Source organism: uncultured Mailhella sp. (assembly GCF_963931295.1).
GTDB lineage: Bacteria > Desulfobacterota > Desulfovibrionia > Desulfovibrionales > Desulfovibrionaceae > Mailhella.
The window spans coordinates 1,953,270-2,067,955 of record NZ_OZ007001.1; the positions used below are offsets into that span (position 1 = coordinate 1,953,270).

Consider the following 114,686-nt stretch of genomic DNA (forward strand, 5'->3'; position numbering starts at 1 on the left):
GCGAATTCCAGAATGTACAGGGGCAGCAGAGCAAGCAGGGTGCGCATCCAGGAAAGGTTCAGGGCGAACTTGCAGCCGATGAAGGCCGCGGCCACGAACCAGATGGACGCAATGAGGCTGCCCACCATGGGCACGATGCACAGCACGAGCGGTGCGGCGCTGTAGCACACCACGCGCAGGGTGGTGGAAAAGTCCGCCTTGTCCGGCTGCACCATGCGTATCATCAGATGATAGAGACCGGCCAGAATCACCGCCTGAAAAATGGAGAAGAACGGCGTCACGAGCAGCATGAGCGGCAGGTTCATGCTTTTCATGAGCGTTTCGGCCATGGCCAGGGTCTGCGGATCGGTGGCCGTGGCGGTGAGTTCCCGCAGGGCCTTCATGGACCACAGGCGCGACGCGAGCATCTGGAAGAGGCTCAGCAGCACGTAGAAGAGGATGGGCCGGATGACCGAAAAGTTGCAGCGCACATGCCGGAAGAAGTCCGGCGCGTGAAAGAGAACGCCGAGCAGCGTGCGGGAAAAGCTGCCCCAGAAGCCGTAGTATTCGGGGCTTTCCCAGGGTGCGCCGTCGGGGCGGCCGTCGTTGCGGGAGGCGGATTCCTCCTGCCCTTCGTCGTACTGGCGCACGTGTTCGCGCATGTTCTGCCAGCGTTCCCAGAGTCCGGCGCTCTTGTGCGGCTCGGGAGTCTTTTCCTCGGGCTTTTCCTCTTCCTTCTTTTCAGGCGCGGGCTCCTCGCGGTTGAACTGCGGAATCTGCGCTCCGGGAGGAAGCGGATCGTCGCCTTCCTGCTCCGTGGAAAGATGGGGCACCGCGGGTTTCTGTTCGGCGGCGGGGGCTTCGGAAGGCTGCGGAGCGGCGGCGTTTTGCGGCTCGGTCTGCGCGGGCGTTTCCTCTTCCGGCAGAGAGAAATGGAACACGGCGGAGCAGCGCGGACAGGTCACCTTGTATTTCTTTCCGGGCCGGATGGAGGCCGTGGGCACGTCGCGCCTGAAGCGGCAGGAAGGACATTCGATAATCATGACAACCTCACAACAGATTTGCTGGCGTCAGTATAGCCCGTCGGGCTTCCGCGGACAAGACGCGAAGCCGGTATTTATCCTTTCAGCATCATCTCCTCGTCCGTCATGCCGAGCGAGCGCAGATGCAGATAGATGTTGGCCGCGGCCATGGCGTCGGAAGCCGCGTTGTGATGATCCAGCTCCAGGCCGAGATAGGCGCACACGTCGTTCAGGCGATGATGCGGAAGACGCAGACCCCGCCGCGAACCCTTCACCGTGCAGGCGAAGGGAATGTTCGGCGCATCCAGTCCGAAGGATCGGCAGCAGCCGAAAAGCACGCGCCTGTCGAAGGTGGCGTTGTGCGCCACAAGCAGACGCGCGTCCCGCAGAAAGGCGGAGATATCCGGCCACAGTTCGGGGAAGGTGCGCTGATTCTTGAGCATGTCCCAGGTGAGCCCGTGAATTTCGGTAAAGTACACCGTGGAACGCGGCGGGCGGATGAGGCTGTACCAGTTGTCCGTCACCCGACCGCCCTCGATGCGCGACATGCCCAGAGCGCAGGCGCTGTCGGCGTACTTGTCGGACGTTTCAAAATCCAGAGCCACCACGCAGGCCATGCTAGGCGCTCCTGCCGCGCAGCACGCGCTTGTCGCCCACGCGCATGGTGAGCTGCTCCTTGTCGAAGTGTTCGAGCAGCGCTATGCCGTTCTTGCGCGAAATGCCAGAAATGTCGCGAAAATCGCCGGGCGTGATTTCGCCGTGTTCCAGCAGGAACTGTTTCACCTTTTCCCGCAGATCGTCCATCACGGAGGAAAGGTAGTAAAGATCTTCCTTAATCTTCACCAGCGCGCCTTCCGAGACCAGAATTTTGAATATGGGCTGCGCCTGACGCGCGGTGATGCCGAGTTCGGCAAAGAGTTCCGTGTGGTTGGGCGGCATGAGCGGAGAGTCGAGATGCGCCTTGAGCAGGGTTTCCTTGAGCGCCTGCTGATCGTCGGCCAGCGAAACCTTGTGTTCCGGCAGTCTGAGCAGTTCGCCTTCGGCCGCGAGGCGGCCGGAACGGATGAGCCGCTCAAGTGCAAAGTGCGCGAGCTTGGGCGGAACGCCCGCGCCCATGCCCGCAAGAATGACGCCCTTGGCCATGCCGTGTTCCAGCGGATTCTTCTCGTGGAAGGCCCGCGTGGCGGCGAGCGCGCGCTCCAGGAGCTTGTCCAGCCACAGCGAGGAAATCCAGCACTTCGCGTCCTTGTCCCAGCACAGGGCGCTGCCCTTGCCGGACATGGTCTGCAGGTGCTTTTCCAGCGACTTTCTGCTGAGGTCGGTCAGGATGGAGAGATCCGCAAGCGTTGCGCCGAAGCGTCCGGCAAGTTCCAGCTGCACGCCGATGCGCGTCTGGTCGTCGGCGTCCGGCAGCGAGAGAAGCCTCGCCTGCATGGCGGCGTCGATGTGACTGCGGCGCGGCGCGGTATCCAGAGGATAGAGGATGGAGCCGCCGGCCACGGTGCGCAGCGGAGAAAAGGCGCGCACGATGCAGCGGTCGCCGAAAATGCCGGCCACGGGTTCGGAAAAATGCACTTCGACCAGCGCGGTGTCGCCCGGTTCCAGGCGGTCGCGATCGTAGAAGTAGAGGCGGGCGGCAAGCTCGCGGGCGCTGTGATGGAAATGAATCTCGCCGCGATGGCGCAGTCCGCGGGGCGAGGATTTGAGACAGGTCAGCTCCACGATCCAGCGCCTGGAGTTCTTCATGGTGCCCACGTGTGTCACCACGTCGCCGCGGCTGACGTCCTCCACGGAGAGGCCGTGCAGATTCAGGGAAATGCGGTGTCCGGCCTCGGCCTTTTCCTGCCCCTGCCCGTGGCTCTGAATGCTGCGGATGTGCGAACGGCGGCCGCTGGGCAGAAGTTCCACTTCGTCGCCGCAGGCGGCGGAGCCGGAAACCAGCGTGCCGGTGACCACGGTGCCGTGCCCCTTGAGCGAGAACACGCGGTCCACGGGCAGACGGAACAGGTCGGAGCGGCGGCGGGGCTGACGGCGGCTTTCCTCCACGATGGCGGCGCGCAGCGCGTCGAGGCCTTCGCCGGTCACGGAAGAAACGGGGAAGATGGGCGCGCCTTCCAGAAAGGTGCCCTTGAGAAAGTCGCGGATGTCCTCCATTGCGAGTTCCCGCATTTCTTCGTCCACCATGTCCGTCTTGGTGAGGGCCACGATGCCGTGACGAACGCCGAGCAGCGTGCAGATTTCCAGATGCTCGCGGGTCTGCGGCATGACTCCCTCGTCGGCGGAAATGACCAGCAGCACGAAGTCGATGCCGGAGGCTCCGGCCACCATGGTGCGCACGAAGCGTTCGTGACCGGGCATGTCCACGATGCCCATGCGTTCTCCGCCGGGAAGATCGGCGTAGGCAAAACCCAGTTCAATGGTGATGCCGCGGCGCTTTTCCTCGCCGAGACGGTCGCAGTCTATTCCCGTAAGCGCCCTGATGAGCGACGTCTTGCCGTGGTCGATATGACCGGCGGTTCCCATGATGACAGACATGACATCTCCTGAATTTCTGTTTCCCGAGGGGGAGACAAGAATACCCGCCGCGGCCGGGGAGGGCAAGAGGCAAGACGCCCCGGGCGGAACGCGCAAAGCGCATCTTCCGCACACGGAACATGTTTGACTTGACTTGCAGGAAAAAGTTGCGTAACGGTTCTTAGTTCCAAGTCATAAGAACAGGAAAAACGATGTTTGAAAGCCTGACAGACCGACTCTCCGGCGTGTTCCGCAATCTCAGCGGTCGCGCTCAGCTCACGGAATCCAATATCCAGGACGCTCTTCGTGAAGTCCGACTCGCGCTTCTTGAAGCCGACGTCAACTTCAAGATCGTCAAGGAATTCGTGGATCGCGTGCGCGAGGCCGCGCTCGGCGTGCAGGTCATGAAGGGCGTGACGCCCGCGCAGCAGGTCATCCAGGTCGTTCACGACGAACTGGTCAAGCTGCTCGGCGGCGACGACACCGAACTCAAGCTGCAGGGCGCGCAGCCCGCGGTCATTCTCATGGTGGGCCTTCAGGGCTCCGGTAAAACCACGTCTTCGGGCAAGCTGGCCCTTCTTCTGCGCAAGCAGAAGATGCGCCCCTACCTCGTGCCCGCCGACGTGTACCGTCCCGCCGCCATCGATCAGCTGCGCACGCTGGCCAAACAGCTCGACATCCCCTGCTTCGAGTCCACGCCGGACATGAATCCCGTGGACATCGCCCGCGCGGCCGTGGAGGACGCGAAGGCGAAGCAGTGCACCGTGGTCATTCTCGACACCGCGGGCCGTCTCCACGTGGACGAGCCGCTCATGCAGGAACTTGTGTCCATCAAGGGCGCGGTGCATCCTCAGGAAATCCTGTTCGTGGCGGACGCCATGACCGGTCAGGACGCCGTGACCGTCGCCGAATCGTTCAATGAACATCTCGGCATCACGGGCGTGGTCCTCACCAAGATGGACGGCGACGCCCGCGGCGGCGCGGCGCTCTCCATCAAGTCGGTCACGGGCGCGCCGGTAAAATTTGTCGGTATGGGCGAAAAGCTTTCCGAAATGGAAGTGTTCCATCCCGACCGTGTTGCGGGCCGCATCCTCGGCATGGGCGACGTGCTCACCCTGCTGGAAAAGGCGCAGAGCGAAATGAAGGCCGAAGAGGCCGAAGCTCTCGCCAAGAAGATGCAGAAGGCCAAGTTCGACCTTGAAGACTTCCGCACCCAGATGCGTCACATGCGCAAGCTGGGCTCCCTTGAATCCATCATGAAGCTGATCCCCGGCCTCGGCGGTCTCGCGAGCAAGCTCGGCGACATGAGCGGACACGAAAAGGAACTCAACAAGACGGAAGCCATCCTGAACTCCATGACCAGTCAGGAGCGCCGCAACCCCGACATCATCAACGGCAGCCGCAGGGCCCGCATCGCCAAGGGTTCGGGCACACAGGTGCAGGACGTGAACACGCTTCTGCGCCAGTTCGAACAGATGAAGAAAATGATGCAGTCCATGATGCAGCCCAACCGTCACGCGCCCCGAATTCCCCAGGGCATGATGAACAGGCTGGGAGGCATGGGCGGCATGCCGGGCTTGGGTGGTCTGCCCGGCATGGGCGGTCTGCCGGGAATGGGCGGAATGCCGGGACTGCCCGGCGGTGTGCCCGGAATCCCTGGCAGCGGAAAGTCCGCTACCAAGAAGAAACGCGACAAGCAGAAACGTAAAAACAAAAAAAGGTAGCCCCGCTGCCTATCCCTATCAGGAGTGAGATATGTCCGTTAAAGTGAGAATGACCCGCTCTGGTTCCAAGAAGCGTCCCTTCTACCGCATCGTGGCCATCAACAGCGACAGCCGCCGTGACGGTCGCCCGCTGGAATTTCTGGGCTACTACAACCCCAACACCAACCCCGGCACCCTGAGCGTCGACAACGAAAAGCTTCAGGCCTGGGTCGGCAAGGGTGCCGAACTGTCCGACACCGTGCGCACCCTTCTCAAGAAGCTGGGCAAGTAAGGTATTTCCTTCGTGGACTCGTTCCCGTCTCCCGCTTCGGCGGCCGACGGGTTTTCGAGTTTAAACGAAGGAATATTTTTTTGACGATGCGCGGCGCGTGATCCGCTGCGTTTCAGCGACGGCGAAGAACGTTTTGCCGGGCCGTGCGTGCGCGCGAGCCTCTGGAAGGCGCACGGAAGGGCTTGTGGAACTCTCGGCGGACGCTCCGTGCGTTTCGTGGGCGCGTGCCGATGAAAGAATGGCCCGAGGCACGGCGGAAGCGCCGACGCCGCACAGCTGTTGCGCGGGGCGGAGGGCATTTTCCGCACGGCTCATCGCTTTCGGCCTCCGGCCACCGCTTCGTGAGGCTGAGAGAGTCCCGGCACTTTTCTTTCCCCGTCGGTCGGAAGTCTCTGCACGAGGTGAGGGAGCTGCCTTGATCGGCGCAGAAAGGTGTTTTGCGCGTCGCGCAGAACTGCCTCGTCCGCGGAGATGCGGCAAGAGCTGTCGACGCGGGAGCCCCATGGAGCGCGTTGCACGGCAAGGCCGTGGGGCGCGGACGCGCGGCAAGGGAACGGCGTCCGGCGCAGATTTTGTGCCGGGGAGAAGAAAGCCTCGGAGCGGCCATCCTCAGGGCGGTCCGCGCCGGATGGACTCGCGTCGGAGAGTTCCTTGCGGAACGAGGCGCGTCAGGCGCTTCTCGTCCGCGTGGCAGCGTCAGGGAACTCCGAGTCTGGGGCGGTCGCATCAGGTGGGTCGAGGGTCCGCGTCGGGGTATCCGCGCTGGAGCGGATTGCGTCACGTTTCGGCGCGGCGTTGGACAACGCGCGGTGCGCCGTCTCAGACTCGCTGTTGACGTCGTTTTCAGGCCCGGAGCTCGGCCTTTGGCGCAGCTCGGCGGCCCTGCACGGCGCAGACGGGAAAACGACGCGCGTTTTCCGGCGAGCACTTCGCGCGACGCAGGCTTCACAACGCGGAGCGCTTTGAGCAAAGCGTTTTGCCTGCCGCAGGTTCCGCCGCATCGCGCCCGGCTTTCGAGGCCGGAGACGCGCGGAAGCGCCGCATTGCGCAAGGTTCAGAACGCTCCCGCGAAAGGGCAGCCCCGCGAGTCGTCTTTCCCGAGGACGGCTTCCGCCGAGCTGTCCGCCCTTTGTTTGCCGACGGGCGTCGGCGCAACATGTTCCGGAAAAACCTGCCTTGTCTGCGCAGGTCGCCGCCCTGCCGAATGTTCGGCCGTTTTTTGTTCGGAGCAGCGCTCCGCGTTTTCGGCGTCGCCTGCCGCGCCTTCGGGCCGCAGCCGAGAGCGTCGCCTTTCAAACCGTAACCTGAAAAAGGGATGAGGTTCGAAACAGGGAAGCCCGTCCGGCTTCTCTTCCCCGCAAGACCTCCTCTCCCACCGGGAGGAGCCATCATGTTCAGGCATTTCAGCAAACAGGAAGCCCGCAACCTGGTCTTTCTCGCCGTTCCCGTCTTTCTCGGGCAGATAGCGCAGATTGCCATGTCCTTCGTGGACACCGTGGTCGCCGGGCGCGCAGGCACCGTCGATATGGCGGCCGTCGCCGTGGCCACGTCGTTCTGGATTCCCGGAACCATGTTCGGGCAGGGACTTCTCATGGCCATCACGCCCCTCGTGGCGCAGGCGCTCGGCGCGGGCAACAGGATCAAGAGCAGGCATTTTCTGCGTCAGGGCCTGTGGCTTGCCGCAGGCATTTCCGTGCTGCTCATGGCCGTGTTCCTTGTCATCAGCGGCACCATCGTCCAATGGGGAACCATGGACGCGCAGCTTGCACAGAAAACGTCGGAATACCTCTTCGCCGTGCTCTGGGGCGTGCCCGCGCTCATGTTCTTCGTGGTGCAGCGCTGCTTTCTGGAAGGCCACGGCAGAACGCGTCCCGCCATGGTGGCCGGATTCGTGGGGCTTGCGCTCAACGTGCCGCTCAACATCATCTTCGTGTTCGGCAAGTTCGGACTCCCCGCCATGGGTGCCGCAGGCTGCGGCGTGGCCACGGCCATTCTGTTCTGGTTCATGGCCGCATCCATGACGTTCTTCGTCATTCATACCGACAGGCCCGCCCTCGCCCTGGAAAAGCCCTCGTCAGCCATTCTCAGACGCATGGCGCGCATAGGCCTGCCGAGCGCATTTGCCATGCTCAACGAAACGGCCGCCTTCGCCCTCATTGCGCTCATCGTTTCCCCGCTCGGCGTTACCACCGTGTCTGGGCATCAGATTGCCATCAACGTGAGCGCCTTCGTGTGGATGTGTCCGTTCTCCATCGGCGCGGCGTCCACCATCCGCGTGGGCACGCTGCTCGGCGCGGGCGACATCGAGGCCGCCAGACGGGCCAGACTCACCGCGCTCGCCATCACGCTTGCCATGGCCTGCGTGCTGGCCGCGCTCATTTATCTCGTGCGCTATCCCGTGGCGGCCCTGTATACCGAAGATCAGGCCGTCATTCAGATGGCCAGCCTGCTTCTGATCTGCGAAGTGTTCTACCAGTTCCCCGACGGCGTGCAGACCAATACCCTCTGCTCGTTGCGCGGCTGGAACGACACCAAGGCCATTTTTTGCATCTCCTTCGTGGCGTACTGGATAGTCAGCCTGCCCCTCGGCTGGACGCTGTGCATGACCGATCTGCTCACGCCGCAGCCCTTGGGCGTGCTCGGCTTCTGGGTGGCGCTCATTGTGGGCCTCAGCGTCGCCGCCGTGCTCTACCTTGTGCGCATTCACAAGCTGGAGCATCTCTCCGTGGCCGACATGAAGAAAAAAATAGGCCGCTGACCTTTCGCAGGCTCGTGCGCGGAAGCGCCGGAAAACGCATTCTCAGGCGTTTTCCGGCGCTTCTCGTCTGTTCCTCTACTACTTCAACCAAAGAGCTTTCCTGTTCCGTATCTGTGCTTCTGTCTCCTCCTTGTGCTGCGTTGTTCCATCAATAAGGCGATGGAGAGAAATGTTTTGCGCGTTCGGCCTCGACCGGGAGGGCGCATGAGCGGGCCCTTGCGGGCCCGCTTACGCGCATGGCGTACAGAGACCCCCTAGTCCTGCGGGGTCAGGCCCCGCGCTCTGCCGTCAATATGTGGCGAACATGCGCTGAATTTCGTTGCGGTCCCGGGTCACGGTCAGGGCCAGAGTGAGCAGCACGCGGGCCTTTTGCGGATTCAGATTGTCGGCCGTGAGGAATCCGGGCTCCGCATCCTTGCTGCTCGGAGTGACCATGCCGGAGCCGGTACGGGAACTGCGCACGACGATAAGTCCCTTCTTGGAGGCTTCGGTCAGAATGGCCCGGGAAACGTTGGAAAGGCTGCCGCAGCCGGAACCGGCTTCAATAAGCCCCTCTGCGCCGGAAGAAACGGAAGCCTTGTGCATGTTCACGTCGCCGCCGAGCGTCTGATAGGCAATGTCCACGCGGGGCAGCGTCGTCAGCTTGGAAACGTCGAATTCCGTATCCTTGGTATGCTTGCGCACGGGAGCGCGATAAAACACGGGCTTGTAGTCGATCACATAGCCGAGCATGCCGAAGTCCGGAGTCTTGAAGGTTTCCACGGCGAGGGTGTTGGTCTTCGTCACTTCGCGGGCGGCGTTGATCTGTCCGTTCATGACCACGAGCACGCCCTTGCCCCTGGCTTCTTCGGAACCGGCCACGCCCACGGCGTTGAGCAGATTCAGCGGACCGTCGGCGCTGATGGCCGTGGCCGGACGCATGGCGCCCACGAGCACCACGGGCTTGTCGCTCTTGACCACCAGATTCAGGAAGTACGCCGTTTCCTCCAGCGTGTCCGTGCCGTGCGTGACCACAATGCCGTCGCAATCGTCGGTAGCGAGAAGTTCATTCGCCCGCTTGGCGAGTTTGAGCCAGTCCTCAAAGGTGAGATTGCCGCTTGCTGTGTTGGCGATCTGTTCGGCCGACACCTTGGCGATGGTGGAGATGGAGGGCACGGCGTCGATGAGCTGCTGTGCCGTGAGGTCGCCGGCCTTGTAGTCCGTCAGCTGGGTGCTCGACGATGCGGAACCGGCAATGGTGCCGCCGGTGGCCAGAATGGTGACTTTGGGAAGCTCTGCACCGAAGGCGGAGCCCGTCATCAGTACGACGAGGGAAACACTGAGCAGCAGTGATCTGATCTTCATGGCCGTCTCCTTTTTGCCTGCATGGTTGCTACTTATGAAGCAAAAGTCGTGCCAAACTATGAAAATCAACGATCTCAAACCGTTGCTGGAATGCAGCTGGAAAGGGCGATACAACCGCGTACTGTTTTTCGCCTTCTCTGGTACAAAGTCGTCGGGCTCATCTGCGCCCGGGGGATTTCGGGCTCTGCGGGGCGTTGCTGCCCGGGGGCGGCAGCGCCGGGGAGAGGGCGACGATTCCGAAGTGGGGCGCGCGGCCCCGCTCGGAGCATCCGGCGCGATTAAAAAAACAGACCGCCCGCAAACGCGGACGGCCTATTCCACAGACGCTCGAAGCGCTGTTACTTGATAGCATCCTTAAGAGCCTTGCCGGGAAGGAACTTCACAACGGAGCAGGCGGGGATTTCAATCTTCTCGTTGGTGCGAGGGTTACGGCCGGTACGAGGTGCACGCTTGACAACCTTGAAGCTGCCAAAGCCCATCAGGGTGATGGAATCGCCAGAAGCAAGACACTCAGAGATGGCAGAAATCACAGCGTCCAGAGCTGCTTCCGATTTTACTTTCGTCTCAAGTCCGCTTTTGGCGTAGATCTTCTCGACCAGTTCAGCTTTCGTCATGGTTTCACTCTCCCAAAAATTTTTTGACTCTTTCACTGAGTCACTTTTCAGTAGAATGAGAATCCCCGTATGTCAAGCTCAGCTCAGCTAACCAAAGAAAATTTTTATGGAAAAGCCTTTGCCGGGTTTTTTTCGGAGCATTCTCTGAACAGCCCTAAACACAAGTGCCGCAAGCCTTGTGCCCTACGCGGTGCTCTTCCGCACCTTTCCGAGGTTCACCCACGTCAGTTCGTGCTTGTTGCACGAAAGATGCATGACCTGCGAGCCCGGAATCTCCCGAAACGCCTGCACCACAGCGTGATCGGTGCTTCCCTGAAGCTTGAGCGTACACACGAAATTCTCCGCGGCGTCGGCTTCAATCCATGCCTTCACCGCGCCGAGAAGCCGTTCGGGATAGCAGGCCATGTCGGAAAAAAGCCAGTCCACATGGCCCGCGGTTTGCGGTTCCAGTCCGAACCCGCTGCCGAGGCAGTGATCGACGCCCTTCATGGCCGCGACGCGCGGATCAATGGGCGACTTGTCGATGCTGAACACGCGTGCTCCCATGGTGGCGATGACCCATGTCCAGCCGCCCGGCGCGGAGCCTAGATCGAGGCAGAGTTCGCCGCTCTTCGGGCCGTCGCCCAGCAGGGTGAAGGTTTCCCACAGCTTGAGGTAGGCCCGGCTCGGAGGATTGACCTTGTCTTCTTCGAAGCGTACTTCCCCGTCGGGAAACGCGGAACTGCACGCGGCGGAAACAAGCAGCGTGTCGTGATCCCAGAGCGTCCAGGAGCCGAGGGGCGATGCGGGCGCGCTCTCGCCGAAGACGAGCGGCCGCGCCTTCACGGGAGGAAGCTGCTGCTCGATGAGCGCGGCGCGGCGGTGAAAATCCACGGCGTGCAGCTTCCAGTTGCGCTGGATGGACTTGAGCGTGCGCACCGCGTTGCCCACGGACGTGATGGGCTGGAAGAACGGCTCAAGCCAGATGTTCTGGGCCCAGGCGGAATGGAACAGGCCTTCGGCGAGCACCAGCCGTTCCTTCACTTCGAGCACGCGCACGCTGTGGAGCCTGAGTTCGTCCAGAAGATCCTGTTCAAAGCCCCGCGCCGCCAGATAGACGATGAGCGGCTTACTTGACATTGGGGAACAGCTCCGCCGCCATTTCGCGCAGCTTGAATTTCTGCACCTTGCCGTTGGCCGTTTTGGGGAAGTCGTTCACCACGGCCACGTAACGCGGAATCTTGTGCCAGGCCACGCGGCCGCGGCAGAAGTCGCGCACGTCCTCGGGGCGCACGGTCTTGCCTTCGCAGGGAATGAGAAAGGCCGCCACGTCTTCGCCGTAGCGCCGGGAGGGTATGCCCAGCACCTGCACGTCGCGCACGGCATCCATTTCCAGCAGAAATTCTTCGATTTCCCTGGGGTAGATGTTCTCGCCGCCGCGCACGATCATGTCCTTGATGCGTCCCGTGATGCGCAGGTAGCCTTCTTCGTCCATCACGCCGAGGTCGCCGGTGTGCAGCCAGCCTTCGCCGTCGATGGTTTCCGCCGTGGCCTCGGGCATGTTGAAGTAGCCCTTCATTACATTGTAGCCGCGGCAGCAGATTTCTCCCTGCACGTTGCAGGGCACGATTTCATGGGTCACGGGATCGCGCAGCTTCACTTCCACGCCTTCCAGCGCGCTGCCCACGGAGCGGCAGCGATGTTCGTCGCTTTCCGTGATGCCGGTCATGGTGATGACCGGAGAGCATTCGGTGAGCCCGTAGGGAATGACGATGGCCGAAAGTCCCATGGCGTCCATCACCTGCCGGATGAGAGGCTCGGGGCACACGGAACCGCTCATGAGGCCGAAGCGCAGACTGGAAAAATCGTACTGACTGAAGCGCCGATGCCCCAGCATGGAAATGTAGGTGGACGGCACGCCGTACACGCCGGTGCATTTTTCGTCCTGAATGGCGGCCATGACGCGTTCCGGCGAAAAGGTTTCCGTGATCACCATGGTGGCGCCGTGACTGACGCACGCGAGCACGCCCACCACGCATCCGAGGCAGTGGAAGAGCGGCAGCGGAATGATGACGCGGTCCTGCTCGGTGAGCTCTTCGCGTTCGCCCACGCAGTAGCCGTTGTTGCCTATGCCCACGTGGGTGAGCATGACGCCCTTGGGAAAGCCCGTCGTGCCCGAGGTGTACTGCATGTTGACCACGTCGCAGGGCTTTACCTGCGCCTTGCGCGCCTCGTACTCGGCGTCGGAAATCTCTCCGGCCCGGTTCAGAATGGCGGAAAGCGGCAGCACTCCGGGATGCGGAATGTCCTTGAGGCTCATGACGCGGCGAAGATGCGGGAACTTTTCACAGTGCAGCTCGCCTTCGTGCTGATCCTTCAGGTTGGGAATGACGCGGTAGAGCGCCGAGACGTAATCGTAATCGAGAAAGCCGTCGATGCAGAAAAAGTTTTCGCATTCCGACTGGCGGATGAGATATTCAAGTTCGCTGTCGCGATAGTTGGTGTTCACCGCAAGCAGCGTCGCGCCGATGCGCGCGGCGGCGAACATGAGGGTCACCCAGTTGGGCACGTTGGTGGCCCACAGGGCAATCTTCTCGCCGGGCTGCACGCCCAGCGCCATCAGACCCCGTCCCAGCCTGTCCACCGTGTCGGCAAACTCGCTCCAGGTCTGCCGGTAATCGTGCCCCACATAAACAAGGGCCTCACGATCGGGGAAACGCATGACGGTCTCGTCCAGCATCTGGCCGAGAGTGCGTTCCTGCAGCTTGAATTCAGACATGTTCCGTTCCTTGACATCAGTGCGCGGAAAATCCGGGGCCAGAGGACGAACAGCCGGGCAGCCGCCGCCGTGAGAGCAAACCTCGACATGGAAGGTTCCCCGGAGGAATCTGCCATTTTCATCGCTTCCGTGGAAATGAAGGGACGAAAAAACCTCTCTCGGCAGCTTCCAGTCCGGACATCTTATGGCATTGCGGGCGCTTTCTCAAGGAAAAATGCAGTCCTTTCCCGTTTGCTCGTGCGGGGCGCTTTTCTTCGACGGCGGCGGAGGCTATACTGCGCGCCGGAGGATTGCATGAGGGCAAGGCACATCTACACGGTCACGGGTCAGGTTCAGGGCGTGGGGTTCAGACCCTTCATCTATCGGGAGGCGTCGCAGCTCGGGCTCACGGGAAGCGTGGGCAACACGTCCGAAGGCGTGCGCATCGAAGTGCAGGGAGAGGAGGCCGCGCTGGAAAATTTCGCCTCTTTTCCGGAGCGCGTGCCGCCGCTTGCCCGCATCGCCTCTCTGGAGCGGCGTGAGGCCGGAGTCGTGGAGAACGAGAGCGAATTTCGCATTCACGAAAGCCTCGACGGCGAGCACCGCGGTCACAGCGTGCTGGTGAGCCCGGACGTCGCTCCCTGCGACGCGTGCCTTGCCGACATGGCCGATCCGGGCAACCGGCGTTTCGGCTATGCCTTCACCAACTGCACGAACTGCGGGCCGCGCTACACCATTACGCGATCCATTCCCTACGACAGGCCGGTGACCAGCATGGCCTGTTTTCCCATGTGCGCGCCGTGCGCCGAAGAATACCACGATCCGGCCGACCGGCGTTTCCACGCCCAGCCCAACGCCTGCCCGGACTGCGGCCCCGTGTTCTGGCTGGACGGCGATCCGGCGCGGCTGCGCGAGGCGGAAAGCGCGCTTTTTGCCCGGGGCGCGGCGCTCGATGACGCGCACGAGGCCCTGCACGCCGAGAGAAAGAAGCGCTACGGCCTGCCGGAGCACGTCGTCATGGGCAACGCCGCCGTGCTTCTTCTGCTGACCGCGCTCAGGCAGGGCAGGATTGCCGCCGTGCGCGGACTCGGCGGCTTTCATCTGGTCTGCGACGCGCGAAACGCCGACGCCGTGGCCGAGCTTCGCCGCCGCAAGGCGCGTCCGCACAAGGCTCTTGCCGTCATGACTGCGGATCTGGACGCGGCAGGGCGCGTGGCCGTGATCGGCGAAGGCGCGGCCAAGCTTCTTTGTTCGCCGCGCCGCCCCATCGTCATCTGCCCCCGGAAAACGGCGGATGAAAGCCGCGACGCGCTGCCCGATCTGCTTGCCCCGGACACGGCGAGCATCGGCCTCATGCTGCCGTCCACGCCGCTGCATCATCTGCTCTTTCATCCCGAATGGGCGGGCGGTCGCCGCGAAGACGCGCTGCCCGCGCTGGTCATGACATCGGGCAATCCGCACGGCGCGCCCCTGTGCCTCGGCAACCGGGAGGCCAAGGCGCGTCTCAGCTCCATGGCGGATCTTTTCCTTTGTCACGACAGGGACATTCTTGTACGCGTGGACGATTCCGTCATGTTTTCCGCGGAGAGCGCTCCCGACCGCCCCGCCGCGCCGAAGCTCATGGTGCGCCGAGCGCGGGGCTTTGTGCCCGAACCCGTGCGTCTGCCCGAGCGCCCTTTTGTCGAGGCAGGAGACTCGGTGTTTGCCGCAGGCGCGGAGCTCAAGCACACCTTCTGTCTTACCCGGGGCCGGGAAGCCTTCGTGAGCCAGCACCTCGGCGACGTGAGCCGCCCGGAGAATTTCGCATTTTTTGAGGAAACGCTGAAACATCTTTTGCGTCTTCTGGAAGTGGAGCCGCGCGTGGTGGTGCGCGATCTGCATCCGGACTATCTTTCGAGCCGCCTTGCCGACGATGTCGCCGCTTCGCGCGGCCTTGAGGAGCTTATGCTCCAGCATCACGTTGCGCACGTGTGCGCCGTCATGGCGGAACACGGTCTGTCTTCTCCCGTGCTCGGGCTTGCGCTGGACGGTTCCGGCCTCGGCGACGACGGCACGATCTGGGGCGGCGAGCTTCTGCTCGTCTCGCCCGGAAGCTGGCAGCGTCTGGGTCGTTTTTCGCCCTTTGCCCTGCCCGGCGGAGAAGCGGCCATCCGTTCGCCCTGGCGCACGGCGCAGGCTCTGTGGCGCGCGGCCGGACTTTCGGGCAAAGCGCCGTGGCTTGCCGCCTCTCCCGAGCGTGCCAGACTTGCGCCCATGATCGACGAAATGCTGCATCACGGCATCCGCTGTCCGCTCACCTCAAGCTGCGGCCGTCTCTTCGACGCGGTTTCCGCCCTCTGCGGCCGCTGTTTCGACGTCACCTATGAAGGACAGGCCGCCATCCGTCTGGAAGAGGCGCAGGACAGGCAGGAATCCGGAGCCTACGAGCTGCCTTTGCGGGAACGGGACGGCCTGCTGGAAGCCGACGTGGTTGCGCTGTTTGTGCAGGCCGCGCGGGACGCTGCCGAGCCGGGTCGTCTTGCGCGGCGTTTTCATCGGGGGCTTGCGCTGGGGCTGGCCCGCTGGGCCCGCGCGGCGGCGGACGCTTCCGGCGTGCTCGACGTGGCGCTTGGCGGCGGCGTGTTCAACAACCGCACCCTGCTTGCGGAACTTCCCGCCGAACTGCGCCGTCTCGGTCTTCGTCCGCTGCTGCCCTGCGCCATGCCCGCAGGCGACGGTTCCATTTCTCTCGGTCAGGCGCTCTGGGGCGACTGGTTCCTCGGAGCGTAGGCGTTCGGATGCAAAAAGGGCGGACTTCTGAAAAGTCCGCCCTTTCTCCTGCCCATGCGGGGTATTATTTTTTCGAGGCCCTCACGGCGGCGCGATAGTCGCGCACGGCGCGGTTGTGATCGGAAAGCGTTTTGGAGAAGGTGTGTCCCCTGTCGCGGCCTGTGGCCACGAAGTAGAGGTAGTCGTGCTTTTCCGGATGAATGGCCGCTTCAAGCGCGGACACTCCGAAGGAGCAGATGGGCCCCGGCGGAAGTCCCGGATTCTGATAGGTGTTGTAGCGGTTGTTGGCGTTGTCGAGCTGGCTGCGCAGCAGCGGGCCGTCGAAATTGCGTCCAAGGCCGTAGATCACCGTGGGGTCGGCCTGCAGAAGCATGTTCTTTTCCAGCCGGTTGGCGTACACGCCGGCCACACGGGCGCGCTCTTCGGGCACGCCGGTTTCCTTTTCCACGATGGAGGCGAGCGTGACGATGCGCTTCAGCTCTTCCGAAGAGGGACGCTTTCCTTCGGGCCAGAGCCTGTCGGCCCGACGCCAGAACATTTCCACCAGACGGTTGGCTACGGCTCTGGCCGCGTCTTTGTCCAGTTCGCGCGGATGGGGCAGAAGATAGGTGTCCGGGAAGAGAAAGCCTTCCGCAGAGTCGAAGGGAATGCCCCAGTGCCGGAGAAATTCCGGATCATGAATGACGGACGTGAAGTCCGCCGCCTTGCAGAATCCGCCTTCCTCCACCAGTTCGGCCACGTCCCACCAGGCGAGCCCTTCGCGGATGGTCAGCCGGTAGAGCATGGCCTTGCCCGACACCAGCATGTCCAGCACCGTTTCCGGAAGCCATCCCGTGCTGACCAGAAAACGTCCGGCCTGAATGTGACGGCTCTTTTCCTTGTACCGCACCAGCATCTGAAAGCGCCAGGCGTTGGTGACCACGCCTTCCTTCTCCAGCATGGCGGCCACCTGACCGAGATTCATGCCGGGTTCGATGTCCACGATGAGATTTTTCCCCGGCACGGACGGCGGCGTGTTCAGAAAGACGTCCGCATCGTGCCAGGCGTAGAGCCCTGCGGAAAGACACACCGCCAGCACAAAGCACAAAAGCCACAGCAGCGCGCGACTCTTTTTGCGGGGCTTTTGGTCCGGCGAGGGTCCGGAATGCCCGGCGACGCGCGTTTCGGAAGCGGCCGAGCCTTTGTCGTCCTTTTCCGGGGAAGGCTGTTCGTTGAGGCTGTCGTTGTTCGGACTCATGCCAGGAGTCTCCTTTCTTCCGGCTGGTCGAGAAAGCTTTCAAGAATGAGTACGGCGGCCTGCTGATCCACCACCTTTTTCACCTCGCGAAAGCCCATGCCGAAGTCGTAGAGTTCATGTTCCGCGGCAGCGCTGCTCAGCACTTCGTTCATCCAGTACACGGGCAGCGACGTGCGGCGCTTCAAAGATTCCACAAAATGGCGCACCTGCACGGTGGTGAGGCATTCCGTGCCGTCGGTGTAGAGCGGCAGACCCACCACGATGGCGTCGGCCTGTTCCTTGTCGAGCAGCTCCAGAAGCTGGGCGAAAAACGCCGCCTTGGTCTCCCGCTTCAGCGTGCAGCGGGGAAAGGCAAACGAGCCGTCCATGTCGGAAACGGCAATGCCCACGCGCTTGAGGCCGTAGTCGATGGCAACATATTTCATGGCGTTACAGCGTCAATGCGCCGGGAAACATCAGATTGATCACAAGCATGAGAACGCTCACGCACAAAAGCGCCCAGATTCCTGCCAGCACGTCGTCGATCATGATGCCCCAGCCGGAAGGCAGCCAGCTCTCCGAAGCGTGAACCGGCCACGGCTTCAGAATGTCGAAAACGCGGAAGAGGAGAAACGCCGCAAGAAGAAGCGCAACGTCCTTCCATCCGGAAGCGGCGGAAAATCCGCCGAAGCCGAGCATGGTCACCCATTGGCCGACCAGCTCGTCGATGACCACGCAGCCCGGATCCTGCCGGTTCAGCAAAACTTCCGCGCGGGAAGCGGCCAGACCGCCGAGAATGAAGAGCGCAAGCAGCGCCACGAGCCGCCACGGCAGCGACAGCGGAAGAAAAAGCAGCGGGGCCAGCAGCGTGGCCAGAAATGAGCCCGCCGTGCCCGGAGCCTTCGGCGCGAGTCCGGCCGGACCGAGACGGCAGAAGTGAAGAATAACGGTATCGAAGGAAGTCATGAAAACTCCGTCTGATCAAGATTCGCTTCAGGATAGAAGCTCGCGCTTCTCTTGGCAAGGGGAAGGGCGAGGAACTCAACACGGAGCGTCTGTTGGAAAAATCCGCCGTCGTGTAAGCTTTTTCTTGTCATCCTTTGCCTGTGCTGGTACGAAAGAAACGTGCCCGGGTGGCGAAACTGGTATACGCAAGGGACTTAAAATCCCTCGTCCGCAAGGACTTGCGGGTTCAAGCCCCGCACCGGGTACCACAGGATGATGTTAAAAGCCCCATGTTCTCAGGGAAAGAACATGGGGCTTTTTGCATCAAAAAAGCGGCGTTCTCTGGTTTTGTTGTCTTTTCTTCGGGGTGAGGCGCGGAAATGCATGCGGGAAAAGTTTCGGCAATCTTGTGTTTCCCGGGCTGCTGAGAGTGCGGCATTCATGGAGATCGGCGACAGGGGACAGTCGTCGTTTCCCGTGCTCCCTGCACGTTAAATAAATTCATGGATGTCTTTTGCCAAATTCATATTTTTCATGTTGTCCATAATGATGTTGATGAAATCCTGCTTGAATTTGGACACGCTGCTTTTCTTTCGTAAAACGATGCCGTACTGAAGCCCGGGAAGCAGAGGACTCAGATCTATGACTCGTATTTTGTCGATGACATTGAGACTTTTCAGAGAAAGCATGTCTATGATCGTGCAGCCGAGACCCATGGCCACATATTTCATGATGATATAGTAGCTGCTGCATGAGAGAATGGAGTTGTACGACATGATTTCCTGTACCTGGCGAGGCACAAGACTGAAATTCGATGTTTTTTCTCTTAAATTTATGGAAAAGGAAATATAGGGAAGCGTTTTCAACGCGTCCATGGTTATGGAAGAGGAAAAACATTCCGTCTGACTTCTGCTGACGGCCAGAAGAAACGGCGACCGAAAGAGGGGAATGAAGTCGAGCTCTTCGGATTCGCTGGATATGCCGACAAGGCCGAAATCATTTTGTCCGGTGGTGATGCTTGAATAGAGCAGCGACGGATGACCGCTGTTCAGTGAGACGTGAATGTTCGGATATCTTTCGTGAAAAAGAGAAAACGAACGGCCGAATTCTTCAGAGCTGAATATCGGTCTTGTGCCGGCAATGCGCATGAATCCGTATTGTGAGGCGTCACAAAGTTCATCATGCATGCATGAAATGGTGTCAAAAATCCTGAGGGTCCATGTTAAAAGATGTTTGCCTTCATCGGTAAGGATCATTTTGTTCTTTATTCTTGAGAACAGTACCACATTAAGACTTTTTTCAAGAAGTTGTATGTGATAGCTTACCGTACTTTGAGTCCGGTTTATTTCATTTGATGCGTCAGAAACGCTTCCGCAGGTGGCCACATAGTAAAAGCTGCGCAATTGCTGCAAAAAGTCTCCAGCGATTTCCGGAATCATACTTTCTCCCCCTGGCTCTGTTTGGGACGGGCGTTTGCTCTCAGCGTACACCAACGGCGTGAAAGAAGTCGAACTCAGGCCATCGAATTATTGGATAGTAGTATAAAAATAATAGTTTTGATTTTCACAAGCTGCCGGCGGTAAAACGTATTCATGGTCAAGCTGCCGCATCCTTTTCATCTGCAAGTGTCCCCCGAAAACTATACAGATGCGAGGAAATGACGGCAACGGGGAAAGCGTTCAGGAGTCCCCTCTGTACGGAAGCTGCGGGTGCCCGGCATGGAAGACGCGCTTCGGCATTGTTGCCTTTCCGTCCAGCCTGTTCGTTTTTCGCCACGCTTCAGTCGGCATGCGGGCAGGCGTTTCCGTACGCAAGCCCCGCATATGGATTTCAGCCGCGGAAACACACAGTCGCGGTCGGAACGCTAAAACCGGGAGATGTTATGTCTGCACAGGAAACATCCGTTCAGTACCACGAAACCGACGTGCTGGTGCTCGGTGGAGGAGCCAGTGGTTGCGGCGCAGCCATAGCTGCGCGGGAAGCCGGGAAAAGGACGCTGCTGGTCGATAAGGGAAAACTGGAAAGCTGAGGCTGCATAGGCGGCGGCAACGATCATTTCATGGGGGTTCTGAACACCGACGAGCCCTACGATACCGTGGAAGACATGGTGAAGGTGTACTGCACGCCCACCAACGGCCTTCTCCCCGACACCGTCCGTCAGTGGGGAGCGATCATTCCCCACATGATCGAATGGCTCACGGACGTGGGCGTTCAGTTCCGCAAGAAGGAAGACGGCAGCTATCTGCGCACGCGCGGTTTCGGTCAGCCGGGAAAGTGGTGGATTCTCATCCGCGACGGCCAGTACATGAAGCCGCTCATAGCGAAGAAGATTCGCGAGATAGGCGTGGATGTCCTCGACAACGTCATGATCACCAGACTTGTGGTCAAAGACGGTCGCATGGTCGGCGCCATGGGCTACAACGTGCTGAACGGGGAATTTCACGTCATCCGCTGCAAGACGGCGGTGCTGGCCCTCGGTCCGCGCGCCACGCGAGTGACGACCAATTCCACCAGAAATCCCTTCAACGCGCAGTTCCCCAGTCATAATACCGGAGCCCAGTATATTCTTGCCTACGAAGCCGGCGCGCGCATCGGCTGTCTCGATACCCGCCAGATCGCCACGGTGCTTCCCAAGAGCTTCGGCTGCCCGGGCATGAACGGCCTCACGGGCGAAGGCGGCGCAGCTCTGAACTACAAGGGCGAGCGCCTCATGAAGAAGTACCATCCCATGCTGGAGCAGGCTCCCCGTCATCTTTTTGTGCAGGGACTTGTGCGGGAGCAGATTGCCGGTTACGGCCCGCCTTTTTATATGGACACCCGCAATCTTCCCCGGGAAAGTCAGCGCGTGCTTACGGAAGAACTCATGCCCGGCGACAAGGCCACATGGAAGGAATATTCCGAACAGAAGGGCGTGGACCTCTACAATAAGCTCATGGAAGTGGAAATAGGCGACCTTGCTCTGGAAGCGCTGGTGCTTCGCGACGAACATTTCGAGAGCAACATTTCCGGTCTTTTCGTGGGAACCGGTTTTCAGGCTTTTTCCGGCGCCATGTGCGGAGGCTATGCGGCCGGAAAGCATGCTTCCGCGAAGGCCGAAGCCATTGACGCCGTGCCGGACGTGTCCGCCGGAGAAGCGGAGGCGGAACGCCGTCGCGTTCTTGCTCCCCTGCATTCCGAGGGCGGCACGCATTATGCGCAGTTTGAAAGCGCCATCAGACAGGTCATGGACTACTTACATGGGGTATGTCCGCAACGAGCGGGGCATGAAGCAGGCTCTGGACAGCCTTGCCCGCATCGAGGCGCTCAAGGACGACCTTATTGCAGACAACTGGCATGAACTCATGCGCACCCATGAAGCGCTTGTTCTGCTGGAGATGTGCAAGCTTGTCACCCTGGCCAGCATTGAACACCGGGAGACATCCAACAGCACCATTTATATGCGTTCCGACTACCCCGATCCCGATCCCGCCCTGAACAGGCTCATGGTGACGGAAAAGGTGGATGGCCGGCCCAGGATTTCCTGGCAGTGAGCATGAAGTCATATTCAGCTGAAAAGGATAGAGAAAATGCCTCCCAGATATAGTAAGGAATTGAAAGAGCTGGTGGTTTCGGGTTTTCAGAAGCGTCAGAACAGAACATCGCCGTGCGAGGCGCACTGCCCGGCGGGCAACCGGATTCAGGCTGTTGAAACCCTGATCAAGGACGGAAAGCCGGAAGAGGCCCATGCCGTGCTTCTTTCCCGCAATCCTTTCTCCGGCGTGACCGGACGCGTGTGCACGCATCCCTGCGAGATGCACTGCAACCGCCGCAAGTATGATGAAGGAATTTCCATCCGTGCGCTGGAACGTTTTGCCGCCGACGCTCCCGTCATTTCCCGCCTTGCGCCTCTGGCCGATACGGGAAAGAAGGTGGCGGTCATCGGTTCCGGCCCTGCGGGCATGACCTGCGCATATTTTCTCCGCCTCATGGGCCATGCCGTCACGGTGTTTGAAGCGTCGGCCGTGCTCGGCGGCGTTCCCCGCGTGTCCGTGCCGGATTTCAGACTGCCGAAGAACGTCGTGGACAGAGAAGTGGGCAACGTGCTCTCGCTCAACATCGCCGCGCACACCAACGTCAAGGTCGGCAGGGATGTGGCTCTCGCCGCAATCATGGACGCCTATGACGCCACGGTGGTCGCCGTGGGCAATCAGAAGGAACGTCTGCTCAACATTCCCGGCAGGGAAGCGCTGGTTCCCGCAGTGAGCTTCCTCGGGGCCAGCAATCTGTCCCGTCAGAGCCTGGCCGGAAAGAACGTGGTGGTGCTCGGCGGCGGTGGCGTGGCCTTCGACTGCGCCTTTACGGCCCGTCGTCTCGGCGCCGGTTCCGTCAGCCTCGTGTTCCCCGAAGCGGCCGACGCCATCAAAGCTCCGCAGGAGGAAGTGGAACAGGCCAGGGCTGAAAACATCAATCTTTACGCGTCCTATCTTGCGGACGGCGTCGAGGGCAATACGGTCAGGGCTTCCGGGCTTTCCAGCTTCCGTTTCAGCGAGAGCGGCGAGCTCATCGCCGAATTCCGCGAAGGCGACGTCATTTCCCTGCCGGCCGACATGGTGATCTGCGCCAGCGGTCTGATGCCGGAAACGGATTTTCTGGAAGGCCTCTCCCTCCAGAAAACGGCCCGCGGCTATATGGTGGTCGACGACTTCCAGGAAAGCTCGGTTCCCGGACTGTTTGCCGCCGGCGACATCGTCACCGGACCGGCCACGGTGGCCTCGGCCATCGGCAGCGGCCGCAGGGCCGCCATCGGCGTGCACTGCCGCCTTGAAGGCCTGACGGAATTTCCCGAAGTCGTCTTCAAGGAAAACGGGAGCGGAACCCTTTCTCTCGTCATGGAGAAAAAGGCGCTCAGGCAGGAGCAGCATGTCGTGCAGTTCGAGGAAATCGAGAATCCGACCTATCATGAACACGCTCCCCGTCAGCAGACGAACAAGTCCGACCGGACGCATCTGCTGCCCTTTGAGGAAATTGATCTCGGTTTCAACGCCGAACAGGCTCAGTCAGAGGCCTCCCGCTGCATACACTGCGGTCACTGCATCGACTGCGGCACCTGCGTGGAGCGCTGCCCCAACTACATTCTGGACCGCAATGAAGACGGGCCCTTCGTCCGTTATCCTGAAGAATGCTGGCACTGCGCCTGCTGCCGCATAGGCTGTCCCACCGGTTCCATCACCATAGAGTTTCCCATCACCATGCTTGTGTGATGCCGTGAAGTGAGGAGGTTCCTGGGCGGCGTGTCCGCCCGGGAACGCCGGGAGAGGGAGGACGGAGCTGTTTTCGTCCTCCCTTTTTCATTAAATGCAAGGGCCGCCCCGGAATGGAGCGGCCTTCGTCGTTACTCCTTCAGGCAGTTAAGAGTACGGAAACGCCCCCCCCCTCGCTTAGCAGGTGGAGCACAAAGCGATTATGTCCAAAAACACTTTTTCAGCAGTAAGGAGTCGTTCAAGATTTCGTCCGCATCCCGTGCCGTCGATGTAGAGCAGCAGGCTCACCACGATGCGTCGACCTGTTCCTTTTCGAGCAGATCCACGACGCTGGGCGAAAATGTCGCTTTGGTCTCCCGTTTCAGCGTAGAGAAGGAAAAGGCAAATGAGCCGTCCCTGTCGAAGAGACCGTCGACGCATAAGCTTTCTCTTGTCATCTCGTTTCAGTGCTGATACGAAAGAAGCGTGTCCGGGTGGCGAAACTGGCATACGCAAGAGAGTTAATATCCTTAGTCCGCAGGGATTTGCGGGTCTAAGCCATGCACCGGGTGCCACATAAATATCTTTGCCTCATATGCCTTTTAAACGTATATGGGGCTTTTTTTGTTATAACCGATTTTGTGATTTATAGTTTTAATAATCCTTATTCGTTGACATGGTATGCTATTATTATAATATATATGATATTTGGCATCCTATAATATACAATAGTATTTACATAATTATATTGAATTTATGAGTAAAAGGGGGAGAGAATGGCTATAGATTCCGTACATAAAATTAATCAGCTTTTTTTTCCTCATATTTTTGACGTATCAAAAGCTCCACGTCTGCCAAAGGAAGTTTTTTCACTGGGAACAACATCGACATTTCATAAGGGTGAGTTTCTTGTTTATTATGGAGAAAATTTAAAACATATATACTATCTTCATAGAGGAACTATTTTTGGTTTCCGCCCTGTGCATCACGGTGAAATGAATCTTGCCTATGTGGTCAAGGAAGGATTTTTTGGAGAAGGGTGGTTTTTTTCCGGACACAGCAGCATGGATGAAATAGTTGTTGCTGAAGACAGTCTGGTGACTAAATTTTCTGAGAGTGCTGTTGCCAAGCTTATTCGAGATTCACAAATAGTGAAAAATTTTTTGTTTACTCTTGCAGTCAAATCAACAAGTGTATCAACAAAATTTGAAAATTTTAAAAATGAATCCATAAAAGAACGTTTAAAAACATTTATTTTAAATCAATTTAAAAATATGGGTGAAAATGATAAATTAGAGTTGAATTTAAGTCAGAAAGATATAGCAAGCATTATGAATGTTCATTCAGTTTCCATAAGCAGAGCTTTTTCTGAATTGAAGAAGGAAATGAAAATTCAGACGTTTAAAAATAGGATAGTTATTTATCGGTAAAGGATGAGAAGAGCTGCTTTTACTGTTTTGCTCCTTACTTGGGCGAACGGCAGGTTTTCCACCCGCGAGCGTGATAAGCCTCGGGCTCTGAAAAAATAAAAAAACTCAATATCGATAACACAAGTTATCGATATTTTTTTTGGGTATTGTTACTTAATGCACAACGCGATGAATTTCATGCATGCAGGAAGTTTGACAAGGAAAGGAGTATTTTCAACCGTTATTAACAGGAGAAAAACATGAAGTCTGCGTTTCGATTCGCTCTTGGGGTTCTTTGTTTTGGACTGGCCGGACTGCTGGTTGCCGGCCATTGCGACGCTGCGGAAAAGAAGCTGAACATGAGGCTCGGCCATCCCATGAACAAAGGAGACCAGGTGTCGCTGGGCTGCCTGAAATTCAGTGAACTCCTGGAACAGAAGTCAGGAGGGAAAATCAAACTCAAGGTGTACGGCGACTGCATTCTCGGCAGCGACCGCGTCACCACTGAAGGGGCGCAGAAGGGCAGTCTTTCCATGAGTTCCATCTCTACGGGCAATCTTTCCCTGTTCGCTCCCGACTTTTTGCTCTTCGACATGCCCTACATCATCGATCCGATGAATCCCAAGGCTCTCGAAAAGCTGTTTGCCGCCATGGATAACGGTCCGCTGGGACAGTACTATGAAAAGGTGCTGAACGGCATCAATCTGAAGCTCATCTACTTCGGCGACGTGGGCTACCGTGATTTTCAGTTCCACAATAAGAACGTGTCCACCATTGAAGGCCTGAAGAATGTGAAGGTCCGCGTCACGGACTCCGTTGTTGAACTTGCCGTGGCCAAGGCTCTGGGCATGTATCCCATTCCCATGGCGTGGGGCGAAACCGTAACCGCCATGCGGCAGGGCACCGTGGACGCCATGGCCGTCAACAACGCCTCCATTGCTCCGCTCGGCGACATCGGCGACATCGCAAAGTACGTTCTCGACACCAAGCACAACTACTATGGCCATGTTGTGGTCATGAACCTTGACCTCTGGAAGTCTCTGACGGACGGGCAGAGAGCGATCATTGAAGAAGCGGCGGCGGAAGCCGTGGCCTATGAACGTTCGCTCAGCGCCAAGATGAATGTGGACGCCTATGGAATAATGAAGGAAAAGGGCGTGACGATGAACATGTGCTCCGAGGCCGACTACGCCAAGCTTAAGGAACTCACCAAGCCCGTGTGGGAAGAGTTCCGTCCCAAGATTTCTCCCGAAGCCTATACGCTGTTCATGGACGCTCTGAAATAATACTCCGGCAACATATTCCCCGTTCATTCTCTTCATGAGCGTGAACGGGGAGATTGTTCTCTGATTATTCAGGGGGTCTTGTCTTATACCCTTTTCAATCCTTTACACGTGAACTTAACAGAACTGGTCGGTCGATCATTCATCATCAATGCTTGAAAATTTCTTCATGCGATATTCTCCACGGCGTATATTGTGATGTTCTGATTCCCTATGATGTATCGATTTTGTTCTGTTCATCTACTTTACAGAGGGTGATATGAGTGCAAGACGAACGTTGATATGGCTTGATGAGAATGCTGAAAAGATTTTTCTTTTTATTGGACTCATTATTATTATTCATGCCATATTTTTTCAAACAGTATATCGATACATCGTTATCAATATGTTTTCTGGCGACGCCGGATCTGTGGTCTGGACTGAGGAACTCTCACGATTCGTATTCGTATGGATAACGTATCTTGCGGTTCCTCTTATCATAAAATACAGCAAGGATATTCGCGTCACTGTATTTTATGATATGTTTAACAGAACTGGCAAGGCTATCATAGATAATACCAACACGTTTCTGTTTTTTGTTCTGGCCGGCGTCATCATCTGCAAGGGCCTTGACCACATTGCCATGATTCAGCGTTTTCCGCAGAATTCCGCGGCCCTGCATCTTTCCTACGCCGTGCCGTATTCCATTCTTCCCGTCGGATTCGGACTGGTCACCCTGCGGCTTTGTCAGCGGCTCTACAAGTCGCTCCGGGAATTCGGCGTGCTTTCGGCTCTCACTGGTCTGGTGCTGGCCTTCGCCATTCTTGCGCCTCTTTTTTTCTATGAAGACTGGGAAAGCGCTCCCGTCGTGCTGCTGGTGTACTTCCTGTTCTTTCTGGCGTTCAGCACGCCGGTTGCCGTCAGCATTGCATGTTCGTGTCTGGCCGTCATATGGGCCTGCGACACCATTCCTTCCGACTATGTGGCGCAGATTACCTATACCAGCATCGACAACTCGGCCATCATGGCCATTCCCTTCTTCATCGCAACGGGCGTGTTCATGGGCGAAGGCGGCCTGAGCAGCAGACTTCTTAAGCTTGCCGACGCCTTTTTGGGCGACAAGACCGGTGGTCTGGCCCTGGCCACCATTGCCACCTGCATGTTCTTTGCCGCCATCAGCGGTTCAGGACCCGCCACGGTGGCGGCCATCGGATGCATCACCATTCCGGCCATGGTGGAGCGCGGATACAGCAGAACGTTCAGCGTGGCCATCGTCACCTGTGCCGGCATCATCGGCGTGATGATTCCTCCGAGCAATCCGCTGCTCATTTACGGCATTTCCTCGCAGCAGAGCATTGCCAAGCTCTTTGCCGGCGGCGTCGTTCCCGGACTGCTCTGCGGCTGTGCGCTGATGCTGGTCGCCTGGTGGATATCCAGGAAGAACAACTGGCGTGGAACGACCATGGCAGGCGCCAGGGAACGCGCCAGGGCCTTTGTGGAAGCCCGGTGGGCCCTGATGGTTCCGGTCATCATTCTCGGCGGCATTTACGGCGGCATCATGACGCCTACGGAAGCGGCTGCCGTCGGCGCTTTCTACGGCATGTACGTGGGCATGTTCGTTTATAAGGAAATAGGATTCAAAAAACTGTTCGACTGCTGCGTCGAAACCTGTGTGACCGGCAGCAACGTGCTGTTCATTTTTGCCATGGCCGGCATCTTCGGCAACATCATCACCATCGAATCCATTCCTGAAATGCTGGCCGAGTTCATCATGGGATTCACCAGCAGCAAGTTCCTGCTCCTTGTCATTCTGAACGTGGTTCTGCTCATCATCGGCACGTTCATGGAAGCGCTTGCCGCCATCCTCATTCTCACGCCGCTGCTGCTGCCCATCGTCGTCAGTTTCGGCATCGATCCCATCCACTTCGGCGTGATGATGACCGTCAACCTGGCCATCGGTTTTGTCACTCCGCCCATCGGCGTCAATCTGTTCGTGGGCTCCTCCATCGGCGACGTTTCGGTGGAAAGTCTGGCAAAGGCGTGTGTTCCTTTCCTGCTTGCGCTTCTGGTGTGTCAGGTACTCGTCACGTTTGTTCCCGCCATTTCCTTGTTCCTTCCCAATCTCATGCATTAACCTTGTAAAGGAGAGTTGGTATGCTGGAATCCTCTGCTTGTACTCCCTACTGTGCCAGTCAGGAAGACGTTGCGCTGTCCGGTCAGGAAAAACGCATTCTCGGCATCGGCGAAGACGTTTTTACCAGGGATCATCCCAGAATCGCCAAAATCGTTCAGACCTTTGACGGACTTGAACCCGTCATCGACGCTGAGCGGGCCCTGTACTTCACCAGAAGCATGAAGGAGACGGAAGGACAGCCGCTGAACCTCCGCTGGGCGAAGGCTCTCTACAACATTGCAAGCAACATCACCATTTACATCGACGACTATCAGCTTCTGGCGGGACGCATCGGCTGCAAGGGACGCTACGGCATTCTGTATCCTGAAATCGAAGGCGATTTCTATGAGACGTTTCTCGACAAGCTCGGAGAACGCGAAGGCGGCACGGCGTTCATCTCGCCCGAGACCATGAACGTCATCAAGGAGGAAATAGGCCCCTACTGGAAGGGAAAGACCTACCACGAAAATTTCAACGCGGCCGTTCCCAAGGAACTGCACGACATCCTGTTCATCGACAAGGAAGGCACGACGCCCCGATATCTCGTCAACGAAACGGCATCCTGGCGTTCTTCCCTTCAGTGGGTGCATGACTATGAAAAGGTGATCCGCCGCGGATTCATGGATATCCGTCGCGAGGCGCAGGAGCGTCTCGACGCGCTCGATCCCGACAGTCCGGCCGATTACCACGAAAAGCGTCCGTTCCTGGAAGCGGTGGTCATCGTGAGCGACGCCATCATGCTCTGGGCCAGAAGGCACGCCGAAAAGGCCGAAGAGATGGCGGCCGTGGAAAAGGATCCCGTGCGCAAGGCAGAACTGCTGCTCATTGCGGAAAACTGCCGTCAGGTTCCGGCGTATCCGGCGAAGACCTTCCATCAGGCGGTGCAGAGTCAGTTCTTCGTGCAGATGTTCTCCCGCCTGGAGCAGCGCACCGGCACGACGATTTCCAACGGCCGCATGGATCAGTATCTGTACCCGCTCTACAAGCAGGACAAGGAGAACGGAACGCTCACCGACGCGCAGGCCTTGGAACTTCTGGAATGCGTATGGTGCGGCATGGCGCAGTTCATTGAAATGTACATTTCCGCGCAGGGCACGTCCTTCAATCAGGGCTATGCGCACTGGGAAGCCGTAACCATAGGAGGACAGAACAAGGCAGGCGAAGACGCCACCAATGATCTTTCGTATCTGTTCCTGAAGTCCAAGCGGGAATTTCCGCTGCATTATCCCGACCTTGCCGCCCGTGTGCATGTGCGATCTCCCGAGCGTTTTCTGGCCGACATCGCCGAAACCATCAAGTTCGGCACGGGATATCCCAAGCTGTTCAACGACGAGGAAATCATTCCCATCATGACGACCAAGGGCGCGCCGCTCGATCAGGCTTTCGACTATGCCGTGAGCGGATGCACGGAAACGCGCATGCCGAATCGCGACACCTACACGTCCGGCGGTCTTTACGTCAATCTTCCGGCCGAGCTGGAACTTGTGCTCAACAACGGTCGCATGAAGAAGTTCGGCGACAAGCTCATGGGCGTGGAAACGGGAGATCCCAGAAATCTGAAGACATGGGAGGAGTTCTGGAACGCCTTCCTCGTTCAGCAGACGAACTATCTGAGAATAGCCCTGGACATTCAGTACATCATCAACAAGATGCGGCAGAAGTTCTTTGCCGTGCCCATGAGCTCCAGCCTGCACGATCTGTGCATGAAGTACTGCCTTGACCTTCATACGGAACACATTCCGGAAGGCTACGAAAGCGGCCTCGCGGACTTCATCGGCTACGGCACGCTCATCGACAGCCTCGCGGCAATCAAGAAGACGGTGTATGAAGACAAGTCGCTGACCATGGACAAGCTGCTTGAAGCTCTGAACGCCGATTTTGAGGGCTACGAGGACGTGCAGGAACTCTTGAAGAGCTGCCCCTGCTACGGCAACAACGATCCGTATGCCGACTCCATAGGTCACGCCGTGGAACGTCATACCATGGAGTTCTTTGAAAAATACGGCAAGGAACTCGGAATCTACATGGACACGCGCTATGTGCCGGTAACGGCGCATGTGCCGTTCGGCCGCGTGGTTTCTGCTTCCGCCAACGGCAGAAAGGCCTGGACGCCGCTTTCCGACGGAACGTCGGCTTCTCACGGCGCCGACGTCAACGGTCCTACGGGCGTGCTGCTCAGCAACGATGCGTCCAAGAACCGCGACAAGATCAACAGGGCGGCCCGCATGCTGAACCTCAAGTTCAGCCCGAAGGCGGTGGAAGGCAAGCAGGGCACCCGTCGTCTGATAGACTTCATTCGTTCCTTCATCGACCTCAAGCTCTGGCACGTACAGTTCAACGTCATCAATCGCGGCACGCTGCTGGCGGCGCAGAGAGATCCCAAAAAGTATCGCAGCCTCATAGTCCGCGTGGCGGGCTACAGCGCCTATTTTGTTGATCTGACTCCGGATCTTCAGAACGATCTGATTGCCAGAACGGAACATTCTGAAATGTAACGCAGCGGGGGCTCTCTGCAAAAGGGAGCCCCCCTTCAGGAGAAGGGTTATGCAGGACAGGCTTGTTGAAGGGCACATTTTCAATATTCAGAAATACAGCGTTCATGACGGGCCGGGCATACGGACCATTATTTTTTTCAAGGGCTGTTCGCTTCGCTGCCGCTGGTGCAGCAACCCGGAGTCGCAGCTGCCGCAGGATGAGCTTGCCTTCAACGGCACGCGCTGTCTTACGAAGGACAAGTGCGGCTTTTGTGCGGAGAAGTGTCCCGAGAAGGCGATATCGTTTTCTGAAGACGGTTTTCCCGTGATTGCAAGAGACAGATGCCGTCTTGCGGAATGCGGCGGCGTCTGTACGGCTCGGTGCCATGCCGGAGCCCTCAAGATTTTCGGCCGACGCATCACCGTGGAGGAGGCCCTGAAGGAGGTGGAGAAGGACGCTGTTTTCTATCAGAGAAGTTCCGGCGGATTGACGGTTTCCGGCGGGGAACCCTGCTTCCAGCCTGAGTTTCTGACGGCGCTTCTTCGGGAGTCGGAACGTCTTTATCTGGACGTGGCCATGGAAACCTGCGGACAGGCTCCTTACGAGGTGCTGCATGAAGCCGCAAAGCATCTGAACACGCTCATCTTCGACATCAAGCACACCGACGCCTCTCTTCATAAGCGCTATACGGGCGCAGACAATGCGCAGATTCTTGAGAACGTCAGACGCGTATCGTCCGATTTCAAGGATCTGCCGATACTTCTGCGTACGCCGGTCATTCCGGGCTTCAACGACTCGGAGCAGACGATTCGCGAAATCTGCGATTTCATAGAAGCGTTGCCCGGCCGCAGCATTTCGTATGAGATGCTGCCGTATCATCGTCTCGGCACGCAGAAGTATTATCAGCTGGGCCGGGAGTACCCCATGGGAGACGTGAAGCTCGATAAGGCACGGATGGAGAGCTTGCGGAAGATAGTCGAGGCAAGGCTCGGCGAGCGGCTGGTGTCCTGATTTTTACGGCAACTGACAGGAGAGAACGCATATGATTTTTGACTTTCGGCTCCGGCCGCCGTTCAAGGGATTCAAGAATCTTTCCATATTTAATCCGGTGTGCAACAGTGTCGGCCCCATGGCGTTGCGCGGCACCTATCTGACCTCGGCCCATGAGAAGTCCATGGATCTGTTCTTTCAGGAAATGCGGGACGCGGGCGTGGAGAAGGGCGTCGTCATGGCGCGCAACATTGCAGACAAGGCGTCGTCCGTTTCCAACGAGGACGTGAAGGAGCTGGCGGACGCGTATCCCGACATGATTGTTCCGTTCGGCGGGGTGGATCTTTCGTCCGGGATTTTTTCCGCCGTCAAGGAACTGGAAAAGTGTTTCCGCTACGGATTTAAAGGCGTGGCGCTTGAACCGGGCTGGAATGATCCGGCGCGGCTTCCCGACGACGCCGTGTTTTATCCCGTGTATTCCCTGTGCGAGCAGGCGGACATGCCGGTGGTGCTAACCGTGAGTCTGTACCAGGGGCCGACGCTGGAATACAGCAACCCGGTACACATTCAGAAAATCGCCAATGATTTTCCCAGGCTTCAGATAGTCGTCGCCCATGCCTGCTATCCGTGGATACCGCAGATCTTCAATGTGGCGGCGCTTCATCCCAACGTGTGGCTCATTCCCGATCTTTACATGCACAATCCCTGGACGCCGGGGCGGGAGATGTACGCGAACGGATGCCGCTGGCTGAATTGTGAACGCGTCATTTTCGGTTCGGCGTATCCCTGCTACGGCATCAAGGATGCGGTGGATGATTTGAACGGGTATGACTTTACCGACGAAGAAAAGGAAAAAATTCTGTACAGGAATGCGTACAGGCTTCTCAAGATGCATGCCGATGCATGACGTTCTGCAAGGCTTTTCAGCCGACGGGGAACATGACCGATAAAGAGCGCGTCGAGGACATCGGTCATGCCGTCGTAGCGCGCAGCACGGAGGTCCGGCGCAAAAGAGAGGGGGGAGGAAAACATTTTGTTTTCCTCCCCCTCTTTCTGTCATGACGGATGGAGCGTTAGTTCTTCAGGCTGTGGATGGGCGCGGGAATGCGTCCGCCGAGATTGATGAAGGCGGAGGCGTCGCCGGTGTTCACGGGAATGATCTTGGCCTGGCCGAGCAGGCCGCCGAAGATGGCGGTTTCGCCCACGCCCTTGCCCGGCACGGGAATGACGCGCACGGCGGTGGTCTTGGTGTTGATCATGCCGATGGCCATTTCGTCGGCGATGAGGCCGGAAATGGTGGTGGCGGGGGTGTCGCCGGGAATGGCGATCATGTCGAGGCCCACGGAGCACACGCTGGTCATGGCTTCGAGTTTTTCCATGGTGAGCGCGCCGCTGTTGGCGGCGGCTTCAATGCTGGAGTCTTCGGAAACGGGAATGAACGCACCGGAGAGGCCGCCCACGTGGGAGGATGCGAACACGCCGCCCTTCTTCACGGCGTCGTTGAGCATGGCGAGCACGGCGGTGGAGCCCGGCGCGCCGATGGAGGAGAGGCCCACGCTCTGGAAAATTTCGCCCACGGAGTCGCCCACGGCGGGAGTGGGAGCGAGGGAGAGGTCGGCCACGCCGAAGGGAATGTTCATGCGTCCGGCCACTTCCTTGCCGATGAGCTCGCCCACGCGCGTCACCTTGTAGGCCGTGGACTTGATGACTTCGGCCACGTCGCTGAGCGTCAGATTTTCATGGGTTTCCTTGGCGCGGTCGATGGCTTTCTTCACCACGCCGGGGCCGGAGACGCCCACGTTGATGACCACGTCGGGCTCGCCGATGCCGAGATAGGCGCCGGCCATGAAGGGCACGTCCTGCGGAATGTTGGCGAACACCACGAGCTTGGCGCAGCCTATGCCGTCGCGGTCCCTGGTGGCGTCGGCCACCTTGACGATCTGACGGCCCATGAGGGCCACGGCGTCCATGTTGATGCCCGCCTTGGAGGATGCCACGTTGATGGAGGAACACACGCGGTCGGTGGTGGCGAGGGCTTCGGGCAGAGAGTCGATGAGGGATCTGTCGCCGGGAGTCATGCCTTTTTCCACGAGGGCGCCGAAGCCGCCCAGAAAATCGACGCCGGCTTCCTTGGCGGCTTCGTCAAGCATCTGGCAGGCGCGCACCATCTGTTCGGCGTTGAATCCCGCGCCGACCACGGCCATGGGGCTGATGCTGATGCGCTTGTTCACCACGGGAATGCCGTAGCGCGCGCCGACTTCGTTGCAGTGTTCCACGAGATGGGCGGCGTATTTGGCGATTTTGGCGCGCACCTTGTAGGAGAATACGTCGAAGTCGTGACTGACGCAGTCGAAGAGGCTGATGCCGAGGGTAACGGTGCGAACATCGAGATGTTCGTTGCGGAGCATGTTGATAGTGCTGAGCACTTCGCGTTCAGTGAGCATGGGCAGACCTGTGATCCGGGTTAGACGATGGGTACGCGATGGATGGCTTCAAAGATGTTTTCGTGCTGGATGCTGATGGTAAGTCCCACGCTGCGGGCCTTGGCCTGAAGCATCTGACGGAAGGCGTTGCGGTTGATGGAAAGCGGCAGGGCCACTTCAAACATCAGCACGCATTCGTTGCTGTCCTCATCCATGCGGATGGCCTTCAGATTTTCAATGTTTACCTTCTGCTCGGCAAAGATGCCGGAGATCATGGCGATGATTTCCGGCCGGTCGGAACCGTTGACGGTCACGACGAAGGGTTCGGTTTCCTCGCCGCTGGAGAAGGTGTCGGTCTCGAAGGTGCGGGCGGCCACGGTCAGATCCATGTGACGGGCTTCGAGGCTGAGGCTGACCACGCGCTGAATGTCTTCCTCGCTGACGTCTTCCGGTGCGGAGACGATGAAGATGGAGGCGAACTGACCTTTCAGGATGGTCTGACTCAGTTCTTCGATGTTGCACTTTTCCTTGGACAGAGCGTTGGATATGGCATAGACCACGCCGGGGCAGTCGCGTCCGATGACAGAGATGACAATATGGTTCACAGTCGCCTCGATGCAAAGAGGGTTGACGCACGGAGCGGAAAACGGTGCGAGAAGCGTACTCGCGGGAAATGTGGAAAGAATAGACGGGAACGCCGAGAAGCGTCAAGCGAAGTTTGCGTTTCGGCTTTTTTTCAAAGATGTCACAACCGCGCCTGCGGCGGGAGTGGCGGGGCGTTCTGCCTCGTTCGGACGAAAGGGCGCGCTGCGTCCGTCGGCAGTCGGCGGAGGGCTGCGGAGTTTTCGCCTGCGCTGCGCGGACACCGCGCTTTGGAGGTGGCCGGGGGCGCGAGCTCAGCGTTGTGGAAGGCCGCCGGGGCGCGAGGGGAGAGTGGCCTGGGGATCGATGCGGAAGACGGATGCCGGGCGGAAGGCGTCGGGCGTTTTGCTCAGGCTGCGGGCGGCTCGTGTGGGGCGCAAAGTTCCGGGCCGACTGCGACAAGGATTAGTCTGGGAAAACCACTTTCCGAAAAGGCAGGGCTTGCGGGCTCTGCCTTTTTATTTCACGCGATTTTGCGCGCGGAAAAGTTTGCAGGGCTGTCATTTGAAAGACGCGAAGCAAAGGCGCACGGTTCGGGCGGAGACGAGTCTGCAAGGGCCGCAAACGTGAAGAGCGCGGCCTCTGTCCAGTCGTCAGAGGCTCGACCGTTGCAGGCGCGGACAAAACGCGTTTCGGCGAAATGCGAAGGCAGGGCCGCCGTCGCCCGGTTATCAGCTTACTTTTTCTTCTTTTTCTGCTCTCGACGCCACTGCCATGGCGGCGTGGGATCGCTGTCCTGCCAGAGGCCGAGGCGTTCCTTGCGGGCCATGGCCTCTTCGAGCTTCCAGGTTTTGCAGATGTCGCTCGTGCAGAAGTAGTCGTACACCCATGCCATGCCCGCCTGCACCTGCCGCTGATTGACGGACAGCTCGTCGATGCCGTTTTTGTCTGCGAGATAGACCAGGGAAACGGTTCGCTTGTAGTTGTCCAGATACATGGTTTTCAGGCGCAGGGGGCGATTCTGAATGAGGGAGAGCAGGTGGGCCTTCGACTGCTTGCCGTAGGGCTGACGGCTTTCCGGCGCGTCGATGCCGTAGAGGCGCACACGGATGGTGCGTCCGTTGCCGTCCTTGAGCACGAAGCTGTCGCCGTCGGAGGCGCGCACGAGGCGGTATTCCCGCTCGTCGGCCACGGGCGCGGACTTTCCTGCTGAGGATGCCCGGATGTTCTTGATGCTGTTGAAGATGGCCCTTTGCGCGTCGGCCACCTGTTTTTCCGCTCTGGCGGGCGTAGTCGGCGCGTTCGGCGACCATTCGGCGTTGCTCACATAGGCCGCAACCATGAGCAGCACGCACAAAATGGCGGCTTCCAGTCCGTAACGGCCGGAACTCTTTCGTCTGCGGGGGAAGAAGGATCTACGTTTTTTCATGGGCGGATGCGGGCGACGGCAAAAGCTCTTTCAATGCCGAGGCTATGCCGGAAACGTTGATTCCCACATCGGCGCGCAGTCGGCGTACCGGGCCGTGGGGAATGAAGCGGTCGGGAAGGCCGAGCCGACGTATTTTCAGACGACCGAGGCAGTCGTTGTCGGCAAGCAGTTCCAGCACGGCGGAGGAGAAGCCGCCGATGCGGCTGTTTTCCTCCACGAGCAGCAGGGCGTCGCTTTCGGCGGCGAGGTCGAGAATCTGCTTTTCCGGCAGCGGTTTGACCCAGCACGCGTCGAATACCGAGGCCAGCAGTCCGGTTTTCTGCGCCACAAGCAGGGCCGCCTCCATGCAGGGCACGGCGCGCTGTCCGGTCACGAGCACGGTCACGCGCGTGTTGCCGCGCAGCAGAAGCTGTCCTTTGCCGGGAGCGGGATAGCCGACGTTTTTTACTATGGCGTCGGCAAATTTCATGTTCGAGGCGTCGAGCTTTCGCCCGGAGCCGCGCGGATAGCGCAGCGCCACGGGCTGATCCATGCCTGTGGCCATGGTAAGGGCCGCGCTCAGGGCCGCTTCGTCGCGGGGCGCGCCGAGGGTGAGGTTCGGCACTACGCGCAGCCACGAGAGATCGAAGGCTCCGTGATGGGTGGGGCCGTCTTCGCCCACGAGGCCAGCGCGGTCGAGGCAGAAGGTGACGGGCAGATTTTGCAGGCACACGTCGTGAATGATCTGATCGTAGGCGCGCTGCATGAACGTGGAATAGATGGCCACCACCGGATGGTAGCCCCGGGACGCAAGGCCGGCGGCAAAGGTGACGGCGTGTTCCTCGCAGATGCCCACGTCGGCGAAGCGTTCGGGGAAGCGGAGGTGAAATTCCTGAAGACCGGTGCCGTCGGGCATGGCCGCAGTGATGGCGAAGAGTCGCGGATTTTTTTCCGCGAGCGTGCAGAGGGTGCTGCCGAACGCCTGGCTGAATCCCGGGCCGGAAGGCTTCCAGCCGTTCGGCTGGGGAGGCACGCTGATTTCGTCGGCCACGGAGGCGGAAATGCCGTGAAAATGCGAAGGATCGTTTTCCGCGGGGCCGTAGCCCTTGCCCTTGCGCGTGCGGATGTGCAGAAGCACGGGCATGTCGAGCTGCTTGGCGGCTTCGAGATGGCGTTCCAGCTGGGCGATGTCGTGACCGTTGATGGGGCCTATGTAGTTGAACTGAAAGGCCTCGAAGAGCATGCCCGGCGTGAAGAACGACTTGAAGCTGACCTCGCCCTTGCGGATGATGTCCACGATGGAGTCGCCCTTGGGCAGGCGGGAGAGCACTTTGGCCACGTGCTGCTTGATGTGCATGACCGTGCTGTGGGAGAGGTTGCGGCTGAGAAAGCGGGAAAGCGCGCCCGTGTTCTCGGAAATGGACATCTTGTTGTCGTTGAGAATGACGATGAGGCGATGGCCCATGCCTCCGGCCTGATTCAGGGCTTCAAGGGCCATGCCGCCGGAGAGCGCGCCGTCGCCGATGACGGCGACCACGTGTTCCTTGCCGCCGCGCAGATCGCGCGCCGCGGCCATGCCGAGGGCCGCGGAAATGGACGTGGAGGCGTGGCCCACGCCGAAGTAGTCGTAGGGGCTTTCCGAACGGTTGGGAAAGCCGGAAAGGCCGCCGTAGCGGCGCAGAGTGTCGAAGCGGTCGGCGCGGCCGGTGAGAATTTTCCAGGGGTAGCTCTGATGGCCGACGTCCCACACGATGGGATCGCGGGCGGCATCAAAGCAGGAGAGCAGGGCAATGGTGAGTTCCACCACTCCCAGCGAGGGAGCCAGATGACCGCCGTTGTTCGTGACCACGCGGATGATGGTGTCCCGCAGTTCCTGCGCCAGTTCCTGCTTTTGGGAAAGGGAAAGCCCGGGAATGTCTTCGGGCAGATGCAGGCTGGAGAGCAGAGACGTGTCGGTCATGGGAATCCTTGAGGCGGCTAGTGCGTGCGGTTGACAAGTTTGCGTGCGGTTTCGCGGAGAAAGTCGGCGTCGGGGCCGGAGAACAGCTCGCCCAGCGCCTTTTCGGCGGCCTCGCAGTGAACGCGGGCCAGGCGGCGGGCCTCTTCCAGACCGACGAGGGACGGCCAGGTGGCTTTGTCGCTTTCCGCATCGTGACGCACTTCTTTTCCTACCGTGGCCTCATCGCCGACGACGTCAAGTATATCATCGGTAATCTGAAACGCAATGCCCAATTCACTGCCGTAACAGCGCGCCGCATGTCGCTGTTCGGGCGAGGCCTGGGCAAGAACCGCGCCGCATTCACAGGCGTTCAGCAACAGAGCTCCTGTTTTCTTTTCGTTGAGAATGCGCAGTTCTTCCAGAGAAAGTTTTTTTCCTTCGCCTTCCAGATCGAGCATCTGACCGCCCGCCATGCCTGCGGCTCCGGCTGCGTCGGCGGTGAGGCGCAGGGCTTCGAGCAGCACGTCGGCGGGCGCGTGGGCGCGCGCCATGTGGCTGAAGGCGTTGGTGAGCAGGGCGTCGCCCGCGAGAATGGCCGTGGCTTCGTCGAAGGCCTTGTGGCAGGTGGGATGCCCACGGCGCAGATCGTCGTCGTCCATGGCGGGCAGATCGTCGTGAATGAGCGAGTAGGTGTGAATCATTTCGAGTCCTGCGGCAAAGGGCAGCAGGGCCTCGGTGATGTCTTCGGCCCTGTCCTTGGCACAGGCGCGGGCCACGGCCAGGCAGAGCATGGGACGCAGTCTCTTGCCTCCGGCAAGCAGGCTGTAGCGCATGGCGTCGGAAAGCCGGGAAGGTATTTCCTTGTCGAGAAAAGAGGCGGAGAGATACTGTTCCACTCTGCCGCGAAGATCTGCGGGCATATGTCCCCCTTGTGATGGGCCGCCCCGGGAAGGGGCCGCCGGATTGCGCGGTACGGGTTATTCGTCGTCTTCCTGACTGCCGGCGTCGAAGGGCTCGGCGCCCGCTTCGGTGCAGAGGCGTATGTCGTGCCGGGCTTTTTCGAGCTGTTCGCGGCAGGCGGCGGCATGGGCGAGTCCTTCCTTGTACAGGGCCACGCTCTCCTCCAGCGGACTGTTGCCCGCTTCCAGCGTGGTCACAATGGCCTGAAGACGCGCCAGACGTTCTTCAAAGGTGGGTTCTTTTTTCTTCATCGGGAACTCCGGTTCTTGGCCTTTGGGGCGGAATCGAAAATGCTGCGTGTGGGGCCGCCGACGAGCGAGGGCGGATCCTGAAACAGCGGCATGGCGTCCACGGCCACGCCCTGCACCAGAAAACCGAGATGCAGATGCGGCCCGGTCACGCGGCCCGTGGAGCCGGAACGTCCTATGACCTGCCCTCTTCTTACGCTTTGTCCGGGCGAAACGTCAAAGGCGGAAAGGTGGGCGTAGGTGCTTATCACGCCCTGACCGTGATCTATGTACACGGTGTTTCCGCCGAAATACTGCGGTTCGGCGAGCAGCACGGTGCCGTCGGCCACGGCGAGCACGCTTGCGCCTTCCGGGCTGCGCATGTCCGTGCCCTTGTGCGGGGCGCGGGGCTTGCCGTTGAACACGCGGCGGCCGCCGAAGGGACTGGTCACGCCGCCGGGCACCGGTTTTTTCAGGGGCAGCGTCCAGGCTTTTTCCGTGCGCGAGGCAAGCGCCTTGCGGCTGCTCGCCGCGTCGCGGGCAATCTGTTCCTGCACCTCGCGGGGCGGCTCGACGTATTTGGGAGCCACCTTCAGAATGCTTTTCGGCCACGGCACGGAGGCGGCCGTTACGGAAAAGTCGCGCTTTTCGCCGTTCACGCGCAGGGAAACGGTATGGCGGCCTTTGGCGTCCATGGGCATGGCGAGAAGAAGTTCCGCCTTCCAGAGCTCGCCCTCCCGGGCGGCGGGCACGCGGAACTGTTCGCCGCGCCAGGAAAACACGGCTTCAAAGGGAGCGGCGTCGGCAATGGAAACCGGAAAGGCGTGCCCCTGACTGACCTTTGCAGGCACGGAAAATTCCGCGGCCTGCGCGAATCCGGCAAGGGAAAGAAGCATCGCGGCAAGAAGAACAAGGCGTTTCATGAGCGAGTCTCTGACGAAGGTTGCGGAGGTCACGACCGGGAGCTTTTGTCCGGCGGCTCGGGCGTGACGGCGGTGACGGAGCCGACGACCTGGCCGTCGGCAAGCGTGACGGAAAACATGCGGCCGGGCGCGGTGTCCGACACGGAACGGAGGATGCGGCCTTCTTCGTCGAAGGCCACGGCGTAGCCCCGGCGCAGCGGCTCGAAGGGATCAAGCGCCTGCAAGCGAAGCTCCAGACGGGTGAGGCTGCGCTCTTCGGCAAGGCCGATCATGCGGCCGAGGGGAAGAAGCGCGGCCTGCGCGCGTTCCGCCTGTGCCTGCGCGCGCTGAAGGCGCGCTTCTCCGGCCCCGCGCAGGCGGAGGGACAGGCGTTCGAGCTCCGCTTCCCGCGCGTCCAGGCGTCCGCTCTGATCGCGCAGGCCTGATAAGAGCGTTTCCAGCGTGCGGGCGCGCTTTTCCAGCAGAGCGTTCAGAGCCGCTTTCATGCGCCTTGTCGCGTCGTCGAGCCGTTCCGCCTGCGCGCGCATGCGCTCCCGGGGCGAGAGCAGATCAAGCGCCCGGGCCGCGTGCCGCAGGCGCAGGGAAAGTTCGTTCAGTCGGCGGTCGAGGGCGTTTTGCAGGGCCGTTTCCAGGCCGTCCACATGCTGGGCCAGCACATGCCTCTCCTGCCAGAGAATCTGTGCCGTGTGGCTGGGCGTAGCCGCGGCGTAGTCGGCCGTGAAGTCGGTGATGCTGTGATCGATTTCATGCCCGATGCCCGTGAGCACGGGAATGGGACAGCGGTACACGGCGCGGGCCACGCGCTCGTCGTTGAAGGCCCACAGATCCTGCACCGATCCGCCGCCGCGGATGAGCACCGCCACTTCGGCCCAGCCTTCGCGCCCCACCTCTTCGAGCGCTTCCACGATGCGCGGCGGAGCGTCTTCGCCCTGCACGGGCACGGGATGAATGCGGATTTCCGCGCCGAGCCCGCGCGTTGAGCTGATGCGGATGAAGTCGCGGATGGCGGCCCCGCTCGGCGCGGTGATCACGGCCACGCGGCGGGGTTCGCGGGGCAGGGGGCGCTTTCTTGCCGCGTCGAACAGGCCTTCGGCGGCCAGCCTGCGCTTGAGCGCCTCAAATTCCTGATGCCACAGGCCGAGCCCGGCGGCCTGCGCCAGATCGACGATCATCTGATACTGACCGCGCGCGCCGTACACGGTGAGACGACCGGCGCACACGAGGGTCTGTCCGTTCTCCATGGTGCGGGCGAGACTGGGGCGCGGTCCGTCTTCCCACACCTCGCCGGTGAGCGGATCAAAGGCTTCGTCCTTCTGCTGCCTTTTGAACCATACGCAGTTTAAAAGCGCGTCGTCTTCCTTCAGGGAAAAATAGACGTGCCCCGACGAGGGGCGGGAAAGGTTGGTCACTTCTCCCTGAACCCACACGTACGGGAAGCGGCTTTCCACGGTCTGACGCAGTCGTTCCGTGACCTGCCGCACGCTGAGAATGGCGTCCATGTCGATAGCCTCCGGGAGCGGACAATAGGTGCCGTCGTGATTTGTGACCGGAAAAGAGCGCTTCTGCCGCAAACGCGCCTGAACGGCGCGGAACGCTTGCCGAAACTCCCTCGCCTTTCTGCGCGCCGCTCTTCGCGCCACTCCTGCGCATAAGCGGGCGAGGCAGGCAAAAGTGCGCGCCCCCTCGCAAAGCGGCCGCACGTCTCCTTTTCATCCTGCGTCCGGCGCGGCGAACGCGTAAGAGGTTCGGCGTCCGGCCCGGCGTCCGATGCGCCGTCAGGCCCGGCGCAGAGCGTCAGCGCGTCTTCCGTTTTTGCGCGCTCTGTGCGGAGAAAAAGGCCGCCCGGAACCGAAGATCCGGGCGGCTCGCGTCGTCAGCGCTTCCAGCTGTCCAGCACGGACTGCCGCCATGCGGGGAAAGCCTGCTCGAAGCTGTCGGCGGGAAGGGTGGACTTTTCGCCGGTGCGGCGGTTCTTCACTTCCACCACGCCCTGCGCAAGGCCCTTGCCGCCCACGGTGATCTGCATGGGAATGCCGATGAGGTCGGCGTCCTTGAACTTCACGCCCGGGCGTTCTTCGCGGTCGTCGTACAGGGTTTCCATGCCGAGAGAGGTGAGATACGCGTCGATGGCGTCGCACTTGGCGGCCACGTCGGCGTTCTTGGGATCAAGGCACACGATGTGCGCGTCGAAGGGCGCAAGCTGCGGCGGGAACATGATGCCGTGCTCGTCGAAGTTCTGTTCGATGCAGGCGGCCACCACGCGGGACACGCCGATGCCGTAGCAGCCCATGATCATGAGTCTTTCCTTGCCGTTTTCGTCAAGGAACACGGCGTGCAGCGCTTCGCTGTACTTGGTGCCGAGCTTGAAGATGTGGCCCACTTCGATGCCGCGCTTGATTTCCAGCGGACGGCCGCAGCAGGGGCAGGGATCGCCGGCCACGGCGTTGCGCAGATCCGCCCATTCGATGGGCAGGGTCACGTCGCGCACGAGGCTCAGGTGACGCACGTGCGCGTCGGCCTTGTTGGCTCCGGCAATCCAGTCGTTGGAAGCCATGAGTTCCTTGTCGGCGTAGATCTTGTCCACGCCCCTGAGTCCGGCGGGGCCGGCAAAGCCCACGGGAGCGCCGGTCATGGCCTGCACCTGTTCGGGCGTGGCGAACTGAATGTCGTCGGCGTCGATGAGGTGGGCGAGCTTGATTTCGTTGAGTTCGCGGTCGCCGCGCAGCAGCACGGCCACGGGCTTGCCGTCGGCCATGAAGAGCAGCGTCTTGACGAGCTTGTCGGCGGAAACGCCGAGGAAGGCGCACACTTCCTCAATGGTGTGCTGGCCGGGCGTGGCCACTTCTTCCATGGCGGGGCAGGGCGTTTCATCCTGCGTGAAGGTCGTGCTGATGGAAGCGCGCTCCACGTTGGCGGCCCAGGTGCAGTCCGGCCAGTTGGTGCAGGCGGCAATGGCGTCTTCGCCGGTTTCGGCGAGCACCATGAATTCATGGGAGAAATTGCCGCCGATGGCTCCGGAGTCGGCTTCCACGGGGCGGAAGTCGAGGCCCATGCTGCTGAAGATCTTGTGATAGGCGTCCTTCATGGAAGCGTAGCTTCTGTTCGCGCCTTCGTCGTCCACGTCGAAGGAGTAGCCGTCCTTCATGAGAAATTCGCGGCCGCGCATGAGGCCGAAGCGGGGACGCACTTCGTCGCGGAACTTGGTCTGAATCTGATACAGGTTCAGGGGCAGCTGACGATAGGACTTCACTTCGCCGCGCAGAAGATCGGTCATGACCTCTTCATGGGTGGGGCCGAGGCAGTAGTCGCGGTCATGCCTGTCCTGGAAGCGCAGCAGTTCCTTGCCGTACTTCTTCCAGCGGCCGGATTCCTGCCACAGTTCGGCGGGCTGCACCATGGGAAGCAGCACTTCAATGGCTCCGGCGGCGTTCATTTCGCGGCGCACGATGTCCTTGGCCTTTTCCAGCGTGCGGAGGCCGAGAGGCAGCCAGGTGTAGATGCCGCTCGTGAGCTTGCGAATCATGCCCGCGCGTACCAGCAGCTTGTGGCTGATGACTTCGGCGTCGGCGGGGGCTTCCTTCAGGGTGGGGATGTAGTAACGGCTCCAGCGCATAGAGGATCCTTCAGTTGCTTTGGGTAAGAAGTTTGTCGAGTTCTTCAAGAAAAGCCGCAAGCAGAGCGTCCTGACCGTTCACGGAACGCAGCACCTTTCCCTTGCGGAATATGACGCCCTTGTCGCGCCCGCCCGCCAGACCGATGTCGGCTTCGCGGGCTTCTCCCGGGCCGTTGACCACGCATCCCATGACCGCGATCTTGAGACGGCTCGCGGCCGCCGCGGGATGGGACTGCACGTATTCCTCCACCTTTTCGGCCATGCCGATGAGGTCGATTTCCGTGCGGCCGCAGGTGGGGCAGGAAACGATTTCCGGGCCGCGGCTGCGAAGGCCCACGGCGCGCAGAATTTCCCAGGCCACGGCCACTTCCCGAACCGGATCGGCCGTGAGGGAGACGCGTATGGTATCGCCGATGCCCTCAAAAAGCAAAAGGCCGAGACCCACCGCGGATTTTACGGTTCCGCGCATGGGCGTGCCCGCCTCGGTCACGCCGAGATGCAGCGGATAATCCGCCCGTTCGGCCATGAGACGGTAGGCGGCAATGGTGTCCGTCACCGAGGAGGACTTGAGCGAAACCTTGATGTCGTAGAAGCCGCGCTTCTCCAGCATGCGCACGTGGGAGAGCGCGCTTTCCACCAGCGCCTCGGGCGTGGGGCCGCCGAAGCGCTCCAGCAGATCCTTCTCCACGGAGCCGCTGTTCACGCCCACGCGGATCACCGCGCCGTTGGCCCTGGCTGCCGCGGCCAGATTGTCCACCGGGCCTTCGCCGCCGATGTTGCCGGGATTGATGCGCAGCCCTTTGAGGCCTGCGTCGAGCGCGGCGAGGGCGAGGCGGTAGTCGAAGTGAATGTCGGCCACAAGGGGCACGGGAGAGCGGTCGGCAATGGTTTTCAGGGCGGAGGCGGCCTTTTCGTCGGGCACGGCGAGGCGCACTACTTCGCAGCCTGCGTCGCAGAGTTTTTGTATCTGTTCCAGCGTGGCGGTGGCGTCGCGCGTGTCGGTGTTGGTCATGCTCTGCACCACGACGGGCGCGCCGCCGCCGATGAGCACGTTGCCGAGCCGAAGCTGCCGGGTGTGATTTCTGTGGGGAGCGTTCATGCTTTCTCCTTGAAGCTGCGCAGATGGTGTAGCGCGTCCCAGGTGTAGATGACAAGGGCCAGCCAGATGACGGGGAAGGAGATCATGTCGGAGGGCTTCATGCTTTCTCCGAGCACGGTGATGGCCAGCAGAAAGGAAATGGACGGGCTGACGTACTGCAGAATGCCTATGGTGGCAAGGGTGACGCGGCGGGCCGCGTAGCCGAACATGAGCAGCGGCAGACCGGTGAAGGCGATGGTGCAGGCGAGCAGAACCGGACGCAGGGGGCCGTAGCCGACGATGCCGAAGCCCGGTTCCGTGAAGCCGAGCCAGAGCAGCGAGAGGGGCATGAGCATGAGCGCCTGCACGAAGAGGCTGGGCGCGGAAGGCATGCGCAGGGTTTTCTGCACGTAGCCGTAGAAGGCGAAGGAAAAGGCGAGAGTGAGGCCGATCCACGGAATGTGGCCGTAGGCGAGAACGCTTGCCGATACGCCCACGACGGCCAGGGCGACGGCGGCTCCCTGCGCGCGCGACAGTGTTTCGCCGAGCAGAAGACGCCCCATGAGCACGTTGAGCAGGGGAGTGATGAAGTAGCCCAGAGAGGATTCCACGATGCGCCCGGTGGTGACGGCGAGAAGATAGACGCTCCAGTTCAGGCCGAGCAGCGCGGCGGCAAGAAAGAGGGAGAGCAGTGTGCGTCTGCTTTCAAAGGCGGCGCGCACGGCCGGAAACTGACGGGTGACGGCCAGCACGGCGCCGAGAAAGATCACGGTCCAGATCATGCGGTGGGCCATGATGGAAATGGGATTCAGGGCGCCGAGCAGCGGCCAGAACAGCACGGCGAGCCCCCACAGAAGATGGGCGGCAAGACCTGCGCCGGTTCCCGCGCAGGAGCCGGTGCATTCCCTGGGCATGAAGGAGAGGTGAAGATGCATCATGAAAACTGACGGTCGGGCGCTCTGCGGGGCGGATGTTTCAGGCGGGCGTGAAAGGAGGATGGGCGTTTTCCGGCAAAGGCTTCGGCGCGGCGGAAACGCCCATGAGAGGAGTCTGTTTCTCTCAGACAAGCGCCGTCGGCTCGCGGAATCTCCCGGCCCGAAACAGACGCCTTCGCGGCGCGGGAGGTGGCTGGGCGGCGAAACGCGCTTTTTTCGGCCTGCGTCTCCTTGCGGCAGCGCAGGGGGCGCCTGGCGTTCTGGCGGCGCGAGCGTCCGTAACCAGCAAGTCCGCTCTTCCGCGGTGGGGCGGAAGAGCGGACTGCGCGTGAACAAAAAGGCGCTTCGGAACGTTTCGTCCGCGACGCGGACGGCCCGAAGACGAGGCCGGAAAGACTAGCGGTTGAAGGAACGGGCGTAGAGCTCCACGATGGCCCGGCGGCCGTTGGCTTCCAGGAAGCGGGTGCCGGTGGCGGTGAAGCGCGAATGCTTGATGATGGGATCGTCCTTCTTCACCCATTCGTCGTTGATCCAGCGGAACCAGGCGTCCTTCTTCTGATCGAAGACGAGCAGGGGCTTGTTGCACAGCTTGGCGAATTCCGCGCCCCAGCCGGTGCCGCCCTTGACGGTCTTGTCTTCCTGAATTTCACCGACGACGAGCACTTCGCTGCCGCTGCTCACCTGCCAGCAGATGGACTGGAGGACTTTGCGGAACAGCGGAGCGCGGGTGTATTCGCGGCCCATGAGGCGGGAAACATAGGTCATGCTGACGTCCTTGAGCGCCAGTTCGTCCTGAGTGAGCACGCGAACGCCGCGCGTGCGCTCTATCTGATGGCCTTCAAAGCTGTAGTTGACCTCTTCGATGCCCCAGGCTTCGGCCTGAGCTCCAAAGAACTGTTCAGCGCCGGCAGCGCCGCCGCTGAAAAGAACGCACTGTTTCGGATCAAGCATCTGGTCCTCCCAGAGTAGATGGTGTTACGGAAAAGGATAAATATGGATCCTGCGGAGGATCAGTATTCAGGTTCGACGCGACGGGTGCCGTTGGCTCCCACGACGATGCGCACGCGTTGGCCGGGAGTGATGTAGGGATCCTTGCCCTGAACGATGACTTCTTCGCTGCCGTTGTCGTAGCGCACGGTGATCTGCAGGCCGGTCTGCTGCGAGGCGAGATTGCCCGCGCCTGCGCCTGCTGCGCCGCCGAGCAGCGCGCCGCCCACGGTGGCGAGGGTGCGGCCGGAGCCGCTGCCTATGGTGCTGCCGATGACGCCGCCAGCAATGGCGCCGATGACGCCGCCGACGGTCTGCTTGGAGCTTGCGCCGCTGTTGATGTTGACTTCCCTGACTTCCGTAGCCGTGGCGCGGTACACGGTAAAGGACTGACGCGCTTCACCGGCGTTGTAGTCGTAACCGCCGAGCTGCGGTCCGCATCCCGGAAGCGCGGGAAGGGCGACCGCCATGGCTGCGGCCAGAATCAGGGCCGACGACTTACGAAAACGCATAACAGTCTCCTGTAAAGACGAAGTGGAAACAAGAGTGCTTCCATCATAACCAGCTTGCGGGGAATGTCCAGTTAAGAACGCCTTGCGCTGCTTCTGCACGCGGAAAATCCGGCTGGCCCTGCGCCTGCGGCGGGGCGGTCGTTCGTTCTGCACCTGTTCTGTGTGCGGACAAAGGCGCGGCGAAGAAGTTGCACGGCATTAAATAAAAGACCCCGGCAAGCCGGGGTGGAACAAGGCTGCTTGGACAGCCTCAGCAACTAGTAGCGGGGACGGGGAGCACGGGGCTTCGCTTCGTTCACGCGCAGGGTGCGTCCGCCGAAGCTGGTGTTGTCCAGAGCTTCAATGGCGGCAGCGGCCGCGGGATCTTCCATCTCGACAAAACCAAAACCACGGGCACGCCCGGTTTCACGGTCGCTCACCAGCTTTACGGAGAGCACGTTGCCGTAAGGGGCAAAAAGATTCTGAACCTGCTCTTCGGTGGCGGACCAGGGAAGATTCCCGACATAAATAGACTTGGCCATGAGAAAAACCTCACACAAAAGAAATCTAAAACCCACACCCTGCTCCGGCAAACCGATTGCCCAGAGTGTCTCTCCTGTCTATCAGCTATGCCCCAACGGCAAGATCAAGTCAATGCGTCTTTGGTATTTTTTTCTCATTTTATCAGCCCGGAAAGTTCTTTTTTTCCCTGTTATTGCAAATAAATATGCCGTGTCGGAAAGAAATCTGGAGAGAATTTCAGATATTTTTTGGGGAGGAGAAGAAATATGCCTCAGATAGCCGGAATCAGTGCGCCTCAGAGCGCATCCCCTGCGGAAAGGGCGGGCGGGTCGAAATATCGGAAGAAAAATAAATGTTGAGTGATATGAGTGAATTATACTTGTGCGTCTGAGCTTGTGAATGAAGTCGTGAACGGTGCGTTCCGCGCGGCGGGCGGTTTTGCGGCGCACGGAGCCGCCAAAAGGGCGGCTGAGCCGTTTTCGGCGCGGGCAGGCGCGGAAAGACGGCCGATTTACGGCAGCGCGAGTCGGACAGGGGAGCGGCGGACGGCGCAGGATTCATGCAAGAAAGAGGCGGCACGCGGCATCGGCGCTCAGACGGAGGAAGGTTTCGGAGGCGGGCAGTTCTTGGCTGGCTGCACGGCGCTCGGCGCGCAAGCGGAGAACGGGCAGGGGGGGCTGCCGCCGCGGGCCGTGCGCGCCAAAGGAAGCAGCGGCGCTTCGGCAAAAGGGCGCGCCTCTTCCGGCGAAGGTCAGGACTGCCGACGCTTGAACAGCTTTTCGAGATCGGCCTTTTCCAGCGTCACGGCGCAGGGTCTGCCGTGGGGGCAGAAGTCCGGCGATTCCGTGCGCAGCCACTGCCGGATGAGATGCATGGCGTCGTCGGGCGTGAGATGTTGTCCTGCGCGGATGGCCGTGGCGCAGGCGTGATGAATCCACACGCCCTCCAGATCGTCCACGCGTCCGGAGAGCGCCTCGCGCAGAAAGGCCGAGGCTTCGGCGCGATCCATTTCCGGGGGCATGGTCTGCACGAGGCACTGATTGCCCCGGCACGAGGTTTCAAAGCCGAGCTTGAGCAGGTTGTCCCGAATCTCCAGCAGGCGTTCCGTCTCCGCGGGGTGCAGATCCATCTTGAGAGGCACGAGCAGCGGCTGCGCCACGCCGCGCGAGCCGCCGTTGCGGAACTTTTCATAGAAGATGCGTTCGTGCATGGCGTGCTGATCCAGAATCAGCAGCGTGTCGTCGTTCTGGGAAAGCACGAGATAGGTGCGGGCCACCTGACCGAGATAGCGGAAGCCGCGCAGGGGCGAGACGTCCGCGCTCTGCTCTGGGCGCGCCTCCGGCAGCGGGAGATCGAGAGGCTTCGGCGCGGCCTTGATTTCCGGCGCAGTCGCTGTTGCCTCCGCAGGCGTCGCAACGGGCGCGGAGGGCGCAGGCTGCGCTTCGGTCGTCAGGCTTTCCGAGGACTCGACAAAAGGTTCGGCGTCTTCCGACTCCCGGTTCACGGGAAGGGGCGGCACGGATGCGGAGCGAGGATGCGGCACGGCAAAGCCCGTCTTTTCGCGGACGACGCTTTTGTTCGATCGCCCGGTGACGAAGTCCCGTTCGGGCATGCTGCGTTCGCGAAGTCCTGCGGGGCCGTCGTCCTGAAAGTCAAAGGACGCGCGGGGCGGCGTTTTCTGCTTCGGCATCACGCGCACGGCGTCGGCCTCGCCCCAGAAGCCCAGCGGGCGCGCAGGGCGTTCCTTTTCCTGCACGGCGGGGGCGTCCGCGCGTTCGGCAAAGCGTTCGGAAGCGAGCGGCACGCCCGCAAGCGCGCTGCCCACGGCGCGCAGCACGGCGGCGAACACGGTCTGCTCGTCGCGGAAGCGGACTTCGTTCTTGGCGGGATGCACGTTGACGTCCACTTCCTCGGGCGGCATGTCGATGAACAGCACGGTCTGCGGATAGTCGCGGCTGGTGAGACGGCCCTGATAGACCTGACGCACGGCGCGCATGAGCAGCCTGTCGTTGACGGCGCGGCCGTTCACGTAGAAGAGCATGCGGTCGGCGCGCGGCTGTGAGGAGCGCGGATCGGAGGTGAGACCGTGCAGATGCATGCCCGACGTCGTCACGTCGAAGGGACGCAGGGCGTCCACCACGGCGGGCGGCCACAGCAGGGCCATGCGCTGGGCGAGCGTCTGCCCCGCCTCGAAGCGGACGAGCTCCCGGGAACCGGCCTTGAGCGTGAAGCCGACGTCCATGCGGGCGAGGGCGAGTCTGGTGAAGAGTTCCTGCGCTTTTTTCTGCTCTGTGGCGGGCGTTTTCAGAAATTTCAGTCGTGCAGGAATGTTGGAGAACAGCTCGGAAACTTCCACCACGGTGCCCTGATTGAGCGCCGCCGGGGCCACGGAGCGGATGGAGCCGTAGAGCACGTCGATGCAGAAGGCCTCGCCGGTGGAGCCGTCGTCCTCCAGTGGAGCGGAGGTCATGCGGAAGCGCGACACGGACGCAATGCTGGGCAGGGCCTCGCCGCGGAAGCCGTAGGAGCGGATGTTCATGAGATCGGCCACGTCGGCGATTTTGCTGGTGGCGTGACGGGTCACGGCGAGCTCCAGCTGATCGCCGCTCACTCCGCGGCCGTTGTCGGTCACGCGGATCATGGTCTGACCGCCGTTTTCCAGTTCCGCCAGCACGCTGGTGGCTCCGGCGTCGAGGCTGTTTTCCACAAGTTCCTTGACCACGCTGGCCGGACGTTCCACCACTTCGCCGGCGGCGATCTGGTTGGAAAGTTCGGGAGGAAGCAGGCGGATGATTTTTTGGGCGTTCGTGTTCATGGGAGTCCTTTGCTTGAGTGACGCGCGGCGTTGCGATTGATATTTTCGGGCGAAACGTCAGGAAGTCAAGACGGGGAAAGAGAAGCGGCGCGTCGGCGGAAAAGAGGGGCGGCTGTTGCTGATCGTCGGAATCGCCCGGCGGGCCGGGAGCGTTGCGGGGAGAGTCGGGGTGAAGCTGCGGCAGAGGGGCGCGGGAAAAGGGGAAAGACAGGCGGCGGGCCGTACGCGGCGCGTGAGGCGTGGGAACGTTCGGCGCGCCGGAGCTGGACAAACGCGGCAGACCGTCACGGCGGGGGAAAAATTGCGTTTTTCAGAGGAAGACGTCAGCGGTAGGAAACGTGCTTCGGCGTTCGGCAACGCGCGCTGCCCTTTGTGAGCGTGAACCGCCGTTTGTGAGCGCGCCGCCGGGAGGACGCACAGGGGCGCATTTCTGGGATCGCCTCGTCCTGGGAACATCTCGTCCGGAGCTCCGAGTCTTGGGCGCGCAACACCCTTCGGGCTGCCGGGTCCTGGACTGTTGCCGCGCTCCGTTCGGCGCGCGGTTCCTTCCCGGGTCGGGCGGGCGCTGATGAGGAAAGTGCGCCTTGCGGCGGGATCAGGCGGATTTTTTGGCCTTGCGCTGACGCGGCGGCTGACTGCCGCCCTGACGCAGCATGTGGAAATACAGTTCGCGTCCCACCCAGGCGTCGGTGGCGGCGTATTTTATCTGCTGCACGGTGAGTTCGTGGTTTTCCCAGTTGGAGCACTGGGCGCTTTTGCTGATGCGGAAGCCCAGCAGATTGGCGGCCAGAGTGCGCAGGCCCTGTGCCTGAATGCCGCGCGCGCGGGCCATGGCGGCAAGGTCCGCCACGCCGTCGGCCGCAAAGGGATGAATGCGGGCAAGGGCCTTCATGTCGTCGTGAATGGCCACGCCGGCCTTCAGCACGCGGGGAGAGGAAAGCAGTTCGGCTACGTCTTCGGAAAAAGGCGTGTGCGTGAGCTGAATGAGGTACACGGTTTCCGCCGTGGCAAGCTGAATGAGGGCCGGGCGGCAGGTCTTGCCCTTGGTGAAGGTGGGGCGGGTCTCGGTGTCGAAGCCGAGCACGTTTTCCTGCCACAGATCGTTCAGCGCTGCGGCCAGCGCGTTTTCGTCCTGCACGAGCACGACGGGACCTTCCCACGCGCGGAGGGGGAGAAGGTTGATTTCCTCCTTGCTCAGGGACGGCTGAAGAACGACGGGCGAGAGCGACTGTCGATGCGGTGCGCGGGACGGGGAAGATGCGTTGTTGCCGGACATAAATAATACCTTTCTGGCGAGACTAGCATGGAAAGACAGAGGGGGCAAGCCGTCTGCTGCCGCTCTGGCGGAGTCCGTGGGGGAACGTATGTTCTGCCGGACAGTTACGGTAAAAATAACGATACGTTATGCAAAAACTCGCCGGCATGCGTTCGTTTTCCCCGGTATTGCCGGAGCGCGGAGGCGGCAAGCGTTCCTTCAGGCTCTGTTCGTCGTCTGTTGCCTCTCGGGAGGCTTATGCGTTGCAGAGATTGAAGACAAATATTCCGCCTCCGGACGCCGATGAGAGTCCGGAGGCGGAAAAACGCGTCGATGACGCCATCTTCAAGAATCGCGCAGGGCGTTGTTGCGGCGATTCTGCCGCGTTTCAACATTCGACAAGAAAGCCGCTGCGGCAGCATGCCTGTTTTTTCCGGCAACGTCGCGCGACGGCGCAGAAAGCGCTTCCGTTTTCCGCGCGTCGGCATTCATGGGAGACCGGGGTGCGCGCTGTTTTGCCGGGTTACTTGCCTATGCAGAAGGAAGAGAAAATGGCGTTCAGCGTGTCTTCCGTACTGTTCAGACCGGTAATGTCCGCCAGATGCGCGCTGGCAGTTTCCAGATGGATGCTGCAAAGATCCGGCGGCACGGACAGGGCGATGGCCTTTTTCAGCGCTTCGAGCGCTTCGAGCGCCCGGCGGAGCTGACTTGCCTGACGGAGATTGGGCGCAATGTCGCCTTCTTCCGGCGTTTCGTCCTTGAGGCAGAGGCGTCGGATGGCGGCGGCAAGTTCGTCCACGCCTTCGCCGCTGCGTGCGCTGACGGGCAGCACGTCTGCGCCGTGGAAGCGGCGCGCGCTCTCCGGCAGCGGGCAGAGATCGGCCTTGTTCCAGACCACGAGGCAGCGTTCCGGCCCCAGTTCGTCCACGAGCGCGCCTTCGGCACGGAAGGTGTCGTCGAGGTCTCCGGCTTCGCGGGAGAGCGAGCCGTCGAGCACGAGCAGCACGCAGCGCGCGTTCTTCGCGAGTTCGCGGCCGCGGCGCATGCCTTCAAGTTCGATGCTGTCTTCGCTGTGATCGCGCAGCCCTGCGGTGTCCACAAGGCGCACGGGCAGTCCCGCCAGCGTGGTCTGTTCTTCAAGATAGTCGCGCGTGGTGCCCGGCTTTTCCGTGACTATGGCGCGCTCGCGGCCGAGAAAGGCGTTCATGAGGCTCGACTTGCCCGCATTCACCCGGCCGGCCAGAACCACGAGCGCGCCTTCGCGCCAGCAGCGGGCCCTTTCGTATCCGGCGAGCAGCGCGCGGATGCCCGCGGCCACTTCGTCGGCAATGGCGGTGAACTCCTGCGGCGGCAGGCATTCGCCCTCTTCGTCGGGAAAGTCGATGGCGAGGCAGACGCGCTGCCGCAGATATTCGAGCCTTTCCCGCAGCGCCTCCACCCGGCGGCCGAGAAGACCGTCCAGCTTGGCCGACGCGAGGTACACCCCTTCGCGCGAGGGCGCGGCAATGATTTCGGCCACGGCTTCGGCCTGGGAGAGATCCATGCGCCCGTTCAGAAACGCGCGCCGGGTGAACTCGCCGCGTTCGGCCATGCGCGCGCCGCGCGAGAGCGCGGAGTCGAGCAGCGCGGCCAGCACGGCCGGGCCGCCGTGCCCCTGAATTTCGGCGCAGTCTTCGCCGGTGAAGGAATGCGGCCCGGGAAAGAACACCACGAGCGCATCGTCCGCTTCGCGGCCCTCGGCGTCGAGCACGTGACCGTGATGCAGCATGCGCGGAGTGAAGTCCCGGAAGTTTTTGCCCGCAGGGCGGAACATGGCGCGCAGGATGTCGTGCGACTTCGGGCCGGACAGGCGTATGACGCCGACCCCGCCGGCCCCGGGAGCCGTGGCCACGGCCGCTATGGTGTCCGCCGCCTCGAAATGTCCGTCGGCGCTCATTTGTCGAGCTCCGCCTTGATCATGGAGGCCAGCGCCGGATCTTCGCAGATCCGGGCCGCAATTTCATAGTTCTCGCGGGCCTTGCTTTCCTGCTTGAGGTGGTAGCGGTAGATGACGGCGAGACTGTAGCGGGTGGCGGCGTCGTCCTTCAGGCTGATGGAGCGCTCAAGCTGCCTGGCGGCTTCATCCCATGCGCCTTCGCGGGAGAGAAGCACGCCCATGATGTAGGGCGGTCTCGCGTTCGACGGCGCGGCGACGAGCGCGCGTTCCGTCATGCTTTTGGCGCCTTCGTTGTCGCCCTGCTCGGCGAAGATGCGGGCGATTTCCAGCAGCGTGTCCACGTCGTTGGGGTTGTCCTTCATTTTCTGCATGAGGCTCATCACTGCCTGCCCCTGCGGGGAGTCCGCACCCTGTTCCATCATGCTGCGCGGCGCGTCCGCGGCGGCGGAACTTTGCGCGGCACGCTGACGGATGAGCGGATGATCGCCCATGCGCCAGGCGATGGAGAGCGCGAACATGACCACGATGCCGAGCCCGAGAGCTCCCAGAACGATGCGGCGGGAGGAATTAGTCATGGTCGGCCTCCCACTGGGAAAGACGACGTTCAAGCCTCTTCTGTGAGGCGGCAAGGAAGGCCGTGTACAGCCCGAGTCCTATCCAGAGCGCGGCGTTTGCCGCCATAAGCCAGGAAACCGCAGTCATGGTATGTCTCCCCGCCTTTCGGCGCAGTATCAGAGTTGTTCGTTTTCGGAATCGGCCATCATACGTTCAAACATCAGGGCGTCGAGCCTGCGGCCGAGCGCCATCTGCCGGTAGCGCACCAGCAGCAGGGCGAGCCACAGCACGCCGAAGCCCGCCACGCATGCGATGACGGCCACGGCCATTTCGGGTTCGAGTCCGCCGCCCTGTGAGGCGAACACCGCAGGATGAATGGATCGCCACAGTCTGGCCGACAGAAACACCAGCGGCACGTCGAGAAAACCGGCGATGGCCACCACGGAACACAGCGCCGCGCGGCGGTTTTCCGGCATGGGCATGGAGCGCAGCGCCATGCAGCCCGCGTAGATGAACCACAGGATGAGGGCCGTGGTCAGGCGCGGATCCCACGTCCACCACACGCCCCAGGAGTGTCGCCCCCAGATGGAGCCCGTAATGAGCGTGAGCGTGCAGAAGAGCATGCCCAGCTCCACGGCGGAGGCGGAAAGCAGATCGTACTTCGGGGCGCGGGTTTTCAGGTACAGCGCGCCCGCGACGCAGGCAAGGCCGAAGCTGATGAGCCCCCACCAGGCCAGCGGCAGATGAATGTAGAAGATTTTCTGGGCCATGCCCATGACCTGTTCTTCAGGGGCGTACACAAAAATGAGCCACTGACACGCGGCGAGGGCAAGGCCGCCGAGGAGGGCGAGAATGGCGGTGCGGGAATGAAGCATCAGTCGTCTCCGCTGTAAACGAAGGGAAAGAGAAGAAGCCCGGCGGCGAGAAACAGTCCGTCGAAGGCGGCGGCAAGACCGATCCAGCGCAGGGCGTCGTCGAGCATGGGGTCGGGGTCGATGCCCATGGAAACAAGACGCACGCCGGCAAGCAGCATGGGCACAAGCAGGGGAAAAAGCACGATGGACAGCAGCGACTCTCTTCCGCCGCGCCCCACGGAAAGCGCGCCGAGCAGGGAGCCGGACGCCGCCATGCCCACGTCGCCGAGGGCGATGCCCATCAGCGCGAAGAGCCAGGCGGAGCCGAGATGCTGACCGAGAAAGACGAACACCGCGGGCACGAACACGCACTGCGCCACGGCCATGAGCAGCAGCCCGGCAAGCGCCTTGCCGAGCCACACGCCCTGCACGGGCGCGGGGAGCAGCACGAGGCCGAGTCTGGCCTGAGCGGTTTCCTCCACGGCGTAGAGCATGTTGAAGATGAGCACCTGGCAGAAGGCCGAGGCCAGCCAGAACATGGCGGCGGCCGCCTGCGGACTGAGTCTGTCCCCGGCGTTCAGCGACAGGCTGAACAGGAACACGAGCAGCAGGCCGAGCAGCAGAGCCTGCATGAGGCCTGCGCCGCGGGAAAGAACGAGCTTCAGATCCTTGCCGCAGAGGGCGAGAGCGCACTTCAGCATGAGAGTCCTCCCGCTTCTTCTTTGAGAGACCTGTTTTCCAGCGTGAGTATGCGGTCGGCGTGACGGGCGTCCGAGGCCGTGTCGTGACTTATCCAGAGCACGGCCGCGCCTTCGCTTCTGGCCTTCAGCATGAGTTCCATGAGCATGCGGCGCGAAGAGACGTCGAGGCCGGTGGCCGGTTCGTCGAGCAGAATGAGCGAGGGTTCGGAGAGCAGCAGACGGGCAAGATTGAGCCGCTGCGCCATGCCCCGGGAAAAGATTCCCGCCCGCTCATGGGCATGTTTGGCGAGTCCCACGGTTTCCAGCGCCCTGCGGGCGCGCTCCACGGGACGGTCGAGCCCTGCGGCCCGGGCCCAGAAAAGCAGATTTTCCTCCGCGTCCAGCCCCGGATAAAGGAAGGTGGCGTGCGCCATGTACCCGAGCTTTTCTTCGGGCACGAGGCGCTTCACGGAACCGGCGTCCGGCTTCGTGAGGCCCGCCATCACGCGCATGAGCGTGGATTTGCCCGCGCCGTTGGCTCCGGCCAGCAGGCTGAGCGTGCCCGGCATGAGCGCCACATCGACGCGACGGAACAGCAGCCTCGGACCGAAGGCCTTGGCCACGCCGCGAAGTTCCAGAAGAGGGCGAACCTCGTCCATGTCAGTTGTCCGCGCCTTCCGGCTGATCTGCCGCGTCCTGGGGACGGCGCCTGCGGCGCAGGCCGAGCAGCGGAGCCAGACTCATGAGCGCGCCGCCTATCCACAGCCAGTTGACCAGCGGATTGGCGCTCATGCGCAGCACGGCCTTCGTGCCGTTCACGCCGAGCAGGGTGGCGTAGAATTCGCTGCCGAGGGAAGGATGCGTGGTGGCTTCCGAAAAGGCGTAGCGCGGGAACTTGTCGTACAGGCGGCGCTGCGGCGACACCGTGCCCACCACGCTGCCGTCGCGGGAGAGCTGGAGCTCGGCTTCGATGAATTCAAAGGTGGCGTCCCGGCCTTCGTAGAGATTGGAGAGCGTCACGGTGTAGGGGCCGACCTGCGCCGCAGCGCCGCGGGCGAGTTCCAGTTCCACTTCCTGCTTGTAGGGGCCGGAGAAGGAAATGCCGAGGGCCACGAGAGCCACGCTGACGTGGACGAGACAGGCCATGAGCGAAGGCATCCACGCGCGGGTGGATTTTTCCGCGAGCAGCAGCGCCATGCTGACCAGAAGGGCCACGCTGAGCGAGGCGCTCATGAGCGGCAGCGCCTGCTGCACGCCCGTGCGCCAGAACACGACGAGCGCGCCGAAGAAGGCGGCGAGCACGATGAGCATCTTGCGCCAGTTGCGCAGACCGCCCTGCCAGCGAAGCCAGGGGCAGGCCACGAGAATGGCCAGCATCACGGTAAAGAGCGGCAGGCAAACTCGGTTGTAGAAGTGCTGATCCAGACCGACGGGGCGTTCGGTCCAGAGCTTGCTGATGACCGGCCAGAGCGTGGCGAGCAGAATGATGAGGCCGAGGGCCATGAGCAGCCACACGGTCATGACCACGAAGCCTTCACGGGTTTCGAGGCCGCCGAGCTCGCGGTTGCTTTCATCTTTGGCGAGCGCGGAGATGAAGGTGATGACCACGAGGAAGGCCAGCACGAAGAAGAGCAGATAGGGGCCCGTGCCGTTGCCGCCGAAGGCGTGCACGGAATTGACCACGTCGCCGCGCACGAGATAGGTGGCGAAGAAGGCCGAAACCGTGGTGAGGCTCATGAGGAAGATGTTGACGCGATGCAGCTTGCCGCGTCTTGTTTCCACAATGCCGGTGTGCAGGGCGGCCGTGCCGATGAGCCAGGGCAGAAGCGAGGCGTTTTCCACGGGGTCCCAGGCCCAGTAGCCGCCCCAGCCGAGTTCCATGTAGGCCCACCAGCCGCCGAGCACGATGCCCGCAGTGAGGAAGAGCCAGCCGGTGAGGGTGAAGGGACGGGCCACGTCGAGCCAGTGCATGGGATCCTTTTCGGAGCTCATGGCCTGGGCGAGGGCCAGACAGCCGGGAATGACGAAACCGCCGTAGCCGAGGAAGAGCAGCGGAGGATGGAAGATCATGCCGGGGTTCTGCAGCAGAGGATTGAGGCCCTGACCGTCGGCCGGAGCGGGCACGGTGACGAGGAAGGGATTGCTCCAGGTGGAGAGCAGCAGGCCGAAGAAGGCCATGATGGCGAGGAAGAACACGAGAAACCAGCTTCGGGTTTCCAGGGAGAGGCTGCGGTAGGTGCGGGTGAAGAGAAAGGCGGTGCCGCACACGGAAACCATGAGGGCCCAGAACATGAGGGAGCCTTCATGTCCGCCCCAGAAGGCGGTGCAGCGATAGAAGAGCGAGAGGGCCCTGTCGGTGTAGCTTGCCACGTAGTCCACGGAAAAGTCGCTGACCACGAGGGCGTACATCAGTACGCCGGAGGCGGCGAGCAGACAGAGGGAGCCGAGCCCCTGGGCGTATTCGAGCCAGCGCAGTTCGGAATGCCTGCCCTGCCAGAGCTGCGCCGTGCCGATGGCCGCGCCCGCCAGAGAACAGAACAGGGTGACGAGAAGACAGATATAGGCGGCAAGATACATGAAAACTCCTGAAAGACGGAAGGAAAACGGGCGTGAGGGAGCCGGGACGACAACAAGGGAACGGTTTCAGGCCGTTCCCTTGTTGTCAGGCGTGCTCCCGATTGCTTTTTTCATACTTGGAGGGGCACTTGGTCATGAGCGTTTTCGCTGCGAAGTCCCGCCCCTCCATGCGGCCTTCGACGATGACTTCCGCGCCTTTTTCAAAGGTGTCCGGCAGCGCGCCGCGATAGTGTACCCGGATGACCTTTTCGGGATGTTCCAGATCGCGCAGCGTAAAGCTCGCGCCGAGGCCGTTCTGCGCCTTGACGATGTCGTCGGAGGCTACGCCGAACAGTCTGGCGGACTTCAGTTTTTCCGAAGGCATGGCCACGGCCTCGGATACGTTGAGATGATACATGCTGCCCTCGGACAGGGCAGACCAGAGCATGAACCCCACGCCTCCGGCCAGGAGAACGAAAGCCGTGAGATAGATGCGGAGATTGTTTTTCGCGGACATGTTTCACCTCCTGAGGATGCCTCGAGCATCGGTCAGGTTGCTGCCGTTTTCAGTGATTCCGGTCACCGGGGAACGCGGAACAAAGGAATATTATTTTCGTTCCGTGAGAACTCTGACAGATTTGATGCACTCTTGCAAGTAGGAATTGTTCCTGTTTAGTGTTCATCGACGTGTTTGTTCCGCGCCGAGGCCGTGGTTTTGGCGCGGCGGCTTCTGGCCACGGCGCGCAGATCGGCGGCCACGTCGCTTTCGTCCACGATTTCGCGGCCGAGCAGCTCTTCCATGACGTCCTCAAGGGAGATAACGCCCGCGAGTCCGCCGTATTCGTCGAGCACGGCGAAGAGGTGCTGATGCCGTTCCAGAAACTCGGCGAGCACCTTGTCGAGGGTGAGCGATTCGAGCACGAAGTGTACGGGCTGCATGATTTCGCCGAGCTTCATGCTGCCTTCGTGGGCGTCGCGATGCAGCACTACGTCGCGGCGCAGCACGAGGCCCACGATGTCTTCGTTGTCTTCGGCGTACACGGGAATGCGGCTGAAATGCCAGAACGAGGGCATGGCGTGGGCTTCGTCCACGGTGCAGTTTTCCGAAAGGGAAAACACCACGGTGCGCGGGGTCATCACGTCGTGGACGCGCTTCTGATCGAGGGCGAGAATGTTGCGGATGGCCGTTTCCTCATAGCCCTGAATCACGCCCGCCTGCCGCGAGATGCGGGCCATGGCGTTGATGTCGTCTTCGGTGGCTTCGGGGCCGGACTTCTTGGGCGTGATGAGCCGGGTGATCTGTCCGGAAAGCCAGGTGGCCGGGCGCAGAACGACGGTCATGCCGAAAAGGGGAAGCGCCAGCAGGCGTCCGAGCGCGCCGGGATAGGAGACTCCCAGCGTTTTGGGAATGATTTCGCCGAAGAGCAGCACGAGCACGGTGAAGAGCGCGGCGAAGTAGGGCATGTTTTCCGGCCCGAGGGCCGAGGCGGCCAGCGCGCCCGCGAGCGACGCGCCCGCGGTGTTGGCGATGGTGTTCAGCGTGAGGATGGCCGAAATGGGCTGATCCACGTTGGAGCGCATGTGATACAGGATCTTGCCGGAGCGTGAACCTGATTCCTTCATTTTTTCAAGGGTGGTCCACGGAATGGAGTAGAGCATGGCCTCCATGGTGGAACAGAGCGCGGAAATGGACAGGGCGAGAACGATGGTGATGATGAGGGCGGTCATGGCAGGGCCGGGGTTGAAGGTTAATGCGCGTCATTCTAGCCGAAGAAGGCGGACACGGCAATGGGATTGCCGCGCAGCCTCGCGAGGCGTCCGCAGATTTTTCCGAAGCGGCGAAAGGCGTGCGCGTTTTTCAGATGAAGCGTCGGAAGAGAAAGCGCGGCAGACCCTCCGGGGAAAGGCGTCAGGGCAGGGGTTCCATGGAGCAGTTGGCGCAAAGGCCCTTGCGTTCGAGGCAGCGGCTGCCCCATTCGTACATGGATTCCAGCACGGGACGTATGCTCCGCCCGAATTCGGTGAGGGAGTATTCCACGCGCGGCGGAATGACGGGAAAGATTTCCCGGTGCACGAGACCGTCGCCTTCGAGTTCCCTGAGCTGCTGGGTCAGCATTTTCGGCGTGGCCGCGGGCACGGCGCGGCGCAGCTCGGAAAAGCGCATGGGCCCGGAAGAAATCAGCTTCCAGAGAATGAGAGTTTTGTACTTGCCGCCTATCATGCCGAGCGTGGCTTCCACAGGGCAGTGGCGTTCTCCGTCGGCCGTCGGCGCGGGCCGGGCGCAGCAGCAGGTGTTCATTGCCGTCATAGCGGTATCCTCCAGGATACTATATACCGAAAAAGTACGTTCTTGCTTATAAAATATTCATAGCTATACAAGAAACGTAAGTCAAACGAAGCCGCGGCGACGCGCTGCGGCGATCCGAAAGGAAAAAGGAGATTCGCCATGAAGAAAGTCATTTGCATTGAAGGCATGCGCTGCGGTCACTGCACCTCCAACGTGGAAAAGGCTCTGCGCGGCATTTCCGGCGTCAGCGACGTGAAGGTGGAACTTGAAGCCAAGACCGCCACGGTGGAAGCCGCCGATTCCGTGTCCGACGACGCGCTCAGGAACGCCGTGGACGACCTCGGCTTTGAAGTCAGGCAGATCCGCCAGGCGTAACGCGGCTCTTCCGGCGGAAGTTATGTTTTGCGCGGCTTTCGGCCTGAGCCGGAAGAAAACGTCAGCCTGAACGCGCAAGTCATCGTCGGGGCCGGTCGCCCTTTCCCTGCGGCGACCGGCTCCGAAAATCTTCGGCGCGGGAAGCTGTATCGGCCACCTGCCTCCCTGCGTTTTTGAACGCCCGTTTGAACCTGAACCTGCGGCCTTCGCGCCTCGGCGTCGTTTTTGCCGCGCACGGAAGGCGGACGCAGGCACATTTTTTGCGGCGAGTCGGTGCTCTCCGGTCCGCCGAATCGTTTTCGCGCCTTCGGCGCTGCAAAAGCGCAACCGTCATTAAGTGAGAAGTGCTCCATGAACAACAATCCCGAGATACTCAGGTTCCGCATCGACGGCATGGCCTGCGGCGCCTGTTCCGCCCGCTCGCAGAAGGCGCTCTGCAAGATGAAGGACATAGACAGCGCCACGGTGAGTCTTGCCGACGGCACCGCCCAGGTGCGTCCCGCGGAAGGCGCGCTGGACAACGGTCTGGACGCCTTTATTCAGGAAGTCACGGACAGGGTGGACAAGCTCGGTTTCAAGGCGTCCTATCTTCCTCCGGACGTGGACGAACACGACTTGTGGGAAAGCGAGCAGGAAAAGACCAGAGCCGACCTTGCCGTGCGCCGCCGTCATCTCGTCACGGAATTCATTTTTGCCGTGCCGCTCGTGGCGGTGGCCATGGGCAGTCACTGGGGCATGCCGCTGCCGTCGTGGCTTTCTCCCCACGACAGCCCGCTGATCTTTGCCCTGTTCCAGCTTCTGCTTGCGCTGCCCATCATCTGGTCGGGCCGCGATTTTTACCGTCACGGCATTCCGCTGCTTCTGCGCGGCGCGCCCAACATGGATTCCCTCGTGGCCATGGGCACGGGCGCGGCGCTGCTCTACAGCCTGTGGAGTACGCTGGAAATCGCCGCGGCCGCCTCGCCCGAGGAGGCGCATCAGGCCGTCATGGGCCTGTACTACGAATCCGCAGGCATGCTCATCGCCCTGATTTCTCTGGGCAAGTATCTGGAAGCCGTTTCCCGCACCAGAACTTCGGAGGCCATCCGCGGCCTCATGGAGCTTACGCCCGAACAGGTGGAGCGCATGCTGCCCGACGGCGGCGTGAAGGAAATTCCCGTGCGGGCGGTCATGCCCGGCGACAGGCTGCTCATCAAGCCCGGCTCGCGCATTCCCGTGGACGGCGTGGTGGCGTCGGGCGCGTCGTCGCTCGACATGTCGAGCCTGACGGGCGAATCCATGCCCGTGGACGTGGCGGAAGGCGACGAAGTCAACGCCGGCACCCTGAACATCAGCGGAGCTTTCGTCATGGAGGCCCGCCGCGTGGGGTCGGACACGGCCCTTGCCCGCATCATTCATCTGGTGCGCGAGGCGCAGGGGTCCAAGGCTCCCATTGCGGGACTGGCCGACCGCATCAGTCTGTATTTCGTGCCCGCGGTCATGGGCGTGGCCACGGCGGCGGCGCTCGCCTGGCTGTTCTTCGGCAATCTGCCCTTCGGCGACGCGCTGCGCGTGTTCGTGGCCGTGCTTGTGGTGGCCTGCCCCTGCGCGCTCGGTCTTGCCACGCCCATGTCCATTATGGTGGCCACGGGACGAGGCGCGCAGCTCGGCGTGCTCATGAAGAACGGCACCGCGCTGGAAGCGTCCGGCCATCTCGACACCATCGTGTTCGACAAGACGGGCACGCTGACGGAAGGCAGTCCCCGCCTGGTCAGCCTGCACGCCGAAGGCATGGACGAAAACGAGGCGCTGGCGCTGGCCGCGGCGCTGGAAGCCGGTTCCGAGCATCCGCTGGCGAGAGCCGTGCTCGGGGAAGCGGAAAAGCGCGGCCTTTCGACCTCGACCGTGGAGGACTTTTGCGCCGTGGGCGGCGCCGGCGTGACCGGCCGCGTCGAGGGACATGAGCTTCTGCTCGGCAACGAGCGCCTGCTTGCCGATCACGGCGTGACGCTTTCCTCCGAACAGAAGGCCCTTGTGGTTTCGCTGGCCGACGACGGCCAGACGCCGCTTCTGCTGGCCCGGGACGGCGCGCTTGTCTCCGTGCTCGGGGTGGCCGATCCGCTGCGCGAGGAAACGCCCGGCGTGATCCGCGATCTGCGCGCCATGGGCTGCCGCGTCATGATGCTGAGCGGCGACAACGAACGCACAGCGCGGGCCGTGGCTTCGCGGGCGGGCATCGACGACGTGGTGGCGGGCGTGCTGCCCGACGGCAAGGAAAAGGTGGTGGCCCGGCTCCAGTCAGAAGGCAGACGCGTGGGCATGGTGGGCGACGGCATCAACGACGCGCCTGCGCTGGCCCGCGCGGACGTGGGCATGGCCATGGGCTCGGGCATCGACGTGGCCATGGAGGCCGGAGACGTGGTGCTTCTGCGCGGCCTGCCCGGCGTGAAGACGGCGCTCGGCCTCGGGCGCGCCACGCTCTCCAACATCCGCCTGAGCCTGTTCTGGGCCTTTGCCTACAACGTGCTGCTCGTGCCGGTGGCGGCGGGCGTGCTGCTCCTGTTCGGGGGCCCGGCCATGTCGCCCATGCTGGCGGGCGCGGCCATGTCGCTTTCTTCCGTGTCCGTGGTGCTCAACGCCCTGCGTTTGAGAACCTTCCGCTGATTGCGGCTGAACGGTAAATGAACGTCCCGGCGGCGCTTGTGCTTCCGGGACGTTTTTTTTCGGCTTCTGTCAGTAGCCAAGGTGCCGGGACATGGTGCCGGACGGGCTGAACATGACCGGTCATGCTGAGGGCGAATGCCTATGGCAGGGGAGCATAGGCTCTGTCCCGGGCCCGAGGCGGTGCCTGAAGGCCGAAGCGTCAAAGGCTGCTGGAAAAGCCGGGACCGCTATTCGTGCAGGGCAAGGGCGTGCAGTTTTTCAAGATCGAGAATAATAAGTTCTGTTTTTGTAAAACATTGTAAAATAGATTTTTCCTTGAGCTGTGTTATGATGTTTGACATGGTAACCTTATGCATGTTGAGCAGCAATGCAAGTTCTGTTTGGGTGATATACGGATGGATTGTTTTCTTTTGATGGATTTTATACATTTCATATATGAATAAGCATACCCTGTTTAACGGTTTTGTATACATGTTTATGCATGACATTTTTGAATAACACAGGTCTTTTACTGCCTGAGAATAGATAAGATTTTTTATAAGCTGTGGATTGATATTTAGAAGATCTTCAAAGGTAATATTTTGTGGAAAAATGTATAACTCTGAATCTTCTAGAGCCTTGATTGGCATCGTCTTGAATTGTCCTTCTGTGATAAAGAAGGCGTCATATATGAGTGCTCCCGAGAATATGAAATGAGGTGTAAATACCTTTCCTTCTTCATTGAGCTGATTGATACATATTTTACCTTTTTTCAGATAGATGATAGGAGCAATGGCATCAACATCAGGATAAATGATATCGCCTTTTTTGAGCAGCATCATAGATGCAAGATCAAGAATATGTTCCCATATATTGCTTGTATTGCATATGACTCCCGGCATGGAGTGCAGAGGCGGACATGCAGAAGCGTATTCAGGAAATGTCCGTGCAGTATAGGCTTCTGTTGCAGACGTGTCGAAAAGCAGCTCGGATAAGAACATGGGGAGATTCCGTGAGCAGAAAAGTTTGAAACCGACCTTTCCTGAATGAACAGAAAAGGCCGGAAAAATGCTGTATATGTCAGAAAGTTACATGAGTCCGAGGGGCCTGGCAATGATCAGCATAATGAGAGGCATGATGATGACCCAGGCTATGGAAATGAAAATACCGGGTTTGAACATGTCTCCCATTTTATAGTAGCCGGAGTTGTAGGAAACCAGGGAAACGGGATCGAGAGGAAGCAGCAGGGCTGCCGATACGCTGAAGGCCATGGGCATGGCCAGAATGGCGGCATTGGCGCCCAGAGATCCGGCAAGCGCCACGAGCGCGGGAAGCATGACGGCCACAATGGCGGTGTTCACGGGAATGATGAGATGCACAAGCACGGTGAAGGCGGAGATGACGGCAATCATCATCCACAGCGGCATGTCGGCAATGCCGCCCAGGCAGTTCGCTGCTATCCAGGATGCGGCTCCCTGATCCCAGAGCAGCACGCCGAGAGAATTGGCGGAACCGACGACCATAAGAACTTCCCATCCTATTTTATGGCCGTCGCTGGCCCAGTCGATGAGCCCCACGCCGGGAATCAGGAACAGCGTTGCGCCGAGCACGCAGACGACGGGAAGCGGAATGTTGTGAACTTTGTCCGTCATCCACAGGATCATATTAATGAGGAGAATAAGGAGAAATTTCCATTCCTTGGCCTGAAGTTTGCCAAGCTCCTCATATTCCTGCTTCATGTCTTCCATGCCTATCAGGCTGTTCATTTCCGGCGGGTATACCTTGATGGTGAAAAACCAGGCGATAGGCGTGAGAATAAGAACCATGGGCATGCCAACACAGGCCCATTCCAGAAAGGAAATGTTGACGCCGGCGGTATCCTTGAGCAGGCCTATGGTCATGGCGTTCATGGAAGAGCCAGCGGGAGTGCCGACGCCGCCGATGAGGCAGGCAAAAGGCAGACCTATCATCATGGCGCGTCCGAAGGAGCTTTTGTGCTGTACGCAGTCGTTGTTCTGGAGAATGACGAGCGCAACGGGAAGAAGCATGGCCATGACGGGAATATCGGCGAGAATGGAGGAGAGAAGGCCGCCCGCCATCATGAGATAGAGCAGAAGCTTTTCCGGTTTTCCATGAGATTTCACGCTTGCCCACAGGACGATGCGGCGACTGAAGCCCGAGTTCTGAAAGGCGATGGACACGACGAACATCGCAAAGACGAAGAACACCGTGGGCGTTGCAAAATTGGCCATCATCTTCGGCAGGGGAGCAATATGGAAGACGGCCGGAAGCACCGTGAAAAGAATGGCGGCAAAGGCGATGGGAAGAACGCCCGTTACCCAGAAGAGCACCGCGGCAAGCATGAAAATGATGGCGGAATGACCGTGGGGAGTGAGCCCTTCAGGGGTGGGGAGCAGATACAGGATGAAGGAGAGAAGAACAATACCGAGGAAGCTGAGAAGTTTTTTCTGCATCATTGTTCTCCTGGAGAGAAGGGGCGGAGCGAAGCCCCGCCCCTTAACGCCCCGGTTACTTCTTGGGGAAGGTGAAATTATCCATGTAGTAGCGGTAGGGCTGCACGGGATAGTCCTCTACGGGAACACGAACCTTGGAGAATACGGGTTCCCCGTCCTTGCCGAGGTGGGCGTACAGCCAGGCAAGCCATTCTCCGTTGTTGCGCTCGGGATAGTCTTCGCGGTAGTGACCGGCACGGGATTCCGTGCGCAGCAGGGATGCGCGGACAAACAGTTCGGAGCGCATGAGCATGGTGGTGGCTTCATAGTATTTGCAGAGATCCCGGGGATCCTTGGCCATCATGCGTCCGGCGAGGTCCTTGGCGTATTCCACACGCTTGAGGGCGTTTTTGAGGCTGGAGTCGCTTTTGATGAGGCAGACATCGGCGGGATATACGATTTCCTGGGATTCGCGGATGATGTCCTTGGTGTCGATGCCCTTGCGTCCGATGGGGGCCATGGCGGCCTTGAGAGCTTCGTCGGCCTGCGTCATGTTCAGCGCGGAAGGCTTCTTGTCCAGTGCCTTGCGGGCCGCGTTGGCGCCGGCAATGTAACCGGTGACGGCAGTGGTGCAGAGCGCCCAGCCGCCCATGTACACACCGGGGTCGAAGCCTTTGCAGCGGCAGGCCGCAAACATGCCGGGAATGGTGGTCTCATAGTTGAGATCGGTGACGGGGCCGCCGCTGTGCCACATGATCTGCGGCATCCAGCGCGTCTTGCCGTCGAAGAACTTCATGCCGTAATCTTGCACAAGACGGTCGTAGTTTATCTTTGCCCATCCGCGAACCGGCTCCATCAGCTTGGCGTTTTCCTTGGTCATGGGCGTGGTGTCGAAGAAGATGGGAGTCCTGCCCGCTCTGGCTTCAAAGGCCATGCCGCGTGAGTTGTAGGTCGTGTCGGTGTTGGGGCCCAGCTTCTCGGAGTAGTACTTCTTCATGAAGTCTTCTCCGTCCTTGTTCACCAGGCGGGCGCCCAGCGGCAGCAGGCCGGTCTGTCCTTCCCAGGAAAAGACGACGGGCTGTATCCAGATGTTCATGAATTCGTTGTGCGACAGTTCCGCACCCGCCTTGTACGCCAGCCATCCGCCTTCGCCGGTGGAATTGGACATGGTGATGTATGAGGGGCGCCATCCGCCGCCGCCCGTGGCGAGCACCACGGAGGGCGCTTCAAACACGAATGTTTCGCCACTCTGGGTGTGGAAACCGGCGGCACCGGCCACTTCGCCGGAGTCGTCTTTGAAAATGTCGGTGACGGCCACGCGACAGATGCGACGTACGCCGAGGCGATTGGCCTCGCGCACAAGCGCGTCGCGCATGCTGGGACCACCCGTGCCGTAGGGACGGATGAGCAGCATTTTCATGTGCTTGAGGTTGCGCTGGGGGATGGCGAGCAGCTTGCCGTTTTCATCTCGGGCGAACTTGACGCCCAGACGTTCGTAGTGCTGGAATCTCTCGTAGGACTGTTCGAGAATGTGTTTGACCAGCGGCTGATCGCAAAGACCGTCGTAGTAATAGACGACATCGTCCAGAGCCGCTTCAACGGTGGTGTCCTGCACGCACTGGAAGTCGCCGCCGGAAGCCGTGCCGAGTCCGCCCCAGTCCGCGGGGCCCTTGTCGACGATAACTACGTTTTCCACATGCTCACGGGCGCTGATGGCCGCCCAGAGACCGGAAAAGCCTCCGCCGATGATGAGAACGTCTGCCTTGATATGATGATCTATGTTCGTCTTTTTCATCTTTATACTCCTTCGCGTTCAAATTCGATGGTACGGGGCAGCCGTTCCTTGAAGGGGTCGATGAGAATGGCACCGACAGGACAGGCAATTTCGCAGAAGTAGCAGGTCATGCAGTCGTTTTTATAGGCGGCTTCGGCCTTGGCGCCGCAGGTGACGCAGCGATTGGCTTCGAGAATCATGGTCTCATAGTTGAAAATACCGTCTTCGGGGGCTTCGTTGCGGGGGGTAGCCGGCAGGTTGCCGATAGGCAGTTCCTGAGAGTACTGGAACATTTTTTCCGTCGGCATGACGGCCACGGGTCGCTTTCCGGTCGGGCGGGATTCGAGCATGTCCCAGCCGTCCACAAAGCGGTTGGCGGAGAAGGCGGCTTCGCGCGCGTCGGCGATTTCATGAGCGGGATCATGGGAGGCTCCGCGCACGGGGCCGGCGGCGAATACGCCGTTGGTTCTGGAGATGAGCGTGGCGGGATCAACATCGATTTTTCCGTCGATGATGTCTGCAACGGAAGCAAACTGCTCGGCGGTGTTCCTGCCGGTGGCGATGATCACGGCCTTTGTGTGATTCTTGAGCAGGCCGCGTACGGTCACGGCTTCGTTGTCGCCTACGGGCGTGCCGGTCTTGAAGGTGATGCCGCAGCGTTCAAACCAGGCGATCTGGGAGTCGATAAGCTCGGCATTGAGGCTATTGCGGAACTGTCCGCCCGGCTTTTCATCCTTTTCATAGACGACGACGGAGTATCCGCGCCGACGCATGAAGTAGGCGGCGGCAATACCGGCTGCCCCGGAACCGATGACGGCGATGGTGCCTGCACGGCTGATGTCGGGCAGTACGGGATCATGGTCGAGAATCCAGCGGCCGAGATAATCTTCGATGGCCGGAATATTGACGGGGGCGTCGATTTTTTTCCGTGTGCAGGTTTTTTCGCAGAAGTGCGGACACACGCGGCAGGTGAACAGGGGGAAGGGATTATACTGCAGCAGTTCATCGGCCGCGTCGGCATGGCGCCCCTGCTGAAGCAGATGCATGTAGCTGCGCACATCGACCCCGGCAGGGCAGGCTGCACTGCAGGGGGAGATTTTTTCCTGATGGGTATTCAGGCGATACACATCAAAGGAGCAGGTTTTAAAACAGGAACCGCATCCGATGCATTTTTCCTGATCGATGGAGCGTAACATAAGACCTCCTTATAAAGGTGAAGGCAGCCCATAGCGGCTGATGCATTGGGGTTGTGAATAAAGTAACCCAAAGAAAAAAATACCTGGGTAGTCTCAGCTAATTTTTTGCTTTATTTTTTCTTTGCTGGTGAAGTTTTTCATTCCGGCGACGTGTTTTGAGAGAATAGTTTTTATAATTATTTGTTTCTATTATAAAAATATAAAAATGGAGCAATGAATCCGCATCAAAAGAGTGGCGAAAACAGAGAGAGGGCTGGTTTGAATTGATAAAATTTTCTTTTTTGATGGATGGCTGAAGTGCCTCGGGAAGAGCTCTCAATATTTTGATGACAAAAAAGATGAGTCAGGAGAAAAATTGTCGGTTGTTTTTGGGAAAAGTCGTTCGGTTTTTAGAGTCTTGTGAATATTGTTATTAGCATTGACCGAAAAAAGCCCGGTCGGGATGTCAGACCGGGCTTTTTCAGTGATGGTTCCAGAGAATGCGTAAAGGCGCTACAGCACGGCGCCGCCGAGGTCCCGGCTCAGGCTGCGGGGAGCCCGCAGGGAATGGGTCAGGGCCTGCGAGGCTTCGCCGGAGAAGATTTCCTCCCTGGAGGCCATGAGGGCGAGAGGCAGCACTTCGTCGGCGTCGCGCACGAAATGGATGTCGAGCGCCTTGAGGATTTCTTCGGGCACTTCCTTGAGATCCTTTTCGTTGTCCGCGGGCACGAGCACGGTTTTCATACCGGAGCGGCTGGCGGCGAGCAGCTTCTCGCGCAGGCCGCCGATGGCGAGCACGCGGCCGCGCAGTGTGATTTCGCCGGTCATGCACACGTCGTCGCGCACGGGAATGCCGAGCAGCGCGGAGGCGATGGCCGTGGCCAGCGTGATGCCCGCCGAGGGGCCGTCCTTGGGCACCGCGCCTTCGGGCACGTGAACGTGAATGTCCACATCCTTGTAGAAGTCGGGCCGCAGGCCGAGCTGGCTGGAGCGCGACCGGATGTAGGAGAAGGCCGCCTGGGCCGATTCCTTCATCACGTCGCCGAGCTTGCCCGTGACCTGAATCTTGCCGTTGCCGGGCATGATGACGGTTTCGATGTACAGAATGTCGCCGCCTGCGCCGGTGTAGGCGAGTCCGGCCACCACGCCGGGCTGCGGATGATTTTCCTTCTCGTCGTAGCGGTACTTCTTCACGCCGAGGAAGTCCTCAAGATCCTTGCTCTCGATGTTCACGCACAGGGAGGTGTCTCCGGCGTCCACAAGGCGGATGGCCGTCTTGCGGCAGAGCGCGGCCACCTGACGTTCCAGATTGCGCACGCCGGATTCGCGCGTGTAGGAGCGGATGATCTCAAGCAGCGCCTCGTCGGAGAGATTCATGTTCTCCGGCTTGAGGCCGTGCAGCTTCCACTGCCTGGGCAGCAGGAACTCCCGAGCGATGTGCATTTTTTCGCCCTCAAGGTAGCTGGAGAGTTCCAGCACTTCCATGCGGTCGAGAAGCGGCGCGGGGATGCTCTGCATGGAGTTCGCCGTGGTGATGAAGAACACCTGCGAGAGGTCGTAGTCCATGTCGAGATAGTGATCGTTGAACGCGCAGTTCTGTTCGGGGTCCAGCACTTCGAGGAGCGCGGAAGCCGGATCGCCGCGGAAGTCCACGGTCATCTTGTCGATTTCGTCGAGGCAGAAGAGCGGATTGTTGGACTTGGCCCTTTTCAGCGCCATGATGATCTTGCCGGGCAGCGCGCCGATGTAGGTGCGGCGATGACCGCGGATTTCGGCCTCGTCGCGCACGCCGCCCAGGGAGATGCGCACGAACTCGCGGCCCGTGGCCTCGGCAATGGACTTGGCAAGCGAGGTCTTGCCCACGCCGGGAGGCCCCACGAGGCAGAGAATGGGGCCCTTGAGACCGCCGGAGAGCTTCTGCACGGCGAGGTATTCCAGAATGCGGGTCTTGGCCTTTTCCAGACCGTAGTGACCGCCGTCGAGCACGGCGCGGGCCTTGTCGAGATCGATGTCTATCTTCTTGAGCTCGTTCCAGGGCAGGTCGATGATCCAGTCCACGTAGTTTCTGGCCACCACGTATTCCGAAGAGGCGGGCGGCATCTGACGGAGCTTGCGCACTTCGCGCAGGGCGCGTTCCCTCGCGTCTTCGGGCATGTTCTTGACCTTGAGCTTTTCCTCAAGTTCGAGAATTTCGGCCTGAATGTCGTCGTGACCGAGCTCCTTGTTGATGGCCTTGAGCTGCTCGGTGAGATAGTATTCCTTCTGATTCTGCTCCATCTGAGCCTTGACGCGGCTCTTGATGGTCTTGTCTATGCTGGAGGAAATGAGTTCTCCGCCGAGATATTCATAGACCTGACGCAGGCGCTGCCCCTGATCCAGCATTTCCAGAATGGCCTGCTTGTGCAGGTAGTCCACCTTGAGGCAGGGAGCCACGGCGTCGGCCAGCGTGCCCGGATCTTCGATGAGCGCAAAGGCCGCGAGCTGCTCGGGCGTGATGCGGCGGTTCTGACGGCAGGCTTCCGAAAGGGATTCCTGCAGGGCCTCCACCACGGCGGGCAGTTCTTCGTCCTTCGCGAGGGTTTCTTCCACGCGCACGGTGCGCAGGCGCGGGAACGCCCGGTCGCCGAAGGCTGAGCTCGCGTTCAGCGGCAGCCACGAAGCGCGGTACAGTCCTTCGCACACGAGCTTGATGGTGTTGTCCTGAAGCCGGTCGGCGCGCAGCACGCGGCTGACCACGCCCATTTGAAACAGGTCTTCAGGGCCGGGCCGCTCGATGGAGGAACTGGTCTGCGCGACCAGAAATATCTGTTTGTCGTATTCGGTGACGGCGCTGTTGATGGCGCTTACCGACGCCGAACGCCCGACATGGAACGTCATGACGGCGTGAGGGAACATCACCACTTCACGCAAAGTGATGATGGGCAATTCCAGCGGAGTCTGTTCAGCCATAGGAACCTCGATATTCCCGTGACGGAATTGCGTTCCCGCCCGGAAGTTCGGACAGGAACGCAAAACCTGGGACCGGGAGCGATCCCCGGGAAAGTGTTTTTATTCCGTGACGCGTCGGCGGCAGGGCCGGCGCGCTTCGGTTGAAATGCCCCGCAGCGACCGTTACCGGTCTTCGGCGGAGCGCTTCAGCACGGGTTTGTCCGTCCCCTCGATGACGCCGCGGGTGATGACGCATTCGGTGACGTCCTTGAGGGTGGGGAGTTCGTACATGATGTCGAGCATCACGTTTTCCAGCACGTTGCGAAGGCCGCGGGCGCCGGTCTTGTTCTGGAGCGCCTTTTCGGCCACGGCGCGCAGGGCCTCGTCTTCAAAGCGCAGCTTCACGCCGTCGAGCTCGAAGAGCTTCTGGTACTGCTTGACCAGCGCGTTCTTCGGTTCGGTCATGATGCGGAGAAGATCGTTCACGTCGAGCTCTTCCACGTGGGTGATGACCGGGATTCGGCCGATGAATTCGGGAATGAGCCCGAACTGCACGAGATCGGAGGGCAGCACTCTGTCGAGCAGCTCGCCAATGCGGTGTTCGGTCTTCTTTTCGATGTGCGCCCCGAAGCCCATGCTGGTGCCGCGCGAACGCGATTCCACCAGCTTTTCCAGTCCGATGAACGCGCCGCCCATGATGAACAGGATGTTCGACGTATCCATGCGGATGAACTCCTGCTGCGGGTGCTTGCGCCCGCCCTTGGGCGGAATGTTGGCCACGGTGCCTTCGATGATTTTCAAAAGAGCCTGCTGCACGCCTTCGCCCGAAACGTCGCGGGTGATGGACGGGCCGTCGGCCTTGCGGGAAATCTTGTCGATTTCGTCGATATAGATAATGCCCTTGCAGGCGGCGTCAAGGTCGTAGTCGGCGTTCTGCAGAAGCTGAACGAGGATGTTTTCCACATCTTCGCCCACGTAGCCGGCTTCGGTGAGAGTAGTGGCGTCGGCAATGGCGAAGGGAACCTTGAGGATGCGCGCGAGGGTGCGGGCGAGCAGGGTTTTGCCGCTGCCCGAGGGGCCGAGCAGCAGAATGTTGCTTTTTTCGAGTTCCACGCCTTCGATGGCGCCGGTGTGGAACACGCGCTTGTAGTGGTTGTGGACGGCCACGGAAAGGATTTTCTTCGCGCGTTCCTGACCGATGACGTAATCGTCGAGACGGGCCTTTATCTGCTGCGGGGTGAGCAGTTCGCCGGGCGCGGGAGCGGAAGCGCCTTCGGCGGCGTCCTGTTCGGCCATGATCTGCGCGCAGGCGGCCACGCACGAATCACAGATGCACACGTCGCCCTGCACCACGAAGTGGCGCGCCTGAGTGTTGCTCTTGCCGCAGAAGGAGCAGTGCAGTTCCTTTTCTTCGTCGCTCATGACTGTTTTCCTGCAAGGGCCGCCACGTCGTGACGGGAGCTGAGGATGCGGTCGATAAGACCGAACTTGAGGGCCTCTTCGGCGGACATGAAGTTGTCGCGCTCGGTGGCGGCGGCCACGCGGGAGAGGCTGTTGCCGGTGTTCTCGGCCAGGATGCGGTTCAGATTCTTCTTGAGACGGAGGCCTTCTCGCACATGGATGTCCATGTCGGTGATCTGGCCCTGCACGCCGGCGGAAGGCTGATGGATCATGATGCGGCTGTTGGGCAGGCTGTAGCGCATGCCCCTGGCGCCGCCGGCCAGCAGGAACGCGCCCATGCTGGCGGCCTGGCCGATGCACATGGTGGCCACGGGCGGAGCGATGAACTGCATGGTGTCGTAGATGGCCATGCCCGCCGTGACCGACCCTCCGGGGCTGTTGATGTACAGGCTGATTTCCTTTTCGGGATCCTGCGATTCCAGAAAGAGAAGCTGGGCGCAGATGAGAGACGCCGTGGCATCGTTGACCTCGTCGCACAAAAGCACGATGCGGTCCTTGAGCAGACGGGAGTAGATGTCGTAGGAACGTTCTCCGCGTCCGGTGGATTCGATAACAAAGGGTATAGTCACGTCTGGACTCCTTAAGAAAGGAATTCCCCAGCCTGGGGGGCCGGGGAATCGTTCCGTGTTCCTGATTCGTTATTCGGCCTTGGCTTCGGCGGGCGACACCTTCTGGGCCTTGTCGAACATGAGGTTCATGGCCTTGGTGTTCACCATGCGGTCCTGAATTTCATTGACGGCGCCGTTCTGATACAGGGCTTCACGCAGCTTGTGGAAGTCCTGATTGTACTGGCGGGCCATCTGCATGATCTGCATGTCCACTTCCTGGGCGGACACTTCAATCTTTTCGCGGCGGGCGAGAGCGGTGAGGAACACCTGCACGCGGGCGCGTTCTTTGGCCTGCTTGCGGCTGTCTTCGCCCATGTTCTTGATGCTTTCGTCGATGGCGGCGTTGTCGAGTCCCTGCTGGCTGAGGTACTCGCGCACTTCGTTTTCATACTCTTCCTGCTGAGCCTTCACCACGGCTTCGGGCAGGGCGAAGGTCTGGCCTTCGAGCACGCTGCTCATGAGCTTGCGTTCGGCTTCGGCGCGGGAGGAGGTGAGCTTGTTGTGATTGGCCTGGTCGGCAATCATCTTCTTCAGGGAGTCGAGATCCGGGAAGCCGATCTTCTTGGCGTAGTCCTCGTCGAGTTCGGGGAGGATTTCACGGCTGATCTTGTTGAGCTTCACGCGTAGGTTCACGGTCTTGCCGCGCAGGGTTTCGTCGATGTGGTCTTCGGGGCAGACCATGGAGCCGGTGCCTTCCTCGCCCGCGTGCAGACCGCGGATGATCTTGTCGAGCTCGGAGAGTTCCTTGCCGTCCTGGGGTTCGGAGAGCTGAATGCTGTAGTTCTCCACCTTCATGCCGGGCACGGCCTTGCCGTCCACGTCGCCGTCCACGTCGATGGTGACGATGTCGCCGTTTTCGGGCAGGCGGGCTTCCTTCACTTCCTCAAGGGTGGCGGTGCTCTTCAGCAGGCGCTTGGTGAAGGCGGCCACTTCCTCTTCGGTGGCTTCGGAGGAGTCCATTTCCACGGTGAGGGCGGAAAGGTCTTCGGGCAGCTTGACGTCGTCGGGCAGGGTTTCAAAGGTGAAGGAGAAGGAGAGATCCTGACCGCGGGTGATCTGGCCGCCTTCGTAGTCGAGGCGGGACATGGGCTTGAGGTCTTCTTCCTTCAGAATGTCGGCCACGCGGCGTTCCACCAGGGTTTCGGTGGCACGGGAAATCACTTCTCCGGCAAAGCGCTTTTCAATGACGGAAGCGGGAGCCTTGCCCTTGCGGAATCCGGGCAGCGTGACGGAAGCGCCCACTTCGCGGGCGGCGGCGGAAAGCGCGGCGTTGACTTCCTCGGCGGGGACGGTCACGCTGATCTTGCGGGAGACGGGGGAAACGACTTCGATGCTGTGAGCCATATCGGTAAAACTCCTTATGAATGATCCGCCGAAACTTGCATGCCGGCGGAGGAAATGGCGCAAAAGGCTGGTGCGAGAGGAGAGGCTTGAACTCTCAAGGATTGCTCCGCTGGATCCTAAATCCAGTGCGTATGCCAGTTTCGCCACTCTCGCACGAAAGAGCCATATACTGCAAGGCGATGAATTTAACACAGCTTTGCGCCGTAGGCAAGAGGAAGAGCGCCCGTCCGGGCCCTGCGGCGCGGCGTTTTTGCGCGTCGGAGAGGCGATGGGGGGAGCCCTTCGGCTCCGTCTTGCGGAGGCTCTTTTCTGAGCAGCGGGAGGAGGTTTCAGCGGGCTCGAAGCGCGGGAGAAGTCGCTGTCGTCCTGCGCCGGAGAGAGACCGGCGTCAGGGACGCCTCTTTCGCGGCGTGCGGAAGCGCCGCGCCGGGCGAAGTTGCGCGGCGCGGCGGAACGGAGCGAAAGGCCGAAAGGCGGGATGTAAGGAGAAGCGGAAAGAATCCTGCGCCTTCGGGAGCGCTCCGGCCTGCCGCGCCGGGACGCCTGTGAAAGAAAGGCCCCGCGCAGGGCAGGGCCTTTGTCCTCATGCGGCGTAAAGCTTGTCCTGCAGCCACTTCTTCATGGGAGGAGAGGGCATGAACACGCCCTTCAGCGTGCCGAATTCCTGACGGAAGTTGTTTTCGAGCTCCTTGGGAAGAGGGTACACCCAGAGGTCTTCCGTGGCTTCGGAGTTGCGCATGACAAGGCGCAGCGTCGGATGATCGGTCCAGTTGTCGAGCACGAAGTAGTGGGCGAAGTCGTCCTTGGAACGCACCGGAGGATGCTCGGCTCTCCAGTCGTTGTTTCCCCATTCGAGGTAGAGGGTGACGGCGTCGGCGGGGTCAAGATTCCATTCTATGGGGAGGCTGCTGAAGGCCTTGAGCTGATCGGGGGTATTGTACTGCATGGTCAACTCCTTACGGGGAGAAAACTCGGATCGGCGGCGGAATCGCCCATCCGAAGCATTGTTGTTGAAAGCAATATGAACACGATCTCAATCCTTGTCAAGAATAATTCCTAATAAGAAAAGAAATTATTTTTAACATTCATTTCAATTTATAAAAATAACCATCAGATTCAAAGTATTGAATGAAAATTGAGGGAGAAGTGTCGTGCGGACTTAGCGAGAACTTTGCGCCGCAGTGACGGGAACTCTCCTGCGCTTTTTGCAAGGGGCCGGCTGCGACGCAAAAAAAAACGCCTTCCCCGGAAGAGGAAGGCGCTTATGCGTTCAGGCCGAAGCCGAAGGCTTAGATTCTGCCGTAGGAGGCGAGCGTTTCGCGCAGAAGCGCGACGGTCTTTTCGCTGGCGCTGCACAGCGGCAGGCGCACGTCGGGCTGCATGCGGCCCATGAGGGCGAGCGCCGTCTTGCAGGGAATGGGATTGCTTTCGGCAAACATGGCGCGGTTCATGGGTTCGAGCTTGTAGTGCAGGCGGCGGGCTTCTTCGTAGTCGCCGCGTTCGCAGGCCGCAGTGAGGGCGGACATCATGTCGGGCAGCACGTTGGCCGTCACGGAAATGACGCCCTTGCCGCCCACGGCGTAGGTGGGCAGCACGGTGAAGTCGTCGCCGGAGAGCAGGATGTAGTCGGCCGGGCACTGTTCGAGGATGTTGGATATCTGCACCAGGTTGGCGGTGGCTTCCTTGCAGCCGATGACGTGCTCAAGTTCGCGGGCCATGCGGGCCTGGGTGGCGGGCAGCACGTTGGAGCCGGTGCGGCCGGGCACGTTGTACACGAACATGGGCAGGGCGACTTCGTCGTTGATGGCCTTGAAGTGCTGGAAGATGCCCTCCTGCGTGGGCTTGTTGTAGTAGGGGGAGATGAGCAGGGCGGCGTCGGCGCCGGCCTTTTTGGCGAAGCGGGTGAGGCTGATGGCTTCTACCGTATTATTGGAGCCTGCGCCGGCGATGACCGGCACGCGGCCCTTTACCTGATCCACGCAGATGCGGATGGCGGATTCATGTTCGGCATGGGTCATGGTGGCGGATTCGCCGGTGGTGCCGCAGGGCACCACGCCGTTCACGCCCTGTTCAATCTGCCATTCAATGTGGGCGCGGTAGGCCTCTTCGTCGATGGTGCCATTCTTGAACGGGGTAAGCAGAGCAGTTATCGTACCGTGAAACATGTTTTTCTCCGAGCGGGATAAATTTGGATGAAGAAAGATTTCCAGACGACTGGGCCCCGGACGGTCAGAATTTCAACAGGCTGAACATGCTGGGATCAAGGACGCCCGTGAAGACGCGGGCCACGGCGCCGGACAGAAAGATCGAATCTCCCGCAAGTTCAATGCCCAAGAGCTCCTTACCTGAAGTAGTGACATTGACGCAGGCGTCCGTCAACCCAAGTGCATGAGCGATACAAGTGGAGGCCGCCGCGCCGGTGCCGCAGGCCAGAGTTTCGCCTTCCACGCCGCGTTCGTAGGTGCGCACGTGAATGGCGTCCCTGCCGGTGACGGTGATGAAGTTCACATTGGTGCCCTTGGGCGCGAAGTGTTCATGATAGCGGAAGATGCGGCCGAGGCGGTCCACATCGATCTTGTCGCAGTCTTCGCACACGATGACGGCGTGCGGCACACCGGTGTTCACGAAATTGACGTCCCAGGTCTTGCCGTCGGCTTCGAGGGGAGTGTGCAGCACCATGCCTTCGGGATGGGTGAGTTCCACGCGGGCGCGGCGGTTTTCCACGTCAACCTCGGCGTGGATGAGGCCGGCGTCGGTGCCGAAGCACTGCTTGCGGCCCGCAAGACCGAGATCCACGGCCAGCCACGAGGCGCAGCGCGAGGCGTTGCCGCACATTTCGGCGCGGGAGCCGTCGGCGTTGTAGAAGTGCCAGATGAAGTCGCCTTCGCGGTCTGCGGGGGTATTGTCGAGGAAGAGCAGGCCGTCTGCGCCTATGCCCGTCTTGCGGTTGCACAGAATGACGGCCCACGAGGCCATCTGCGGCACGCTCACGCCCGCTTCTCTGTTGTCGATGAAAATGAAGTCGTTGCCGCAGCCGTGCATTTTATGGAAGCGTATGTCTTTCATGGCAGTTGTCCGGAAAGGGCCGCGCGTGCGGTCCGGAGAGTTTTTTACTGAAGCCGGTTCCACACGAATCGGATATAGGGTTGCATGACGGTGAGCGCCTTTTCCGCCGTGAGCGGAAGCGTGGCTCCGGCGGCGTTGCGGTGACCGCCGCCGCCGAACTGGGCAGCCACGTCCCGCACGTTGTCCTTGCCCGAGGAGCGGAGGCTGGCCTTTGACTCCACCTTGCCGTTCTTTTCCTCTTCGCGCAGCATGAGGGCCACGCGCACGCCGGAGAGGCGGCGCAGCTGCTCCACAATGCCTTCCGAGTCTTCGCGGCTGGCGTTGCATTCGCGCAGATCCTCAAGCGTGATGAGCGCCGCGGCAAGACGACCGTCTTCGAGAATGCGCGCGTTCTGCATGGCGCGCCCCCACAGGCGCAGGCGGGCTTCGGTCCAGTTGTTTTCCATGCACTCGCGCAGATGCGAGAGCTTGAGGCCCTGTTCCGCCATTTCGGCCACAAGGCGCAGGGCTCCGGGCGTGGTGTTGCCGTAGCTGAAGTTGCCGGTGTCGGCGGAAATGGCCACGTACAGCGCTTCGGCGATGGCGCCGTTCAGCGTCACGCGCAGCGCCTTGGCGATGTAGGCCACCATTTCGCCCGTGGCGGCCATGCCGGGATCCACCCAGTTGGCTTCGGTGCCGAAGCGCGGATTGGCCAGGTGATGGTCGATGTTCACGGTGGGCACGCGGTCGAGCAGGGGCTGGATGGTCTCGCCGAGTCTGGCCCTGTCGCCGCAGTCGAGGCAGACCACGAGGTCGGGCTCGCAGGGCAGCTTGTCCAGGCTGGAGAGCACCGGGCCGGGCAGGGTGAGGAACTTCAGGCAGGGAGCCATGCCGTCTTCGTTGAACACGAGAGCTTCCAGACCGATGGCGCGCAGCGCCCAGGCCATGGCAAGGCTTGAGCCCATGGCGTCGGGGTCGGGATGCGCATGCGCGGCGATGAGCACGCGCTTGTGCTTCCGGAGAGCGGAAAGCACTTCTTCGGGAACGGGAGTGGTTTCAGTCGTCATAGAAAAACTCAAGGTCGCTGTAGACCATTTCTTCTTCGCACACGGCTTCCATCATGAGCAGGCACTTGTCCATGCGCGACTGCATGTGCCTTTCGCTGTTGCTTACCGATACGACCTGAAGCCGGAGCCTGACCAGCGATTCTTCGGTTCCGGCTTCGGCGACGGCCACGTTGAAGGTGTTGCGCACCTTCTGCTTGAGGCTGTTCGCCACACGGCGCTTGCCCTTGAGGGAGTCGTTGCCGTGCAGAGCGTATTCCACGGTGAGAACGCCTATGACCATGCCGTGCGCCTTGTCAGGAGCGATAGTCGGAGTTGAGGGAAACGTAGCCGTGGGAAAGGTCGGAGGCGAGCAGACGGGCTTCGCCCTTACCGTCGCCGAGCACGATGTCGAGCGGCAGATCAACCTTCTTGAGCGGTTCTTCGAGCAGTGCGTCGAAGTCCAGATCGGTGGGGCGTCCGTTGCGGAAGAGCTCCACGCCGCACAGCGTGACGCGCAGCGCCATGGGATCGAAATCCACGCCTGCGCGGCCGGCTGCGGCCACGATGCGGCCCCAGTTGGGATCGCGTCCGAACATGGCCGTCTTCACGAGCTGGGAATGACCCACGGTGCGGGCCACCTTTTCGGCGTCCGCGTCGCAGGCGGCGCCGGTCACATGAATGTGCATGACCTTGGTGGCTCCTTCGCCGTCCTTCACGAGCATGTAGGCAAGTTCGCCGAGCACTTCGGTGAGGGCGCTTTCCAGAAGCGGCAGTTCTTCTTCGGTCACGGTCACGCCGGAAGCGCCGTTGGCCAGGCCGTAGAGAGAATCGTTGGTGGAGGTGTCGCCGTCGACGCTCACGCGGTTGAAGGTGGCGTCCGCGGCGCGGCGGAACATGGCGCGCCAGACGGCGGGATCCACGGAAGCGTCGCACATCACGAGGGAGAGCATGGTGGCCATGTTCGGGCAGATCATGCCCGCGCCCTTGGCCACGCCGGCGAGACGCACCGTGCCGCCGGAAAGGGAAAGCTCGCGTCCGGACATCTTGGGATAGGCGTCGGTGGTCATCATGGCGCGGGCGAGGCCCTCGATGTCCACCTTGCCGAGCGAGGCCACGAGGGCGGGAACGGCGGCGGCCCATTTGTCCATGAGCATCTGTGCGCCGATCACGCCGGTGGAGGCGGGAAGCAGCTCGTCGGCGGAAACGTTTTCGCCCGCTTCGCGCAGGGCGGCGCTCACCATGGCGAGGGTGCGCAGGCAGTTTTCCCGCCCCTGTTCGCCGGTGCAGGCGTTGGCCTGGCCGGAGTTGAAGAGCACGCCGCGCACGCCCTTTTCATCGGAATGCTTGATGTTTTCCTGAGAAACGAGCACGGGGGCGGCCCGGAAAAGATTGGTGGTGAACACGCCTGCGGCGGTGGCGGGCACGTCGCTGAAGGCGAGGGAAAGATCATTGCGGTCGAGATGCTTGCCCCGGAAATCGGCGTTGGCCGCGGCGAGGCGGAAGCCCTGAGGTATCTGGATCATGGAAAGTTCTCCGTTCCTTTGGAAAATGCCTTTCCAATCTGCCACACTTGCCCGGCAGGCGCAAGCAGCGCAAGGCCCGGAAGGGAGATTACCAGTGGAAAAGACAGTGAAAATCAGGGGGGGTAAAAAGGAGAAAGAGCCTTCTTGCGCGAGCTTTCCCGCCGTGCTAATCTCCGCTCGTTCTTTGCGAACGCCCCCAGACCTTCAACCCGGCCTTGCGCCCTTGTGACACCCATGTCTGAAAACTCTGGAAAGAAAGGCAGTTCCATGTTTCGCGACTACGGCGAAGCGCTGCTGACGGCAGTGGTGCTGGCTCTTGTCATCCGAACCTTTTTTCTTCAGGCGTACACCATTCCTTCCGGTTCCATGCTGCAGACCGTGCAGATCGGCGACTACGTTCTGGTCAACAAGTTCGTGTACGGCGTGAAGATTCCCTTTACCGACAAATACCTGTTCCGCGGCGAGGATCCGCAGATAGGCGACATCATCGTGTTCAAGTATCCCCGCGATCCCAGCACCGACTACATCAAGCGCGTGGTGGGACTTCCCGGCGACGTCATTGAAATGCGCAACAAACAGTTCTACCGCAACGGCGAGCCCGTGAAGGAAGACTACATTCAGCAGCTCTACCCCAACGTGATCGGCAGACTCGACAACATCGGTCCCGTGACCGTGCCCCCGGATTCCTACTTCGTCATGGGCGACAACCGCGACAATTCCGAGGATTCCCGCGCCTGGGGCTGCGTGCCGCGCTCCTACATTCACGGCAAGGCCTGGCGCATTTACTGGTCGTGGGACGGCGACACCCATACGCCGCGCCTTGGCCGTCTCGGCCATCTTGTCGAATAGCGGTCCGAACCATTTCTCCTTCGGGGCGACTCTCCCGGAACGCGCCGCTTCGGGAGAGCCGTTGTTTTTTCTGAACAGGGCCCTGCGCCCCTGAACGCTCCGGCGCGTCGGCCGCGCAGGCTGCCGCGTGCCCGTTGCCGGTCGTACAATGTCAACCTTCGGAAGGATGCTTTCGTGCAGCGAATTCCCGAACCTCTGAAAAATCTCGTGGACCAGCTCGCCCGCCTGCCCGGGCTCGGGCCCAAGTCTGCCATGCGCGCCGCCATGACTCTGCTCAAGTGGCCCGAAGCCGAAGTGCGCCGACTGGGCAAAAGCGTGTACGAGCTGCGCGACACGCTTCATCTGTGCAGCCGCTGCGGCGGCCTTTCCGATTCCGATCCGTGCCCCATCTGCGCCGATCCCGAGCGCGACGAAACCCAGCTCTGCCTTGTGGCCGAGTGGGACAGCATGCTCACCATGGAAGAGGGCAATTTCTACAAGGGCTATTACATGATTCTCGGCGGCCTTCTTGCGCCGCTCGATCACAGCCCCGCGGAGACACTGGAAATGGATCGTCTGCGCGCCCGCCTTGCCGAAGGCCGGGTGAAGGAGCTCATCCTCGCCCTCGGAGCCACGGCCGAAGCCGAAGCCACGGCCACCTTCGTGAAGGAACAGGTGAGCGCGCGCTTTCCCGAAGTGCGCGTCACGCGGCTTGCCCAGGGCATTCCGCTGGGCGCCGAAGTCAAATACATGGACAGGGAAACGCTGCGCCAGTCGCTGCGCTACCGTCAGGCTCTGTAGCGGCCGCACGCCGCGCGTTTGCCGGGCGCTTCCCGGCCTCACCCGAATGTCAACGTCATGGAGATAGCATGGCCTTTTATTTTGCTCCCCGCGAGGCGAGAACCACGCTGACCTGCCCCGACTGCGGAAAGCCGCTGGACATCCGCCGCACCTGTCATGAGGCGTACATGCAGTGTTCCGCCTGCCGACGCACCTTTCCGCTCAAGCAGTTCATCAGTCAGATGGACGAAGTGATGGAAGAATTCCTCGAACGGCTGTACGCCGACCGCGTGTAGCCTCTCTGCGGGAGACGCCCCTCCGGCGGCCTTCCGCCCAAGGAGCAACTATGAGCTCTCGCCGTTCTTCATTTGCGGCCTTCCAGCCGCTTGTGGACATCGCGCTGTTCGTTTTTGTCAACACGGCGCTGTTCTTTGCCGCCCGACTGGCGCTTCTCTACTTTCTTCTGCCCGACATCACCGAACGCGGGCACATTCTCCACGCCCTTTACATAGGCCTCAAGTTCGACGCGCGCATGGCGGTGTTCATGGCGCTGCCTCTGGCCTTCTGTCTGCTCTGGCCGCGCCTTGAACGCGCCGTCTCGCGCGAGGGCGCGTCGTTTGCGCGGAAGGCGCTCTGCCTCGTCACCGGCCTGATGGCCGCCGGAGCCATGCTCGTCTATGTGTTCGACTTCGGCTTCTTCTTCTATCTGCATCAGCACATCGACATGGGCGCGAAGGTCTTTCTGGAAGACCCCTCGGAATCCGTGCGCATGGTGTGGCAGAGCTATCCCGTGCCGCTCATCGTTGCGGCCTTCGCCGTGGCGGAAGCGCTTTACGTGTGGCTGTTTGCGCGTTTTCTGCGCTCCCACGCGGCGTTCCCCATCCGTCCGAAAATGGGCGGGGAAGGCTGCACCCGCAAGTGGCGCGCCTTCATCACCACGGCCTCGCTGGTCATGCTCTTCATCGTGGGCTACGGACAGATCAGCTCCAACTTCTTCCCCCTGCGCTGGAGCAACGCCTATTTCAGTTCGGACAAGAACATCGCCATTCTGGCCGTGAACCCCATCCAGAACCTTTACGACACCCGCAACTACGGCAAGGCGCTTCCGCCGAACATCGAGGCCACCCGCGAGGCCTGGCCCCGCATGGCCGCGTACCTGCGCGTTCCCGAAGGCGCGGAGCCGCTCACCTACGTGCGGCATTTCCCCGGCAGGGCCATGGAAAAGCGCCCGAACATCGTGATTCTCATCATGGAATCCCTGTGCTGGGAGCGCACGTCCCTCGCGCCTTCCATGCCCGCTTCCCTCGGCCCGGATATTGATCCCACGCCGTTTCTCAGGGAACTGGCCCCGAAGAGCCTCTATTACCCCAATTTCTATTCGCCCACCCGCACCACGGCCCGCGCCGTGTTCACCACCATCAGCGGCGTGCCGGACGTGAACCATTCCGGCGGCACCACGTCGCGCAATCCCAAGCTGGTGGATCAGTCTTCGGTGTTCAATGAATTCGCGGGCTACGAGAAGTATTACATGATAGGCGGAAACGCCAACTGGGCCAACATCCGCGGCATGCTTCAGCACAACGTGGAAGACCTGCACCTTCTGGAGGAATCGGCCTGGGAAGCCCCCAACACCGACGTGTGGGGCGTGTCCGACATCGCCATGTTCCGCGAAGCCGTGGACGTGCTCTCCGGCAGCGACAAGCCCTTCATTTCCGTGATTCAGTCGGCCTCGTTTCACCGGCCCTACACCATTCCCGACGACAACGAAGGCTACGTGTCTCCGCCCGATCCCTCGCCCGAGGCTCTGGCCTGGTACGGCTACGAAAGCGCCGAGGAATTCCGTTCCCTGCATCTTTCCGATCACGCCCTGCGCCGCTTCTTCGACAAGGCCTCGAAGCAGCCGTGGTTCAACGACACCGTGTTCGTCATCATGGGCGATCACGGCCTGAACAACAATTCCACCAACATCACTCCCGCCGTGCGCGCGTGCAACCTTCAGGCGTGGCACATTCCGCTGCTCATCTACGCGCCGGGCGGTCAGGTGAAGCCGGGCGTGAATCCGGCTCCGCACATTCAGCCGGACGTTCTGCCTTCCATGGCGGCGCTGGCTGGTCTGGACTTCTACACCAACACGCTGGGCCGCAATCTTTTCGACCCCGCCAACGACGCCGACGCCGTGGCCTTCATCAGCGACACCGACAGCGTTCACTACCTGCTGGAAGACGGCTACGTGTACGCCGTACGTCCGAAGGGCGACGCCCTGTACCGTCTGGACGAGCGCACGCCCGACAACAACGCCCGCGATCTGCGGGCCGAGGAGCCGGAAAGGGCGGCCTCCATGCGGCAGAAGCTCATGGATTTCTACTACACGTCGCAGTACCTCCTGCACAACAACGGCAAGGATCGCATTGCGGCCGCGCGCGCCGCGGCAAAGGACGCGGGAAAATAAGCCATGAAGACCGTGACCATTCACACCGACGGCTCCTGCCTCGGCAATCCCGGCCCGGGCGGCTGGGCCGCCGTGCTGACGTGCGAGGGCTCGAAGGGCCCGGCCAGACGCGAAATGAGCGGCGGCTTTGCCCGCACCACGAACAACCGCATGGAGATCCTGGCCGTGCTGGAGGCGCTCGGCGCGCTTCGCGAGCCCTGCGTGGTCGAGCTCTACACCGATTCGCAGTACGTGGCCAAGGCCATCAAGGACCGCTGGCTGGCGGGCTGGCTGCGCAACAACTGGCTGACTTCGGCCAAGAAGCCGGTGAAGAACCAGGATTTGTGGAAGCGCATGCCCGAGCTCCTTTCCCGGCACGAGGTGCGTTTTCACTGGCTCAAGGGCCATGCTGGACACGCGGAAAACGAGCGCTGCGACGAACTGGCCCGGACGGAGGCTTCCCGGAAGGATCTGCCCGAGGACGTGGGCTTTTCCGACTAGCGTTTGACCTGCGGAAGCGGTGAGCGCCGCTTTCGTTGCGGGCGACCGCCTTTGATGACGGTCATGCGACCCACAGATGCGCGGGGAGCACGTCGGAAGGCACTGGCGCCGCACTCTGGAACGTCGTTTATGCATGCTTGTCGCGGCGGACGCAGAAAAAACGTTCGCCGCGGCTTTTTTGCGCCCGCCGCCTTCGGAGCGGAAGCGGCCGCGGGCTGTTTCGCCAGGGTTTCTGCGCGTGCTTTCCTCCAAAAGAAATGTGGAAAAAAAGAGGGTTGCGCTCTCGTCTTGTCCTGCCGGGCATCCTGTGTTAGACTTGTGCCGTTATGACCCGACGTGAATGGAAAATACGCGCGACGGCCCGCCTTGCCGGCACGGAAGCTCCGGCAACGGTAGCCGCTCTTCTGCTTTGTCATGTGCTCGGCATAGACAAGGTGGCGCTTGTGGCCCATTCCGAAGAAGAGGTGCCGGCCGACGCGGAGCGTCAGCTTGAAGCGCTTCTGGCGCGTCGTCTGGCCGGAGAGCCTGCGGCTTATCTGATCGGCCGTCGCGAATTTTACGGTCGCGATTTCTTTGTGGACTTAGGCACCCTCATTCCCCGCCCCGAAACGGAGCATCTTGTGGAAGCTGCGCTGGAGTTTTTCGGCGATCGGCAGGACGTGCGCTTTCTTGACCTCGGCACGGGCAGCGGCTGCATCGCCGTGACGCTGGCGGCGGAGAGGCCGACATGGCGCGGCGCGGCCGTGGATATTTCGTCCGCCGCGCTGAAGACGGCCCGAAGAAACGCCGAAGCAAACGGCGCAGCCGACGCCGTCAGCTTCATTGAGGCCGATTTCACCAGGCCTCTGCCTTTTGCCTGCGGCAGTTTTGATCTTGTCGTCAGCAATCCCCCCTACATCAGTGAAGAAGAATACGCCGGACTCGATCCCGGCGTCAGGAATTTTGAGCCGCGCTCCGCGCTGGTGCCCGGGCCTTCGGGGCTGGAACATCCCCGCGCGGTGGAAGCGGCGGCCCGCGCCCTGCTGAAGGAAGGCGGCCTGCTGCTCATGGAGCATGGATGCCTTCAGGGCGATGCGTGCCGGGCGTTGTGTCCGGACGCGTACTGGAAGGATATGCGCACGGGACGCGACCTCGCCGGAAAGGACAGATTCCTTTTCGCGGTGAGGCGTTCGTACGCGTAAACCCCCGGTTGCCCGGGGAAAGCCGCGGCGGAATGTTCCGCCGGGCGTTCAGGAGATCGTCATGCCCCAGACCACTCTTGGCGGCACTGTCACCTGCAGGGGGATTTCCCTGCATTCCGGCCATGAAGTCAGCGTGGAGTTCCGTCCTGCTGCGGAAAATTCGGGTATTGTTTTTCATATTCATTCCGACGACGGCGTGCATCTGCTTTCTCCCCGTCCGGAAGCCGTGAGCACCACGGAACTGGCCACCACCATCAGCGACGGCAAGGTCAGCGTGTCCACCATCGAGCACGTGCTCGCCGCCCTGAACGGTCTTGCCGTGGACAACGTGGAAGTTCACGTCTTCGGCGGCGAAGCCCCCATTCTCGACGGTTCGGCGATGGTGGTGGTGGATTCTCTGCTCAGCGTCGGCCTTCGTTCTCAGAACGCGCCCCGTCGCGTGGCGCGCGTGACGCGCGAGTTTTCGCTGGAAAAGGACGGAAAGTCCATTGTTGTGCGCCCCTTCGACGGCTTTTACGTGGACTACACCATCCGTTTCCCGCATCCGGTCATCGGGGAGGAACACTTTGCGCTGAACGTCACGCCGGAATCCTTTGAAAAGGAAGTGGCGTCCGCCCGCACCTTCGGCTTCCTCAAGGAAGTGGAATACCTGCACAGCCGCGGTCTTGCGCGCGGCGGCTCGCTGCAGAACGTGGTCGTGGTGGGCGATGAAGGCGTCATCAACAAGGAAGGGCTGCGTTTCCCCGACGAATTCGTGCGTCACAAGATGCTGGATTTCATCGGCGACATGGCCATGCTCGGTACGCCGCTGCAGGGAGCCTTTACGGTGTCCTGCTCCGGGCACGGGCACAACAACGCCTTTCTGCGGGAGCTCGTGCGCGGCGAGGGCCTGCTGGAATACGTGAATCTTTAGCCTGACGCCGGAAGACGCGTCGCGCGTTTTCCGGCGGCCTGAACAGGCGCGGGCTGCCGGAAGATTCGTCGGACGCCGCGTCGGAGAATCGGCGTTTTCTCCGCCGGACGAGTAAAAAGAAGGGGGAGCGATGAGAGTCGCTCCCCCTTTTGCGCACTTGCGGGATGTCTGAGAAAAAGCGTCCGAAACGGAAGGTGCGGCGCAGCGCCTTCAGAATCCGCAGCGTTGCGGCCCGTTCGGCCGGCTCGGTTTTGTCGGGTGGCGCGTCGGCGGTCGGCCCAAAAAACGCCTCGCGGGACGCGGAGCTCCCACGCTATGCCCCCGCCGACAGGGGAAATGCGGAGCGTCCTGCCCGCGCGCCGAATCCTAAGCCCGGCCCTTGAGTTCCGCGTTCAGCAGATACAGACTCCGGGCGTCGTCGCCGAAAAGGTCGAACTTGGCGATGAGATCGCCGGTCTGTTTTTCTTCCTCGCCCTGTTCGGCAATGAACCATTCCAGAAACTGACAGGTGCGGAAATCGTCGGCGTCGCGCGCTTCGCGGTAAAGATCGTGAATGAGCGACGTGATGTACTGCTCGTGCCTGAGCGTGGCTTCCAGAGGCTCGCGGTTGTTCTGAAAGTCCGTGACCGGCCCGGCGATGGCGGCAAATTCCACGTCCACCCTGTTGTCCTGAAGATAGTTCAGAATTTTGATGGCATGCCCCTGTTCTTCCTGCGACTGCCGGGCGAACCAGTGACTGAAGCCGTCCAGACTCCGGCCCTGATAGAATCCGGCAATGGCCAGATAAAAATAGGCGGAGTAGAGTTCCTTGTTGATCTGATCCTTCAGCAGCGCTTCCACCTGTGCGTCCATGACGGTTCTCCTTGGTTGAAAGGCGGCGCGGACCTGCACCGTCTTATGACAAAGCGTAGTGTCTTTTCAGGGAGTTGTCATGACTGAGAGCAAAAAACTCATGTCGCGGCGTCGTAGCGTGCAGGTGGAGTGAGGCGCGCCGAGGGCGGATTATGCGTTCGGCCGCAGAGGTCCGTAATACCACGAGGCCGTGGCTCCGCCGTCCGCCAGAAAATCCGCGCCCGTGATGAAGGAACCCCGGTCGCTCAAAAGCAGTTCCGCCAGATTGGCTATTTCATCCGGCGTGCCGGGGCGTCCGGCCGGACAGCGGGCAAACATGTCCTTGTAGAAGGCTCCGCGCGGCCCGTTGAATTCGTCTATGGCAAGCGGCGTGACTATGATGCCGGGAGAGATGGAGTTGATGCGTGCTCCGCGTCTGCCCCAGGCGACGGCTTCCGCCATGACCCGCTTCACATTGCAGCGCTTGGCGAGCTGATAGGCGTGCAGAGTGTCGCGGATGTTTTCGGGACGCAGCACGTCAAGTTCGAGCAGTTTGTCCGCAGGCGTGAGGGCCAGCGCTTCATCGACGTCTGCGCCGAGCGCGGGCAGCCGATGCCCGGACTGGCTGGATATGGTGACGCCTGCGCCGCCAGGAGCAATGATTTTGCCCGTCTCTTCGAGCAGCATGGCCGTGCCGTACAGATCCACGGCGAGGATGGTTTCCACGGAAGCCTGACTCGGCGACACGCCGGCCGCGTTCACAAGCATGGTCACCGGGCCGAGTCGCTGCGCCTTGTCGAGCAGCGCGAGCACGGAGTCGCGGGAGGAGAGATCCGCCTCTTCCGCCGTGGCGTTGAAGCCTGCGTTCCGCATGACGCAGGCGGCCTCTTCGGCGTACTCCCGTTTTTTGTCGGCAATGATGATGCTTTTGCCGCTGCCTGTGCGTCTGGCTATGGCCAGACCTATCTGACCTGCTCCGAAGAGTATCATGACGTTGTTCATGGAAAACTCCTTGTGATATTGAGTGTTCCTACGGTATAGGCGCGCGGAGGCGAGAGGTATAGATTCGATATTGCCGTATTCTTGCCGGATTCTCTCTTTGCCGCGCTTCCGCATGCAGAAGCCCCTTGCGTTGTCGCCCTTTGACGCGTCGGCCGATAAGGCATACACCTGAACTTTATTTTCCTCGGAACGGGGTTCGCTGAACGTTTTCGCGTTGCGGATTCCGGCGAACTTCCGTCGCGAGACGGAAAGACGCGGCCGAACAACGCCTCAATCAAGGGCAGGTGCGATATATGGCGCTTTTTACAGGACTTCCCGCATCCAAAAAACACGTGCTTCTTTTCATGGCCATGCTCAACTTCGGCTCCACCGTGGCCATGCAGGGCTGGACCATGCTGTACAACAACTTCGTGGTCAACTACGCCGGTCTCACGCCCGCGCAGAGCGGTCTTGTGCAGGGTTTGCGGGAACTGCCCGGCCTTCTGGGCGTCACGCTCATCTTTTTTCTGTTCTTCATCAAGGAACACCGTCTGGCGGCCCTTTCCGTCATGGCTGCGGGCCTCGGCACCATGCTCACCGGATTTTTCCCGTCCTTCGTGCCCATCATCTTCACCAGCATGCTCATGTCCTTCGGCTTCCACTACTTTGAAGCCCTGAACAATTCCCTGGCCATTCAGCACTTCGATCTTAAGCAGACGCCCATCGTCATGGGACGGCTGCGCGGCCTGGTGGCGGGCGGCAGTCTCATGATTTCCGTGTTCGTGTTTCTCTTTTCCGAAAAGCTGAGCTTTGTCTGGCTGTTCTTTGTGCCCGGAGCCGTGGGCCTCGTGCTCGGATTTTTCGGCCTCGTGCATCCGCTCACGGGCAGCCGTCCGCCGAAGCAGCGCAAGAGAATGCTGCCCCAGAAGCGCTACTGGCTCTTCTACGTGCTCAACCTGCTCATGGGCGGCCGTCGCATCGTGTTTTCCGTGTTCGCCGTGTTCCTCATGGTGGAGCAGTTCGGCTTTTCCGTGCGCAGCGTGTCGCTCATGTTCATGTTCAACTACGCCGTGAACTGGATGTTCAATCCCATGGTGGGCAAGATCATCAACCGCCTCGGCGAGCGGCGGCTCATGACCATTGAGTACATTTCGGCCTTCGTCATTTTCCTCGGCTACGCCTACACGAAGAACGAATACCTCATCGTGCTGCTGTACGTGTTCGACAGCCTCACCTTCAACTTTTCCATTGCGGTGCGCACCTTCTTCCAGAAGATCGCCTTCCCCGAAGATGCAGCGCCCAACATGGCCATAGCCCAGACCATCAACCACATTCCCGCCGTGACCATTCCCGCCCTGGGCGGATGGATGTGGACGAGCTGGGGATACCAGTCGGTGTTTCTCTTCGGCGCCGTACTTACGGTGATGTCCCTGCTGCTCGCGCAGCTTGTGGACAGGGAAATCCGCATGAAAAACACCCAGAGCAGAGGATAGCTATGAACAAGGAATTCTGGTCCATGGCGACGGGACGCACGCCCGCCGACTTCCGCATCGACAACGTGCGCATCGTGGACGTGTTCAGCGGAGAAATCCGGGAAGGCTCCGTGAGCGTGGGGCAGGGGCGCATACTCGGCTTCGGCGCGCTGGAGGCCCGTGAAGTGGTGGACGGCAGGGGAGCCTTCCTCCTGCCCGGATTCATCGACGGTCACGTACACATTGAATCGTCCATGCTGTGCCCCGCGCGCTTTGCCGAGCTGGTGCTGCCGTTCGGCACCACCACCGTGATGGCCGATCCGCATGAGATAGCCAACGTCAAGGGCATGGACGGCATACGCTACATGCTGGAGGCTTCGCGCGATCTGCCGCTCGACGTGCGCGTCATGCTGCCTTCGTGTGTGCCCGCGCTGCCCGTGGAGGATGCCGGAGCCGTGCTTCGCGCGGGCGACATTGCGCCCCTGCTTGCCGACGACAAGGTGGGCGGCCTTGCCGAAATGATGAACGTGCCCGGCCTTGTGGCCGGCGACGACGACGTTTTGGACAAGCTTGAGCGCACGCTGGCCGCGGGCAAGGTGATAGACGGGCATTCGCCCATGGTGTCGAAGGAAACGCTTGACGTGTGCGCGGCGCTCGGAGTGAGCACCGATCACGAATGCACCACCGTGGAGGAAATGGAGGAACGCATTGCGCGCGGCATGTACGTGCTGCTGCGCGAGGGCTCGGCCTCGCGTGATCTTCTGCATCTTCTGCCGGGGCTCACGCCTGCCAATCAGCGTCGCTGCCTGTTCTGCACCGACGACAGACAGCCTTCCGACATCATCGAGCGCGGGCACATCGTCAACAATGTGCGCATGGCGGTGCGTTTCGGGCTGGATCCCGTGAGCGCGGTGCGCATGGCCACGCTGAACGCGGCCGAGTGCTACGGTCTGCGCGACCGCGGCGGCATTGCTCCGGGGCGTCGCGCGGATCTCGTGCTGGTGGAGGATTTGAAGGATTTTCGCGTGATTTCCTGCTGGGCTGGCGGCGAGCTTGTGGCGCAAAACGGCAGCATGCTGCGTTCGCTGCCCATGCGCGACCCCGGCGATCTGTGCGCCAGCGTGTCCGTGGCTCCGCTGCCCGAACGCCCGTTTTCCGTTTACGTGCCGTCGGGTCGGGCGCGTGTCATCGGTCTGCGTCCGCACTCCCTCATTACGGAGTGCCTGCTGCGTTCGGTGGAAACGGGCCCGGACGGCGAGGTGGAGCTTGCCCGCAATCCCGGGCTTCTCAAGATAGCCGTGCTGGAGCGTCATCACGCCACGGGCAAGATGGGCGTGGGCCTTCTCGATGGCCGCTACGGCCTCAGAAACGGCGCAATAGCCACCACCATTGCCCATGATTCGCACAACATCGTGGTGGCCGGCGACAGCGAAGCCGACATGCTGGCTGCCGTGCGGGAAGTGGAACGCCTGCAGGGCGGCATAGTCATGGTTTCGGAAGGTCGCGTACTGGCGGAACTGCCGCTGCCCGTGGGCGGCCTCATGAGCGAGCGCCCGGCCGCGGAAGTGTCCGCAAGGCTGAACGAGCTGCTCAAACTGGCGTCGTCCCATTATCACATCTGGGAGGGAGCGGACGCCTTCATGACGCTCAGCTTCCTGGCGCTGCCGGTCATTCCGAGCATCAAGCTCACGGCCCGCGGCCTGTTCGACGTGGAGAGATTCACGTTTGTGGACGTGGACGCCGCGCGTTAGGCAAGGTCATTGTTTTCGCGGGCCAGAGCTCCGCGAAGGGAAAAAGCCCGGGGATCCGCAGGGATCGCCGGGCTTTTTGTGTGACTGCGTGATTGCGTGATGCGCGCCAGATGAAGCCTCCGGAAGGCGCTTCGTGCGGTGAGCGGCGCTGCCCCGCGCGAGCCCGGCTGCTTCTTGCAGGAAGGCTCTGCCCTGCCGGGAACTACTTCAGCACGGGCATGGGGCCGAAGCAGGATTCGTAACGGGCCTGAAATTCTTCCGGCGTGAAGGAATGCAGCTGGGTGCCGTACTGTTCCACGCAGAAGCTGGCCGTCACCGTGCCGAGTCTGGCAGAGAAGGCCATGCCCATGCCGCTGTGCAGGCCCTTGAGCAGACCGGCGCGGTAGGCGTCGCCCGCGCCCGTGGGATCGGACACGTGCTCGACGGGCACGGCGGGAATCTCGTAGGGGCGGGCGTCCTTGTGAAGGATCACGGAGCCCTTGCCGCCGAAGGTCACGATGAGAAATTCCACGCGGTCGAGAAGAGCGTCGCGACTGAGGCCCGTCATCTTTTCGATGCGGTCGATTTCATAGTCGTTGCCGATGAGCACATGCGCGCCGGTGAGGCCGGAGGCGAGCTGATCGCCGCCGAGCACCGTGATCTGCTGGCCGGGATCAAAAATGTAGGGAATGCCGTGTTCTCTGTAGAACGCGGGCAGGTTCACCATGTCGTCCACGTTGCCGGGAGCCACGAGGCCCCAGTCGCCCTGATGCACGACGGGCGTTTTTGCCGGAAACACGGCGGTCTTCATGGCCGAGGGCGAAAAGGCGTTGATCTGGTTGCTGCTTCTGTCGGTCATGATGTAGCAGCAGGCGGTGAAGTCGCCGTCGTCGACCTTCACGCCGGCAAGGTCTATGCCCATGTCGGCGAGGCGGCGTCCGTAGTCGGCAAAGTCCTTGCCCACGGCACCGTAGATCACGGAACGCTCGTTCAGCAGCGCCAGGGAATAGGCCACGTTGCCCGCCGTGCCGCCCATTTTTTCCTCAAGGCGGTCGATGGGAAAGGAGACGTTCAGAAAGTGCAGCTTTTCGGGAAGAATATGGTCTTCAAAGTGACCGGGAAAGGTCATGATGCGGTCAAAGGCGAGGGAACCGGAAACGTGGATCATGCAGGACTCCGTTGGATGGATTCACATGCCGCCGGGCATGGTTGTTTTCTTTTGGTTTTAACGGCAGTGCGGGGGATTTGACAAGTATGCTCTGCGCAGGGAGCAGGGGGCTTTCTTGCCCGCCGGGCGATATTGTGGCAGAAAGGGGGCATTGATTCCCGAGTCCGCGCCGCAGGGTGGCGGACGTTTTTCGCGCTGTGGCGCAAAAAGAACGCGCATGCCGCGCCGCATGCCGTCGTCCGCCCCGGGCCGACGCCGGGAACAGTTCAGGCGCGGAGGATTTCGATGAAAGCAACGGAAAAGACAAATCGCGCCATGGTCGTGCTGGCACGCCTCAAAAAGCGCTATCCTGAGCCGGAAACCATGCTCGATCATAAAAATCCCTGGGAGCTGCTCGTGGCCACGGTACTGGCCGCCCAGTGTACCGACGCCCGCGTGAACACCATCACGCCGGAACTGTTCCGCCGCTGGCCCGATCCTGCGGCGCTGGCGCGCGCCCCGCAGGAAGAGCTCGAAGACGTGATACACGCGGCGGGCTTTTATCACAGCAAGGCGAAAAATCTCATCGGCGCGGCGAAGCGCGTTGTTGAGGCTTACGGCGGCGAAGTGCCGCACACGCTGGAAGAACTCGTCACCCTGCCCGGCGTGGCGCGGAAAACCGCCAACGTGGTGCTCTGGGGCGGGTTCGGCATCAACGAGGGGCTTGCCGTGGACACGCACGTCAAGCGCCTGTCCTTCAGACTCGCCCTGACAAAGAATACCGATCCCGTTCGCATCGAGCAGGATCTGATCAAGATTTTTCCCCGCGAAGAGTGGGGGGACGTGAATCACCGGCTGGTCTGGTTCGGCCGCGACGTGTGCGACGCGCGCCGTCCTGCCTGCTCCGAGTGTGAACTTTACGATCTGTGCCCGCGCAAGGGCGTGAAAACGCCGCCCGAACCGCCCGTGCGGAAAAAATAACCGACATTAACCGCAAATAACGGACGCGGCCTTGCGCCCCGGTTCGTTTATCAAAGAAGGTTGTAGCTCATGAACAAGCGTTATGCCTGCCTGGCCCTGGCGGCCTGTCTTTCTCTTGCCGCGGGGTGCGCCCCCCAGAACAGCCGCATGGTGGAGGCTCTGGACGGCGGGCAGTTTGTGGCCATGTCCCGGGCCATGCGTCCGGTGATGCTGAAGAAGAACATTGTCGATGAAAAGGGCGACTGGTATTCGCCCATGTTTTCCACCCGCCCCGCCGACGCGGGAAAGACGCTGGTGGACAGACTCTCTCCGGCGTTCCGCTTCCCGGGTTCGCATCTGGCCGTGGCGCCCACGTTCCGGGCCATGCTCACGCCCGACGCCAGGGTGAAATATCAGGACAACAAGGCCGTCATCGAGCAGGGCATGAACCGCGTGACTCTGGAACTTGTGGCCGTGACCGACTGGAACAACGACGGCGTGGACGACTGGCTGGTGAACTGCCGCACCGGCTACACCGACACGCCGCAGCGCTTCCGGGAATACTATCTCGTCATCATCAATCTCACGACGCCCGTGCTCAAGCCGTACGTGCTCATGGTGCTCGATCACGTGTACAGCCGGGTGACCGTGCGCAACGACGCTTCCGGCGGCGAGCTCGTGGAGACCAACGTCATGGAATTTCTCCAGGGACAGTCCACCATGACGGAAGCGGCGGACAGCCGCACCGTGCATCGCAAGCTGGAGGAAGGCTCTTCGCTCCGGCAGACGTCGCTGAGCCATTGACGGAAGCGGAGGCCGCATGCCCGATTCCTGCGTCGTATTTGCCAGAAAAGCGCGCCTCAGGGCCTTGTGGCGGCCTTTGCTGCTGCTTGCGGTCATGGCGGCCCTGGTCTGGTGGTTTGTTGACGCCGCCTCTGAACAGTACCGCTGGCAGTGGTATCGGGTGTGGCGCTACGTCGGCGTGTGGGAAGACGGATCGTTCACGCCGGGCGTGCTCACGCAGGCTCTCGGCGTGACGCTGGAACTGACGCTGGTCAGTCTGGCGCTGGCTCTCCTGTGGGGCGCCGCGCTGGCCGCCATGCGTCTTTCCGCTTCGCCCGCGGCGCGCACGCTCTCCGGCATGGCGCTGGGAGTTTTGCGCAACACGCCGCTGCTCATGCAGCTTTTCATGGTGTATTTCGTGGCGGCTCCCGCGCTCGGCATGGGGCCGTTTGCGGCGGCGGTGCTCTCCCTCGGTCTCTTCGAGGGCGCGTACATTGCGGAAATCTTCCGCGCCGGCGTCATGGGCGTGCCCCGCGGTCAGTGGGAAGCCGCCCTGAGCCTCGGCATGCCCGTGGGCATGGCGGCGCGGCTGGTCGTTATTCCGCAGGCCGTCAGGCAGGGACTGCCCGCGCTGGCCGGACAACTTGTTTCGCTCATCAAAGATACTTCCCTGGTGAGCGCCATTGCCGTGGCGGATCTGACCATGCGCACCCGCGTGGTCATTACCGACACTTTTCTGAGCTTTGAACTCTGGCTGCTTGCTGCGGCCGTCTACCTCGTTCTCACCTCGCTGGTCAGCATTCCTGCCCGGCTTCTGGAACGAAAGGAGCACTCATGAAACATCTGTTCACCGCCTTTCTGCTGGCTCTCGGTCTGTCGTTCTGTCTGCCTTCCGCGGGCAGTGCGGCTCCTCGCGATTCCGTCATCGAGAAGGTCGTGCAGCGCGGCACGCTGCGCGTGGGCTTTTCCTCGTTCGTGCCGTGGGCCATGCAGGACAAGGAAGGCAAGTACATCGGCTTTGAAATCGACGTGGCCGAGCGTCTGGCGTCCGATCTCGGGGTCAGGTTGCAGCTTGTGCCCACCAGCTGGGACGGCATCATTCCTGCGCTGCTTTCCGGCAAGTTCGACGTCATCATCGGCAGCATGAGCATCACGCCGCAGCGTCTTCTGTCCGTGAACTTCTCCATTCCCTACGATCACGCCTACGTGGACCTCACTCTCAACAAGGAAAAGTCCGGCGACATCAACCGGCTTGAGGATCTGAACCGGGAAGGCGTCGTCATTGCCGTGCGCACCGGCACCACGGCAGCCGCGGCCGCAACGAAGCTGTTCCCGAAGGCGACGCTGCGCATGTTCAACGACGAGGCTCCGGCGGTGGAGGAAGTACTTTCCGGCCGGGCGCACGCCTTTGTTTCCAGCGCGCCGCTGCCCGCCATGGAAACGCTGAAGCACGGCGATACGCTGGTGCAGAAGTTTGAAACGGGCCTTGCCATGCAGCCTGTGGCCTTTGCCGTGCCCAAGGGCGATTTCGACACCCTCAACGTGTTCGACGGCTGGATCCGTCTTGTGGAAGAGGAAGGCTGGCTGCAGGAACGCCGCGATTACTGGTTCAAGTCCGACGCATGGCAGAGCAGGCTCAACTGAACCGCATTCCCGGGCATTGCGGGGCCCGCAGCTGGCGCGAACTGAATTCGTGGGACGCCGTGCTTGTGCTTGCTGCCGTTTTTCTGGCGGCGGCGTTCTGCTGGCGTTCCGCGAGCGTGACGCAGCACGACTGGAACTGGAGCGCGCTGTGGCCGTATCTTGTGTCGCGCGACGCGTCCGGCGCGTGGCAGGCGGGCATGCTGCTCAAGGGGCTTTTCGGCACGCTCAGGCTGGGGTTCTGGTCGCTGATCGTCGCGCTTGTTTCCGGCGGTCTTGTGGGTGCGCTTTCCGCGAGGCAGCGGGGCTTTGCGGCCTGGCCCGCCACGCTCTACATCACCGTGCTCCGCAACACGCCGCCGCTGGTGCTGCTGTTTCTGGTGTACTTTTTTGCCGGCTCCTTTTTCACGGAACCCTTTCTGCGAGTGGAAGACGCCGTGGCCTCGCTGCCCGCATGGGCGCAGCAGACCTGTGCCGCTCTGTTCGCTCCGGCGGGGCAGATGGACCGCATGGCGGCGGCCGTGCTCACGCTGGGGCTGTATTCGGGCGCGTACGTGGCGGAAATAGTGCGCGGCGCGCTGGAAGCCGTGGACGAAACGCAGTGGGACGCCTCGGCCTCGCTCGGCATGAACGCGTGGCAGCAGCTGCGCTGGGTTATTGCGCCGCAGGCCTTCCGCATCATGGCTCCGCCGCTCACGGGACAGTGCATTTCCGTGTTCAAGGAAACGGCGCTGGCCTCGGCTATCTCCCTGCCCGAGCTCACGTTTCAGAGCCTTGAGGTCATGGCCGTTTCCCGCATGACCTTTGAACTCTGGATCGTCACCGCAGCCCTGTACCTTGGCGTGTCCTGCTTCTGGGCGTGGCTCGGTCGCCGCATGGAGCGGCGGGAATTCCGACGCCGGAGCGCTTCCGCCGGCCGAGGCTAGAGAGGCTGGAGGCCGCTCTTTGCAGCTTGTAACCTTCCTTCCCACCCATCTTTGAAAAAGCGTCCGGACGGAACCGCCCGGACGCTTTTTTTTTAACTTTCGGTATCTGCGGAAGCAAAAGCGTTCCGCATTTTTTAGACTTTCGGCACGAAAGCTGAGGCAACCGAAACAGAACGCCGCCCCGTACTGCGGGAACCTCTGCCTTTTTGCTTCCAGTGCCCTCAACGCCTTGGACTTGCCGCCCGAGCTCCCCAGCCCTAACAGGCACTGCCGAGCGCTCTCATCGCCGCTTACGCCCTGACTGACAGAACTCCCCGTCGCCCCGATAAAAGTTTTCGGAAAGAGGATGGGGGGGGCGGGGGAAGGAGGAAAGCCTTTTTTCAAAAGGGTTTCCTCCTTCCCCCGCTCATCTCCCCTACTTCCTGCATTCCTCAACAAAGTTTTTTGCCCAGTGGGGGACGGCGGGGGCGAAAAGGTGCGTCCAGCAGGCGAAGGTGCGGCGAACGAGCAGACCGTCGCAGTGCGTGCCGTGTTCTTCGTACATGCCCGTGCCCGGGGACAGGGTGAGGCAGCAGGACGGACGCCGGTTATCGGGCCATTCGCAGCGGGAGTAATGGAATTCGTGTCCGCGCCACACTCTGCCCAGCGGGTGAAAGGGGTTCTCCGCAACGACGCGGGCCGTGACGTAGCCGAGGCCCTGCGGGCGGCGGTAGAAGCGGGGCTGCGCGGGCAGAAGGCCTGCCATGGGATGTTCGCCGTCGTCGAGAAGAAGAGAGCGGCACAGCAGCATGAAGCCGCCGCATTCGGCGTAGATGGGCCGATTCGCCAGCGAAAGCGCGCGGATGTCTGCGAGATGGGACGAGGCGCTGATGGCGTCGGCAAAAAGTTCCGGGTAGCCGCCGCCGAGGTAGAGGCCGTCGATCTGCGGCCAGGGGGCGTCGTCGAAGAGGTCGAGGCGGACAAGGTCGGCTCCCGCGTCGCGCAGAGCCTCAAGATTCTCTTCGTAGTAGAACCACATGGCTCTGTCCTGCACATAGCCTATGCGGGGGCGCTCGGCGGGAACGGTCACCGGCGCGTCGTCTTCAGAAATATCGGGAATCGGCGGCGCGGTGCGCGCAAGAGAGAGAAAAACGCCCGCATCGGTGTGTTCTTCCAGCGTGTCGGCCAGCTTGTCGAGCACGGCGTGAAGGGAAGTGTCGGTCGTGTTCAGGGAAAGGCCCATGTGCCTCTCCGGCAGGGGATTGCTGCCGAGGCGCGGAAGAATGCCGAGCACGGGAATGTCGGTATAGCTTTCGATGGCCCGGCGCAGCATGGAGCCGTGACGTTCTCCGGCCACGTTGTTCAGAATGACGCCCGCAAGGTGCAGGTCCTTCTCGAAATTCGCCATGCCGGAGACGATGGCCGCTGCGGTGCGGGTCATTTTTGCGCAGTTCATGGTGAGCACCACGGGGGCCTTCAGAAGACGCGCCACATGCGCCGTGGAGCAGGAGCCCTGAAGATCGCGACCGTCGAACAGTCCGCGGTTGCCCTCAATGACGGCGATGTCGGGCCTGCGCCGGGCGCAGACGCAGCAGAACTGACGTTCGAGGGCCTCGTCGTTCAGAAAGTACGGGTCAAGGCAGGCGGCAGGTTTTCCCGCGGCCAGGGAGAGCCAGGCGTAGTCGATGTAGTCCGGCCCTTTTTTGCAGGGCTGCACGGAGAGTCCCCGCCGGGTGAAGAGGCGGGAGAGCCCGAGAGAAACCAGAGTTTTGCCGCTTCCGCCGGAGAGTCCGGAAATGACGAGTCGAGGCTGCTGCATGGGAAGAAAAGGAAAAAAGGTAAGGAAAAAGGGGAAGATCCCGAAAGATCTTCCCCTTGAAGTTCCAGCTTGCTGGAAAGGTGCCGGGGGCCGCCTAGAAAACGGCCCGTCGGAATCCCGCCGAGGCAGGGGCGATATTATTCGCCTTCTTCAGTGGCACCCTGCTTGCCGGCGCCCTTGAGGCCGTACATGGTGGTGGAACCGGAGGACCAGTAAGCCACCTTTTCGTCGTCCACCAGAGCGGTGAGGACGTTCTTGACCTTGCGGGGGCTGGCGCCGGGGAACAGTTCGAGGAACTGGTTGAAGTAGAACTTGGTCTTGGCGCCGGGCTTGCTGGTCTTTTCGACGAGCCAGTTGTACACCAGGGCCTTGTCTTCTTCGGTCACGCCGGCGGCAGCGGCTTCAGCGTGGGCTTCGGCGCCCTTGTAGGCTTCGGCGGCCAGTTCAGAGAACTTGAACTGGGTGGACTGACGCCAGCTGAAGTAGGCCTGTTCGCGGAAGTCGTCGATGAGCTGGGGGGTGAATTCCAGGTCGGTGAGTTCGAAGAACTTTTCCCAACCGATGCGTTCAGCCCAGTCGCCCAGACGTTCGTACTTGTGAGCGTTCTCGGCGTAGACGTCGAGGATGCGCTTCACAGTGGCGCACAGCGTGGGCCAGCGGGGCGGTTCGTTTTCGATGTAGGAAACGACGACCTTGGAGAACTTGGGACGGCTGATGCGGTTGGAGATCTTGCCGCCGACCATGATGATCACACCGTCGCCTTCGCCGTCGGAGATGGGCAGGGCGGGGCACATGGTGTAGCAGTTGCCGCAGTACATGCAGCGTTCCTGCTTGATGGCCACGGTGTTGATCTTCTTGCCGTTGAAGTCTTCCTTGGCGGGACGCACGGCGGCCACGGGGCAGGCGGCGACGGCCAGAGGAATTTCGCAGAGCTGGTCAACCCATTCCTGGTCGATCATCGGGGGCTTGCGATGGATGCCCACGATGCCGATGTCGGACACATGCACGGCGCCGCACATGTTGAGGCAGCAGGCCAGGGAGATGCGCACGGGGGCGGGCAGACGATGGTTCTGGAAGTCGGAGAACACGGTGTCCATCAGAGCCTTCACCGGGCCGGAGGCGTCGGTGGCGGGGGTGTGGCAGTGCAGCCAGCCCTGCGTGTGGATGATGTTGGTGACGCCGGCGCCGGTGCCGCCGATGGGGAACTTGTAGGAACCGGCAGCGAACTTGCGGGAAGCCAGGTCTTCCTTGAGGGCCTTGAGGGTTTCAAGGTCGGTGACCATGAATTCCACGTTGGAACGGGTGGTCCAGCGAACGTGACCGCCGCAGTACTTGTCGGCGATTTCGCAGATTTCGCGGATGTGCACGGTGGTCATGGTACGGGCGCCGCCGCAGCGGACGGTATACACCTTGTCGCCGCTTTCGGCCACATGCATGAGCACGCCGGGTTCCAGGATTTCGTGGTACAGCCACTTGCCGAAGTTCTTGGCAATGACCTCAGGGAAGAAGGAGTCGTACTTGCGGGGTCCGATATCGGAGATACGACCTTCCATGGGTTTTGCAGGATTGTAACCGGAAGAAATAAAAGCCATTTTTGCTCTCCTCTCTGATTAGCGCAGGTGACGCTGACGGTAAGCAGCGATGTCACGGGTCCAGCCGCCGGGCACTTCCTCTTCCTTGAAGAGAATGTAGGGGTTCGTGCGGGGCGCGATGACGTGCTGAGGAATGGCCGGAATTTCGGTCACTTCAAGCAGCTTCTGGAAGGAGAGACGCTTGATGGTTTCGCCAACACGTTCGCGGTTCTTGCCTTCTTCCATCCACCAGTCCCAGATCTTTTCGATGATGGACTTGATTTCGTCGAAGGGTTCTTCCGCGGGGATGAAGGGAACGAGCAGGGAGCCCATCTGAGCGCCGTCGAGGATGGGGGCCTTGGCGCCGACAAGGATGGAGGCACCGCGGTCGTCGCCGATGTGCAGAGCGCGGGGCATGGTGTTGATGCAGTGCATGCAGCGCACGCAGTTGGCGGTGTCGATGGACAGCTTGTTGCCGTCCCAGCTCATGCAGTGGGTCGGGCAGAGGTCGATGACTTCCTTCTGGAGGTCGAACTTGCCCCAGTCGCGGCCGGAGTGGGCGCCGGCATTGGGCTTGAAGCCTTCTTCACCGGCCACATAGGCCTTCACGGCTTCCTGGTCGATCTTGATGTCGTCCTTCCAGGTGCCGATGACGGCGAAGTCGGAACGGGCCATGGAAGCCACGCAGCCGTTCGGGCAGCCGTCGAACTTGAACTTGAACTTGTAGGGGAACGCGGGGCGATGCAGTTCGTCCTGGTAGTCCTGAGTCAGCTGATAGCAGGCGAGCTGGGTGTTGTAGCAGGCGTATTCGCAGCGGGACATGCCCATGCAGGCAGCGGGGGTACGCAGGTTGGAACCGGAACCGCCGAGGTCCACTTCCATCTTGTGGGTCAGTTCGTAGAAGATTTCTTCAAGCTGAGGAGTCTGGGTGCCGATGAGCACCATGTCGCCGGTGGAACCGTGCATGTTGGTCAGACCGGAGCCGCGCAGATCCCAGATGTCGCAGATGCCGCGCAGATATTCGGTGCTGTAGAACTTGCCGGAAGGCTGAGCCACGCGGACGGTATGGAAATGGGCCACGCCGGGGAACTTTTCGGGCTGGTCGCAGTAACGGCCGATAACGCCGCCGCCGTAACCGAACACGCCGACGATGCCGCCGTGCTTCCAGTGGGTTTCCTTGTCTTCGTAGGAAAGTTCCATAATGCCCAGCAGATCTTCGGGAGCGTCGCTGGGAATCTGATAATCCAAGCCCTGAGCGTTCTTAGCTCTGCTTTCGGCAAGCTGCTTGATATCAGATACAAAGCTGGGCCAGGGCCCGGATTCGAGCTGGTCCAACAGGGGGGTTGCATGTTTCGCCATTGCCTTACCTCCACATGGTTGATTATGGGTCTGTCGCTTTGCCAACCAATGAGCCGGAAAAACTTTCCGTTCAGACAGAGCGACCCCTGATACACCAAAACCTGGCCGGATGTGCGAGGGCACAGTACAGTCCCGGCCTTACAGTGTGTACTCCGTACCTACCCTATTTTGAACTTGAGCACAATAGCTCCGGTTCTGTTCACAAGCCACCCGGGCGGGAGGAAACGGAAAAAAGGCTGAAAATGCTGTATTTTCAATGGGTAAAGTATGAAAGCGGGATTTCTCCCTCCTTTTTCGCATCTGCGGATGGTTCCTAAACGGAACGAGCGCAGGGGATTTACGAAAAATCATTTCGGAGTTGATTTTTCAATTTATTGAAATATCAGACTTAAATTTTTATACAAAAATGTTTGAAGCTTGGATGACAAGGCAAAAACCAAGAGAAAAAAAGAACAAGCTAAAGAGGACGGACCATTTATTTTTTCCTGGAAAGGCCTTCGGCGGGGCCGGAGAGCGCGGAAAATTTAAAGGAGGCATAATACTTTATTTTTCCAGCATTAACAGATACGATTCGTCATCCCCTATCAAAAGGGCCTGCCAGTTTGAGGCCATATTCGGAGGTACAATGATTCTTTTCAAGAAAAGTTCTGAGCGCAGCCTTCGTCTGGAAGAGAGGGCCGAACCCCAGCTCTACCGCGAACTTTTCCCCTATACCAAGATAGGGCGCATTGGATTCGACGGCACCATCATCACGCCCAGTCCCGCTGATCCCTGCTTCATCACCGACACCACCTTCCGCGACGGCCAGCAGGCCCGACCTCCGTACACGGTGAAGCAGATCGCCCATATATTTGATCTTCTGCACAAGCTGGGAGGCAAGAGCGGCCTTATTCAGGCTTCGGAATTCTTCATGTACTCGGCCAAGGACCGCAAGGCCATCGATACCTGTCGGGCCCGCGGCTACCGCTTCCCCCGCGTCACGGGCTGGATACGCGCCAACGAGAACGATCTGCGCCTCGCCAGAGACATGGAGTTCGACGAGGTGGGCCTGCTCACCAGCGTGTCCGACTATCATATCTACCTTAAATTAGGCAAAACCCGTCAGCAGGCCATGGACGACTATCTGCGCATCGTGGAACGCGCCCTCGAATGGGGCATCGTGCCGCGCTGCCACTTTGAAGACGTCACCCGCGCGGACATCCACGGCTTCTGCCTGCCCTTCGCCGCCAAGCTCATGGAACTCGCCCGCAAGGCCTCCATGCCGGTGAAGATTCGCCTGTGCGACACCATGGGTTTCGGCGTGCCCTACACGGGCGCGGCCCTTCCGCGGTCGGTGCAGCGCATCGTGCACGCCTTCACCGACGAGGCCGGCGTGCCCGGTCAGTGGCTGGAATGGCACGGTCACAACGATTTCCACAAGGTGCTGGTCAACGGCGTCACCGCCTGGCTCTACGGCTGCGCCTCCGTCAACGGCGCGCTGCTCGGCTTCGGCGAACGCACGGGCAATACGCCCGTGGAAGCGCTGGTCATGGAATACATTTCCCTCACCGGCAACGACGACGTGGCTGACACTACGGTCATTTCCGAAATCGCCGAGTACTTCGCCAAGGAACTCGACTACACCATTCCGCCGAACTATCCCTTCGTGGGCAGCGACTTCAACGCCACGAGCGCGGGCGTCCACGTGGACGGCCTGTCCAAGAACGAGGAAATCTACAACATCTTCGACACGGCCAAGATTCTCAATCGGCCCGTGCCCATCATCATCACCGACAAGTCCGGCCGCGCGGGCGTGGCCTACTGGATCAACAGCAAGCTTGAGCTCGACGACAGCCGGAAGGTCACCAAGAAGCATCCCGCCGTGGGGCAGATCTACAACGCCATCATGCAGGCCTACGAGGCCGGACGAAACACCTCGTTCTCCAATAAGGAAATGCTGGCCCTCGTCAAGCAGTACATGCCCGAGCTCTTTGTTTCCGAACTGCAGAAGCTCAAGAGAATCGCCAGTCGTCTGGCTTCGGGCATCATGACCCGTCTGGCCGCGGCCTGCCGCGCAAGCCGCACGGATCAGGAACGCTGCAACGCCATGCAGAGCTTTGCCGATCATTACCCCTACATCCAGTTCATCACGCTTACCGACGCCAAGGGCAAGCTGCTGCAGGCCGTGGTCACGGATGAGGAGAACGCTCCCAAGTACGGCCATCTGCCCGATCCCGGCTACGACTATTCCGATCGCGGCTGGTTCAAGATGCCCATGCAGGACGGCGAACTGCACGTGACCGACGTGTATCAGTCGCAGTACACCGGCGCGCTCATTCTTTCCGTGTCGCAGGCCGTGACCGACGACAACGATGAAATCGTGGGCGTGCTCTGCGGCGACATTCAGCTGGAGGAACTCCTCAAGCACACCGAAGATCTGGAAGCGGAAGAAAAGAACGAAGACGCGCAGGCGTAGTCTTCCGCCCCTGTGCCGGACACGGGGACATGTCTTTTCGGGGCGGCCTCTGGCCGCCCTTTTCCTGCGGCGATATCCTGGTTGTGGAGCGCCGCGCAAAACACAGTCATGAGGAGCCTCGTCATGCGGCCCATCACAACATCGCTTTTTTCCCTGTTCAAGGTGGGCCCCGGCCCGTCGAGCTCGCACACCATCGGTCCCATGACGGCCGGTCGTCTTTTTTCCTCCACGTGCGCCGAGCTTCCCCGCGAAATCCTTGCCCGCGCCTCCCGCATACGGGTGCGCCTCTTCGGCTCTCTGAGCGCCACGGGCGCGGGACACGGCACCGACGCCGCCGTGCTGGCGGGCCTGCTCGGCGTGCGTCCTGAAGACTGTCCTTCCGGCTATCTGGCCCGCCTGTCCGAAGAGCCGCTCAAGGATCACAAGGTGGAACTCGGCGTGGGCAGCGCGCTGGTTTCCCTGGCCGACGTCGTTCACGACGCCGTGGTTCACGACTATCCCTACAGCAACACGCTGGTGGCCGAACTGCTTGACGCCGGCGGCGAAGTGCTGTTCAGCAAGGCTTACTATTCCGTGGGCGGCGGCTTCGTGCAGTGGGACGGCTGGAAGGCTCCCGAACTCGGCGATCCGGTGTATCCGTACAGCAACATGAAGGAACTGCGGAACATCGTGCGCACTCAGGGCCTGAACATCTACGAAATCATGCTGGCCAACGAAACGGCCATCACCGGGGCGTCGCGTCCGGCCATCATCGATCAGCTCAACAACATTCTGGACAGAATGGAGGAATCGGTGCGGCACGGTCTTGCCGGCAGCGGCTACCTTGCCGGTCCCCTCAAGGTGGAGCGCAAGGCGCACATGCTTCAGGAACGGGCCCAGGCGCTTCATTCCTCCCCGGGCAAGTTCCTTGCCGGACTCAACGCCTACGCCTTTGCCGCCTCGGAGGAAAACGCCTCGGGCGGGGTCATCGTCACGGCGCCCACCTGCGGCTCGGCGGGCGTCATGCCCGCGCTCGTGTACGCCATGCGTCACGATCTCTTCATCGGCGACCGCGCCATCCGCGAAGGCTTTCTGGCCGCCGCGGCCGTGGGCTTCATCGCCAAGCACAACGCCAGCATCGCCGGGGCCGAAGTGGGCTGTCAGGGCGAAATCGGCGTGGCTTCCGCCATGGCCGCCGCCATGCTCACCGACGCGCAGGGCAATCCTTCCCGCTACGTGGAAAACGCCGCCGAAGTGGCTCTGGAACATCATCTCGGCATCACCTGCGATCCCGTGGGCGGCTATGTGCAGATTCCCTGCATCGAGCGCAACGCCATGGGCGCGGTCAAGGCCTTCAACGCTGCGCTCATCAGCACGGGCACGCGCCCCGAGTCGCACCGCGTTTCCCTGGACGCCGCCATCGCCGCCATGGCAGAAACCGGCCGGGAAATGAGCCACAAGTTCAAGGAAACCTCCATGGGCGGCCTGGCCGTGAGCATGGTCACCTGCTGAAGACGCGGAATCTGGGCCGCCTGAGGCCCGCGTCGGAAAACGCGGCGTCTTTTCGCCGGGCCGCCCATGCATGACCGGGCGCTTCGGCGCTCTGAACGAAAAAACGCCGGGAAGCGGGCATGCAGAAAAGCCCCGCCGCGCTGCAATCCTGTGCCTGCGGGCCGCAACGTTGCGGCGGCTTGTCAGGCCGGTATGAAAAAGATATAGTCCCGCCAAAGGAGATGATTATGTCTTTTCTTCGTCATATATGTCTGACGCTTTTTCTGCTTTCCGGCGGACTTATGGTCGCTGCGCCGGTTCAGGCCGCGTCTTCCTCCGATATGAACGCGCAGCTTGAGGCGCTGCTCAGGGAGCATCCTGAGCTTATTCTGAACGTGCTCAAGGATCACAGCGAAGAGCTGCTCGACATTGTTCAGCAGGGCTCGGACAAGCGCCGTCGCGCCGTGCTGCTGCGTCAGTGGGAAACGGAAATCGATCAGCCCAAGCAGGTGGCGCTGGAAGGTCGTCCCGTGGGCGGACCTGCCGACGCGCCCGTGACGATTATCGCCTTTTCCGACTTTCTCTGCACCTACTGCCATCAGGCCGCCTACACGGTGGGCAATCTGATGAAGCGGTATCCGGGCAAGATTCGTCTCGTGTTCAAGCAGATACCCAAGACGCAGGCCGGCCGCGTGGCCGGCGAATGGTTCATTGCCGCCTATCAGATGGACAGGGCGAAGGCGTGGAAGATGTACGCGCTTACCTTCGACCGTCAGAAGGAGGTGGAAGAAGACGTGCTCTCCGCCATGCGCGCTATTGCCGCCGAGGCCGGATTTGACGCCAAGGCCGTGGAAGCCGCAGTGAAGAGCAAGGCCAAGGAACTCGACGCCCTCATGGCGGGCGACGCCGCCGACGCCAACGCGCTGGGCTTTGTGGGCACGCCGTATTTTCTCGTGAACAATATGGTGCTGCGCGGCGCGCTTCCCATGGAAAACTTCATAGACGCCGTGGAAATGGCTCTCAAGCATACGGCGGCCAAGTAAACTCATGATTGTATCTTCCGATCCGAACGCGCTCCGCAGGCAGGGGGCGTGGACTTCCTGCACGGCCACCGTCGGCAATTTCGACGGCGTGCATCGCGGGCATCAGGCGCTGCTGAGCAGCACGGTGAACAACGCCCGCGAGCGTCAGGTGCCCTCCGTGGCGATCACGTTTGATCCTCATCCCGTTTCGGTGCTTTCGGCCCGCGCGCCCAAGGAACTGTGTTCCACGGCGCAGCGGCTCGAATACATGGAAGAGCTCGGCATCGACGCCGTGCTTCTGCTGCCGTTCACCAAGGAACTGGCGTCCCGCGGGGCCGATGACTTTTGTCGTCATGTGCTTGAGGATTCGCTGGCAGTGAGCGAGCTTTTTGTCGGATACGATTTCCGCATGGGGCGGGATCAGGCCGGAGCGGATGCGCTGCGCGCCTGCATTCCGCACGTCACGCAGGTGGAAGCCGTGCTTGTGGACGGCGCGCCCGTGAGTTCCACGCGCATCCGCAAGGCACTGGCCGAAGGGCGACTTGACGAGGCGAATCTGCTTCTCGGGCGTCCTTTTTCCGTGCAGGGAGAAGTCGTTCACGGCGAAGGTCGGGGAGGGCCGCTTCTGGGCATACCCACGGCCAATCTCGATGTTCCCCACACGCAGGCCATGACGGCCCCGGCCGTGTACGCCACGTCGGCCCGTCTGCTGGACGGCGAAGGCGCGGGAGAGTGGCGCATGTCCGTGACGAGCTTCTGCAAGAATCCCACCTTCGACGGCTCCGCGCTGACCTTGGAGACGCACATCATGGATTTTTCCGGCGACATCTACGGCAGGGAACTGGAAGTGCGCTTTCTTGCGAAACTGCGTCAGGATCGTCGCTTCGACGGGCTGGACGCGCTCATAGCACAGCTGCACGCCGACATGGACGAGCGCCGCAGACTTCCGCTCTGAGCGCTGCGGAGGCGGCGTTTCGTCTGAACCCCGCGCCGCTTCGTCAGGCATTTGAAAAGGATCCGCTTTTCGAAAGCGGGTCTTTTTTTTCGGCGCTGGGCGACGAATCTGCAGCGTCGCAGACAGATTCCGCACCTGACCGGACGCGGCACGGGCTGCCCGCAGGTCTGGCTGCTCGTCAGGCGCACGGCGTCCTGCTGCGTCTATAACCGGGGACAGCGCGCGGGCGGCCGTTGCGGCACGGCCCCGGAAAAAAGGCTTGCCCGCGGGCCTGTCTTCGTGTACAACACACGGTTGTGGAAAGGTAGCGAAGAGGCCGTAACGCGCTCGACTCGAAATCGAGTTATCGGTGATGAGCCGGTACGTGGGTTCGAATCCCACCCTTTCCGCCAGGATAGATACTGAGAAAGTCCCATAAGGTACATAAACCCTTGTGGGACTTATTTTTTTTTAAAAATCAAAGTCCCGCATAATCCAGCAAGCAACATGGACGTACCCCCAAAATTGGGGGTACATTTGGGGGTATCGTGCGAAAATATCGGATGGTGCCCTTGAAAATACCCCCAAATGGAGTAAATCATGCGAAAAGTCAATATGTTATCTGCTAAAGAAGTCGAAACGGCGAAGCCTCAGAAAAGGGCCTACAAGCTTATAGATGGAGAAGGGCTCTACCTGTATGTCACGCCTGCCGGTGGCAAGTTATGGAGGTTGAAATACAGAAGGCCTGATGACAAGGAAGATACTCTGTGCCTTGGAATGCTGGCTCATGTTTCTCTGAAAAAAGCTCGTGAGCTTAAGCTGGAAGCCAAGAAAAAGCTGGCTGAAGGGATTGACCCCAAGGAGGAGAAAAAGCGTCTGAAAAGCGACGCAGAGGCTGAAAAACGGAAGGTGGTCTTAACCTTTGAGAAGGTAGGTCGGGAATGGTTTGAAAAGAAGAGTCTCGACAAGCAGGAAGGGTATAAGAAGCTTTTGAGGAATCGACTGGAGAATCAGATTTTTCCTGCATTTGGCTCTGTAGCCATGGAAGATATCGACGCTCCCACTATTCTTAATGCGTTGAGGAAAGTGGAAAATCGTGGTTCTTATGACATGGCTAAAAGACTGGCCAGGATAACCCGTCAGATATGCTCCTATGCCGTTGCCTGCGGATATGTGAAACACAATGCGGCTTCTGAGATCATGGCCGGATTGTCTTCCGGGGGATCCGTTCAGCATCGAGCGGCAATTACTGACCCAAAGCAGGTGGGGCAGCTTCTCCGGGCACTGGATGAGTACGACGGCTGCTTTACCATAAAATATGCCTTGCGCATTCTCCCGTATGTTTTTGTACGCTCTCAGGAGTTGCGTGGAGCAAAGTGGAAGGAAATAGATTTCCAGAAGGCTCTGTGGACCATTCCGGCGGAGCGCATGAAGATGAAAAAAGTCCATGTGGTTCCACTGGCTCGTCAGGTCTTGGCTATCCTTGGGGAGCTTTATGGTATGACCGGAGCAGATGAACTGGTTTTTCCCAGTCCTCAGAGCAGATCCCGGTGTATTTCCGATATGGGGCTTCTCAATGCCTTGCGACGTCTGGGCTATGATAAGGACCAGATGTGCATTCATGGTTTTCGGGCTATGGCCTCGACACTGCTCAATGAGCAGCAGTATCCATCCGATATCATTGAAATGCAGCTTGCACACAGCGAGAGAGATAACTCCCGGCGTCCCTATAACCGAGCACAGTACCTGAAGGAGCGTCAAAAGATGATGCAGGAGTGGGCTGATTATCTGGACAAACTGAGGGCGGCAGCCTGAGCGTTGGCGGGGATGGGAGCATCTCGTGAAGCATCCGTCTGTTCATGGAAATTGCTTGACTGGGGAGCAGTGGTGATCATACTCTGAAAAAGCTTGGGGGAGTCGTTGTCGTTTTCCTCCATGTTATGACAGCCCCAGCCAGATATGACCTTGTGGAAGTGGGATCGAGTCGATTGCGACCGCGCTGTATTCACCATCTACCTGTTCTTTGATAATTGATAGGGAATGCCGGGGATCTTCCTGCCCGCAAGACAAGGGGGGAAGATATTGAGGTTCGGCGGGTTCGTCATGATTTTATTTTTTGAATTTACATGAAATATTCCAAGTGGCTACCTCTTAATGACACGAAATATGACAAGATGATGAGGGTGTTATGAATATGCTGCATGTAAGGGTAAGGAAAAATGAAAGTTCGTTCTCAGGTGTATCCGCTTCGTTATTTTTCTGCAAAAGAGTGTGCTCAGTTTCTTGGTATCGGTAGATCGACCTTCTGGTCATGGGTCAAACAAGGGAAGGTTTCTCCCGGTGTCCTATTCTCTGCCCGTGTAAGACGCTGGTCCGAAGAGGAACTTCGTGAGCTCATAGAGAAGAGGAAGCAAAGTACGCCCCCGTTGGCTGCCGACTTCTAGTTTGTGACAGATGCCCTTGCGCTTTGCGTGAGGGCTTTTTTTGTATGCGGACTTGAGACTGATGGTTCGCTGCCTTAAGAGCGTTCAGCGCATATTACCTGTATGGCATTCCTTGAGAGGGGTGGAAGTTTCAAGTTGGGGATTCCCTGCCCCCTACCGGTGAACTGGTGGGACTGCGTATGCCATATCAATTTCCCCTTGCGTTTTTTGGGAAGAGGTCCTATGAAGTTTGTGTACGCGGACCTCAACGCGTACTCCGATCTACTGCAGAGATTGAGAAAACAAAGGGCTTTGACCCATATAATTATGAAATAGCCGTCCGGCCTGTACATCCGGATGAGCATGATTAGCTACAATACTTTGAATTACTTGAATTAATTACTCGAATCACTTGAATTAATTACTTGAATTACTTCTGATCTATCTTAGCTAATTAAGTTTTTCTCTTCGAGACAGGGAGTTTCTCCCGAAGCCTGCTGTTTTCCGTTTTCTCTCGTTTTCGGGCCGTCTTCGCTTCAAGGTCGTTGCGCGCCTTCCTTGCGTTGCTGCGAAGGGCTGTGCCTGTTTCGGGGGCACACGGTATTGAGGTTTTACTATGCCAAGCTATCGCCCGCGCTTTTCGCGGAGTATTCGTGTGGCCGTTCTCGCCGATGTCTTAGGTGTCAGGCAATCAACCATCTGGCATTGGCGGGCTGAGGGCAATCTGCCCGATCCTTTCTGTCTTTCAACTCGTGTAACAGTCTGGGCGCTGAAGGAAGTTCTCGCCTTCGTTGAGCAGAAGCGCGACTTCTCTCTTTAGGCCTATCTTCGAGTACGTCATGCCGTACAGGGTAGGCTTGCTATTGCGCTTCATCAGCCATCCTTATGCTGCTCCTGATGCAGCCTTTCTCGGCATGCATACGTACTCTCTTGTCATCCTGGGCAGAGCTGGTCTCTGCTGGCTCTGCTCTTATTCACATTGGAGTCTCTATGCTCACGAGTTCATATAATGATTTTTTTTGGTCCCTTCTTACCGACTCTCAACTGCCTTCCGCCTTCATTATTCAGCTGACTCCCTCGAAAGACCTCAAGTGCTTTCCCTACCCTGTTGGGCCGTTGGAAAAGCATCCCCGCATCGAGGTGTTGGGACGCTGCTGTGATGGCTCCAGCCGTCAGTGGAGCATAAAAATGCGCTGGAATACCCCGAAGGGGATACAGGTGCAAAATCTTCCAGAAACTAAAATCCAGGACGATTACAAGGCGAAAAACTTTACCCTTCTTCCCAGGTACGGGTGTCCCATCACTCTTGATTATGGAAAGTCTCTTCATGATTTTCTTCAGGAGATCAGGAACGAACTCCCGGTTATCGTTGACGTGCAGACTCCCGGATGGTTTCAGGATAGCCAGTATGTTCTCCCGGAGGAGAGTGTAGGAGTGACGGCGGAGACCATTCCTTACTTGTCTTCTGACGGCTACCAGGAAATGTACAGGTGTCGGGGCACTCTTGAGGGGTGGAAGAAACTTGCCGAGCTGGCTTGTGGGAATACCAGGCTGGAGTTCGCTCTCTGCAGCGCATTTGCCGCGCCGCTGCTTCGTCTCCTGAATGTTGAAGGCGGAGGATTCCATTTCGTGGGCAAGTCCTCTTCGGGCAAGACAACGGCCCTCACCGTTGCCTCGACCGTTTGGGGGCACAAAGTCAGATCATGGCGAACCACCGAGAACGGACTGGAGCATGTAGCGAAGAGCCATAACGACAGTCTGCTTCTTCTGGATGAAATCGGCGAAGTCAATGGCAGGCAGCTTGAAAACATCTGCTACATGCTGGCCAACGGAGAAGGCAAAAGCAGATCTACCCCGTCAGGCAGGCAGCAGCGCTCTTCTTCCTGGCGTCTTCTGTTCCTTTCTACGGGAGAGGTCGGGCTTGCGGAAAAGATGGCTTCCAGACAGGGGCCCAAAACAGGTCAGGAAGTACGGTTTGTCCCCATCCAGGTTTGCAAGGAGATGTTGAGAAGCCTGCACGACTATCCCGATGCAGCATCTTTCATTGAAGCTGTCAAAGACCTCGCCATGGAAAATCAGGGCTTCGCAGGCAGGGCCTTTTTAACCTGGCTGACAACCGATATGCGTAGCAAGCTGGAAACTCTTCAGGCAGCGCGAAAAGAAAAAGAGCAGCTACTGCTGAGCTCCCGTGATGGAAACAGGGAGGAAACCGTTCAGCGTATTGCCACTCGATTCGCTGTAGTCTGGGCAGCGGGAGAAGCCGCTCAGCAAGCCGGAATTCTTCCCGGAACGATGAATGTCGGAGCTGCGGTCAGAAGCTGCTTCACGAGCTGGAGGAACCTCTATCAAACGCCGGAGGAGAAGCTCAGAAATCAGTTTTTCAAGAAGCTCATCCTTACGCTGGATAGAGACGCCGCGCATTTCGTTCCGCTCGGCAGAGGGGCCAAGCCGGTCAATAAGCAGTACGGTTTTACCCGAAAAGTGGACGATCAGGTGGAATACCTTTTCTTTCCGTCCGCGTTCAGAACGCTGTTCTCCAGTTCTCGCGATAGTATCCGCTGGCTCAAGGACAAAGGCTGGTTGCACTGCGGCCGGGAGCGCAACACACTGGAAGTCAGGGTCGGCTCTGAAAAGAAACATTTCTATGTCATTGCCAGGCGTCCGAAGAGTTCCAATGCTGACAGGGAGCAGAACAACGAATAATCTGGCCCGAGAATAGCGAGTCAGGGAGTTCACCGCTTATGTGGTGGGCTCCTTTTTTTTGAGCTCTGTCCAGCGTGTCGTACATTATTCGTCTGTTGTCTTCACTTTGTCGTCAGTGATAGTGACGACAAAAAATGATCATAATCTGTTGTTATTGATCCATTAATTTTTCTGTCGTCAATGTCGGCACTATTTTTTGATACAAGTATGCCAGCATAAAAAAATCCCCGCCAGAATATGGTACTGACGGGGATAATGAGGGACAATATCAGGGAGAGACAGATCGTTTGCCGATAGGCATGGGATTATTCCTCTTCCGGGATATCCCAGGAGTCGGTGTGAACGATGACTCCGTTCCGGATCTCAAAGACTCCGCCGAAGCCCTGTTCCTCTTCCCATCGCCATTGCCAGTACCCTTCAGGGCATGAGGTGGCCATGACTTCCGTAAACGTCTCAGGATAGCTCCAGGGTGTATCGAAGAAGTAGCTGGTGTCGTCATGTTTCCGGCAGCAGGCATCCCACTTGCAGCCCCAATGGCTGTTTGTGAAGGTGTACCAGTCTGCGGCTCCGAATCGGCTGATGAGATTTCGGGCACACTCGGCGGTACAGCAGCTTTCGATAAAGCCGGACGGATGCTCAACATAAAGCAGTCCTTCCTGCTCATACTCCGTGCATACCCGTTCCACATATCGATCCTTGAACGCCTGCATTTCTTCGGGGGAAACGATTCTGTTCGGAGAACTGGTTTTTGAGAGCTCACGCGGAAGAGGGACAAGCCTGCTGAAGCAGAATTCGCCTTTCTCATCCACAATGCGCTCACGAGTGAACGAAACAGCCGCTTCATTGAGCGGGGTCACGGTGTTGGATACCCAGTTTGGCATAACAGCCTCCTTAAATAGCAAAAGCCGGACTCCGTGAGGAATCCGGCGATTTGCGGTTGATGGTGTTATGAGGTGAGAGATACGGATCTACAGATCCGACATGATGTAAAACTTTCGGCAGCAAGGGCAGAAGAGAAGTTGTTTTCTGAGGCGGTTATGCCGGATCT

General features: G+C 60.5%; 96 protein-coding genes, 3 tRNA genes and 1 pseudogene (1 of these 100 only partly in view). 39 read left to right on the plus strand and 61 right to left on the minus strand.

The genetic code is table 11. The annotated features are described in order from the left end of the window. The 3 genes from ABGT79_RS08155 to selB form a co-directional block, all read right to left on the minus strand. A protein-coding gene (locus ABGT79_RS08155; RefSeq protein ID WP_346665759.1) for a YIP1 family protein crosses the window boundary here: on the minus strand, positions 1-1,022 show its 5' portion. 43 nt of this gene lie to the left of the window's left edge; the window shows 1,022 of its 1,065 coding nt (coding positions 1-1,022); the start codon lies at positions 1,020-1,022; its stop codon lies beyond the left edge, outside the window. Positions 1,023-1,096: 74 nt separating this feature from the next. Further along, a complete protein-coding gene (locus tag ABGT79_RS08160; RefSeq protein ID WP_346665760.1) occupies positions 1,097-1,618 on the minus strand; it encodes an exonuclease domain-containing protein in 522 nt (173 codons plus the stop codon). 1 nt (position 1,619) lies between these two features. Further along, a complete protein-coding gene (gene selB / locus ABGT79_RS08165) occupies positions 1,620-3,536 on the minus strand; it encodes a selenocysteine-specific translation elongation factor (RefSeq protein WP_346665761.1) in 1,917 nt (638 codons plus the stop codon). A 191-nt stretch (positions 3,537-3,727) separates the two neighbouring features. Here selB and ffh point away from each other — a divergent pair, with 191 nt between their 5' ends. From ffh to ABGT79_RS08180, 3 genes are all read left to right on the plus strand, one after another. Continuing rightward, on the plus strand, positions 3,728-5,239 hold the full coding sequence (gene ffh, locus ABGT79_RS08170) for a signal recognition particle protein (protein WP_346665762.1): 1,512 nt from the start codon (positions 3,728-3,730) through the stop codon (positions 5,237-5,239). A 31-nt stretch (positions 5,240-5,270) separates the two neighbouring features. Next, positions 5,271-5,510 (plus strand): 30S ribosomal protein S16, encoded by a 240-nt coding sequence (gene rpsP / locus ABGT79_RS08175; RefSeq protein WP_346665763.1) that lies wholly within the window; start codon positions 5,271-5,273, stop codon positions 5,508-5,510. Positions 5,511-6,900: 1,390 nt separating this feature from the next. Further along, complete coding sequence (locus ABGT79_RS08180; RefSeq protein WP_346665764.1) at positions 6,901-8,268, plus strand: MATE family efflux transporter; 1,368 nt, start codon at positions 6,901-6,903, stop codon at positions 8,266-8,268. A gap of 288 nt (positions 8,269-8,556) precedes the next feature. Here ABGT79_RS08180 and ABGT79_RS08185 read toward each other — a convergent pair whose 3' ends face one another. The 4 genes from ABGT79_RS08185 to ABGT79_RS08200 form a co-directional block, all read right to left on the minus strand. Next, complete coding sequence (locus tag ABGT79_RS08185; protein WP_346665765.1) at positions 8,557-9,612, minus strand: type II asparaginase; 1,056 nt, start codon at positions 9,610-9,612, stop codon at positions 8,557-8,559. Between the two features lie 338 nt (positions 9,613-9,950). After that, positions 9,951-10,262 (minus strand): HU family DNA-binding protein, encoded by a 312-nt coding sequence (locus tag ABGT79_RS08190; protein WP_294445511.1) that lies wholly within the window; start codon positions 10,260-10,262, stop codon positions 9,951-9,953. Between the two features lie 147 nt (positions 10,263-10,409). Continuing rightward, the gene (locus ABGT79_RS08195; protein WP_346665766.1) at positions 10,410-11,345 is read right to left on the minus strand and encodes an SAM-dependent methyltransferase; all 936 of its coding nucleotides are present in this window, start codon (positions 11,343-11,345) and stop codon (positions 10,410-10,412) included. After that, complete coding sequence (locus tag ABGT79_RS08200; protein ID WP_346665767.1) at positions 11,335-12,984, minus strand: AMP-binding protein; 1,650 nt, start codon at positions 12,982-12,984, stop codon at positions 11,335-11,337. Before ABGT79_RS08200 ends, ABGT79_RS08195 begins: the two co-directional genes overlap by 11 nt. Before the next feature lie 294 nt (positions 12,985-13,278). Between ABGT79_RS08200 and hypF the strand changes: the two genes are divergently transcribed. Further along, complete coding sequence (gene hypF, locus ABGT79_RS08205) at positions 13,279-15,732, plus strand: carbamoyltransferase HypF (protein WP_346665768.1); 2,454 nt, start codon at positions 13,279-13,281, stop codon at positions 15,730-15,732. Between the two features lie 64 nt (positions 15,733-15,796). Here the strand turns inward: hypF and mltG are convergent, their stop codons facing one another. From mltG to ABGT79_RS08220, 3 genes are read right to left on the minus strand one after another with little or no spacing between them, the layout of a single operon-like run. Further along, complete coding sequence (gene mltG / locus ABGT79_RS08210) at positions 15,797-16,969, minus strand: endolytic transglycosylase MltG (RefSeq protein WP_346665769.1); 1,173 nt, start codon at positions 16,967-16,969, stop codon at positions 15,797-15,799. Then, positions 16,966-17,394, minus strand: coding sequence for a Holliday junction resolvase RuvX (gene ruvX, locus ABGT79_RS08215; protein ID WP_346665770.1), 429 nt, complete (start codon positions 17,392-17,394; stop codon positions 16,966-16,968). The genes mltG and ruvX overlap by 4 nt, the downstream gene beginning before the upstream one ends. 4 nt (positions 17,395-17,398) lie before the next feature. Continuing rightward, complete coding sequence (locus tag ABGT79_RS08220) at positions 17,399-17,914, minus strand: phosphatidylglycerophosphatase A (protein ID WP_346665771.1); 516 nt, start codon at positions 17,912-17,914, stop codon at positions 17,399-17,401. A 161-nt stretch (positions 17,915-18,075) separates the two neighbouring features. On the opposite strand from ABGT79_RS08220, the gene ABGT79_RS08225 reads away from it, so the two are divergent. After that, positions 18,076-18,162: transfer RNA gene (locus tag ABGT79_RS08225), tRNA-Leu, on the plus strand. Positions 18,163-18,384: 222 nt separating this feature from the next. On the opposite strand, the gene ABGT79_RS08230 is transcribed toward ABGT79_RS08225, so the two are convergent. Continuing rightward, on the minus strand, positions 18,385-19,080 hold the full coding sequence (locus tag ABGT79_RS08230; RefSeq protein WP_346665772.1) for a LysR family transcriptional regulator substrate-binding protein: 696 nt from the start codon (positions 19,078-19,080) through the stop codon (positions 18,385-18,387). A gap of 695 nt (positions 19,081-19,775) precedes the next feature. On the opposite strand from ABGT79_RS08230, the gene ABGT79_RS08235 reads away from it, so the two are divergent. The 10 genes from ABGT79_RS08235 (at position 19,776) to ABGT79_RS08280 (ending at position 32,328) form a co-directional block, all read left to right on the plus strand. After that, on the plus strand, positions 19,776-19,922 hold the full coding sequence (locus tag ABGT79_RS08235; protein WP_346665773.1) for an FAD-dependent oxidoreductase: 147 nt from the start codon (positions 19,776-19,778) through the stop codon (positions 19,920-19,922). Positions 19,923-19,952: 30 nt separating this feature from the next. Next, complete coding sequence (locus tag ABGT79_RS08240) at positions 19,953-21,230, plus strand: FAD-binding protein (RefSeq protein ID WP_346665774.1); 1,278 nt, start codon at positions 19,953-19,955, stop codon at positions 21,228-21,230. Continuing rightward, positions 21,157-21,423, plus strand: a complete 267-nt coding sequence (locus ABGT79_RS08245; protein WP_346665775.1) for a hypothetical protein — start codon at positions 21,157-21,159, stop codon at positions 21,421-21,423. Before ABGT79_RS08240 ends, ABGT79_RS08245 begins: the two co-directional genes overlap by 74 nt. A gap of 36 nt (positions 21,424-21,459) precedes the next feature. Next, positions 21,460-23,133 carry an FAD-dependent oxidoreductase gene (locus ABGT79_RS08250; protein ID WP_346665776.1) on the plus strand — a complete coding sequence of 558 codons (1,674 nt, stop codon included), beginning with the start codon at positions 21,460-21,462 and terminating at the stop codon, positions 23,131-23,133. A 755-nt stretch (positions 23,134-23,888) separates the two neighbouring features. Then, the gene (locus ABGT79_RS08255) at positions 23,889-24,542 is read left to right on the plus strand and encodes a Crp/Fnr family transcriptional regulator (protein ID WP_346665777.1); all 654 of its coding nucleotides are present in this window, start codon (positions 23,889-23,891) and stop codon (positions 24,540-24,542) included. A 239-nt stretch (positions 24,543-24,781) separates the two neighbouring features. Beyond that, on the plus strand, positions 24,782-25,807 hold the full coding sequence (locus ABGT79_RS08260) for a TRAP transporter substrate-binding protein (protein WP_346665778.1): 1,026 nt from the start codon (positions 24,782-24,784) through the stop codon (positions 25,805-25,807). A gap of 256 nt (positions 25,808-26,063) precedes the next feature. Continuing rightward, positions 26,064-27,917, plus strand: coding sequence for a TRAP transporter large permease subunit (locus tag ABGT79_RS08265; protein ID WP_346665779.1), 1,854 nt, complete (start codon positions 26,064-26,066; stop codon positions 27,915-27,917). A gap of 20 nt (positions 27,918-27,937) precedes the next feature. Further along, positions 27,938-30,451, plus strand: coding sequence for a pyruvate formate lyase family protein (locus tag ABGT79_RS08270; protein ID WP_346665780.1), 2,514 nt, complete (start codon positions 27,938-27,940; stop codon positions 30,449-30,451). Between the two features lie 49 nt (positions 30,452-30,500). After that, positions 30,501-31,442, plus strand: a complete 942-nt coding sequence (locus ABGT79_RS08275; protein ID WP_346665781.1) for a glycyl-radical enzyme activating protein — start codon at positions 30,501-30,503, stop codon at positions 31,440-31,442. A gap of 31 nt (positions 31,443-31,473) precedes the next feature. Next, on the plus strand, positions 31,474-32,328 hold the full coding sequence (locus tag ABGT79_RS08280) for an amidohydrolase family protein (protein WP_346665782.1): 855 nt from the start codon (positions 31,474-31,476) through the stop codon (positions 32,326-32,328). Positions 32,329-32,494: 166 nt separating this feature from the next. Here the strand turns inward: ABGT79_RS08280 and ABGT79_RS08285 are convergent, their stop codons facing one another. The 27 genes from ABGT79_RS08285 to ABGT79_RS08415 all read right to left on the minus strand — a co-directional run bounded on the left by ABGT79_RS08285 (position 32,495) and on the right by ABGT79_RS08415 (position 60,459). Beyond that, positions 32,495-33,865: a PFL family protein gene (locus ABGT79_RS08285; protein WP_346665783.1), complete on the minus strand. Its 1,371-nt coding sequence runs from the start codon at positions 33,863-33,865 to the stop codon at positions 32,495-32,497. Positions 33,866-33,885: 20 nt separating this feature from the next. Continuing rightward, complete coding sequence (locus ABGT79_RS08290; RefSeq protein ID WP_346665784.1) at positions 33,886-34,449, minus strand: ACT domain-containing protein; 564 nt, start codon at positions 34,447-34,449, stop codon at positions 33,886-33,888. A gap of 713 nt (positions 34,450-35,162) precedes the next feature. Further along, the gene (locus tag ABGT79_RS08295; RefSeq protein WP_346665785.1) at positions 35,163-35,855 is read right to left on the minus strand and encodes a thermonuclease family protein; all 693 of its coding nucleotides are present in this window, start codon (positions 35,853-35,855) and stop codon (positions 35,163-35,165) included. Beyond that, positions 35,842-37,794, minus strand: coding sequence for a 1-deoxy-D-xylulose-5-phosphate synthase (dxs, locus tag ABGT79_RS08300; protein ID WP_346665786.1), 1,953 nt, complete (start codon positions 37,792-37,794; stop codon positions 35,842-35,844). The genes ABGT79_RS08295 and dxs overlap by 14 nt, the downstream gene beginning before the upstream one ends. Before the next feature lie 17 nt (positions 37,795-37,811). Beyond that, positions 37,812-38,693, minus strand: coding sequence for a polyprenyl synthetase family protein (locus ABGT79_RS08305; RefSeq protein ID WP_346665787.1), 882 nt, complete (start codon positions 38,691-38,693; stop codon positions 37,812-37,814). A 57-nt stretch (positions 38,694-38,750) separates the two neighbouring features. Further along, complete coding sequence (xseB, locus tag ABGT79_RS08310; RefSeq protein ID WP_346665788.1) at positions 38,751-38,984, minus strand: exodeoxyribonuclease VII small subunit; 234 nt, start codon at positions 38,982-38,984, stop codon at positions 38,751-38,753. After that, complete coding sequence (locus ABGT79_RS08315; RefSeq protein WP_346665789.1) at positions 38,981-39,883, minus strand: M23 family metallopeptidase; 903 nt, start codon at positions 39,881-39,883, stop codon at positions 38,981-38,983. The genes xseB and ABGT79_RS08315 overlap by 4 nt, the downstream gene beginning before the upstream one ends. A 29-nt stretch (positions 39,884-39,912) precedes the next feature. Next, entirely contained in the window at positions 39,913-41,382 is a 1,470-nt protein-coding gene (gene xseA, locus ABGT79_RS08320) for an exodeoxyribonuclease VII large subunit (RefSeq protein ID WP_346665790.1), read from the minus strand. A 374-nt stretch (positions 41,383-41,756) separates the two neighbouring features. Then, positions 41,757-43,496: a proline--tRNA ligase gene (locus ABGT79_RS08325; RefSeq protein ID WP_346665791.1), complete on the minus strand. Its 1,740-nt coding sequence runs from the start codon at positions 43,494-43,496 to the stop codon at positions 41,757-41,759. A gap of 10 nt (positions 43,497-43,506) precedes the next feature. Next, the gene (gene ispG, locus ABGT79_RS08330) at positions 43,507-44,595 is read right to left on the minus strand and encodes a flavodoxin-dependent (E)-4-hydroxy-3-methylbut-2-enyl-diphosphate synthase (protein ID WP_346665792.1); all 1,089 of its coding nucleotides are present in this window, start codon (positions 44,593-44,595) and stop codon (positions 43,507-43,509) included. After that, positions 44,592-45,512 (minus strand): EamA family transporter RarD, encoded by a 921-nt coding sequence (gene rarD / locus ABGT79_RS08335; RefSeq protein ID WP_346665793.1) that lies wholly within the window; start codon positions 45,510-45,512, stop codon positions 44,592-44,594. The genes ispG and rarD overlap by 4 nt, the downstream gene beginning before the upstream one ends. A gap of 393 nt (positions 45,513-45,905) precedes the next feature. Further along, a complete protein-coding gene (locus tag ABGT79_RS08340) occupies positions 45,906-46,460 on the minus strand; it encodes a hypothetical protein (protein WP_294484963.1) in 555 nt (184 codons plus the stop codon). A 59-nt stretch (positions 46,461-46,519) separates the two neighbouring features. Beyond that, positions 46,520-47,008: a glycine zipper 2TM domain-containing protein gene (locus ABGT79_RS08345; protein WP_294484962.1), complete on the minus strand. Its 489-nt coding sequence runs from the start codon at positions 47,006-47,008 to the stop codon at positions 46,520-46,522. Between the two features lie 257 nt (positions 47,009-47,265). Further along, on the minus strand, positions 47,266-47,529 hold the full coding sequence (locus tag ABGT79_RS08350; protein WP_294484960.1) for an RNA-binding protein: 264 nt from the start codon (positions 47,527-47,529) through the stop codon (positions 47,266-47,268). A gap of 731 nt (positions 47,530-48,260) precedes the next feature. Further along, positions 48,261-50,324, minus strand: coding sequence for a DNA mismatch repair endonuclease MutL (mutL, locus tag ABGT79_RS08355; RefSeq protein ID WP_346665794.1), 2,064 nt, complete (start codon positions 50,322-50,324; stop codon positions 48,261-48,263). A 595-nt stretch (positions 50,325-50,919) separates the two neighbouring features. Beyond that, positions 50,920-51,600, minus strand: coding sequence for a 3'-5' exonuclease (locus ABGT79_RS08360; protein ID WP_346665795.1), 681 nt, complete (start codon positions 51,598-51,600; stop codon positions 50,920-50,922). Positions 51,601-51,924: 324 nt separating this feature from the next. Continuing rightward, complete coding sequence (locus ABGT79_RS08365) at positions 51,925-52,071, minus strand: hypothetical protein (RefSeq protein ID WP_346665796.1); 147 nt, start codon at positions 52,069-52,071, stop codon at positions 51,925-51,927. A 31-nt stretch (positions 52,072-52,102) separates the two neighbouring features. After that, positions 52,103-53,515, minus strand: coding sequence for a tRNA uridine-5-carboxymethylaminomethyl(34) synthesis GTPase MnmE (mnmE, locus tag ABGT79_RS08370; RefSeq protein ID WP_346665797.1), 1,413 nt, complete (start codon positions 53,513-53,515; stop codon positions 52,103-52,105). Next, the gene (locus tag ABGT79_RS08375) at positions 53,512-54,090 is read right to left on the minus strand and encodes a tetratricopeptide repeat protein (protein WP_346665798.1); all 579 of its coding nucleotides are present in this window, start codon (positions 54,088-54,090) and stop codon (positions 53,512-53,514) included. Before ABGT79_RS08375 ends, mnmE begins: the two co-directional genes overlap by 4 nt. Further along, positions 54,083-54,217 (minus strand): CcmD family protein, encoded by a 135-nt coding sequence (locus ABGT79_RS08380; protein ID WP_294484950.1) that lies wholly within the window; start codon positions 54,215-54,217, stop codon positions 54,083-54,085. Before ABGT79_RS08380 ends, ABGT79_RS08375 begins: the two co-directional genes overlap by 8 nt. A 29-nt stretch (positions 54,218-54,246) precedes the next feature. Next, on the minus strand, positions 54,247-54,945 hold the full coding sequence (gene ccsA, locus ABGT79_RS08385) for a cytochrome c biogenesis protein CcsA (protein WP_346665799.1): 699 nt from the start codon (positions 54,943-54,945) through the stop codon (positions 54,247-54,249). Beyond that, positions 54,945-55,625: a heme exporter protein CcmB gene (locus tag ABGT79_RS08390; RefSeq protein ID WP_346665800.1), complete on the minus strand. Its 681-nt coding sequence runs from the start codon at positions 55,623-55,625 to the stop codon at positions 54,945-54,947. The genes ccsA (ABGT79_RS08385) and ABGT79_RS08390 overlap by 1 nt, the downstream gene beginning before the upstream one ends. Next, positions 55,619-56,263 carry an ABC transporter ATP-binding protein gene (locus tag ABGT79_RS08395; RefSeq protein WP_346665801.1) on the minus strand — a complete coding sequence of 215 codons (645 nt, stop codon included), beginning with the start codon at positions 56,261-56,263 and terminating at the stop codon, positions 55,619-55,621. The genes ABGT79_RS08390 and ABGT79_RS08395 overlap by 7 nt, the downstream gene beginning before the upstream one ends. A gap of 1 nt (position 56,264) precedes the next feature. Beyond that, the gene (gene ccsA, locus ABGT79_RS08400) at positions 56,265-58,181 is read right to left on the minus strand and encodes a cytochrome c biogenesis protein CcsA (protein ID WP_346665802.1); all 1,917 of its coding nucleotides are present in this window, start codon (positions 58,179-58,181) and stop codon (positions 56,265-56,267) included. 85 nt (positions 58,182-58,266) lie between these two features. Beyond that, on the minus strand, positions 58,267-58,677 hold the full coding sequence (locus tag ABGT79_RS08405) for a cytochrome c maturation protein CcmE (RefSeq protein ID WP_346665803.1): 411 nt from the start codon (positions 58,675-58,677) through the stop codon (positions 58,267-58,269). A gap of 155 nt (positions 58,678-58,832) precedes the next feature. After that, entirely contained in the window at positions 58,833-59,888 is a 1,056-nt protein-coding gene (locus tag ABGT79_RS08410; RefSeq protein WP_346665804.1) for a hemolysin family protein, read from the minus strand. Positions 59,889-60,069: 181 nt separating this feature from the next. Further along, complete coding sequence (locus tag ABGT79_RS08415; RefSeq protein WP_346666659.1) at positions 60,070-60,459, minus strand: helix-turn-helix domain-containing protein; 390 nt, start codon at positions 60,457-60,459, stop codon at positions 60,070-60,072. A 147-nt stretch (positions 60,460-60,606) separates the two neighbouring features. Here ABGT79_RS08415 and ABGT79_RS08420 point away from each other — a divergent pair, with 147 nt between their 5' ends. Together ABGT79_RS08420 and ABGT79_RS08425 are read left to right on the plus strand one after the other, a co-directional pair. After that, the gene (locus tag ABGT79_RS08420; RefSeq protein WP_346665805.1) at positions 60,607-60,822 is read left to right on the plus strand and encodes a cation transporter; all 216 of its coding nucleotides are present in this window, start codon (positions 60,607-60,609) and stop codon (positions 60,820-60,822) included. A gap of 351 nt (positions 60,823-61,173) precedes the next feature. Then, complete coding sequence (locus ABGT79_RS08425; RefSeq protein ID WP_346665806.1) at positions 61,174-63,465, plus strand: heavy metal translocating P-type ATPase; 2,292 nt, start codon at positions 61,174-61,176, stop codon at positions 63,463-63,465. A gap of 227 nt (positions 63,466-63,692) precedes the next feature. On the opposite strand, the gene ABGT79_RS08430 is transcribed toward ABGT79_RS08425, so the two are convergent. From ABGT79_RS08430 to argJ, 15 genes are all read right to left on the minus strand, one after another. Next, complete coding sequence (locus tag ABGT79_RS08430; protein ID WP_346665807.1) at positions 63,693-64,445, minus strand: Crp/Fnr family transcriptional regulator; 753 nt, start codon at positions 64,443-64,445, stop codon at positions 63,693-63,695. 87 nt (positions 64,446-64,532) lie between these two features. Further along, positions 64,533-65,918, minus strand: a complete 1,386-nt coding sequence (locus ABGT79_RS08435) for an SLC13 family permease (protein WP_346665808.1) — start codon at positions 65,916-65,918, stop codon at positions 64,533-64,535. A 55-nt stretch (positions 65,919-65,973) separates the two neighbouring features. After that, positions 65,974-67,692, minus strand: coding sequence for an FAD-binding protein (locus ABGT79_RS08440; RefSeq protein WP_346665809.1), 1,719 nt, complete (start codon positions 67,690-67,692; stop codon positions 65,974-65,976). 2 nt (positions 67,693-67,694) lie between these two features. After that, positions 67,695-68,867: an FAD-dependent oxidoreductase gene (locus tag ABGT79_RS08445; protein WP_346665810.1), complete on the minus strand. Its 1,173-nt coding sequence runs from the start codon at positions 68,865-68,867 to the stop codon at positions 67,695-67,697. A 492-nt stretch (positions 68,868-69,359) separates the two neighbouring features. Beyond that, on the minus strand, positions 69,360-71,795 hold the full coding sequence (lon, locus tag ABGT79_RS08450; protein ID WP_346665811.1) for an endopeptidase La: 2,436 nt from the start codon (positions 71,793-71,795) through the stop codon (positions 69,360-69,362). Between the two features lie 162 nt (positions 71,796-71,957). Further along, positions 71,958-73,196 carry an ATP-dependent Clp protease ATP-binding subunit ClpX gene (gene clpX, locus ABGT79_RS08455; RefSeq protein WP_294484930.1) on the minus strand — a complete coding sequence of 413 codons (1,239 nt, stop codon included), beginning with the start codon at positions 73,194-73,196 and terminating at the stop codon, positions 71,958-71,960. Then, positions 73,193-73,804 carry an ATP-dependent Clp endopeptidase proteolytic subunit ClpP gene (gene clpP, locus ABGT79_RS08460; RefSeq protein ID WP_346665812.1) on the minus strand — a complete coding sequence of 204 codons (612 nt, stop codon included), beginning with the start codon at positions 73,802-73,804 and terminating at the stop codon, positions 73,193-73,195. Before clpP ends, clpX begins: the two co-directional genes overlap by 4 nt. Positions 73,805-73,873: 69 nt before the next feature. Beyond that, a complete protein-coding gene (tig, locus tag ABGT79_RS08465) occupies positions 73,874-75,187 on the minus strand; it encodes a trigger factor (protein WP_346665813.1) in 1,314 nt (437 codons plus the stop codon). Positions 75,188-75,255: 68 nt separating this feature from the next. Continuing rightward, positions 75,256-75,340: transfer RNA gene (locus tag ABGT79_RS08470), tRNA-Leu, on the minus strand. Between the two features lie 430 nt (positions 75,341-75,770). Beyond that, positions 75,771-76,133: a DVU0772 family protein gene (locus ABGT79_RS08475; RefSeq protein WP_346665814.1), complete on the minus strand. Its 363-nt coding sequence runs from the start codon at positions 76,131-76,133 to the stop codon at positions 75,771-75,773. Positions 76,134-76,476: 343 nt separating this feature from the next. Then, positions 76,477-77,352, minus strand: a complete 876-nt coding sequence (gene dapA / locus ABGT79_RS08480; protein ID WP_346665815.1) for a 4-hydroxy-tetrahydrodipicolinate synthase — start codon at positions 77,350-77,352, stop codon at positions 76,477-76,479. Between the two features lie 64 nt (positions 77,353-77,416). After that, the gene (gene dapF / locus ABGT79_RS08485) at positions 77,417-78,253 is read right to left on the minus strand and encodes a diaminopimelate epimerase (protein ID WP_346665816.1); all 837 of its coding nucleotides are present in this window, start codon (positions 78,251-78,253) and stop codon (positions 77,417-77,419) included. 44 nt (positions 78,254-78,297) lie between these two features. After that, complete coding sequence (locus ABGT79_RS08490) at positions 78,298-79,299, minus strand: bifunctional oligoribonuclease/PAP phosphatase NrnA (protein WP_346665817.1); 1,002 nt, start codon at positions 79,297-79,299, stop codon at positions 78,298-78,300. Continuing rightward, on the minus strand, positions 79,289-79,579 hold the full coding sequence (locus tag ABGT79_RS08495) for a DUF503 domain-containing protein (RefSeq protein ID WP_346665818.1): 291 nt from the start codon (positions 79,577-79,579) through the stop codon (positions 79,289-79,291). Before ABGT79_RS08495 ends, ABGT79_RS08490 begins: the two co-directional genes overlap by 11 nt. Before the next feature lie 13 nt (positions 79,580-79,592). Next, positions 79,593-80,801 carry a bifunctional glutamate N-acetyltransferase/amino-acid acetyltransferase ArgJ gene (gene argJ, locus ABGT79_RS08500; protein WP_346665819.1) on the minus strand — a complete coding sequence of 403 codons (1,209 nt, stop codon included), beginning with the start codon at positions 80,799-80,801 and terminating at the stop codon, positions 79,593-79,595. A 234-nt stretch (positions 80,802-81,035) separates the two neighbouring features. Here argJ and lepB point away from each other — a divergent pair, with 234 nt between their 5' ends. The 7 genes from lepB to lpxC all read left to right on the plus strand — a co-directional run bounded on the left by lepB (position 81,036) and on the right by lpxC (position 87,432). After that, positions 81,036-81,650, plus strand: a complete 615-nt coding sequence (gene lepB / locus ABGT79_RS08505; RefSeq protein WP_346665820.1) for a signal peptidase I — start codon at positions 81,036-81,038, stop codon at positions 81,648-81,650. Between the two features lie 174 nt (positions 81,651-81,824). Next, complete coding sequence (gene recR / locus ABGT79_RS08510; protein ID WP_346665821.1) at positions 81,825-82,430, plus strand: recombination mediator RecR; 606 nt, start codon at positions 81,825-81,827, stop codon at positions 82,428-82,430. A 68-nt stretch (positions 82,431-82,498) separates the two neighbouring features. Beyond that, complete coding sequence (locus ABGT79_RS08515) at positions 82,499-82,705, plus strand: dual CXXC motif small (seleno)protein (RefSeq protein WP_346665822.1); 207 nt, start codon at positions 82,499-82,501, stop codon at positions 82,703-82,705. A 50-nt stretch (positions 82,706-82,755) separates the two neighbouring features. Then, on the plus strand, positions 82,756-84,858 hold the full coding sequence (locus ABGT79_RS08520; protein WP_346665823.1) for a sulfatase-like hydrolase/transferase: 2,103 nt from the start codon (positions 82,756-82,758) through the stop codon (positions 84,856-84,858). 3 nt (positions 84,859-84,861) lie between these two features. Beyond that, complete coding sequence (rnhA, locus tag ABGT79_RS08525) at positions 84,862-85,338, plus strand: ribonuclease HI (RefSeq protein ID WP_346665824.1); 477 nt, start codon at positions 84,862-84,864, stop codon at positions 85,336-85,338. A 326-nt stretch (positions 85,339-85,664) separates the two neighbouring features. Next, the gene (prmC, locus tag ABGT79_RS08530) at positions 85,665-86,519 is read left to right on the plus strand and encodes a peptide chain release factor N(5)-glutamine methyltransferase (RefSeq protein WP_346665825.1); all 855 of its coding nucleotides are present in this window, start codon (positions 85,665-85,667) and stop codon (positions 86,517-86,519) included. 61 nt (positions 86,520-86,580) lie between these two features. Beyond that, positions 86,581-87,432: a UDP-3-O-acyl-N-acetylglucosamine deacetylase gene (lpxC, locus tag ABGT79_RS08535; protein WP_346665826.1), complete on the plus strand. Its 852-nt coding sequence runs from the start codon at positions 86,581-86,583 to the stop codon at positions 87,430-87,432. A 366-nt stretch (positions 87,433-87,798) separates the two neighbouring features. Here the strand turns inward: lpxC and ABGT79_RS08540 are convergent, their stop codons facing one another. Then, positions 87,799-88,284 carry a ferritin gene (locus ABGT79_RS08540; protein ID WP_294484888.1) on the minus strand — a complete coding sequence of 162 codons (486 nt, stop codon included), beginning with the start codon at positions 88,282-88,284 and terminating at the stop codon, positions 87,799-87,801. A gap of 150 nt (positions 88,285-88,434) precedes the next feature. Continuing rightward, on the minus strand, positions 88,435-89,265 hold the full coding sequence (locus ABGT79_RS08545; RefSeq protein ID WP_346665827.1) for an SDR family oxidoreductase: 831 nt from the start codon (positions 89,263-89,265) through the stop codon (positions 88,435-88,437). A gap of 332 nt (positions 89,266-89,597) precedes the next feature. Between ABGT79_RS08545 and ABGT79_RS08550 the strand changes: the two genes are divergently transcribed. Then, positions 89,598-90,737: an MFS transporter gene (locus ABGT79_RS08550; protein WP_346665828.1), complete on the plus strand. Its 1,140-nt coding sequence runs from the start codon at positions 89,598-89,600 to the stop codon at positions 90,735-90,737. 2 nt (positions 90,738-90,739) lie between these two features. Then, positions 90,740-92,467 carry an adenine deaminase gene (ade, locus tag ABGT79_RS08555; RefSeq protein ID WP_346665829.1) on the plus strand — a complete coding sequence of 576 codons (1,728 nt, stop codon included), beginning with the start codon at positions 90,740-90,742 and terminating at the stop codon, positions 92,465-92,467. Positions 92,468-92,669: 202 nt separating this feature from the next. Here the strand turns inward: ade and ABGT79_RS08560 are convergent, their stop codons facing one another. Further along, positions 92,670-93,614: a carbohydrate kinase family protein gene (locus ABGT79_RS08560; RefSeq protein ID WP_346665830.1), complete on the minus strand. Its 945-nt coding sequence runs from the start codon at positions 93,612-93,614 to the stop codon at positions 92,670-92,672. 285 nt (positions 93,615-93,899) lie between these two features. Between ABGT79_RS08560 and nth the strand changes: the two genes are divergently transcribed. The 5 genes from nth (at position 93,900) to ABGT79_RS08585 (ending at position 97,903) form a co-directional block, all read left to right on the plus strand. After that, complete coding sequence (gene nth / locus ABGT79_RS08565; protein WP_346665831.1) at positions 93,900-94,574, plus strand: endonuclease III; 675 nt, start codon at positions 93,900-93,902, stop codon at positions 94,572-94,574. Positions 94,575-94,643: 69 nt separating this feature from the next. Next, positions 94,644-95,357 (plus strand): hypothetical protein, encoded by a 714-nt coding sequence (locus ABGT79_RS08570; RefSeq protein ID WP_346665832.1) that lies wholly within the window; start codon positions 94,644-94,646, stop codon positions 95,355-95,357. Between the two features lie 16 nt (positions 95,358-95,373). Then, entirely contained in the window at positions 95,374-96,174 is an 801-nt protein-coding gene (locus tag ABGT79_RS08575; protein ID WP_346665833.1) for an amino acid ABC transporter permease, read from the plus strand. Continuing rightward, entirely contained in the window at positions 96,171-96,980 is an 810-nt protein-coding gene (locus tag ABGT79_RS08580) for a transporter substrate-binding domain-containing protein (protein WP_346665834.1), read from the plus strand. Before ABGT79_RS08575 ends, ABGT79_RS08580 begins: the two co-directional genes overlap by 4 nt. After that, entirely contained in the window at positions 96,959-97,903 is a 945-nt protein-coding gene (locus ABGT79_RS08585) for an amino acid ABC transporter permease (RefSeq protein ID WP_346665835.1), read from the plus strand. Before ABGT79_RS08580 ends, ABGT79_RS08585 begins: the two co-directional genes overlap by 22 nt. A 415-nt stretch (positions 97,904-98,318) precedes the next feature. Here ABGT79_RS08585 and ABGT79_RS08590 read toward each other — a convergent pair whose 3' ends face one another. The 4 genes and pseudogenes from ABGT79_RS08590 to dsrA form a co-directional block, all read right to left on the minus strand. After that, positions 98,319-99,701, minus strand: a complete 1,383-nt coding sequence (locus ABGT79_RS08590) for a cobyrinate a,c-diamide synthase (protein ID WP_346665836.1) — start codon at positions 99,699-99,701, stop codon at positions 98,319-98,321. Positions 99,702-99,838: 137 nt separating this feature from the next. After that, complete coding sequence (locus ABGT79_RS08595; protein WP_273525181.1) at positions 99,839-100,066, minus strand: dissimilatory sulfite reductase D family protein; 228 nt, start codon at positions 100,064-100,066, stop codon at positions 99,839-99,841. 84 nt (positions 100,067-100,150) lie between these two features. Beyond that, a pseudogene (gene dsrB / locus ABGT79_RS08600) lies at positions 100,151-101,293 on the minus strand (dissimilatory-type sulfite reductase subunit beta); the annotation flags it as partial. Positions 101,294-101,311: 18 nt separating this feature from the next. Continuing rightward, positions 101,312-102,631 carry a dissimilatory-type sulfite reductase subunit alpha gene (gene dsrA, locus ABGT79_RS08605; protein WP_294484865.1) on the minus strand — a complete coding sequence of 440 codons (1,320 nt, stop codon included), beginning with the start codon at positions 102,629-102,631 and terminating at the stop codon, positions 101,312-101,314. A gap of 625 nt (positions 102,632-103,256) precedes the next feature. Here dsrA and ABGT79_RS08610 point away from each other — a divergent pair. From ABGT79_RS08610 to ABGT79_RS08645, 8 genes are all read left to right on the plus strand, one after another. After that, the gene (locus tag ABGT79_RS08610) at positions 103,257-105,086 is read left to right on the plus strand and encodes a cache domain-containing protein (protein WP_346665837.1); all 1,830 of its coding nucleotides are present in this window, start codon (positions 103,257-103,259) and stop codon (positions 105,084-105,086) included. A 108-nt stretch (positions 105,087-105,194) separates the two neighbouring features. Next, on the plus strand, positions 105,195-106,577 hold the full coding sequence (locus tag ABGT79_RS08615) for an L-serine ammonia-lyase (RefSeq protein WP_346665838.1): 1,383 nt from the start codon (positions 105,195-105,197) through the stop codon (positions 106,575-106,577). 227 nt (positions 106,578-106,804) lie between these two features. Then, positions 106,805-107,599, plus strand: coding sequence for a thioredoxin domain-containing protein (locus ABGT79_RS08620; RefSeq protein ID WP_346665839.1), 795 nt, complete (start codon positions 106,805-106,807; stop codon positions 107,597-107,599). 4 nt (positions 107,600-107,603) lie between these two features. Continuing rightward, positions 107,604-108,533 carry a riboflavin biosynthesis protein RibF gene (gene ribF / locus ABGT79_RS08625; protein WP_346665840.1) on the plus strand — a complete coding sequence of 310 codons (930 nt, stop codon included), beginning with the start codon at positions 107,604-107,606 and terminating at the stop codon, positions 108,531-108,533. A gap of 298 nt (positions 108,534-108,831) precedes the next feature. Continuing rightward, positions 108,832-108,925, plus strand: a tRNA-Ser gene (locus tag ABGT79_RS08630). A 187-nt stretch (positions 108,926-109,112) separates the two neighbouring features. Next, on the plus strand, positions 109,113-110,327 hold the full coding sequence (locus ABGT79_RS08635; RefSeq protein WP_346665841.1) for a phage integrase central domain-containing protein: 1,215 nt from the start codon (positions 109,113-109,115) through the stop codon (positions 110,325-110,327). Between the two features lie 1,263 nt (positions 110,328-111,590). Further along, positions 111,591-111,755 carry an AlpA family phage regulatory protein gene (locus tag ABGT79_RS08640; protein WP_346665842.1) on the plus strand — a complete coding sequence of 55 codons (165 nt, stop codon included), beginning with the start codon at positions 111,591-111,593 and terminating at the stop codon, positions 111,753-111,755. Between the two features lie 170 nt (positions 111,756-111,925). Then, entirely contained in the window at positions 111,926-113,638 is a 1,713-nt protein-coding gene (locus ABGT79_RS08645; RefSeq protein ID WP_346665843.1) for a DUF927 domain-containing protein, read from the plus strand. Positions 113,639-113,943: 305 nt separating this feature from the next. Here ABGT79_RS08645 and ABGT79_RS08650 read toward each other — a convergent pair whose 3' ends face one another. Continuing rightward, positions 113,944-114,519 carry a hypothetical protein gene (locus tag ABGT79_RS08650; protein ID WP_346665844.1) on the minus strand — a complete coding sequence of 192 codons (576 nt, stop codon included), beginning with the start codon at positions 114,517-114,519 and terminating at the stop codon, positions 113,944-113,946. Positions 114,520-114,686 lie beyond the last annotated feature (167 nt).

What these genes read in the sequence shown, in the direction of transcription:
- ABGT79_RS08160 (WP_346665760.1), bottom strand. Translation starts at nt 1,618, where the DNA reads ATGGCCTGCGTGGTGGCTCTGGATTTTGAAACGTCCGACAAGTACGCC.
- selB (WP_346665761.1), bottom strand. Translation starts at nt 3,536, where the DNA reads ATGTCTGTCATCATGGGAACCGCCGGTCATATCGACCACGGCAAGACG.
- ffh (WP_346665762.1), top strand. Translation starts at nt 3,728, where the DNA reads ATGTTTGAAAGCCTGACAGACCGACTCTCCGGCGTGTTCCGCAATCTC.
- rpsP (WP_346665763.1), top strand. Translation starts at nt 5,271, where the DNA reads ATGTCCGTTAAAGTGAGAATGACCCGCTCTGGTTCCAAGAAGCGTCCC.
- ABGT79_RS08180 (WP_346665764.1), top strand. Translation starts at nt 6,901, where the DNA reads ATGTTCAGGCATTTCAGCAAACAGGAAGCCCGCAACCTGGTCTTTCTC.
- ABGT79_RS08185 (WP_346665765.1), bottom strand. Translation starts at nt 9,612, where the DNA reads ATGAAGATCAGATCACTGCTGCTCAGTGTTTCCCTCGTCGTACTGATG.
- ABGT79_RS08195 (WP_346665766.1), bottom strand. Translation starts at nt 11,345, where the DNA reads ATGTCAAGTAAGCCGCTCATCGTCTATCTGGCGGCGCGGGGCTTTGAA.
- ABGT79_RS08200 (WP_346665767.1), bottom strand. Translation starts at nt 12,984, where the DNA reads ATGTCTGAATTCAAGCTGCAGGAACGCACTCTCGGCCAGATGCTGGAC.
- hypF (WP_346665768.1), top strand. Translation starts at nt 13,279, where the DNA reads ATGAGGGCAAGGCACATCTACACGGTCACGGGTCAGGTTCAGGGCGTG.
- mltG (WP_346665769.1), bottom strand. Translation starts at nt 16,969, where the DNA reads ATGAGTCCGAACAACGACAGCCTCAACGAACAGCCTTCCCCGGAAAAG.
- ruvX (WP_346665770.1), bottom strand. Translation starts at nt 17,394, where the DNA reads ATGAAATATGTTGCCATCGACTACGGCCTCAAGCGCGTGGGCATTGCC.
- ABGT79_RS08220 (WP_346665771.1), bottom strand. Translation starts at nt 17,914, where the DNA reads ATGACTTCCTTCGATACCGTTATTCTTCACTTCTGCCGTCTCGGTCCG.
- ABGT79_RS08230 (WP_346665772.1), bottom strand. Translation starts at nt 19,080, where the DNA reads ATGCATGATGAACTTTGTGACGCCTCACAATACGGATTCATGCGCATT.
- ABGT79_RS08235 (WP_346665773.1), top strand. Translation starts at nt 19,776, where the DNA reads ATGTCTGCACAGGAAACATCCGTTCAGTACCACGAAACCGACGTGCTG.
- ABGT79_RS08240 (WP_346665774.1), top strand. Translation starts at nt 19,953, where the DNA reads ATGGGGGTTCTGAACACCGACGAGCCCTACGATACCGTGGAAGACATG.
- ABGT79_RS08245 (WP_346665775.1), top strand. Translation starts at nt 21,157, where the DNA reads ATGAAGCAGGCTCTGGACAGCCTTGCCCGCATCGAGGCGCTCAAGGAC.
- ABGT79_RS08250 (WP_346665776.1), top strand. Translation starts at nt 21,460, where the DNA reads ATGCCTCCCAGATATAGTAAGGAATTGAAAGAGCTGGTGGTTTCGGGT.
- ABGT79_RS08255 (WP_346665777.1), top strand. Translation starts at nt 23,889, where the DNA reads ATGGCTATAGATTCCGTACATAAAATTAATCAGCTTTTTTTTCCTCAT.
- ABGT79_RS08260 (WP_346665778.1), top strand. Translation starts at nt 24,782, where the DNA reads ATGAAGTCTGCGTTTCGATTCGCTCTTGGGGTTCTTTGTTTTGGACTG.
- ABGT79_RS08265 (WP_346665779.1), top strand. Translation starts at nt 26,064, where the DNA reads ATGAGTGCAAGACGAACGTTGATATGGCTTGATGAGAATGCTGAAAAG.
- ABGT79_RS08270 (WP_346665780.1), top strand. Translation starts at nt 27,938, where the DNA reads ATGCTGGAATCCTCTGCTTGTACTCCCTACTGTGCCAGTCAGGAAGAC.
- ABGT79_RS08275 (WP_346665781.1), top strand. Translation starts at nt 30,501, where the DNA reads ATGCAGGACAGGCTTGTTGAAGGGCACATTTTCAATATTCAGAAATAC.
- ABGT79_RS08280 (WP_346665782.1), top strand. Translation starts at nt 31,474, where the DNA reads ATGATTTTTGACTTTCGGCTCCGGCCGCCGTTCAAGGGATTCAAGAAT.
- ABGT79_RS08285 (WP_346665783.1), bottom strand. Translation starts at nt 33,865, where the DNA reads ATGCTCACTGAACGCGAAGTGCTCAGCACTATCAACATGCTCCGCAAC.
- ABGT79_RS08295 (WP_346665785.1), bottom strand. Translation starts at nt 35,855, where the DNA reads ATGAAAAAACGTAGATCCTTCTTCCCCCGCAGACGAAAGAGTTCCGGC.
- dxs (WP_346665786.1), bottom strand. Translation starts at nt 37,794, where the DNA reads ATGACCGACACGTCTCTGCTCTCCAGCCTGCATCTGCCCGAAGACATT.
- ABGT79_RS08305 (WP_346665787.1), bottom strand. Translation starts at nt 38,693, where the DNA reads ATGCCCGCAGATCTTCGCGGCAGAGTGGAACAGTATCTCTCCGCCTCT.
- xseB (WP_346665788.1), bottom strand. Translation starts at nt 38,984, where the DNA reads ATGAAGAAAAAAGAACCCACCTTTGAAGAACGTCTGGCGCGTCTTCAG.
- ABGT79_RS08315 (WP_346665789.1), bottom strand. Translation starts at nt 39,883, where the DNA reads ATGAAACGCCTTGTTCTTCTTGCCGCGATGCTTCTTTCCCTTGCCGGA.
- xseA (WP_346665790.1), bottom strand. Translation starts at nt 41,382, where the DNA reads ATGGACGCCATTCTCAGCGTGCGGCAGGTCACGGAACGACTGCGTCAG.
- ABGT79_RS08325 (WP_346665791.1), bottom strand. Translation starts at nt 43,496, where the DNA reads ATGCGCTGGAGCCGTTACTACATCCCCACCCTGAAGGAAGCCCCCGCC.
- ispG (WP_346665792.1), bottom strand. Translation starts at nt 44,595, where the DNA reads ATGAACGCTCCCCACAGAAATCACACCCGGCAGCTTCGGCTCGGCAAC.
- rarD (WP_346665793.1), bottom strand. Translation starts at nt 45,512, where the DNA reads ATGATGCATCTTCACCTCTCCTTCATGCCCAGGGAATGCACCGGCTCC.
- ABGT79_RS08340 (WP_294484963.1), bottom strand. Translation starts at nt 46,460, where the DNA reads ATGCTTGATCCGAAACAGTGCGTTCTTTTCAGCGGCGGCGCTGCCGGC.
- ABGT79_RS08345 (WP_294484962.1), bottom strand. Translation starts at nt 47,008, where the DNA reads ATGCGTTTTCGTAAGTCGTCGGCCCTGATTCTGGCCGCAGCCATGGCG.
- ABGT79_RS08350 (WP_294484960.1), bottom strand. Translation starts at nt 47,529, where the DNA reads ATGGCCAAGTCTATTTATGTCGGGAATCTTCCCTGGTCCGCCACCGAA.
- mutL (WP_346665794.1), bottom strand. Translation starts at nt 50,324, where the DNA reads ATGAACACGAACGCCCAAAAAATCATCCGCCTGCTTCCTCCCGAACTT.
- ABGT79_RS08360 (WP_346665795.1), bottom strand. Translation starts at nt 51,600, where the DNA reads ATGTCCGGCAACAACGCATCTTCCCCGTCCCGCGCACCGCATCGACAG.
- ABGT79_RS08365 (WP_346665796.1), bottom strand. Translation starts at nt 52,071, where the DNA reads ATGAATGCCGACGCGCGGAAAACGGAAGCGCTTTCTGCGCCGTCGCGC.
- mnmE (WP_346665797.1), bottom strand. Translation starts at nt 53,515, where the DNA reads ATGAGCGCCGACGGACATTTCGAGGCGGCGGACACCATAGCGGCCGTG.
- ABGT79_RS08375 (WP_346665798.1), bottom strand. Translation starts at nt 54,090, where the DNA reads ATGACTAATTCCTCCCGCCGCATCGTTCTGGGAGCTCTCGGGCTCGGC.
- ABGT79_RS08380 (WP_294484950.1), bottom strand. Translation starts at nt 54,217, where the DNA reads ATGACTGCGGTTTCCTGGCTTATGGCGGCAAACGCCGCGCTCTGGATA.
- ccsA (WP_346665799.1), bottom strand. Translation starts at nt 54,945, where the DNA reads ATGCTTCATTCCCGCACCGCCATTCTCGCCCTCCTCGGCGGCCTTGCC.
- ABGT79_RS08390 (WP_346665800.1), bottom strand. Translation starts at nt 55,625, where the DNA reads ATGCTGAAGTGCGCTCTCGCCCTCTGCGGCAAGGATCTGAAGCTCGTT.
- ABGT79_RS08395 (WP_346665801.1), bottom strand. Translation starts at nt 56,263, where the DNA reads ATGGACGAGGTTCGCCCTCTTCTGGAACTTCGCGGCGTGGCCAAGGCC.
- ccsA (WP_346665802.1), bottom strand. Translation starts at nt 58,181, where the DNA reads ATGTATCTTGCCGCCTATATCTGTCTTCTCGTCACCCTGTTCTGTTCT.
- ABGT79_RS08405 (WP_346665803.1), bottom strand. Translation starts at nt 58,677, where the DNA reads ATGTCCGCGAAAAACAATCTCCGCATCTATCTCACGGCTTTCGTTCTC.
- ABGT79_RS08410 (WP_346665804.1), bottom strand. Translation starts at nt 59,888, where the DNA reads ATGACCGCCCTCATCATCACCATCGTTCTCGCCCTGTCCATTTCCGCG.
- ABGT79_RS08415 (WP_346666659.1), bottom strand. Translation starts at nt 60,459, where the DNA reads ATGAACACCTGCTGCTGCGCCCGGCCCGCGCCGACGGCCGACGGAGAA.
- ABGT79_RS08420 (WP_346665805.1), top strand. Translation starts at nt 60,607, where the DNA reads ATGAAGAAAGTCATTTGCATTGAAGGCATGCGCTGCGGTCACTGCACC.
- ABGT79_RS08425 (WP_346665806.1), top strand. Translation starts at nt 61,174, where the DNA reads ATGAACAACAATCCCGAGATACTCAGGTTCCGCATCGACGGCATGGCC.
- ABGT79_RS08430 (WP_346665807.1), bottom strand. Translation starts at nt 64,445, where the DNA reads ATGTTCTTATCCGAGCTGCTTTTCGACACGTCTGCAACAGAAGCCTAT.
- ABGT79_RS08435 (WP_346665808.1), bottom strand. Translation starts at nt 65,918, where the DNA reads ATGCAGAAAAAACTTCTCAGCTTCCTCGGTATTGTTCTTCTCTCCTTC.
- ABGT79_RS08440 (WP_346665809.1), bottom strand. Translation starts at nt 67,692, where the DNA reads ATGAAAAAGACGAACATAGATCATCATATCAAGGCAGACGTTCTCATC.
- ABGT79_RS08445 (WP_346665810.1), bottom strand. Translation starts at nt 68,867, where the DNA reads ATGTTACGCTCCATCGATCAGGAAAAATGCATCGGATGCGGTTCCTGT.
- lon (WP_346665811.1), bottom strand. Translation starts at nt 71,795, where the DNA reads ATGGCTGAACAGACTCCGCTGGAATTGCCCATCATCACTTTGCGTGAA.
- clpX (WP_294484930.1), bottom strand. Translation starts at nt 73,196, where the DNA reads ATGAGCGACGAAGAAAAGGAACTGCACTGCTCCTTCTGCGGCAAGAGC.
- tig (WP_346665813.1), bottom strand. Translation starts at nt 75,187, where the DNA reads ATGGCTCACAGCATCGAAGTCGTTTCCCCCGTCTCCCGCAAGATCAGC.
- ABGT79_RS08475 (WP_346665814.1), bottom strand. Translation starts at nt 76,133, where the DNA reads ATGCAGTACAATACCCCCGATCAGCTCAAGGCCTTCAGCAGCCTCCCC.
- dapA (WP_346665815.1), bottom strand. Translation starts at nt 77,352, where the DNA reads ATGTTTCACGGTACGATAACTGCTCTGCTTACCCCGTTCAAGAATGGC.
- dapF (WP_346665816.1), bottom strand. Translation starts at nt 78,253, where the DNA reads ATGAAAGACATACGCTTCCATAAAATGCACGGCTGCGGCAACGACTTC.
- ABGT79_RS08490 (WP_346665817.1), bottom strand. Translation starts at nt 79,299, where the DNA reads ATGACGACTGAAACCACTCCCGTTCCCGAAGAAGTGCTTTCCGCTCTC.
- ABGT79_RS08495 (WP_346665818.1), bottom strand. Translation starts at nt 79,579, where the DNA reads ATGGTCATAGGCGTTCTCACCGTGGAATACGCTCTGCACGGCAACGAC.
- argJ (WP_346665819.1), bottom strand. Translation starts at nt 80,801, where the DNA reads ATGATCCAGATACCTCAGGGCTTCCGCCTCGCCGCGGCCAACGCCGAT.
- lepB (WP_346665820.1), top strand. Translation starts at nt 81,036, where the DNA reads ATGTCTGAAAACTCTGGAAAGAAAGGCAGTTCCATGTTTCGCGACTAC.
- ABGT79_RS08515 (WP_346665822.1), top strand. Translation starts at nt 82,499, where the DNA reads ATGGCCTTTTATTTTGCTCCCCGCGAGGCGAGAACCACGCTGACCTGC.
- ABGT79_RS08520 (WP_346665823.1), top strand. Translation starts at nt 82,756, where the DNA reads ATGAGCTCTCGCCGTTCTTCATTTGCGGCCTTCCAGCCGCTTGTGGAC.
- rnhA (WP_346665824.1), top strand. Translation starts at nt 84,862, where the DNA reads ATGAAGACCGTGACCATTCACACCGACGGCTCCTGCCTCGGCAATCCC.
- prmC (WP_346665825.1), top strand. Translation starts at nt 85,665, where the DNA reads ATGACCCGACGTGAATGGAAAATACGCGCGACGGCCCGCCTTGCCGGC.
- lpxC (WP_346665826.1), top strand. Translation starts at nt 86,581, where the DNA reads ATGCCCCAGACCACTCTTGGCGGCACTGTCACCTGCAGGGGGATTTCC.
- ABGT79_RS08540 (WP_294484888.1), bottom strand. Translation starts at nt 88,284, where the DNA reads ATGGACGCACAGGTGGAAGCGCTGCTGAAGGATCAGATCAACAAGGAA.
- ABGT79_RS08545 (WP_346665827.1), bottom strand. Translation starts at nt 89,265, where the DNA reads ATGAACAACGTCATGATACTCTTCGGAGCAGGTCAGATAGGTCTGGCC.
- ade (WP_346665829.1), top strand. Translation starts at nt 90,740, where the DNA reads ATGAACAAGGAATTCTGGTCCATGGCGACGGGACGCACGCCCGCCGAC.
- ABGT79_RS08560 (WP_346665830.1), bottom strand. Translation starts at nt 93,614, where the DNA reads ATGATCCACGTTTCCGGTTCCCTCGCCTTTGACCGCATCATGACCTTT.
- nth (WP_346665831.1), top strand. Translation starts at nt 93,900, where the DNA reads ATGAAAGCAACGGAAAAGACAAATCGCGCCATGGTCGTGCTGGCACGC.
- ABGT79_RS08570 (WP_346665832.1), top strand. Translation starts at nt 94,644, where the DNA reads ATGAACAAGCGTTATGCCTGCCTGGCCCTGGCGGCCTGTCTTTCTCTT.
- ABGT79_RS08575 (WP_346665833.1), top strand. Translation starts at nt 95,374, where the DNA reads ATGCCCGATTCCTGCGTCGTATTTGCCAGAAAAGCGCGCCTCAGGGCC.
- ABGT79_RS08580 (WP_346665834.1), top strand. Translation starts at nt 96,171, where the DNA reads ATGAAACATCTGTTCACCGCCTTTCTGCTGGCTCTCGGTCTGTCGTTC.
- ABGT79_RS08585 (WP_346665835.1), top strand. Translation starts at nt 96,959, where the DNA reads ATGGCAGAGCAGGCTCAACTGAACCGCATTCCCGGGCATTGCGGGGCC.
- ABGT79_RS08590 (WP_346665836.1), bottom strand. Translation starts at nt 99,701, where the DNA reads ATGCAGCAGCCTCGACTCGTCATTTCCGGACTCTCCGGCGGAAGCGGC.
- dsrA (WP_294484865.1), bottom strand. Translation starts at nt 102,631, where the DNA reads ATGGCGAAACATGCAACCCCCCTGTTGGACCAGCTCGAATCCGGGCCC.
- ABGT79_RS08610 (WP_346665837.1), top strand. Translation starts at nt 103,257, where the DNA reads ATGATTCTTTTCAAGAAAAGTTCTGAGCGCAGCCTTCGTCTGGAAGAG.
- ABGT79_RS08615 (WP_346665838.1), top strand. Translation starts at nt 105,195, where the DNA reads ATGAGGAGCCTCGTCATGCGGCCCATCACAACATCGCTTTTTTCCCTG.
- ABGT79_RS08620 (WP_346665839.1), top strand. Translation starts at nt 106,805, where the DNA reads ATGTCTTTTCTTCGTCATATATGTCTGACGCTTTTTCTGCTTTCCGGC.
- ribF (WP_346665840.1), top strand. Translation starts at nt 107,604, where the DNA reads ATGATTGTATCTTCCGATCCGAACGCGCTCCGCAGGCAGGGGGCGTGG.
- ABGT79_RS08635 (WP_346665841.1), top strand. Translation starts at nt 109,113, where the DNA reads ATGCGAAAAGTCAATATGTTATCTGCTAAAGAAGTCGAAACGGCGAAG.
- ABGT79_RS08645 (WP_346665843.1), top strand. Translation starts at nt 111,926, where the DNA reads ATGCTCACGAGTTCATATAATGATTTTTTTTGGTCCCTTCTTACCGAC.
- ABGT79_RS08650 (WP_346665844.1), bottom strand. Translation starts at nt 114,519, where the DNA reads ATGCCAAACTGGGTATCCAACACCGTGACCCCGCTCAATGAAGCGGCT.